The following is an 80,757-nucleotide window of genomic DNA, read 5'->3' on the forward strand; positions in this document are numbered from 1 at the left end:
CTCGGCAATGGCGACCTGCTCGGCATGGATGCGCAGACGGGATATCAGCGTTACCAGCCGGTGCCCGGCACGGCACAATGCACACCCCCGCGCGAGGGCCGCGGTTCGCCGTAGCGCCTGGAGCTTCCCGTTCGATCGTCAAGGAGACGACATGCATTCACCCGCACCGCGCCGCCGATGGCTGGCCTGGGCGCTGCTGCTGGCCACGCCGATGGCCGCCGCACAGTCACCGCAATGCGGCCTGTTCAAGGCCGATGAAGGCAGCGGTACGTTGCGCATCAGCTCGCCGAACCGCGGCGAGCAGAAGCATTTCGGCAGTGCACCGACGCCGGTCGCCTTCCAGCAGATCGACGGCAAGCTGCAGCTGGTGAACCTGGAATACGGCCTGCCCAGCGCGCTGCAGGTGCGCGATCGTGGCCGGACGGTCGAGGTCGATGGCACGGTCTACATCCTGCAGGCCTCCGCACAGTGCGCCGCAACCGCCGCGCCGGCTGAAGGCAGCTGCCTGGCCGATGCGGCGGCGTGCCTGGACAACCGTCGCGAAGCGGACCCGGCCGCTCTGGAAGCGGCGTGCCGGGAGGGCGTGCCCGGCATGTGCCTGCAACTGGCTGATCGTTGGCACGAGGAGGCCATGCCTACGGTCGAGGCCGATCCCGCTCTGGCAAAGGCGGCGCTTGACGCCGCCTTGTCCGGCATCAAGCTCCCCGCCGCCTGTGACGACGGTGGCTTCGAACAGGGAACCCCGGCGTGTGCCGCCGCACTCGAGGCCGCCCCCGCAGTGCAGGAGCAGCTGGTCAAGGCGGCGATGACGGCAGCCATGACCGAAGCCGTGGTGACGATGACAGCGCCGACCGCGCCGGTGATCATTCCGGCCGAGCGGCGCCAGCAGTTGTTGCAGCTGTGCCGCGAGGTATCCCATGGCGGCTTCTGCACCCGCGTGGCTGAACTGTCCTGGGAGGCAGGAGACCACTTGCAGGCGGTGCAGGCCCTGGCTGCGGCCTGCACACCCGGCAACGACACCGCCAGCTGCGAACGCCTGCCTGCGCTGCAGGCGGTGGGTGCATCGTTGCAACCGCAGCCGGCAACGGCCCTGCCCTGTGGCAACTACCGGGCCGACGGCGGCCTGATGGACACGCTGGACTTCGGTGACAACGGCCTGGTCGGCGTTGGCTGGAGCAGCCATCTTCGCGCGCGCGTCGAAGCGGGCGACATCCGCATCCGCCACGACAGGGATGGCGACTTCGTGCTGCGCCCGCTGCCAGGCGGCCAGTTGCTGGGCATGGACAGTTGGACCCGCTTCCAGGTGTTCACCCCCACCGGGGAGGGTCCGACCCGCTGCAGCGCACCGAAGCGGTACACGGTGCTGCCACTGCCGCAGGATTGCCCGCTGGCGCTGGCCAACGAGGACGGTGCCGAAGCCTGCTGTGCGCAGGGCAAGCTGCAGGGCTGCAACATTCTCGGCAACCGTCTTGCGCTGTCCGGGCACTGGCTGCAGGCCGCAGAGCACTACACCACGGTCTGCCGCGCCGGTGTCCGCGAGGGTTGCGAGAATCTGGTCACCGCACAGGGCAATGGTGCGGACGTGGACGCGCGTCGCATCCTGGAACAGCTGTGCAAGGCCGACCGCAGCGGCCTGCATGTGGCCTGCGACGTACTCGGAACGCAGAACTGGGAGCTGATCACGCTGGGCGGCGCCCTGCAGAAGTCGGTTGACGAGACGGCGGTGGACGACACTCCGGCACCGCGCAACTCCAACCGCAAGCGCTGAGCCGGCCAGGGCCTGTCCGCAGCTTCGGGCGGGCCCTGATTGTCGTGATCGACACACCTCGGGCGGGTTGTTCCCACCAGCGTGCAAGGGTTTCCGACGGAAATCACTGCTGCGTCCGAGCGGCTCCCTATCATGGATTTCACTGGAACTGGCCGGCATGCCCAGGTCATCGCCCAATGCGGGCTCCAGTATCTCCACTCATGCTGGGAAGGCGAAATGCCGCTAGATGCTCCGCGCTTGCTTGCCTGGTCGCCCGTGACCGGTGCCCTTCTGCTGTTCCTTTCCTTCCCAACCTTGGCAACCGGGGTCGCGTGTGGCGTCTTCAGTGACGAGTACGGAAGCTCGAAGCTTGTTGTCGAGGCACCGGATAGAGGACATGCAATCTCCCACGATGGAAGTCATTCCCGATTCGCGCTGCAACAATCCGGGGACGACATGATCATCATCAACCTCAGCACCGGCTATGCCCGCTCCGTGGGTGCAGATCAGAGCGGACAGGCTCTTCACGACGATGGAACGCACTACTCGCTGATCGAACCGTCGCAGTGCTCGGCCGCACTCAGGCATCCCGCAGACAGCTGTCTCGCAGATCCCAAGCAATGCGTGGACATGCGGCATTCCATGGAAACCACCGCTCTTGAGAATGCATGTGCGGAAGGCGTGCCCTACATGTGCATGGCATTGCCGGAGAAGTACATCGAGCATCTGATCGATACCGGCACCATTGCTCCGCCGGGGGAACTGGCCACCAGAATGCGGGCGACGCTGGAGAGGCAGCTGGCCGCGATGCCGCTGCCCGCCGAGTGCCTGGATCCCGACAGCACTACCTCGGGGCCAGCGTGTCTGGCTCAGCTCGAGGAAGAACCCGAGCTGTTGAGTTCATTCAGGAACGCGATTGTCGCCGCTTCTTTGGGGCTGCATGCAGCCACTGTGGCCACCGCCACCCTTCCCAAGGATCACAGGGAAACGTTGCATGACTTCTGCACGAAGACGCCTGATGGTGCGTTCTGCCACAAAGTTGCCGATCTGCATGCTTCGGCAGGCGACCTTGGACGGGCAACGGAGGCCCTGGAACTGGCATGCACCGGTGGTCGGAGCCTCGACTGCGCATTGCTGGAACCACTTCGGGGACTGGGCCCGGACCTGCAGCCAGCCAAGGGCGTGGAGCTTCCGCAAGGAACGTTCGTCTCTTCGGGCGGCATCATAAGCTCCCTGACCTTCACTGAAGACGGCAGTGTCTCCGCGCCGTTCGGCCAACTGCAGGCCCGGCTGGAAAATGACCGCATCCATCTCAAGCATGCAAGGGTTGGAGAGCTGATCCTCCAGCCGCTGCTCAACGGAGATCTGCTCGGCATCGGGCAGCACGTTGGATTCGACTACTTCAGGGCGACCGAGTAGGAGGGGCTGATGGCCACGTCTCCAAGGGACGGGGCCTTCCGGCGGTGCGTGGCCGTTGCGGTAAAGTACGCGCCATGAACGAATTCGAGCGCGTGCGCGCCTACCTCACCGACCTGCAGGACCGCATCTGTGCGGCGATAGAGGCCGCCGATGGCCAGGCCCGCTTCCAGGAAGACCTGTGGCAGCGTGCCGAGGGCGGTGGTGGGCGCACCCGTGTGCTGCGCGACGGCGTGGTGTTCGAGCAGGCCGGTATCGGCTTTTCCGATGTGTCCGGCAGCCGCCTGCCGCCGTCGGCCTCGGCCAACCGCCCGGAACTGGCCGGCGCCTCCTGGCGCGCCACCGGCGTGTCGCTGGTGTTCCACCCGCTCAACCCCTACGTGCCGACCACCCATGCCAACGTGCGCTTCTTCCAGGCGCAGCGCGACGGTGAAGTGGTGGCCAGCTGGTTCGGCGGCGGCTTCGACCTGACCCCGTTCTATCCGTTCGACGAGGACGTGCAGCACTGGCACCGGGTCGCACGCGATCTGTGCGCGCCGTTCGGCGACGAACGCTATGCCGCGCACAAGCGCTGGTGTGATGAGTACTTCTTCCTGCGCCACCGCAATGAAACACGTGGCGTCGGCGGGCTGTTCTTCGACGACCTGCACGGCGACTTCGAACGCGATTTCGATTACCTGCGGGCGGTCGGTGATGGCTTCCTCGATGCCTACCTGCCGATCGTGCAGCAGCGCAAGGACACCGCCCATGGCGAGCGCGAGCGCGAGTTCCAGCTGTACCGCCGCGGCCGCTATGTGGAGTTCAACCTGGTGTACGACCGCGGCACGCTGTTCGGCCTGCAGAGCGGTGGCCGCAGCGAGAGCATCCTGATGAGCCTGCCGCCGCGGGTGCGCTGGGAATACGGCTTCACCCCGGAAGCGGGCAGCGCCGAGGCGCGCCTGGCCGACTACCTGGTGCCGCGCGACTGGCTCTGAAGTTCCGGTGCCACGGATGACCGTGGCGCCTCCGTTGCCTGTGGTGCGCCCTGCACCGGACAGGCCCTGTTCCACCTCCTTCAAGGACGAACCAATGTCTGCTGCTGTTTTCCTTCGCCCCCGCGCTGCGGGCTGGCGTTCCCTGCTGTTGCTGGCCCTGGTCTCGGCCAGCCTGCCGGCTGCCGCGCAGTCGATGGCCTGTGGCACCTACAAGGACAGCAGCGGCAACACCACGCTGACCCTCGAGAGTGAAGGCCACGGCTCCCTGTCCGGCCCCTACCAGGCCACCGAGAACCTGCGCATCGCCCGCCAGGAGGACGTGCTCGGTACCGGCAACCTGTCCACCGGCCAGCTGGAGAACTGGTACTTCTCGGACAACGACCGCACGATCAGCACGCCCTATCGCGAGTTCACCCGTGAGCGCGCCGCCGCCTGCAAGGCGATGCCAGAGCCCGTCGAAGACGGTTGCGTGATGAACACCTCCGAGTGCCTGGAGGCGCTGCCGGAGGCCGCACCCGTGAAACTGCACGCCTGGTGTGCCGAGGGCGTGGGCGCAGCCTGCATGCGGTTGCTGGAGACCTACCAGGAACACGCCAACGCAGCGGCACCGAAAGTGACGGACCCGCCGATGCCTGAGATCTGCAAGGAGGAATCACCTTCCTTCGACGCCGAAGGCTGCATGGCGGCAGCCAGGAAGGTCGCCTCGCAGATGGCAGGGGAGGCAATGCTGGGCCTGCGGCATTCGGTCGATGCGCCCTTGCCGCCGGTGCAGCTGGATGAGCTGGCGGCACTCTGCCGCGAACAACACGGCGAGACCTTCTGTGAAGCGGCGGCCGAGTCGCTGTGGAGCGGCGGGCGCCTGCAGCAGGCCCGCGAGGCATTGCAGCTGGCCTGCGCACAGCGCGCGGATGCGCCGTCCTGCGGACCGGCCAAGGACCTCGCTGTTGTTGCCGGTGCAACCGCAGCGGCACTCGAACCGATCGCCGCCACCGCCCTGCCCTGCGGCAGCTTTGTCGCCGAACGCAGCGTGCTGTCGCAGCTGCGCTTCCTCGATGGCGGCATCGTGGAAGCCGGTGGCGAGGACGTGCGCCTGCGCGCGAGCCTGCGCGACGGCCAGATCGTCCTGCATCGCGATGTCGGCAGTGACTTCGTTCTGCAGCTGCTGCAGAACGGCAATCTGGTGGGCGTCGACAACGGCAACCGCTTCGCCTACTACGAGCGCAAGGCGACTGCGGGCAACGTCCGCTGCACTCCCTGAGCAGCGTGATGTAGCGCCGAGTCCACGCTCGACTGATGAACCAGCGCAGCCGAGCAGGGGCTCGGCTCTATGTCGTCAGGTGCTCTTCCGGGGGATGATGGTGATGTGCCCGTTGATCTCCAGCAGGGCCAGCTCCACATCCTCCACGCCCAGGCAGCCCTGCTGGCGCATGGCGGCCTCGAAATCCGCACGGGTGACCTGCTCACGGCGCAGAACGGCGTCGAACAGGCGCCCATCGCGCGCGATCACCACCGGTTCGCCCTCGACCAGGCGCTCGATACGGCGGCTGCGGGTGCTCACCCAGCCCACTCCGTAGTTGAGCAGGATCAGCGTCGCCGCCAGCAGCAGGCCGCCGCCCAGCGAGGTGTCGGTGCCCAGCAGCGCGTTCTGCACCGCATTGCCCAGCAGCACCACCAGCAGCACGTCGAACGGGGTGATCTGCCCCAGCGGGCGCTTGCCGCTGAGCCGGACCATGCCCAGCACCACGACATACACCACCACCGCGCGCAGGATGAATTCCCACCACGGCATCGCCAGTGCGAACAGATCGGGCATTGCGGGTTCCCCTGCTGGACAGTGGCCCAGCCTAGCACCTGGGGTCAGATCCCTTTGCCCGGTGGGCAAAGGGATCTGACCCCATGCGAAGTGTTCCGGCGGCACAAATAAAAAGCCCCGCTGACCAGGGGGAGGTCAACGGGGCCGGGGAACGGGCACTTGGGGAGGAGTCCCCGTTCCGAGATCTGCTCCAGGGGATGGGAGAGATCCACAACAGGCGTTGCGCCTGTCGAGAGTTATAGAAGCACTCCGAACACTAACGGTTCGTGAAGGGGCCCAATTTAATGAACCTCGATCAGGGCAACATTCATGATCGAGTCAGAAACCTCTGACGAATGAACGAATTCACGTCGTTTTCGGCCTGAAACACCCTCAGTGCGCTTCGTCCCAGTTGTTGCCGATGCCGGTATCGACCACCAGCGGCACCCGCAGTTTGGCCGCTTGCGACATGCGCTCGACCACCTGCAAACGCAACTCCTCGACGAAACTGCTTTCGGTTTCGAACACCAGTTCATCGTGTACCTGCAGGATCATCCGCGCCGGTGCACCGCTGTCACGCAGCCACTGGTCCACGTCCACCATCGCGCGCTTGATGATATCGGCGGCGGTGCCCTGCATCGGCGCGTTGATCGCAGCACGCTCGGCACCGGCGCGCAGGCCCTGGTTACGTGCATGAATGTCGTTCAGGTACAGTCGGCGGCCGAACAGGGTCTCTACATAGCCCTGGTCGCGGGCCTGCTGGCGCATCCGCTCCATGAAGTCGCGCACGCCCGGGTAGCGGCTGAAGTACAGCGCCACGTAGTCCTGCGCCTGGCCCCGGTCGATGCCCAGGTTGCGGGCCAGGCCGAAGGCGCTCATGCCGTACATCAGGCCAAAGTTGATCGCCTTGGCAGCGCGGCGCTCGTTCGGGGTCACCTCTTCCAGCGCACGCCCGAACACCTCGGCGGCGGTGGCACGGTGGACGTCGGCGCCCTGCTCGAAGGCACGCACCAGGCCCGGGTCCTCGGACAGGTGGGCCATGATCCGCAGCTCGATCTGCGAATAGTCGGCGGCCAGCAGCTGGAAGCCCTCCGGGGCGATGAACGCGCGGCGGATGCGGCGGCCATCTTCGGTGCGGATCGGGATGTTCTGCAGGTTGGGGTCCGACGAGGACAGGCGGCCGGTGGCGGCACCGGACTGGTGGTAGCTGGTGTGCACGCGGCCAGTGTCGGGGTTGACCATCTCCGGCAGCTTGTCGGTGTAGGTGCTGCGCAGCTTGGCCAGGCCGCGGTAGTCGAGGATTACCCGCGGCAGCTCGTGCTGGTCAGCAATCGCCTCCAGTGCCTCTTCATTGGTGCTGGGCTGGCCCTTCGGGGTCTTCACCACCGCCGGCAGCTTCAACTCATCGAACAGCACCGCCTGCAGCTGCTTGGGCGAATCCAGGTTGAAGCTGCGCCCAGCCAGTTCGGTGGCCTTCTGCTGCGCGGCCAGCATGCGCGAGGACAGGTCCTGGCTCTGCCGGCGCAGTTCGTCGGTGTCGATGCGCACGCCGTTGGCTTCGATCGTGGTCAGCACCGGCACCAGCGGCATCTCGATGTCGCGGTACACGCTGTCCAGCGCTGGCTCGGCCAGCAGCTGCGGCTGCAGCGCGTGGTGCAGGCGCAGGGTGATGTCGGCGTCCTCGGCGGCGTAGCGGCTGGCTTCGTCGATGCCCACCTGCGAGAACGGAATCTGCTTGGCGCCCTTGCCGGCCACGTCCTCGAACTTGATGGTGCTGTAGCCCAGGTAGCGCAGGGCCAGCGAATCCATGTCGTGGCGGGTGGCGGTGGAATTGAGCACGAAGCTCTCCAGCATCGTGTCGTCATGGTAGCCCTGTACGTCCACGCCATGGCGGCGCAGCACGTGGAGGTCGTACTTGCCGTGCTGGCCCAGCTTCTTCTTCGCCGGGTCCTGCAGCACCGGGCGCAGGGCATCGAGCACCTGCTGGAGCGGCAGCTGGGCCGGCGCCCCCGGGTAATCGTGGCCGACCGGAATGTAGGCGGCCTTGCCCGGCTCGACCGCCAGGCTGACGCCGACCAGGCGCGCGCGCATCGCGTCCAGCGCATCGGTTTCGGTATCGAAGCTGATCAGCTCGGCCTGCTGCAGGCGCTCCACCCAGGCCTGCAGCTGCCCGGGGGTCGACACCGTCTCGTATTCACCCGGCTCGGACAGCGCAGGATCCAGCGCGCCAGCGGCTGGCACCTCGGCGCTGCCACGGGCGAAGCCGGCGGCGGTGCCGCGCAGGCTCGGGGTGGCTTCGCTGGCCACTGCCGGTGCCGGCAGCGGTGCACCCAGTTCCTTCAGCGCCTGGGTGAAGCCGTAACGCGTATACAGCTCGGTCAGCTCCGGTACGTCCTGCTCGCGCAGGGCCAGCGTGGTCGGGCTGGCGTCCAGCGCCACGTCGGTGCGGATGGTCACCAGCTCGCGGTTCAGCGGCAGCCGTTCCAGTGCAGCGCGCAGGTTCTCGCCGATCTTGCCCTTCATGGTCGGCGCGGCCGCCATCACGCCGTCCAGGTGCTGGTACTCGGCCAGCCACTTGGCGGCGGTCTTCGGCCCGCACTTCTCCACGCCCGGCACGTTGTCGACCGCGTCGCCCATCAGCGCCAGCAGGTCGATGATCTGGTCGGCGCGCACGCCGAACTTCTCCATCACCGCCGCGTCCGAATCCATGCGGCTGCCGGTCATGGTGTTGACCAGCTCGATGCCCGGGCGCACCAGCTGGGCAAAGTCCTTGTCGCCGGTGGAAATGGTCACCTTCAGGTCCTGCGCCAGGCCCTGCAGGGCCAGCGTACCGATCACATCGTCGGCTTCCACGCCGGGAATGCGCAGGATGCTGATGCCCAGCGCCTCGACGATGCGGCACATCGGCTCGACCTGGCTGCGCAGCTCATCGGGCATCGGTGGGCGGTTGGCCTTGTACTGGTCGTACAGGTCGTCACGGAAGGTCTTGCCGGGCGCATCGACCACGAACGCTACGTAGGCCGGGCGCTCCTTCAGCGTCGAGCGCAGCATGTTGACCACGCCGAACAGGGCGCCGGTGGGTTCGCCCTGTGCATTGGACAGGGGCGGCAGCGCGTGGAACGCGCGGTACAGGTAACTGGACCCGTCGATCAGGACTAATCTGCTCATGGGTCGATTCTACGCGCCCGTGCCTGCACCGCGACGACACGGCACACGCGCGGCGATGGGGCATAATCAAGGCTCTATCCAGGCAAAGGCCCCCGCCGATGAAGACCCTGATGCTGGCTTCCCTGCTCCTGCTCGCTGGCTGCGCCAGCATGGGTGGCGCAGGTGCTCCCCCGGTGGACGTCAAGGGCGCCGATGTCTCCAAGCGCACCATGGACAACGGCGATGTCATCGAGGAATACCGCGTGTCCGGCCAGCTGCGCATGGTCAAGGTGACCCCGTCGCGCGGTGCTCCGTTCTACATGTACGACAAGAACGGCGACGGCCGTTTCGACAACGACAAGGACGGCGTCTCGCCGGTGTACTGGAAGCTGTACAGCTGGTGAGGTGACCGGGGCCGGATCCCTTTCCGCAGGAAAGGGCTCTGACCCCATCATGGCAAACGGCACGGCCACCACAAAAAACAACGCCGGCGCGCATCCTGCGGCCGGCGTCGGGTCCCCTCCCCGGGAACGCTTGAATCAGTGGGTGTGGATCAGCGGATGACCAGCACCGGCAGCGTGCTGCGCGCCAGCACTTCCGCGGTCTGGCTGCCCAGCAGCACGCGGGTCACGCCGCGACGGCCATGCGAGGTCATCACGATCAGATCGCTGTTGCGCTCGCCCGCCGTCTCGATGATGCCATCGGCCGCATAGCGGTCCAGCACGTGTATCGGGTTGGCGGTAATGCCCTGCTCGGCCGCCTTGGCCAGCGCGGGCTGAAGGACCTTCTGCGCGCCTTCCTCGCGGTCGGCCTTGTACTCCGGGCTGTTCATGTAGCCCACGCTCCAGCCCATGGCGTCGTACATGCCGACGGCCCACGGCTCGGAAACGGTCACGATATCGACCTCGGCATTGAGGTCCTTGGCCAGCTCCAGGCCCTTGGCCAGGCCTTTGTCGGCCAGCTCGGACCCGTCGGTGGCAATCAGGATGCGCTTGTACATGGTGGGGCTCCGTAGCGATCTGCCAGATGGGAACAACACCATTGCACACCGGATGTGCAGGCTGCGCCTTGAGCAGGATCAATCCGGCGCAGAGCAGCGGCCCGTGCGCATCGCCGGCTTGCGCGCCCGCTTACCCCCAAGCATGCTGGCCAGGCGGTATCGGGCCGCGCCAGGAAAACATGCATGCAGGACAGCAAGCCGACATCACGAAGCCCCCTCAGGATCATCCTTTGGAGCCTCATCGCCGCCTTCGTGCTGTTCTACGGCGGCTATCATCTGGGCAAGGACATGGCGCTGCGTGACAACGCCCGCCAAGCAGCAGGCAAGTAAGTTGCTTCTGTAGAGCCGAGCCCATGCTCGGCTGCGGATGGAGGAGCCGAGCATGGGCTCGGCTCTACATCAGGCCCATGCTCAGGCGATCTGCACCACGCGTGCGTTCTGGCACAGCGGATAGCTGGCCACGAATTCGGCAATCGCATCACGCATCGCCTCGAACGATTCGCCATACATGTACAGCGCGGTTTCGGTCGGGCCCTGCCACCAGCTGCAGATCTCGCCCAGGCCGTCGATGTTCTCCGACAGTTGTTCGAATACGTGGTTGGAATCGCACTGTTCGTAGACTTCGTCCGGCAGATTCAGGCCATCCAGGTAGATGCCGAGGCCCTCGGTCACGCCGAAGCTGCGATCAGCCTCGCCAGCCCCCTGCAGCTGCGAACCCTTCGGCGCGCCCAGCTGTTCCAGCAGATCGATCAGCTTCGGCACGCCGGCCGCGTCCACCAGGGCAACTTCAATATCGCCGTACTCGACCTCACCCAGGTCCGACATCGCGGTGCCGCCGCCGGTGAGCTCGCCCACCTGGGCCGCCTGCAGCAGCGCGTCGAGCGGATCCTCGAACAGCTCGTGGCGATGCTCCGGCTGCAGCCGGGCGTTCAACTTCACAGTGACGTGCAGCGTGGGTTCGGTCATGGGGCGTTCCTGGAAGATGTCGCCGCCTATTGTAGAGCTGAGCCCATGCTCGGCTGCTTTTTCCGCCAGAAGCAGCCGAGCATGGGCTCGGCTCTACAACAGCCCGTCAGCGCAGGAACGGCGTCACCTTGCGTTTCAGCAACTCCACCAGCACCGGGTCCATGTAGTCGTAGTCATCCGGGATATCCAGGCAGATCACCCGCTTGCCGTTCAATCAGGCCTTGTAGCGGCTGGACAGCCGGTTGCGGTGGGCGCGTTCCATCACGAACACCAGGTCGGCCCACTGCAGCAGCTCGGGGCTGAGCACTTCCTCGGCGTCGGCCAGCAGCCCGGCCGAGGCGGTCTCGATACCCGGCCAATCGGCAAATACCTGCTCGGCCGTCGGGCTGCGCAGGCGGTTCTGGCTGCAGAGGAAGAGCACGTTGCGGGTCATGCGTACTCGCCTTTGTAGAGCCGAGCCATGCTCGGCTGGTTTTCTCCGCCAAAAGCAGCCGAGCATGGCCGGGCTCTACAGGAGTTCCCGCCCCTCGATGGTGATCAGATCACCGTCAGATTCGCATACGCCATCACCAGCCACTTGCTGCCGGCGTCGGCGAACTCGACCTGGACGCGGGCGTGCGCGCCGCTGCCCTCGTAGTCAGTCACCATGCCTTCGCCGAACTTGGGGTGGGTGACCAGCGCACCGAGCTTGACCGGCGGTGCCTCGATCGAGGCATGGCCCATCACCCGGCTGGCGCCCATCGAGGCCGGCCGCGAGACCTGCACCTTCGGGCGCACTTCGTGCAGCAGCTCGCGCGGAATCTCGCGCAGGAAGCGCGACGGCAGGCTGTAGTTGTCCTGGCCGTGGATGCGGCGCGATTCGGCATAGCTCAGCACCAGCTTCTGGCGCGCGCGGGTGATGCCCACGTAGGCCAGGCGGCGCTCTTCTTCCAGCCGCCCGCTTTCCTCCAGCGAACGTGCGCTGGGGAACAGGCCTTCTTCCAGGCCGGCCAGGAACACCAGCGGGAATTCCAGGCCCTTGGCCGAGTGCAGGGTCATCAGCTGCACGCCGTCCTCGCCCGCCTGCGCCTGGCCCTCACCGGCCTCGAGTGCGGCATAGGCCAGGAACGCGACCAGCTCGTCCATGTCCTCGCCCACTTCCTCGATGTCGTCGGCGCGGCGCACGAAGCGCGACGCCACCGAGACCAGTTCGTCGAGGTTGTCGGTGCGCGATTCCGAGTCCAGCGCGTTGCGGCTTTCCTTGCTCCAGTGCTCGCGCAGCTGCGAGCGGGCCAGCACGTGGTCCACGCGCTCGGCCAGCGTCATGTGCACGGTCTGGGCCTGCAGCTCGTTGACCAGCCCCAGGAAGCCGGCCAGCGCATTGCGCGCGCGTGCGGCCAGCGCGTTGCCCTGGGTGACCAGCATGGTCGCTTCCCACAACGAGATGCCCTGTGCGCGCGCCTCGCGGCGCACTTCGTCCAGCGTGCGGTCGCCGATGCCACGGGTGGGCGTGTTGACCGCGCGCTCGAACGCCGCGTCATCGTTGCGGTTGGACAGCAGGCGCAGGTAGGCCAGCGCGTCCTTGATTTCGGCACGCTCGAAGAAGCGCATGCCGCCGTACACGCGGTACGGCACCTGTTCGCTCAGCAGCGCTTCTTCCAGCGCGCGCGACTGCGCGTTGCTGCGGTAGAGCACGGCCACTTCGGTGTAGCTGCCACCGTCGCGCACCCACTGGCGCGCACGCTCGACGATGTAGCGCGCCTCGTCCATTTCGTTGTAAGCGGCGTACAGGTCGATCGGTTCGCCGTCGCCGCTGTCGGTCCACAGCTGCTTGCCGATGCGGTCGGGGTTGTGCGCGATCACCGCATTGGCGGCACCGAGGATGTTGGCGGTGGAGCGGTAGTTCTGTTCCAGGCGGATGGTCTGCGCCCCCGGGAAATCGCGCAGGAAACCCTGCACGTTCTCGACCTTGGCGCCGCGCCAGCCATAGATGGCCTGGTCATCATCGCCGACCACGAACACGTGGCCTTCATGCCCGGCCAGCACGCGCACGAAGGCGTACTGGATGGCGTTGGTGTCCTGGAATTCGTCCACCAGGATTTCGCGGAAGCGGGCGCGGTAGTGCGACAGCAGCGCCGGGTTGTCACGCAGCAGTTCATGCGCGCGCAGCAGCAGCTCGGCGAAGTCGACCAGGCCGGCGCGGTCGCAGCGCGCCTGGTATTCGATGTAGGCCTGGCGCATGGTTTCCAGCCACGCATCGTGCGGTTCGGGCTGGATGTGCTGCGGGCGGCGGCCTTCGTCCTTCTGCGCGTTGATCCACCACGCGATCTGCTTGGCCGGGTACTTGCCGTCGTCCAGCTCCAGCGCCTGCACCACGCGCTTGACCAGCCGCAGCTGGTCATCCGAATCCATCACCTGGAAGCCTTCGGGCAGCTTGGCGTCCTGCCAGTGCAGGCGCAGCAGGCGGTTGGCCAGGCCGTGGAAGGTACCGATCCACATGCCGCGGCTGCCATTGGGCAGCTGGGCGTCGATGCGGTGGCGCATTTCGCCGGCCGCCTTGTTGGTGAAGGTCACCGCGAAGATGCCGTGGGTCGGCACGCCGTCGACTTCATGCAGCCAGGCGATGCGGTGGGTGAGTACGCGGGTCTTGCCGGAACCGGCACCGGCCAGCACCAGGTGGTGGCCGGGGGGAGCGGAGACGGCTTCGCGCTGGGCCGGGTTCAGGCCATCAAGCAGGTGGGAGACATCCATGCCCCCATTTTACGGCATCGCCGTCGCGGCTCCTGCGACCACTTCGGTGGCAAGCGCCTGCGCCTGCTGACGCAGTTCAGGCACCGCCAGGCTTTCCCACAGGCTGCCGATGCGCAGGCTGCCGAGCACGCCCAGCCGCGCCTGCGGCTGGCCACCGGCGGCGCACAGGCGGTCGCCCGGCACCGTGCTGTCCAGACCCAGCCCATGCGGACCGGGACGGGCCAGTCCATCTGCCTGCAGCTGCTGCAGCAAGGGATTGCGCAACGCGCTGGCGCGGGTCTCCACGCCGGTGGCGTTGATCACGCCGCCGATCGTCCAGTGCTGTTCATTGCCGTTGGCATCGCGGCCAGACAGCCGCAGGGCATCGCCTTCGCGGCCGACGCGTTGCAGGCGGGACCGGTGAATGCGCAGTTGGCCGCTTTCGATCAGCGCCTGCAGCTGTGCGTCGACCTCTTCGGCGATGCGGTGGCGATGCACGTCCCAGTAGCGCACCACATGGCGCAGGAAGCGGCGCTGGTCGGCCGCGTCGAGGCTGCACCACAGTGCCTGCCCGTGCGGACGGATGCGGTCCATCACCCCCTGCCACGGCAGACCATCGGCCTGCGCCTGGCGCGCGAACCCGCGCAACGCGCGCAGGCGCTGGCGCAGGCTCATCGGCAGCAGCGCAGCCGGGTCGAACGAGGGCAGGCCGCCATGCGCATGCGGCAACGGCAGCAGCCCATGGCGCGAGATCACGTGCAGCGGGCCGGTGTGGCCGGCAGCGACCAATGCCAGCACGGTGTCAGCCATGCTCAGGCCGGAGCCGACGATGGCCACGGCCTGCTCACCGGCCAGGGTGCGTATGCCGTCGTAGTCCCAGGCCTCGATCACGTCATCGGCGGGCAGTGCCTCGGCACCGGCTACCGGCAGCGGCCGCATGCTGTTGCCGGTGGCGAGCACTGCCTGTGCGGCGTGCAGCGTCTGGCCATCGCCGAGTGCCAGCTGGTAGCCGTGGTCATCCGGCTGCAGGCCCAGTACCGGCTGCACGATCACCTGCAGCTGTGCCGGGCTGGCCGCGGCGGCCTCCTGCAGGCGCTGCTGCAGGTACGCTGCAAAGTAGTGGCGGCACACGTAACGCTCGCCCAGCACCTCGCGCGCCTCGCCCGGGTAGGCGTTGGCGGCCATCAGGTAGTCGAGGAAATCGCCGGGCTGGTCGGCAAACGCACTCATCTTCGCCGCCGGCACGTTCAGCAGGTGCTCCGGCCACGGCGTGGCATAGGCGATGCCCTGCGCCAGCTGCGAAGCCGGTTCGAAGATGGCCAGCGCCAGCGGCGCCTGGGCCTGGCGCAACACCTGGATCGCCACCAGCACCCCGGCCGCACCACCACCGATGATTGCCAGGTCCAGTTCGCCATTACGCGGTGAATCAGTCATGCGCCGATTGTAGGCCATCGGCGATGACGGGCCGGATTGCCGAAGCGGGCGGTTGCCGCCGTTTCACATCAACGCATCGGCCAGCCGTGCGATGCCTTCGCGGCTGCGCCGCCACGTGGGACGGCTGCGCCACTGCTGCAGGTCCAGCTGCCGCGACTCGCGCAGGTAGCCATCCTCGATCGCGCACAGCTGCTGCACCAGCGCGCGGTCGTAGCAGATCAGGCCGATTTCGGCATTCAGCGCAAACGAGCGGATATCCATGTTGATCGAACCGAGTACGGCGATGTCCTCGTCCACGCTCATGTGCTTGGCATGCAGGAACTGCGGCTCGTACAACGCGATGCGTACGCCACAGCGCAGCAGCTCGTCGTAGTAGGCCTCCTGTGCCCACGAGGTCAGCCGCTGGTTGTTGCTGGCCGACAGGATCAGCTGCACCTCCACGCCGGACAACGCGGCAATGCGCAGCGCGCTCAGCGTGGCCTCGTCGGGCACGAAGTACGGCGTGACCATCACCAGCCGTCGCCGTGCCAGGTGGATCAGCGCCGCCACCGCATCGCGCGCGTTGCTGTACGGGTAGGCCGGGCCACTGGGCAGCAGCTGGGTGGCGATGTCGTCGCTGCACTCGGGCACATCGGCAATCACGTCCAGGCGCTGGCCGGTTTCCATGTACCAGTCGCTGGCGAACACCGCTTCCAGATGCGCCACCGCCGGGCCACGCACGCGCGCCACCAGCTCGCGGTTCGGGTGGCCGGGCACGAACTGCGGGCCGGCCAGGTTCTGCGAACCGACATAGGCCACTTCGTTGTCGATCACCGCGATCTTGCGGTGGTTGCGCAGGTCCATGCGCCCGCTGCGGCGCCAGCGCAGGCCACCGGGCAGCATCGCGCGCACTTCGATGTCGCGCGCTTCCAGGCGGATGCGGTAGGCGCGCAGACCGCGCTTGGCGCCCACCGCATCGAGCAGCACGCGGCACTGCACGCCACGCGCGGCAGCGCGCTGCAATGCCTCGACGATGGCCTCGCCCACCGCATCGTCGAACATCAGGTAGTACAGCAGGTGCACGCGGTCTTCGGCCTGGTCGATGTCGGCGATGAGCGTGTGCAGCGATTCGTCGTAGTCGGTCAGCAGATCGACCGCATTGCCGTGCACCGGCATGAAATCGCCCTGACGCTGCACCAGCGGCACGATCTCGGCGCTGGCGGTGTCCGGCTGCGGGGTCCAGCGCAGGCGGTGCTGCAGCGCCTGTTCCTCGCGGATCACCTGCGAGGCTTCGGCCTGGCGGCGGATGCGCTCGCGCGACAGCCACGGGTGGCCGAACAGCAGGTACAGCGGCAGGCCCAGCAGCGGCACGAAGCCGACCAGCAGCAGCCAGCTGCGCGCCGCCCCCGGCGTGGTGCGGGTGGGAATCCAGCACAGCGCGACCAGCCGGATCAGCCAGTCGATCAGCAGCAGATACGAACCCAGCAACCACTCGAACAGCATCGCGTCGCCCGTCGGGAGGTGATGGGCCATTCTGCCCAGCAGGGTGTGTAGAGTCGAGCCGCGCTGGACGGCCTTGAACCAGCGTGTCGACCAAGGTCGACACCTACCAGGCGCGGGGACAGCGCGCCGACCCACGGTCGGAACCCACAGGCACCCACCACGGGAACATCGGGCATGAAAAAACCCGCCACATGGGCGGGTTTCTTCGCGGGGATCAGCAATCCGTGCGGATTACTTGATCTTGCCTTCCTTGTACAGGACGTGCTTGCGCACGACCGGATCGTACTTCAGGAATTCCATCTTCCCCGGGGTGTTCTTCTTGTTCTTGTCGGTCGTGTAGAAGTGGCCGGTACCGGCCGAGGAAATCATACGGACCTTATCGCGCTTGCCTGCCATGATGCTTTACTCCTCAGACCTTTTCGCCGCGCGCACGCAGCTCAGCCAGAACGGAATCAATGCCGTTCTTGTCGATGGTGCGCAGTGCATGCGCGGAAACACGAAGCTTGACCCAGCGGTTCTCGCTGGCCACCCAGAAACGGCGCTCGTGCAGATTCGGCAGGAAACGACGACGGGTCTTGTTGTTGGCGTGCGAGACGTTGTTACCCGTCTGCACTCGCTTGCCGGAAACCTGGCATACGCGGGACATTGCGCACCTCGATAGTAGTAGTTGTCAGCCCGTAGCCCGGGAGACGGCGGCCTCGATGGTTGCCCACCACACGTCAAGAGAATCAAAGGGTTACGCTGGCGTTGGGCGGCCGGGGACGTGCTCCCGGGGGCGCCGCCCGGTAGAAAACCGGACACAGCGAGCCGCGCATTATGCACGGGCTCAAGCACTTGCGCAAGTTACCCACAGGCTGCGGCTGAACACGGCGGCGGGAGCCCTTGTAGAGCCGAGCCCACGCTCGGCTCTGGCATTCCGGGACACAGCAGCCGAGCATGGGCTCAGCTCTACAACAACGACCGGGCCGGTTCAGCGCAGGTGCGGGATGACCTGGGCCAGCAGATGGGCGTCCTTCAGCGCGCCGTGCAGGCCGCGCGTCCCTGGAATGCGCAGGCGCTGCAGCACATCGTCCAACTTGTTGCCCTAGCCGGGCCAACGCCCGCGCGCCAGCTTCAGGCTGCAGGTGATGCGGCAGTGCTGGGCCAGCGTGGCGGGAATGCCGGCCAGGCGCAGCTCATTGTCGAGGAAACCCACATCGAACGTGGCGTTGTGCGCGACCATCTCGCTGCCGCGCAGGAATTCCAGCAGTTCGGCGGCCTTGCTGGCGAACAGCGGCTTGTCCACCAGCATCGCATCGCTGATGCCATGCACGCGCTGTGCGCCCCAGTCGACCCTGCGCTGCGGTTGCAGGTAGGTGTGGAACTGGCGCCCGGTGAGCTGGCCGTCGATCAGTTCGACGGCACCGATTTCGATCACCCGGTGCCCCAGGCGGTGGGAGATGCCGGTGGTTTCGGTATCCAGTGCAACGATGCGGCTCATGCGTGGCGATGTTTCCTGTTACGTGCGGTGGTGATTTTCGCACGCGACCGATGCACTCACCCCAGCGCTTCCACCACCCAATCAATGAACACCCGCAACCGCTGGCTCATGTGCCGGTTCGGCGGGAACATCACGTGCATCGGCATCGACGGCAGTTGCCAGTCCTCCAGTAGCGGCAGCAACTCGCCGCGCGCCACGTGCGGTTCGGCCATGTAGCTGGGCAGCGCCACCACGCCGAGTCCGGCCAACGCAGCGGCCAGATAGGCGTTTCCGTCATCGAAGCCGACCGTATAGCGGCCCTGCACCTCAACGCGTTCATCGCCGCGCTGCGCGCTGAACACCCGCGCCCGGCCACTGCGCGGGCTGAGAAAGCCGACCATGTGGTGATCGGGCCCTTGCAGCGCGCGCGGATCGGTCGGCAGGCCGAAACGCTGCACATACCCGGGGCTGGCGTGGAAACCGATCGGCAGCGCCGCCAGCGGTCGCGCCACCAGTGCCGGGTCGGTCGGGGTGCCACCCCGGATCACACAGTCGACGTTGTCGGCGATGACATCGACTTCGCGGTCGCTCACGCCGACGTCCAGCTGGATCTCCGGGTAGCGCGCCTGGAACTCCGGCAGCGCCGGCACCAGCCGTAGTCGCGCGTAGGGTCCGGGCACATCCACCCGCAGGCGGCCGCGCGGCTGGCTGACTGCGTCGCCCAGCCCGCCCTCCACCTCTTCCAGCTCGGCCAGCAGGCGGGCGATGCGCGGGTAGTAGGCCGCGCCGTCGGCGGTGACGCTGACCCGGCGCGTGGTGCGGTTGAGCAGGCGCAGCCGCAGGTGTGCCTCCAGCTGCTGCACCAGCTGGGTGACCGTGGTGCGGCTGATCTGCAGCGTGTGCGCCGCACGGGTGAAGCTGCCGGTTTCCACCACCCGGGCAAACGCCCGCATCGCCTCGAAGCGGTCCATCGAACTGCCATGATTGTTTGGAATTGACAATCAATCTAGGCCGATCATCGCGGTTTATCCAGACAGCGCTGGCGCGGAGGATGGCGTTCTCTCCCACGGGATCTTCCCCATGTCACAGCGTGATGTCGTTTTCCCCACCGGCCGCCAGGCCCTGTACGCGCACAACCGCTACTCGCCGGCGATCCGATCCAACGGTTTCCTGTTCGTCTCCGGCCAGGTCGGCAGCCGCGAGGACGGCTCGCCCGAACCGGACTTCGAAACCCAGGTGCGCCGCGCCTTCGAGAATCTCAATGCGGTGTTGGCTGCTGCGGGCTGCACGTTCGATGACGTGATCGACGTGACCGTGTTCCTGGTCGATCCAGAGAAGAACTTCGAGAAGGCCTGGGCGATCGTGCCGGAGTATTGGGGCGAGGCGCCGCACCCGACCCTGACCGGTATCGGCGTGACCTGGCTGTATGGGTTCCAGTTCGAGATCAAGGTGATCGCGAAGCTGCCGTGACCTTCGCTGTAGAGCCGAGCCCATGCTCGGCTGAGCGCGCAACAGCAGCCGAGCATGGGCTCGGCTCTACAGAAGCGCAGCCCGGTGGGCCGAAAGGCCCGCCCCACCTGAACGGGAGATTCCGACGAATTCCCGAAGCGGCCATTGATATTGTATCCGGCGAAAACCGCTTGCTAGCCTCCCCTTCATGCGCTGGATCACCCGCCACCTCCGTTCGACCCTGCTGATGCTGCTGATGGCGGCATTCGTGGTCGTGCCGGTGGCCGACGCGCTGGCGTGCACGGTGGAACCGCACGCCAGCACGGTGCATGTGGAGTCCGCACCGGATTCCGATGGCGACAGCGACGGCAAGCATGTCGGTGCCTGTGGCCACAACCACTGCCACCATTCCAACCTGAGCCTGCCGGCACACACGCTGGCCGCGTTCGGGGCGCCGCTGCCGGCGCGCTGGATGAGTGCGGGCGATGCGGCGGCCTATGCGGTTGCCCAGGATGAATTGACGCGTCCACCCCGGGCGTGAGTTGAGCGCGTCCCGCGATTGCGGGCTCCCGTTTCACTCACAACCGGAATCCCCCTATGTCGATCCTGACACCTCGGTCGCCGCGTGCGGCCGGGCTGGTCGTCGCTGTGCTGCTGGGCCTGGCCCCGGCGGCATCGGTGATGGCGCAAGCCGCCCCCTCCTACGACACCCTGCTTGAACGCCTGGACCAGCTGCCCGGCACCCGTGTGGGTACGGCACTGGCCGAGGCCGCCGATGCGCGCGCCGACCAGGCCCGTGCGCTGCCCAATCCCTCCCTTTCCTGGTCGGCCGAGAATGCCTGGGGCTCCGGCACCTACCGTGGCATGGGCAAGGCCGATACCGTGCTCACCCTGTCCCAGCCGCTGGAGGTCTGGGGCCAGCGTGGCGCGCGCGTTCGTGCCGCCCGGGCCGAGGCACAAGCCGCTGCCCTGCGTGGTTCGCAGAGCCGCAGTGATGTCGCCAGCCAACTGGCGGCGGTCTACGCACAGGCGGAAAGTGCATTGCGTCGTTACGCCCTCGCCGGCGAAGCGTTGACCCTGACCCGCGACGATGCGGCTGCCGTCAATGCGATGGTCAAGCAAGGCCGCGAACCGCAGCTGCGCGCGGTGCAGGCGCAGAGCGAAGTGGCCAACGCCAGCGCCGCGCTGGATGAGGCACAGGCCTTCCGCGATGCCGCACTCGCACGCCTGGCCGGCACCGCGCTGCTGGATGCGCCGGTGCAGTCGATCGACAACAGCCTGCTCGATCGCGTGCCACCGCTGCCGCGCGGGGCCACCGATACCGCACTGGCAGTGCGCATCGCCGAAGCCGAAGCCGATGCGGCGGGCAAGCTGGTGGACGTGGAGCGCAAGCGCGCCCTGCCCGACCTCAGCGTCACCGCCGCGCAGACCCGCTTCCGCGAAGGCGGCGAGCGTGCCTACAACCTCGGGCTCAGCCTCAGCATCCCGTTGTTCGACCGTAACCGTGGCGGCATCCGCGCCGCCAACGCCGACCAGCGCGCGGCCGAAGCGCGCCTGGACCAGCAGCGTCGCGACAGCGAGGCCGAGCGCCTGTCCGCCGTGGCCGGTCTGAAGGCCGCCGGCAGCCGTACCCGCGCCGCCGATGAAAGCGTGGTCGCCGCCGAAGAGGCCTATCGCCTCGCACGCATCGGCTTCGACGCCGGACGCATCTCGCAGCTGGAACTGCGCAGCACGCGCAGCGCCCTCATCGCCGCCCGCGGCACCGCCGTGGATGCGCGCCTGTCGCGCGTCGGCGCGGAAATCGATCTTGCCCGCCTGGAAGGGCGCGCACCTTTTGTGGAGGCCCCATGACTCTCTCCCGTTCCTTTCCCCTGATCGGCGGCCTCCTGCTGACCGTGTTCCTGGCTGGCTGCGCCGGCAACGCGCAGACGCCGGCGAATGAAGATCCCGCTGCGGCCAAGGCCGGCACCGACGATGGCCACGGCCACGCCGCCGACAGCAAGGAAGCCAAGGCAGAAACCGCGAAGGCACCGGCGGACGCCGATGAAGGCGTGGTGCAGCTGACCCCGGAGCAGATCAAGGCCTCCGGTATCGAAGTGGTTGCCGTCGGTCGCGGCGGTGGCGGTTCCACCCGCCTCGCAGGCCGGGTCGAGCCCTCGGTCGGTGCGCGTGCCTCGGTAGCCTCCACGGTGACCGGCCGCGTCGAACGCGTGCTGGTTGCACCGGGCACCGCGGTGAAGCAGAACCAGGCACTGGCCATCGTGGTCAGCGGCGAGGCGGCGGTGTTCCGTGCCAATGCGCTGGCCGCATCGGCCGAAGCCGAGGCCGCACGCCTGGCCTATGGCCGCGACAAGGCGCTGGTCGACCAGGGCGTGGTCGCGCGCCAGGAAATGGAAGCCTCGCGCGCCCGATCGCTGGCGGCACAGGCGCAGGCGGCCGCGGCACAGGCGCAGGCCGCCGCCAACGGTGCGCCCGATGCCAGTGGCCGCGTGCGCATCACCAGCCCGGTGGCCGGCATCGTCGGCAACGTGCAGGTCACCCCGGGTGGCGTGGTCGCCGCCGGCAGTGCCGTGGCCGACGTCGCCGATCCGGCGATGAACGAACTGGTGTTCACCGCGCCGCCGGCGCTGGCCGCGCAGGTCACGCCGGGCATGACGCTGGAAGTGAGCGTACCGGGGGGCAGCTTCACCGCTACCGTCACCGGCTCGGCCGCCGATGTGCGCCAGCAGGGCGGCGTGGCGGTGATCCGCGCCACGCCGGTGGATGCGTCGCTGCCGCCGGCGGGTTCGCCGGTGTCGGCGGTGGTGGTCACAGAAGGCCAGGACGGTTCGCTCAGCGTGCCCGCCGATGCGGTGCAGAACGTCGATGGCAGCAGCGCGGTGTTCGTCGCCGTCGATGGCGGGTTCAAGGCACAGCCGGTGCTGGCCGGGCGTCGCGCCGGCGACCGCATCGAGATCCTCGGTGGGTTGAGCGGCAACGAGCGCATCGTCGGTGCCAACGCCTTCCTGCTCAAGGCCGAACTGGCCAAGGGCGAAGCCGAGCACGGCCACTGAGGAGGCGACCATGTTCAAGCTGATCATTGAAACAGCGGTGCGCCACCGCTGGCTGGTGGTGTTCCTGGCGGCGCTGATCGCTGCGGTGGGCCTGTTCCAGCTGGGCAAGCTGCCGATCGACGCGGTGCCGGACATCACCAACCGCCAGGTGCAGATCAATACGGTGGCACCTGCACTGACCCCGGAGCAGATCGAGCGGCAGGTGACCTACCCGCTGGAAACCGCGCTGGCCGGCATTCCCGGCCTGTCCACCACGCGTTCGCTGTCGCGCAATGGCTTCTCGCAGGTCACCGCGATCTTCACCGATGCCACCGACATCTACTTCGCACGCCAGCAGGTGGCCGAACGCATGCGCGAAGCGGCCGATGACCTGCCCGATGGCGCATCGCCGATGCTGTCGCCGGTCACCACCGGCCTCGGCGAAGTGCTGATGTGGACGGTGGACTTCACTACGTTCGATCCGGCCAAGCTGGCCAAGCCCGGTGAAGCCGGCTGGCAGGCCGGTGAGGTCTACCGCACACCGGAAGGCAACCTGCTGCGCACGCCGGAAGAACGCGCGACCTACCTGCGTACCGTGCAGGACTGGATCATTGCGCCGCAGATGCGCTCCAGCCCGGGGCTGGCCGGTGTCGATACGGTCGGCGGCTACGTCAAGGAATACGGCGTGCATCCGGACAGCGCGCGGCTGGCCGCGCACGGCCTCGGCCTGGCCGATCTGGTCACTGCCCTGCAGCGTTCCAACGTGCAGGCCGGCGCCGGTTTCGTGCAGCGTGCCGGCGAAGGTCTGGTGGTGCGTGCCGATGGCCTGGCGCTGACCACCGAGGATCTTGCACAGGCGCCGGTGGCTACCCGCAATGGCGTGGTGGTGCGCGTGGCCGATGTGGCCACCGTGGAACTGAGCCGCGCGCCGCGCCTGGGTGCAGCCAGCCGCAACGGCCACGAGGCCGTGCTGGGCACCGCGCTGATGATTGCCGGTGGCAACAGCCGCACCGTGGCGCAGGCCGCGGCCGCACGCCTGGAACAGGTCAACAAGTCGCTGCCGGCCGACATCGTGGCGGCGCCGGTGCTGGACCGCAGCGTGCTGGTCAATTCCACCATCAAGACCGTGGCCAAGAACCTCACCGAAGGCGCACTGCTGGTGGTGGTGGTGCTGTTCCTGCTGCTGGGCAACCTGCGTGCGGCGACGATCACCGCGCTGGTGATTCCGCTGTCGTTCCTGTTCGCAGTGATCGGCATGAACCGCTTCGGCATCAGCGGCAACCTGATGAGCCTGGGTGCGCTGGACTTCGGCATCCTGGTTGACGGTGCGGTGATCGTGGTCGAATCGACGCTGCTGATGCTCGGCCAGCGCCGCGCCGAACTGGGCCGTGCGTTGACCGCGATGGAACGGCTGCGCGTGGCCGCCGATTCGGCAATGAAAATGGCGCGACCGGCGGCGTTCGGCCAGCTGATCATCCTGCTGGTGTTCGCGCCGATCCTCACCCTGGAAGGCGTGGAGGGCAAGACGTTCCACCCGATGGCGGCGACCTTCATGCTGGCCCTGGTCGGTGCCTTCCTCTTCTCTTTCACTTTCGTTCCGGCGATGGCCGCACTGCTGGTGCGCGAGCCGAAGCTGAAGGACGGCGATGCCCATGCGAACGAGGGCGAGCACGAAACCAGGCTGATCCGCGTGCTGCGTGCGCGCATCGAACCGGTGATCCGCAAGGCCGTGGCGCATCCGCGCACGGTGGTGGCCGGTGCGGTGATGATGGTGGTGGTGGGGATCGGCTCGTTCTCGCTGCTGGGCCGTGAGTTCATGCCGACGCTGGACGAAGGCAACGTGGCGATGCAGGCCCTGCGCGTGCCGTCGACCTCACTGGAGCAGTCGCTGGCGATGCAGCTGGCACTGGAGAAGGCGATCGCCAAGCAGCCGGAAGTGGAGACCGTGTTCTCGCGTACCGGTACCGCCGAGGCGGCGATCGACCCGATGCCGACCAACATCTCCGACAGCGTGATCGTGCTGAAGCCGCGCAAGGACTGGCCCGATCCGAAGCTCGCCAAGGACGAACTGGTAGCGCGTTTCGAAGCGCTGGCCGGGCAACAGCTGGGCAACAGTTTCGAGTTCAGCCAGCCGATCGAGCTGCGCTTCAACGAGCTGATTTCCGGCGTGCGTACCGATCTGGCGGTGATGATCTTCGGCGATGACTTCAGCCAGCTGCAGAAGGTGGCCGACCAGGTGGCACTGAAGCTGCGTGCGGTGGATGGCGCGGCCGACGTGCGGGTGGAACAGATCTCCGGCCTGCCCACACTGAACGTGGCGATCGACCACGTGGCGGCGGCGCAGTACGGGCTGACCGCCGCGGATGTGAGTGATGCACTGTCCACCGGCATCGGCGGTACCACGGCCGGCAAGATCTTCGAAGGGGATCGCCGCTTCAACGTGGTGGTGCGCCTGGACGATGCCTCGCGCAACGATCCGGACCAGCTGGCGTCACTGCCGATCGCCACGCCGTCGGGACTGGTGATTCCACTGTCGTCGGTGGCCCGCATCACGGTCAGCGAAGGACCGAACCAGATCAGCCGCAACAACGGCAGCCGCCGCGTGGTGGTGCAGGCCAACGTGCGTGGGCGCGACCTGGGTGGCTTCGTCGGCGAGGCGCAGGCCGCCGTGGCCGATGTGGCGCTGCCACCGGGCGCCTACCTGACCTGGGGCGGCCAGTTCGAGAACCTGCAGCGCGCGGAGAAGCGGCTGGCGACGGTGGTGCCGGTGGTGTTCCTGCTGATCGGCAGCCTGCTGTTCATGGCCCTGCGCAGCGGCAAGGAAGCCATTCTGGTGTTCAGCTGCGTGCCGTTGGCGCTGGTCGGCGGCATCCTCGCGCTGCTGCTGCGTGGCATGCCGTTCTCGGTGTCGGCGGCGGTCGGCTTCATCGCCGTCTCCGGCGTGGCGACCTTGAACGGCCTGGTGCTGATGCAGGCGATCCGCGAACGCCTGGATGCCGGCGACCTGCCGCTGCAGGCGGCGATCAACGGTGCTTCCAGCCGCATCCGCGCGGTGCTGACCACGGCGCTGGTGGCGATCGTCGGCTTCATTCCGATGGCAATTGCCAGCGGTTCCGGTGCGGAAGTGCAGAAGCCGCTGGCGACGGTGGTGATCGGTGGCTTGATCACGGCTACCGTGCTGACCCTGCTGGTGCTGCCGACGTTTGCGGCGCGCGTGGCCAAGCCGCGGGCGGTGGGGTGAGCTGAGAGGGGGTCGGAGCCCTTTCCGGGGGAAAGGGATCCGACCCCGTGACAGGGTCGGATCCCCGCCCTTCGGGCGGGGCTCTGACCCGATCACACGACGGTCAGGCCTTCTTGCGTTCGGCGATGTAGGCCTGGATCTGTTGTTCCAGCACCGGCAGCGGCACCGAGCCCTGCTTCAGCAGGGTGTCGTGGAAACCCTTGATGTCGAACTTGTCGCCCAGCTCCTTCTCGGCCTGCGCACGCAGGCGCACGATGGCGATCTCGCCCAGCTTGTAGCTCAGCGCCTGGCCCGGCCAGGAGATGTAGCGATCCACTTCGGTGGTCACTTCATGCTCGCTCAGCGCGGTGTGGTCGCGCAGGTAGGCCAGCGCCTGCTCGCGGGTCCAGCCCTTGCTGTGCACGCCGGTGTCGATCACCAGGCGCGCCGCACGCCACATTTCGTAGGTCAGGCGGCCGAAATCCTCGTACGGGGTTTCGTAGATGCCCATCTCCACGCCCAGCTTCTCGCAGTACAGCGCCCAGCCTTCGCCATAGGCGGAGATGTAGGCGTTGCGGCGGAACTCGGGCAGGTTCTTCTGCTCGGCGGCGATGGCGCCCTGCAGCGCGTGGCCCGGATCGGATTCATGCAGGGTCAGCGCCGGCAGGTTGTACAGCGGGCGCGATGGCAGGTTGTAGGTATTGAGCCAGTAGGTGCCCATGCCACCACGGCCGGCAGTCCAGAACGGCGCGATATCCGGCGGTACCGGCACGATGGTGAAGCGCGCGCGCGGCAGCGTCATGTACTTGCCGAGCTGGCCATCGGCGCGCTTGGAGATCCACGCAGCACGCGACAGCAGCTCTTCCGGCGTCTTGGCATAGAACTGTGGATCGGTACGCAGGAAGGTCAGGAACTCGGCGAAGCTGCCCTTGAACTTCACCTGCTTGATGATGTCGTTCATCTCGCCCTGGATGCGTGCGACTTCCTCCAGGCCGATGCGGTGGATCTCGTCAGGCGACAGGTCCAGCGTGGTGTATTCGTGGATCTGCTGCTTGTAGTACGCCTTGCCATCGGGCATCGCTTCGGCGGCCAGGGTGGTGCGCGCCTGCGGCACGTACTCGCTGACGAAGAAGGTGCGCAGCTGCTGGAACGCCGGCACCACCTTGCCGCTGATCGCCGCGCGCGCCTGCGCCTGCAGCCTGGCCTGTTCGGCGGCCGGAACAGTATTGGGCAGCTTCTTGAACGGCGCATACAGCGGCGATTCGGTCGGGTCCTTCAGCTCGGCGACGGTGGCGATGGACACCTCGCGGCCATCGAGCACCGCACGCGGCACGCTGAAACCACGCTTCAGGCCGGCGCGCATGTTCTCGGTCTGCTGACCGAAGTAGCGCGGTACGTCATTCAAGCGTGCGATGTAGTTCTGGTAGTCCTGCACGGTCTTCATCTCGCGCCGCGCCATGAAGGACAGGTTGGACCAGAACGAGGAGTCGGCGTTGAACGGCATCTCATAGCCGCGCAGGCGCACTTCCTCGGCCAGGTTGAACACCTGGTCGTGGTAGATCGCGTAGTTGACCTGGTTGTCGGGCGAGAGCGTCTTCGGATCGATCTTCTTCAATGCGGCCAGGGTTTCATCCCAGACCTTCAGGCGCGCCTGCTGCGCGGCCGGGCCGACGTCGGGCATGCGGGTGGCGTTGGCCGGGGCGTCTTCGTCCTCGCTGGCCTCGCCGCCGCCTTGCTGGCGCCATTTCCATTCCTTCTCATACAGTGCGCGGAAGGCGGCATCGGCAGGCGATTCGGTGGCGACGCTGGCCGGCGCGGCGGCGGGCGGCGCGGCCAGGGCCACGGCGGGGGCGGACAGGGCGATCAGCAGGGCAACGGCAAGACGGGTTTTCACGAGCACAGGTTCCCGGGAAGGCAGACCCCGATCATGGCACCCCCCACCGCCGGTGGCATGGGACGAAGGTCCTGCCTGCAACGCAGGCAGGGCCGGGAACCGGCCGCAGGCCGGGACCCAAGCGCCGGAGGCGCGTGGTAGCGCGGGGCCATGCCCCGCGAGCGCGCAGCGCGGAAAAGATACATCCGCCGGGCATGGCCCGGCGCTACCAACGAACATGCCGTAGATCCACGCCATGCGTGGATGCGCCGGGGATCCTGATGGGGTCAGAGCCCTTTCCTGCGGAAAGGGATCCGACCCCAAGCCCTACCCGGGGCCCTCAGTGGCCGGCCCTGTCGCGCTTCCAGCCGCGGTGCTTGATGTCCAGGTGCAGGCTGTACAGCGCGGTGAACGCCGGGAACAGGTTCTGCAGCACGCCTACCGAGTCCTGCTTGGCCGAGAACAGGAAATAGCTCAGCGTCATCAGGCTGCCGATCACGCTCATGTACCAGAACAGGCGCGGGATGACCGGCTTGCCGGCGCGCTTGGAGGCAATGAACTGGACCAGCCAGCGGCCGCCGAACATCAGCGCGCCGGTATAACCGATCAGCTTCCAGCCGGTCACATGCAGGCCGGTCCAGTACAGCCAGGTCAACGGCTGGTCCAGCCAGTGCAGCTCCAGATCCATCAACGCTCCTCCACCGCGGTGCGCTTGCTGCGGGTGATCAGCCACGCCACGCCGCGCAGGTCGCGGATGCCGACCAGCGCGCGACCGATGTTGTTGTACTTGGACACGCCTGCGGTGCGGTGACGGTGGTTGACCGGCACGCTGGTGGTCTTCCAGCCGGCGCGCTGCATCAGCGCCGGCAGGTAGCGGTGCATGTGGTCGAAGTACGGCAGGTCGAGGAACGCGCTGCGCTCGAACAGCTTGATGCCGCAGCCGGTATCGGGGGTATCGTCGCGCAGCATGCGCGCGCGGATGGCGTTGGCCCAGCGGCTGGCCCAGCGCTTGCTGCCGCTGTCCTGGCGGTTGACGCGCCAGCCGGCGAACAGCTTCACCTGGGCCTCGGCGGCATCGCGCGCGGCCAGCAGCTTGGGAATATCGGCCGGATCGTTCTGGCCGTCACCATCGAGGGTGGCGATCCACGGTGCGCGCGCGTGCTTGACGCCGGTGCGCACGGCGGTGCTCTGCCCGCTCTGGTTCACGTGGTGCAGCACCCGCAGTTCCGGCGTGGTCGCCTTCAGGCCCTGCAGCACGGCCAGGGTGTCATCGCGCGAGTGGTCGTCGATGTAGACGATCTCGAACGGCAGCCGGCCGCGCAGCGCGGCGGTGATTTCAGCGACCAGCGGGGCGACGTTGTCACGCTCGTTGAACACCGGAACGACAACGGAAAGCTCGGGTTGGCTCATAAGGCACTCGGCCAAGGGGGGACAAAGAGCGCGCATTCTCCGAAACCGAGGTTATCCGAAGATGAACCCCGTGGCGTGAGGATCCATCCTCAGGCGCGATCGCCAAAATACTCGCGGCACCACTGCACCACAGGCGGCAGGCCTTCTTCGATCGGGGTCACCGCATCGAAGCCGAAAGCGTCATGTGCGCGCCGGGTATCGGCCATCGTGCGCACCATGTCGCCGGGCTGCATGGGCTTGTAGACCTTCTGCGCGGGGCGGCCGGCGGCCTGCTCGATGACGCTGATGAAGCGCTCCAGCTCGACCGGCGTATGGTTGCCGAGGTTGAACACCCGGTGCGGCACCGGGCCGTCGGCCGGATGCGCGAGGGCGCCGAGGATACCGGACACAATGTCGGAGACATGTGTGAAATCGCGCTGCATGCGGCCTTCGTTGAACACGTCGATGGGGCGCCCGGCCAGCACCGCGCGCGAGAACAGCAGCGGTGCCATGTCCGGCCGGCCCCACGGGCCATACACGGTGAAGAAGCGCAGGCCGGTGGCATGCAGGCCGTACAGCTGCGCGTAGGTGTAGGCCATCAGCTCATTGGCCGCCTTGGTCGCCGCGTACAGCGAGCGCGGCTGGTCCACGCGCTGGTCTTCGGAGAACGGCGGCGTGGCCGAATCGCCGTACACCGAACTGCTGGAGGCATACACCAGGTGCTGCACGCCGCGATGACGGCACAGTTCCAGCATGTTGACGAAGCCGACCAGGTTGCTGTCAACGTAGGCCTGCGGGTTTTCCAGCGAATAGCGCACGCCGGCCTGCGCGGCCAGGTGGATCACTGCGGTCGGCTGCACTTGATCGAACAGCGCGGCCAGGCCGTCGCGGTCGGTCAGGTCCAGCGTGCGCAGGTCCAGCGCCGGGCACAGCGCGGCGACGCGGTCGCGCTTGATCTGCGGGTCGTAGTAGTCGTTGAAGTTGTCCAGGCCGACCACGGACTGGCCCGCCTCCAGCAGCGCGCGGGCGGTATAGGCACCGATGAAGCCGGCAGCGCCGGTGAGCAGGATGGTCATTGCAGTTGCCTGGAAATCAATGAGTACAGGTGCAGAGGATACGCTGCGGGCTCAGAACAGCCCGAAACGCTTCTTGGCTACGTTGCTGCGGCCGGGTTCGATCACATCCTGGATCTTCTTCGCATCGAAGCGGTCGAGCAGCGCCTCGGCGCCCTTCTTCAGCTTCAGGTCCATCTCTTCCGGATACAGCGGGACCAGGCTCATGAAGCTGATGGTCTTGCCGTCGTCCAGTTCCAGCGTGGCGAATTCTTCCGGGGTGGTCACCGGCGGCAGCACGATGGCACCGTCGAAGCCCACGCCCGGCGCGTAGGGCTCGCTGGGATGGCCGTTGGGAATGGTGTGGCCGAAGCCCAGCCAGGTGTCGTACTCGTGCGGCAGCCGCGCCATGCCCTTCAGCAGGCGCACCGGCCAGTAGTTGCGCTCGTCCTCGAAGGCGTCCTGGGAGATCGGCCAGTCGGCCGGCAGGGTCACCATCAGCTCCATGTAGCGCGGCACGTCCGCATCCACTTCCGCTGGCACGGTCATCGGCAGGTCGCTCATGCCGGAGGTGACCAGGCGCAGGTACGGGAACTGGTCATTGGCCGGCACCACATGCACGTCGATGTGCACCAGGTCGGAGATGATTTCGTGGAAGACACCGGAAACCGGGCCGAGATGGCGCTCGATGTGGGCGCTGATCGCCTCGATGTGTGCTTCGCCCTGCGCGGGGCTGAAGTCTTTCTGGCGGCTGTGCACCATGATCGGGCTGCCGCCCGGGCTGACGTCGTCGAAGGCGTTGCTCATGTCCTGCTCCCTGGATGAAGCCACAGACCGGAGAGCCGTGCATCCCCCGGCGCGGCGGTGCGTTCCCTGTCGTTGATGAAGGGACGCGGCAGGAACAGGCCGCCCCCCTGTCGCTACGCCAGGCTCAGCCCTGGCGCGTACGCAGCTTTTCCAGCACGCCGTCCAGGGTGTCCAGGTCGGTGTAGTGGATGATCAGCTTGCCCTTGCCGCCGCGGCCGTGGTTGATCGCCACCTTGGCGCCGAGCGATTCGGACAGTTCGGTTTCCAGCGAGGCGATGTCGGCCTGCTGCACCTTCGGCGTGGCCACCGGGCGGTTGCTGGGTACTTTGCCGGCCGCAAAGGCCTGCGCACGGCGCTCGACCTCGCGCACCGACCAGCCCTCATCGGCCGCTTCCTGCGCCAGCTTGCCGGCCAACTCGGGGGCCAGGGTCAGCAGCGCGCGGGCGTGGCCCATTTCAAGGCGGCGCGTTTCCAGCAGCAGGCGGATGGCCACCGGCAGCTCCAGCAGGCGCAGCAGGTTGGACACCGCCGCACGCGAGCGGCCAACGGCCTCGGCGGCCTCGGCGTGGGTGAGGGTGAACTCGCTGATCAGGCGCTGCAGCGCCTCGGCTTCTTCCAGCGGGTTGAGGTCTTCGCGCTGGATGTTCTCGATCAGCGCCATCGCGATGACGGTGCGGTCTTCCAGCTCGCGCACCACCACCGGCACTTCGTCCAGCCCGGCCAGCTGCGAAGCGCGCCAACGGCGTTCACCGGCGACGATTTCGTAGTTGCCCGCCGGCAGCTGGCGCACCAGGATCGGCTGGATCACGCCCTGCGACTTGATCGAGTCGGCCAGCTCGGACAGCTTGCCCTCGTCCATCTCGCGGCGCGGCTGGTACTTGCCCGGCTGCAGCTGGCCCACCGCCAGCTTGCGCAGCACCTCACCCGGCAGCGGCTCGATCACTGCGGTGGTGGCCTGCACCTGGCTGACCGCGCCCTTCGGGCCCAGCAGCGCATCCAGGCCACGGCCGAGGCCCCGCTTCTTGGCTGCCGGCTTGCTGCTGGTCATCAGACGGTCTCCACGGCCTTGGCGGCCTTGTTGCGTTCGTTGTTGCGGCGGATGATCTCGCCGGCCAGGCCCAGGTAGGCCACGCCACCGCGCGAGGCGCGGTCATAGCCGACGATGCTCTGGCCATGGCTGGGCGCTTCGGCCAGGCGCACGTTGCGCGGCACGATGGTGCGGAACACGCGGTCGCCGAAGTGCTCGGTGAGCTCGGCCGACACCGCGTTGGCCAGGTTGTTGCGCACATCGAACATGGTGCGCAGCACGCCTTCGATCTCCAGCGCCGGGTTCAGGCTGGTGCGCAGCGCTTCGATGGTTTCCACCAGCGCGCTCAGGCCTTCCAGTGCGTAGTACTCGCACTGCATCGGCACGATCACCGAATCGGCGGCGGCCAGCGCGTTGAGCGTCAGCAGCGACAGCGCCGGCGGGCAGTCGATCAGGATGTAGTCGTATTCGTCGCGGATCGGCGCCAGCGCGCGCTTCAGGCGCTGCTCGCGCTCGCTCTGGCCCATCAGCTGGATTTCGGCGGCGGTCAGGTCGATGTTGCCCGGCAGCAGGTCGTAGCCTTCGGCAGTCTGCACGCGCACATCGGCGGCGCTGTTCTCGCCCAGCAGCAGATCACAGGTGGAAGCGGCCAGCTCACGCTTGTCCACGCCGCTGCCCATGGTCGCGTTGCCCTGCGAGTCCAGGTCGACCAGCAGCACGCGCTTGGGGGCGTTGGCCAGGGAAGCGGCCAGGTTGACGGCGGTCGTGGTCTTGCCGACGCCACCCTTCTGGTTGGCGATGGCGATGATGCGGGCCATGCAGGTGTGCCTCGTCGACGGATGGTTGGGACCGGTCATTATGCGTACAACCGGCCCCGGGCGGAAATCGTGAATCGCCAACCTCTTGTTCCACAAGGGGCTGGCGATGGCAATCAGGGGCCTGTAACAGTGACCAGGTGGCGTTCGCCGGCCAGGCCGGGCACGCTCAGCGGGGTCACCTCGCGCACCTGCCAGCCAGCCGGCAGCTCCGCGATCTCCTCATGGGGATAGACGCCCTTCATGGCCAGCAGTACGCCACCGGGGCGCAGCAGATGGCCACCGACACGGACGATGCCGGCCAGGGTGTCCATCGCGCGCGCGGTCAGCTGGTCGTAGCGACCGGCCTCGTCCAGGGCCTCGGCGCGCGATTCGGCCACGCGGGCGTTGTCCAGGCCGAGCTGGCGCACGGCTTCGCGCATGAAGCGCGCCTTCTTGCCGTTGCTCTCGACCAGGGTGACCTGCAGGCCCGGGCAGGCGATCGCCAGCGGGATGCCGGGCAGCCCGGGGCCGGTACCGAGGTCGGCCAGGCTGCCATCGTCCACGAACGGCTGCATCGCCAGCGAATCGAGCAGGTGGCGGGTGACCATCTCCTGCGGATCGCGGATGGCGGTGAGGTTGTAGGTGCCGTTCCAGCGGTGCAGCAGGGCCAGATAGCGCAGCAGCGGCGGCGCCAGTGCGGCGTCCAGGCCCATGCTGGCCAGGCCCTGTTCCAGCGTGGCGGCCACGCTGGCGGGAAGTGGGTGTTCGCTCATGCCAGCATTATCGCCGGTTTTGCACGCCGATTCCCCGCTTCAGTGCGGATACCAGGCCAATGCGGCGCGGAACTGCCCGGTGGCCTGCCACTCATGTAGATGCCAGCGCGCGGCCTCGCCCAGTTCCGGGTCGCACCAGCGCAGGTGCAGGGCGCCATCGGCCCCTGGCGCCAGCTGCAGGCGGTGCAGGCCGAACGAGATGCCCTGCCCGTGCGCTTTCAGCATCGCTTCCTTGGCGCACCACACGCGGAAGAACCAGTGCTCGCGGCCGGCCTCGTCCAGGCTCTCCAGCCAGGCCACCTCGGCGGGGTGGAAGAAGCGCTGCACGATTTCCAGCAGCCGCGCGCGCGGCCGCAGCAGTTCCAGGTCCACGCCCAACCGCACGCCTTCACCCAGCGCGACCAGCAGCACCTCGCCGCTGTGGCTCCAGCCGGTGCCGTAGTGCGCCAGTGCGCCGCTCAGTTCCGGCCGGCCCTTGTCATCGCGGACCAGCGGCAGCGTCTCGGGGTCGGCACCCAATGCCTGCGCCAGCACCTGCCGCGCCTGCGGTTCACCGCGGTGACCCGGCACGTGCGGGCAGCGCCAGACCGTCACCGGACCGAAGCGCCACGGGCCGTCGAGGGTGGCTGGCAGGCTCATCCGCACGCGCCCATCACGCAATTGCACGACGGGTTCACGGCCGTGCGCGTCAACTGGTCACAGTTCCCCACCGGAGGTTCGATCATGGGTATCATCATCTGGCTGATCGTCGGCGGCATCGTAGGCTGGCTGGCCAGCATCATCATGAAGCGCGATGCCCAGCAGGGCATCATCCTCAATATCGTGGTCGGCATCGTCGGCGCGCTGATTTCCGGCTGGCTGTTCGGCGGCGGCATCAACGAAGCGATCACCCTCCGCACCTTCCTGTTCTCGCTGATCGGTGCGGTGATCCTGCTGGCGATCGTCAACCTGTTCACCCGCAAGAGCATACGGTGATCTGAGGGGTAGCGCCGGGCCATGCCCGGCGTCTCCCTGCCGCCGCTGTGCTCGCCGGGCATGGCCCGGCGCTACCTCAACCCAGCTGCACCCACGCCGGCGCATGGTCGCTCGGGCGTTCCCAGGTGCGCGGCTCGCGGTCGATGCCCGAGGCCACCGCGCCGCCCTTCAGCGCATCGGAGACCAGGGTCAGGTCGATGCGCAGGCCCAGGTTGCGGCGGAAGCCGGCCGCGCGGTAATCCCACCAGCTGAACACACCGGCTTCGTCGTTGTGCAGGCGGAAGCCATCGTGCAGGCCCAGCTGCAGCAGCTTGTTGAGCGCGCCGCGCTCGGCGGTGGAGGTCAGGATGTGGTTGTCGTTCCACACCTCCGGATCGTGCACGTCGCGCGCGTCCGGGGCGATGTTGAAGTCGCCCATCACGATCAGCTTCGGGTGCCGCTGCAGTTCTTCGGCGATCCAGGCATGCACTGCCTCGAGCCAGCGCAGCTTGTAGTCATACTTGTCGGTGCCGATGTCCTGGCCGTTGACCACGTACAGGTTGATCACCCGCAGGTCGCCGAAGGTACCGGCAATGACGCGCTTCTGTTCGTCCTCGAAGCCGGGAATGCCGATCTGCACGTCCTGCGCCGGCTCACGCGACAGCAGTGCCACGCCGTTGTAGGTCTTCTGGCCGGCGAACACGCTGCGGTAGCCGGCGGCGATCAGCGCAGAGTCGGGGAACTTGTGGTCCTCCAGCTTGGTTTCCTGGATACCGACGATGTCCGGGCCGAACTCCTTGAGCCACTGCTCCAGGTGCGGCAGGCGGACATTGAGCGAATTGACGTTCCACGAGGCGATCTTCATGGGGGCATTCTACCCGGGTGGGCGGGGCTGGGCTCGGCCTGGATTCCCGTGTAGAGCCGAGCCCATGCTCGGCTGCATTGATCGGGCACCCAGCCAACAGCAGCCGAGCGTGGGCTCGGCTCTACAGAAGAATCGGGCCCTGATTCAGTAGAGCCACGCCTTGCCTGGGTTCACCGCAGCAGCAGCTTCAACAACCCTGCAATCTTCGAATACGGCGGCCGCAGCCGGTCGCTGGCCGCCCAGCGTGACTGCCACAGCACCGGCAGCCGCTTGCTCATCGCGTCGAACCCGGCCCGGCCGTGGTACGCGCCCATGCCGCTGGCCCCTACCCCGCCAAACGGCAGGCCATCGGCGGCGAAGTGCAGCAGCGTGTCATTCACCGTCACCCCGCCCGCCACCACCTGGCCGAGGATGCGCTCCACCGTCGCCGTGTCATGGCTGAAGGGATACAGCGCCAGGGGCCGGTCACGCGACAGCACGTCGGCCAGCGCAGCATCCAGATCCGGATAGGCCCGCACCGGCAGGATCGGCCCGAAGATCTCCTCGCGCATCAGGTCCAGGTCGTCCGGCGGGTCCAGCACCACGGTCGGCACCAGCAGGCGCTCACGGTCAGCACGCGCATCATCCACCTGCGCCAGCGGAATCACTGGCACACCGCGTTCGCGCGCCTGCGCCAGATAGCCCTGCAGGCGCCGGTACTGGCCTTCGTTGATGATGCGCGTGTAGTCGTCGGCATCGCTGAAATCGCCGTAGCGCTCGCGCACCTGCTGCTGCAGCGCCTGTACGAACTCGCGCTGGCGAACGGTATCGATCAGCACATAATCCGGCGCGATGCAGGTCTGGCCGGCGTTGAACCACTTGCCGGTGGCCAACCGCGCGGCGGCCTTGTCCAGCGGGAAATCGCGACAGACAATCGCCGGCGACTTGCCGCCCAGTTCCAGCGTGACCGGCACCAGATGCTCGGCTGCGGCGGCCATCACCTTGCGGCCAACGGCCGTCGAGCCGGTGAACAGCAGATGGTCCAGCGGCAGCGACGACACCGCTGCGGCCACATCCGCCCCGCCCTGCACCACCGCCACCCGATCGGGCGGGAACACACTGGCCAGCAGATCGGCCAGGAACGCGCTGGTGCGCGGCGTGTGTTCAGAGGGCTTCAGCAGCACGTGGTTGCCAGCGGCAATCGCGGTGGCCAGCGGCACCAGGGCCAGCGTGACCGGGTAATTCCAGGGCGAAATCACCCCGACCGCGCCCAGTGGCGTCGGCCGCAGCTGCGCGCGCGCCGGCCACAGCTTCCAGCCCGCCGATGCCCGCTGCGGCTTCGACCAGCGCCGCAGATGGCGGCGCAGGTGGTCGATGGCCGACAGCACGCTCATGCCATCGGCCAGTTTCGATTCGGTGTGGGCGCGGTGGCCGAAGTCCTCGGCGATGGCCTGGGCCATTTCGTCCAAGCGCGGCTTCAATGCCTCGCGCAGGCGGTGCAGGTCATTCTCGCGCTGGTCGAGCGAAGGGCGCTGCGACTGCCAGGCGCTGCGCAGGGTGTGCAGGATGGCGGGGAGGTCGGCTGGGGCGATGGTGGTCATGGGCCGATTGTAGGGTCGAGCCGTGCTTGGCTCGCATGCCAACCTTCACGTCCTGGCACGGGGTCTCATTCGGACACCTCCCAACCGCCTTGCATGCGTTCACCCTCGCATGCAAACCCGTCCATCACTACGCCTTCTTCTGGTCGGTAGGTTCTGCCGGGCATGACTGAGGTTCTGGCAACTCAAGCGGGATTTTGATCGGGTACTCGGGGCTGCTGTACGCGTAACAGGAGGTGGTGACCTGAATCTCATCGCAGGGCAGGAAATGCACGGTGATGCCGCAGACGTCCTGGCCGGTGTAGTCCGGGACGGGGACGACTTTGCTTTGCCTGCGCTTCTGCGCCAGGATTTTTTCTCTCCAAGCCAGAACTTTGGACCAATCTTCTGTCCCAGGAAAATCTATCGAGCTTCCTGCACCCGTTTCCCAGTCAACCCGCACCGTCAGCCCCGGATACCAGCGCTCTGGTGCACCGTAGCAGCAGCCTCCACCCCCGCCTTGATATGGGCCAATGATGTCAACGGCTGAACGACCATCGACACTGAACCGGTTGATCGCCCAGTGGGTGTGGTTGACGCCATAGATCGCACTCGCATCCACAGCGTAGGCAGACAAGAGCAGAGGTGGGCCAGCAAGAAATGCCAGCGCCACGCGCTTCAAAGCAAACATCATTGAAACTCCATAATGTATAGCCCTCATTTCTTGTCCGAGGGCACCAATGCCCTACTCAGGCGCAAACTCCCGCCTCCAGTCACGCAGCATCTCGACCTCCCGCGCGATCAGTGCTGATTCTGCTGCGGGCGCGTCGGAGAACTGTTCGCCCGACACTGGAATCCTCTTCAGGGGGACATTCCGATCACCTACGAAGAAGTGGGGTGTAAAGCAGTAAGGCTCATCCCCCGATTCCGTGGGCTGCTTCACCAACGTCGCGAACACGGCATTCGTCGGCACGCTCGGTTTGGCGGCTGAACACCACGGATGCGACGAGACGATGTCCTGAATCCGCGCACCAGCCCGACGTAACTCCGTGGGACTGAAAACCTTGCCGAGAGAGACGCGATGTACCCGATAGGTGTCGACTTCCGGTTGCGCCTCGACAAGCCATCCTGAGTTGTCATGCGATGTGCAACTGCAATCGCAGGTCACCAGCGTTGCGTTTGGTACGGCGTTGTTCCAGGACAGCCAGACCTTCTCTGTCTTGCAAAGTTGTTTGATCACGGGCGATCTTTCCTCGACTCGCAGGCTTCCCTGCGGTGTCGCACCGTCGGCAGCTACATGCGTTTCAGCGCCAGCCGCTGACGCTGAGACAGTGATGATCGCTGCCAGAAGTACCCTGCGCATGTCCCGATCCGATTCGATGAATCACACATGCTATGGGGCGTACTGACGAACAAAGGGAGTTCGGGCCATTTGCGTCAGAAGTTGGCAGTTCTTGCTAGAAGCCCCCGTCTTCCGTGTGGCTGGATACGTCATCCCGCACCGGTACGATCAAATACTGGGCTGATATGTAGATTCGTACTTGTTTCATTGCCGCACGACGTCAGCGCGCTGAAGGTAGTGTTCCACCTCCAATAACATGCGTAGATGCGACGCGTATTTGCATTTCTGACCGGATGTCTTCTCATGGCCGGAACTGCCGATGCCAGCGAGCAGTCCATTGATGTCGCGGAAGTCGGCCTGAACGCCGAGCACGAACACATCCCGTTGGTAGGCGACACCCTGGCTGCCGTCGTCGGCGATCTCGAGGGCGATGCCACACCCGGTGCCAGTATTGGCAGGGTGCTCGAGATACTTGCAGAGAGACTCGAACGTACGACCTGCTATCTACAGCCCCCCGTCAAAGACAGCTCACGTTCGTCCGGCGTGACCTGCGGCGGACCCGATGTAGACAGCGTCTTCCCGTACTACACCGCCTTGCGGCAGGCGAAGACACCAGCAGAGCACGAGAGTCGGGGCCGTCGCTTCCTGGACGCCTATACGGCGTTGCTCAGGGATGCGCCGGATGTCGCCCTCACGCGACCAAACGAAGATGAGGCGGCAGATGGGTTGTTACATGTGCTCTTCCCGTTCAAGGCCTGGGACGAGAAGCTGAACGTTCCACGCCATGACGTGTACTTCCCGTTTGTTCCTGTGTGCAACCTCGTTGTCGCTCGCGCTGCGCGCTGCCCGGAAGCCGACCAGTTGCGCAGAAAGATCGAGCAGGCAGGCGATGAGAGTGAACAGCGCTTGTTGTGCATCAAGGAGTTCTCGAGGCGACAGCTGGCGGAGGAAGGTGAATGTCCCGAAGTGACCAACACGAGCCCCTGATGCCCATCGCATGCTCCCGCCTGAAGATGACGGTTTCCTGGAGAATGAACTTGTTGAGCTTGATCTTCACTCTGCTTGCAACACTGGCTTCAACAGAGGATACGAAGGCTGGCAGCGGGAGATGGGTGCACGCTGGCAGCAACATCACACTGCGATACGACGGCGAGGAGAGCGGTCGCTACCGGAACCTGTCGGTGATGAAGCAGGGCAAACTGGTGCGCCGCATGGCACTCGGCAAGCGCTCGTACTCTCTGTTCGAGTACGACCCCGATCCGACGACGTCCCCTGACGGTCGGTATGTGCTTGTCACTGACTTGGAATCCGGGGAGGTTGGCTTGACGGATGGGCGCGGTTCTCTGCATGAAAGGCAGTACTGCGGTTTCATCGACACACAAAGCGGCTGCCTGTTCGCGCGTCAGACCGGGCAATTCTGTGGAGGGCAGTTCAATGACGCTGGCGCCTGGGTATCTTCGGCGCTTCCAGAGCTGATCCTTGCTGATGGGCGCCCCACCGCGGAGGACTATGTCTCAGGCCGCCTGAGTCCCTCGGATGCACCCGATGGTTCCCTCGACAATCTGCTTCGCTGCGACCCACCAGGCCCAGGCAACAGAGACCACTACGAGAAGCTGATCGATGCGGGGATCTTTAACGTCACTCCCTCGCAGAGAAGGGCGCTGTACGGCGGGTAGAGCCTACTGTTGATCGACTGCACCAGGCTCTAACTTGCACTGCCTACCGCGATTGAGTCAGATCCCTTTCGCATGCGAAAGGGATCTGACCCCGGGCGCGATACGGGCTGTGGCTTCGGATGCTTGTCAACCGCGATGACGGCATTGAGTGCTGTCTGTTCGCGTCTGCGGAATTCTGTGCCGCGCGTTGCGCGGTCGCCGAGCATGGCTCGGCGCTACAGGGAAACGAAAAGGCCGCGGTCTGCACCACGGCCTCTCCTTCATCCGATGAACATCATTCTTACTTGGTGATATCCACGTCCTTGGTCTCGCGCAGGAACAGGCCACCGATCACCACCGACATCAGTGCGATGATGATGGGGTACCACAGGCCGTAGTACAGGTTGCCGGTACCGGCCACCAGCGCGAACGAGATCGCCGGCAGGAAGCCACCGAACCAGCCGTTGCCGATGTGGTACGGCAGCGACATCGAGGTGTAGCGGATGCGGGTCGGGAACAGTTCAACCAGGTAAGCGGCGATCGGGCCGTAGACCATGGTCACGTACAGCACCAGCAGCCACAGCATGAAGATGGTGCCGGCGATGTTGATGCGGGCACCATCCGCCTTGGCCGGATAGCCGGCGGTGGTCAGGGCGGTCTTCAGTTCCGCACCGAACGCATCGGCCTTGGCCTTGCCGTCTTCCTTGGTCAGGCCGGCGGCCTCATACGAGGTGACGCTGGCGCTGCCCACGTTCACCATCGCCAGCGAACCGGCGGCGGCGGGCTGCACGTCGTACGGCACACCGGCCTTGGTCAGCGCGGCGGTGGCCACGTCGCAGGAGCTGGTGAACTTGCGCAGGCCCACCGGATCGAACTGGAACGAGCAGGTGTTCGGATCGGCCACGACCAGGGCCGGCGAGCTGCTGCGGGCTTCTTCGATGGCCGGGTTGGCGAAGTGGGTCAGGCCCTTGAAGATCGGGATGTAGGTGACGGCCGCCAGCAGGCAGCCGGCCAGGATGATCTTCTTGCGGCCGATGCGGTCGGACAGCCAGCCGAAGAAGATGAAGAACGGCACGCCCAGCGCCAGCGCGGCCGCGATCAGCAGGTAGGAGGTGGTGGCATCGACCTTCAGCATGCTGCTGAGGAAGAACAGCGCGTAGAACTGGCCGCCGTACCAGACCACGGCCTGGCCGGCTGCAGCGCCGAGCAGGACCAGCAGCATCAGCTTCAGGTTGCCGCCCTTCAGGCTGTCACGGAACGGCGTCTTGGAACCCTTGCCCTCGGACTTCATCTGCTGGAACAGCGGCGATTCGCTCAGCTGCAGACGGATCCACACGGACACGCCCAGCAACAGGATCGAGACCAGGAACGGGATGCGCCAGCCCCAGGCTTCGAAGGCTTCGTTGCCGAGGAAGTAGCGGCAGGCCAGGATGATCAGCAGCGACATGAACAGGCCGAGCGTGGCGGTGCACTGGATGAAGCTGGTGTACAGGCCGCGCTTGTCATCCGGCGCATGCTCGGCCACGTAAGTGGCGGCACCGCCGTACTCGCCGCCCATCGCCAGGCCCTGGGCCAGGCGCAGGATGATCAGGATCACCGGTGCGGCGAAACCGATCGAAGCGTAGTTGGGCAGCACGCCGACCAGGAAGGTCGAGATGCCCATGATCAGGATGGTGACCAGGAAGGTGTACTTGCGGCCGATGCGATCGCCGAGGCTGCCGAAGAAGGCCGCGCCGAACGGACGCACGAAGAAGCCGGCGGCAAACGCCAGCAGGGCGAAGATCATGCCCGTGGTTTCATTGACGCCGCTGAAGAACTGCTTGGCGATGATGGCGGCGAGCGAGCCGTACAGGAAGAAGTCATACCACTCGAACACCGTGCCGAGGCTCGAGGCGAAGATGACCTTCTTGTGGCCCTTGGTCAGGGTGCCCGCTGGATTGTGCGGGCTTGATGCAGTGCTGGACATGGGACGTTTTCCCTCTGTAGGTGCCGACCTGGGTCGGTGGGTGCCGACCGTTGGCCGGCACTCAGTTCGGTAGGTGCCGGCCGTTGGCCGGCACGCTCTTAGAAGCTGTACTTCGTGGTGAACTGCAATCGGGTGATATCACCCTTGTTGCCGTTCTCCACTTCGCGACGGCCGTACATCAACTCCGCGCCGATATCGACCTTGGGCAGCGGCGAATAGAAGATGTTGCCGCGGATGCTCTGCACGCTCTTGGTCACCAGCGGGCCGAGAATGCTGTCGTTGTCGTAGTCGCTGCGCGCGTAGATCAGGTTGGTGCGCAGCTTCGGCGAGAACGCATGCCGCCAGCCCACGTAGCCGGCAAGCACGCCGGTCGGGTTGAGCTCGTCGCGGGCCACGTCATAGGCACTGTCGGCGGTAATGCCCAGGCCGATGTAGCGGGCGATGCCTTCGCCGCCGGTCAGCTGGTAGTGCAGCGAATCGCTGTCACCCATCACCCACTTGCCGCCCAAAGTCAGGCCGCCAGCCACCTTGTCGGCCTTGGCGCCGGTGGCCTGGTTGTCGACCTTCAGCTGACGGACGATGCCGCCGACACCGAAGGTGCCCCAATCACCCTTCCAGCCATAGCGCATGGTCAGATCGGGCAGGCTGCCACGGTCGGAGTTGGCACTGGCGTTGGTCCATGCGCCGGTGACCGGGTTGCGGGTACCGGTGAGGGTGGTGGCTTCCGGGTTTTCCAGCGCGACGCTGAAGCCGCCCTGGGTGTAGCGCACCTGGGCCTGGCGCACGAAGATCACGCCGTCGGTGGGACCGACGAAGTCGACCGCTTCGGGCAGTGCGGCCGCGTCCATGAAGTTGGACCAGGTCTGGCCGGCCATCCAGTTGTTCCAGTACATGTAGGCGTGGCGCAGGGTCACACCGTAGGTATTGGTGGCGGTCTGGTTGCCCAGCGAATTGCCGAAGAAATCCATCTCGAAGAACGCACCGGCCTTGTTGCCCGATTCGCTCACGTTGTCGATGCCCAGGTTGAAGCGCGAGAACTTGGCGTGGGCGTTGAAGTCGGTGCCCGAACGCTTGCCGCTGCCGCCGGCGCCTTCCACCGGGGTCTGGCCCGGCAGGTACAGCGAGCGGCCGGTGGCGTCGTCGGCCAGCTGGCCATCGCTGGTCTGGGTGGCCAGGAAGTCGGCCTTGATGAAGCCGCCGATCTTGACCGTGGTACCCGGCGCTGCGCCCGGGGTGATGGTGGTGACCTGGATCGGCTGCTTGCCGGCCGGCACCTGTGCGACCGGCTTCTGCTCGGCCTGCACCGTGCGCACTTCGGTCACCGCCTGCTGGGTCTGGCTGATCTGGGTCTGTTGTTGTTGCTGCGAAGACAGCAGCAGCTGGACCTGGCGTTCCAGTTCGGCAACGCGTGCTTCCAGTGCCTTCTCTTTGGCGGTCTCTGCGAACGCCATGCCCGGTGCGACCAGGGCGACCAACAGGCAGGCCGCCAAAGGTTTGCGCACGGCTTTCAACGTACGGTGGCTCATGTTGCCCTCTCTCCCAAGTGGCAAGGTGATGCCGCGCGTGGGGCACGGTCGAGCCGAGACTGCGGGGCGATTATGTATAGCGGCTATTCGCCATTGGTCGAACCCGGCCCTGCTGGGCGCTCACTTTCGACCATGGTCTAACCAGGGTGGTGACGCGGCCGGGGGTGGATGGGGCAAACTGAGGGGGATCGGTCGCCGCAATGCTGCGACCGCACACACAAAGTCAACGTGCAAGTGAGGGTGCCATGGCTGATATCTACCCCGTCGATCCGCAGTTCGCCGCCAAGGCACGCATCGACAAGACGTCCTACCAACAGCAGTACCAGGCTTCGGTGACCGACCCGGATGGTTTCTGGGGCAAGGCCGCCGAACGGCTGGAGTGGATGCGCAAGCCGACGAAGATCAGGAACGTCAGCTACGACCTGTCCGACTTCCACATCAAGTGGTTCGAGGATGGCGAGCTCAATGCCAGCGTGAACTGCCTGGATCGCCAGCTCGAGAAGCGCGGCGACAAGACCGCCCTGCTGTTCGAGCCGGACGGCCCGGATGCACCCGCCCAGCACGTGACCTATCGCGAGCTGTACGAGCGCACCTGCCGCCTCGGCAATGCGCTGCGCAACCTCGGGGTCAGGAAGGGCGACCGCGTCACCATCTACCTGCCGATGATCGTCGACGCCGCCGTGGCCATGCTGGCCTGCGCGCGCATCGGTGCGATCCACTCGGTGGTGTTCGGTGGCTTCGCGCCGAACTCGATCGCCGACCGCGTCAGCGACTGCCAGAGCAAGCTGATCATCACCGCCGACGAAGGCCTGCGCGGTGGCCGCAGGATTCCGCTGAAGGCCAACGTCGATGCCGCGCTGAAGCTGCCCGGCACCAATACCGTGGAAACCGTGCTGGTGGTGCGCCACACCGGCGGCGCGGTGGACATGCAGGCGCCGCGCGACCGCTGGTTCCATGATGTGGTGGACAGCCAGCCGGCCAGCTGCGAGCCGGAACGCATGAACGCGGAAGACCCGCTGTTCATCCTCTACACCTCCGGTTCCACCGGCAAGCCGAAGGGCGTGCTGCATACCACCGGTGGCTACCTGCTGTACGCAGCCTACACCCATGAAGCGGTGTTCGACCTGCGCGAGGACGACATCTACTGGTGCACCGCCGACGTCGGCTGGGTCACCGGCCACAGCTACATCGTGTACGGGCCGCTGGCCAACGGCGCGACCTCGCTGATGTTCGAAGGCGTGCCGAACTACCCGGACACCTCGCGCTTCTGGAACGTCATCGACAAGCACAAGGTCAGCATCTTCTACACCGCCCCGACCGCCATCCGTGCGCTGATGCGCGAGGGCGAGGAGCCGGTAAAGAAGACCTCGCGCACCTCGCTGCGCCTGCTCGGCAGCGTGGGCGAGCCGATCAATCCGGAAGCCTGGCGCTGGTACTACGAGGTGGTCGGCGACAGCCGTTGCCCGATCGTCGATACCTGGTGGCAGACCGAGACCGGCGGCATCCTGATCTCGCCGCTGGCCGGTGCGATGGATCTGAAGCCGGGTTCGGCCACCCTGCCCTTCTTCGGCGTGCAGCCGGCGCTGGTCAATGCTGATGGCGAGATCCAGGACGGCCCGACCGAGGGCAACCTGATCATCCGTGACTCCTGGCCGGGCCAGATGCGCACGGTGTACGGCGACCACCAGCGCTTCATCGATACCTATTTCCGCACCTACCCGGGCAGCTACTTCACCGGCGACGGTTGCCGCCGCGACGAGGACGGCTATTACTGGATCACCGGCCGCGTTGACGACGTGATCAACGTGTCCGGCCACCGCATCGGCACCGCCGAAGTGGAAAGCGCGCTGGTCTCGCACCCGAAGGTGGCCGAGGCGGCCGTGGTCGGTTTCCCGCACGACGTGAAGGGCCAGGGCATCTATGCCTACGTGACCCTGGTGGCCGAAGAGGCGCCGAGCGACGAACTGCAGAAGGAACTGGTCGCCTGGGTACGCAAGGAAATCGGCCCGATCGCCACGCCGGACCACCTGCAGTGGGCGCCGGGCCTGCCGAAGACCCGCTCGGGCAAGATCATGCGCCGCATCCTGCGCAAGATCGCCGAGAACGCGCCGGACCAGCTTGGCGACACCTCGACCCTGGCCGACCCGTCGGTGGTGGCGTCGCTGGTGGACGAGCGCAAGGTACGCTGATGCACGACCCGGGGTCAGATCCCTTTCCGCAAGGAAAGGGCTCTGACCCCAGGGGCTTGGCCCCCGAACAGTTTCCCCCACGGTTCCCCCCGACCATGACCACCCTCCTGATTGCCGATGACCACCCGCTGTTCCGCGAAGCCCTGCGCGGCGCCGTGCAGCGGGTCATCCCTGGCGTGCAGTTGTTCGAGGCCGACAGCGTGGAAGCGCTGTATGCACTGGCCGATCAGCACAACGACGCCGACCTGGTCCTGATGGACCTGAACATGCCCGGTGCGCAGGGCTTCAACGCACTGGTGCACATGCGCTCGCTGCACCCGCACCTGCCGGTGGTGGTGGTCTCCGCGCGCGAAGAAGCGACGGTGATGCGGCGTGCGCTCGACCACGGCGCGCTGGGCTTCATTCCCAAGTCGGCCGACTCGGACACCATCGGCCATGCGCTGGGCACCATCCTCGATGGCGAGACCTGGGCACCTCCGGAAGCGCACAACGTGCCACCGACCGAGCGAGAGGAGCGCGAAGTCGGCCAGCGTCTGCGCGAGCTGACCCCGCAGCAGTTCCGCGTGCTGCAGATGCTGGGCGCAGGCCGCTTGAACAAGCAGATCGCCTACGACCTCAACGTCTCCGAAGCAACGATCAAGGCCCACGTCACCGCCATCCTGCGCAAGCTCGGCGTGACCAACCGCACCCAGGCCGTGCTGATGGCCGGCAAGCTGGCCATCGACGACGACGCCATTGTGCTGCCGCCGGAAGAAGATTGACCGTGACGGGCTGCGGAGCCGAGCATGGGCATCTCATGATGCCCTTGTAGAGCCGAGCCCACGCTCGGCTGCTCTTCGTCTGAAGACCACACTAGTCCCGCAGAGGCCACCTGCTCCAGGCGTGGGGATATTCACCGAGACAGTTGGCCAGCCCTGCGCGTACTGGATTGGCCGCGATATACACCGCCTGCGTGCGCAGGCATTCATCCCTGCGCAACGCATGGTCGTAGTACCCCGGCTGCCAGATCGGTGCATTCGCATCAACACGCCTGGCGATGGATCGTCCACTCCTGGACTTCAGGATCTGCATGCAGCCGGCGAGCGTGCCGGTACGCAACTCGATCAACCAGTGCAGGTGATCCGGCATGATCACCCAGGCGAGGGAGAAGCTTCGACCCGTCCGCTCTACCGTGCGCAGGGCTTCGATCAGCAGATCAACGTTGGCCTTGTCACTGAACCAGGGACGGCGCGCACGCGTCACCGTGGTGATCGCATAGACATTGCCGGTATGCGACCAACGACCATAACGGAGTGCGGGACTGGCCATGCAGGAAGACTATGACGCAGCAGACGATCTCCACATCAGCGAAATGCTGCGCTGCATGTCGGCCATTGCCGCAATGTAGAGCCGAGCCCACGCTCGGCTGCTTCGCACGCCAGCCGAGCATGGGCTCGGCTCTACAGGTCCGTGTGTTACGCCACACCGTGCAGGTGTTCGTACAGGATCGTCGCGCCAATGATCACCAGGATCACGCCGCCGATGATCTCGGCACGCTTGCCGACCATGCTGCCCAGTACGCGGCCAAGCATGATGCCGACGGTGACCATGGTCAGCGTGCACAGGCCAATGACCGCGGCCATCACGCCGATATGCACGTCCATGAAGGCCAGGCCGATACCCACCGCCATCGCATCGATGCTGGTGGCGAAACCGGTCAGTGCCAGCTTCCAGAAGCCGTGGTGCTGCGAGGGGTCTTCGTCTTCCTCGGCGCTGTCCGGACGCAGGCCGTTGTAGATCATGTGGATGCCCAGCGCGCCGAGCAGGCCGAAGGCGATCCAGTGGTCGAAGGCCTCGACGTACTGCAGGGCGGCACGGCCGAGCAACCAGCCGATGATCGGCGTGATCGCCTCGATGACGCCGAAGATGATGCCGGCGCGCAGCGCATCGCGGAACACCGGCTTGCGCATGGCAGCACCCTTGCCGATCGCCGCGGCGAAGGCATCGGTGGACATGGCAAAGCCGATCAGGAGGATCGAAATGGGGGACATTGGCGGCTGCTGAAGGTCGGGCAAGGACGGACGCACGGCTCGCGCTCGCGCCCAACCTGACGTTGCGCGCGCGGGCCGCTGGTCTCGCCAACCATCATGGTTGTCCACGCCACGGCGCACTGGCCGAGTATGTTGACGTGGACGATTCCTGCGAAGGAATCCGGCTACTCCCCAAGGGGACGCGCAGCTTAGCACCGCGATCCGCGCGTGGCGCATTTCCAGACAAACGCGCAGGCAGGGCTGGTTTGTATAGCGATGGCTATATCAGCGCCGCGCTGCACGTGCGAGCCGAGCGTGGGCTCGGCTCTACAGAGGGGTCGCGCAACCGGGAACTTGTAGAGCCGAGCCGATGCTCGGCTGCTGTTCGGCCGAACCACGGAATACCACGCACCACGCGCGATCCGAGCGTGCGCTCGGCTCTACAGAGGGGTCGCGCAACCGGGAACTTGTAGAGCCGAGCCGATGCTCGGCTGCTGTTCGGCCGAACCACGGAATACAACGCACCACGCGCGAGCCGAGCGTGGGCTCGGCTCTACAGAGGGGTCGCGCAACCGGGAATTTGTGACGACGAGCCGATGCTCGGCTGCTGTTCGGTCGGACCACGGAATACCACGCACCACGCGCGAGCCGAGCGTGGGCTCGGCTCTACAGAGGGGTCGCGCAACCGGGAACTTGTAGAGCCGAGCCGATGCTCGGCTGCTGTTCGGCCGAACCACGGAATACCACGCACCACGCGCGAGCCGAGCGTGGGCTCGGCTCTACAGAGGGGTCGCGGAACCGGGAACTTGTAGAGCCGAGCCGATGCTCGGCTGCTGTTCGGCCGGACCACGGAATACCACGCACCACGCGCGAGCCGAGCGTGGGCTCGGCTCTACAGAGGGGTCGCGCAACCGGGAACTTGTAGAGCCGAGCCGATGCTCGGCTGCTGTTCGGCCGAACCACGGAATACCACGCACCACGCGCGATCCGAGCGTGCGCTCGGCTCTACAGTTGCCCGTCAGGCGTCGCTGTTGCCAGCATCGCGCAGTGCGCCCAGGAAGGCGCGCAGCGAGGCCGGCTTGATCGGCTTGGTCAGCACGCGGTAGCCGCGTTCGCGCGCCATCCGCTTCAGCTCGTCGCGGCCATCGGCGGTCAGCAGTGCACCCGGCAGCGGATAGCCGGCCGCTTCACGCAGCGCCACCAGCGCATCCAGGCCATCCATGCGGTCATGCAAGTGGTAGTCCACCAGCATCACCTGCGGGCGCTCGGCAATCTTCTCCAGCGCCTGGTCGACGGTGGCGGCGGTGATCACCTGCACCTGCCAGCGGCCCAGCAGCGCGCGCATGCCGTCGAGGATCTCCTCGTCATTGTCCACGCACAGCACGCGCAGGCCAGCCAGCGAATCGCTGCGCAGCGGCGTGGCCACGGCCTGCACCGGCGTGGCCAGTTCGGTGTAGCCCGGCAGCGGCGCCACACGCGGCAGGATGATCGAGAACATCGAGCCGCTGCCGACGCGGCTGCGGGCATTGAGGCGATGGTCCAGCAGTCGCGAGATACGCTGGCAGATCGACAGGCCCAGGCCCAGTCCCTGCTCGCCCCAGTCGAACGGCTGCTGGTAGCGGTGGAACTCATCGAAAATCTGCCGCATGTGGTGCTCGGGAATGCCGGGGCCGGTATCCCATACCTGCAGCTCCACTTCGTCGCCACGATGGCGCACCGCCAGCACGATGCGGCCCTGCCGGGTATAGCGCAATGCGTTGGCGAGGAAGTTCTGCAGCACGCGGCGCAGCAGGCGGCGATCGCTGCGTACCCAGGCCGGGCGCGCGAACAGGTCCAGGCGCAGGCCACGACCTGCGGCCACCGGCGTGTACTGCGCCGCCAGCTCGCGCATCAACGCGCTCACGTCGAACTCCCCGATCACCGGGTGCAGGCCACCGGCATCCAGGCGCGACACGTCCAGCAGGCCATCAAGAAGTTCTTCGGCAGCACGCAGCGACGCATCCACGCGCTCGGCCAGGTGCTTCTGCTCGTCGCTCACGTGGTCGCTGTCGCGCAGCGCGGAAGCGAACAGGCGCGCGGCGTTCAGCGGCTGCAGCACGTCATGGCTGATCGCCGCCAGGAAGCGCGTCTTCGATTGCTGCGCGACCTCGGCCTCGTGCGAGCGCTCGGCCACGCGCTGTTCCAGCGTCTCGTTGGCTTCCAGCAGTGCCTTTTCCGCGTGCTTGTAATCGGTGATGTCGTTGTAGCTGGTCACGTAGCCGCCGCCGGGCAGTGCCTGGCCGCGCATCTCGATCACCTTGCCGTCGCTGCGGGTGCGCTCGAACACGTGCGGTGAACCGGCGCGCATGTAGCCGATGCGGCGGTTGATCTGCACTTCGATATCGCCCTCGCCCAGCTCGCCACGCTCGGCGTTGTAACGGATCAGGTCGGCCACCGGGCGGCCCACGTAGAGCATGCCGTCGGGGTAGCCGAACATGTCCTGGTAACGGCGGTTCCATGCGGTCAGGCGCATGTCCGGATCGACCACGCTGACCCCGGCACTGATGTTCTCCAGCGTGGTCGACAGGATCTCGCGGTTGAAGCGCAGCTCCTGCCCGGCTTCGTCCAGCACCGCCACCACTTCGCCCAGGTCCATGCCCGAGCCACGCAGCAGGCTGGTCAGCAGCAGGCGCGCCGATGCCGCACCAATCGATGCGGCCAGCAGGCGCTCGGTGAACTGTACCCACGGTCGGTCCGCAGGCGCAGAGGATTGCAGCTCGCGGCCCAGCGACTGCGCCTGCTCGAAGAACGAACGCCGTGCATGGCGTTCGCCGACCACGCGCGAGGCCAGCGCCAGCAGGTCGCCCACGTGCACGTGGCCGGGCCAGCCACCCGCCACCGACGGGCGTTCGGCATAAGGATCGAGGAACGGCGCGGCACGCAGGCGTTCGTCCACGCCGGGGCGCCAACGCGCGGACACCAGCATCATCGTTGCCGCATTCACCAGCAGCGACCAGAAGGTTCCATGGGTCAGCGGGTCCCAGCCGGTCATGCCGAACAGCTGCTGCGGGCGCAGCCACTCGATGCCGAACGGGCCGTGCTGCACCCAGCCCGCGTCAACCCAACCGGCCATGGTCATCGCCGGCAGCAGCAGGGTGTACAGCCAGGTGGCGAAGCCCAGCAGCATGCCCACCTCGACGCCACGGCGGCTGGCGCCGCGCCAGTACAGCCCGCCGATCAGGCCGGGCGCGAACTGCGCCACCGCCGCGAACGCCATCAGGCCGTACGAGGCCAGCGTGCTGTCGTTGCTGCTGGTGCGGTAGTAGCTGTAGGCCATCAATGCCAGCAGCAGGATCGCCAGGCGGCGGATCCACAGCACGCGCGAGGCGACGTCGGCGGCCTCCTGGTGGTCACCGCTCCGGCGCAGCAGCACCGGCATCACCAGGTCGTTGCTGACCATGGTGGCCAGTGCGATGGACGAGACGATGACCATCCCGGTGGCTGCCGAGAAGCCGCCCACATAGGCGATCAGCGCCAGCGCATTGCGGCCCTCGGCCAGCGGCAGCGCCAGCACCATCGAGTCGTCGGCGACGCTGCCGCCGGTGCCGAACAGGGTCACGCCGGCGGTGGCGATCGGCAGCACCATGCCCGAGATCAGCACCAGGTAGCCACCGAACATCCAGCGCGCGCGGCGCACGTCGCGCACGTCACCACACTCGACCACCGCCACGTGGAACTGGCGCGGCAGGCATATGATGGCCAGGAAACTGAGCAGCGTCTGCGAGATGAATCCCACCGGCGGCAGCCCGGTGAACAGTGTATGCACCGACTCCACCACCGCGTCGGTGCGGTTGCTCAGCCACAGGTAGGCGAACACGCCCACCGCCACCATCGCCAGCAGCTTGATCACCGATTCGAAGGCGATCGCCAGCATCATGCCGTGGTGGTGCTCGGTGGCATCGACCTGGCGGGTGCCGAACAGCGTGGCGAACAACGCCATCAGCAACGCCACGTACAGCGCCGGGTCGGTGAAGAAACCGGTGGGGCCGGTGTTGCCGGTCAGCACCTGCAGGCTCATCGCCACCGCTTTGTACTGCAGGGCGAGGTACGGAATGATGCCGATCAGCGCGATGATCGCCACCAGCGCCGCCAGCCGCCGCGAGCGTCCGAAGCGCGAGGAGATGAAATCGGCGATGGAGACCACGTTCTGGCTGCGCGCGATCAGCGCCAGGCGCTCGATGATGCGCCAGCCGAACAACAGCAGCAGCAACGGACCGATGTAGATCGGCAGGTAGCCGATGCCGTTGCGCACGGCGGTACCCACGGCGCCGTAGAAGGTCCACGACGAACAGTAAACGGCCAGCGCCAGGCTGTAGACCACCGGCCGCAGCCACGGCCGGTCGGGATACATCGGCCGACGGTCACCCCACCACGCTACGCCGAACAGCAGCGCGGCATAGGCAACCGAGACCAGCAGCAGGATCCAACTGGAGACCACGCGTGTGTTTCCGTCGGAGGAACCCGCAGTGTAGGCCAGGCGTGGCCGGGGGTGCGGGCTCGTTGGGGGCAACCACCCCCACCAAGGTGGGGGTCTACGCGGTGCGGGCCACGACCGTTGGTCGTGGCCGGCTTCTTACTGGGCCGGCACGCCCATTTCCTTCAGCAGCTCGGGCGCCGGGTAGACCTTGGCCAGCAGCCAGCGCAGGTAGCGCATGTCCACGTGCACGGCGCGCTTGTAGCGCGGGTCGAACCACCAGCTGGCGCTGACCGATTCCCAGTTGCTGTCGAAGTTCAGGCCGATCAGTTCGCCCTTGGCGTTGAGCACCGGCGAGCCGGAGTTGCCGCCGGTGGTGTCCAGGTTGGTCAGGAAGTTGACCGTCTGGGTCTTCAGCGCCGGGTCGGCGGTGCTGCCGAAGTCACCCTTGGCGATCGCCGCCAGCAGCGGCTTGGGAGCATCGAACGGATAGGCGTTGGTGTTCTTCTCGACAATGCCGGCCACGGTGGTCACCGGCGAGTAGGTCACGCCGTCGCGCGGGTGCAGCGCCTCGACCTTGCCGTAGCTGATCCGCAGGGTGCGGTTGGCATCCGGGTACACCGCACGGCCCTGCTTGGCACGCCAGGCGAACAGCGCCTGCATGTACGCCGGGCGCAGGCGCAACTGCTCGCCTTCGCGGGTCTTGCTCTCGTTCTCGATGCGCAGCTGCGCGGCCACCAGCGGGCCGGCCACGGCGATGAGCGGGTCTGCGGCCAGGGCCTTGCCTTCGCGGGCGGCAGCAAAGCGCGACAGGCGCTGCGCCTCGTCACCCAGCTGGGTGCCGGCGTACAGGGTGTCCAGCGCCTTGGCCAGCTGCTCCGGGGTGCGGCCGAAGGCAGCGTCGAACTCGGCCACGCGCTGTGCGTCCGGCAGCTGCTGGTAGCGGGTCAGCAATGTGGTCAGCAGGGCCTTCTCGACCTCCGGTGCGTAGCGGCGCTGGACCTGCTTGAGCACGCCTTCGATCATCGCCTGGTCGCGCTGCTGGTAGCCGCTCTCGCGCTGCGCGTCAGGCTTGGCCGATTCAATGCGCAGGCGCTCCAGCAGCAGCGCCGAGCGCAGCAGCTGGCTCTGCGCGGCCATCTGGTCCAGCAGCAGGTCACGCTCGCCCACCGCCGCGCCCTGCGACAGGTTGGCCAGCAGCGCCTTGATATCGCCCTGGTACTTGCGGTCGGTGGCAGCCAGCATCGCCGTCTCGTCGGCGGCACGCTGGGCCTTGGCATCGCTGCGCAGCAGGCCTTCCAGTTCACCGGCAGCGCGCTTGCGGTTGTTCTTCAGCGACTGCAGCTGCGAGGCGTAGCGGGTACGTGCCTGCGCATCCTTGGCGCTGGCGGCCTCAATGGTGTCGATCATCTGCTGGAACACCGACACGCGGCGAGGCAGCACGGCATCGATCTGGCTGGCGAATTCGGCGGCGGTACGGTGGCGGTAGGTGATGCCCGGGTAACCGGCCAGCATCGCGTAATCGCCTTCCTTCGGGCCTTCCACCGACATCTGCAGGTGTGCCGGCGCCTGGTAGGGCACGTTGTCCTTGCTATAGGCGGCCGGCTTGCCGTCCTTGCCGACATAGGCGCGCAGCAGGGTGAAGTCGCCGGTGTGGCGCGGCCACATGAAGTTGTCGATCTCGTCGCCGTAGTTGCCTATCGCGCGCGGCGGTGCATACACCAGGCGCACGTCGCTCAGTTCCAGCTGGGCGATGCGGTAGAAGTCGGTGCCGTAGTACATGTTGGCCACCGAGCAGCGCACGCTGCCATCCTTCTCGCACTCGGCCACGATCTGCTTGCTGGCCGCGTCCACCGCATCGAAATAGGCGCGACCGGTCTTGCCACGGGCCTGCGCGAGCACCTGGTCGGTCACCTTGTCGAAGCCGACGGTGACCAGCACGCGGAAGTCCGGGTTGGCCGGGCGCTCGTCGGCACGATCCTTGGCGATGAAGCCACCGTTGATCAGGTCGTGCTCGGGCGAGCTGTTGTACTGGATCACGCCCATCGCCACGTGGTGGTTGGTCAGCAGCAGGCCATCGGCGGACACGAACGAGCCGGTGCCGCCACCGGCACGCACCACCGCGCTCAGCGGCGGCGCGGTGACGTTGGCCAGGTCGGCCGGATTGCCTTTGAAGCCGGCTGCCTGCAGCGGCTTGGCCAGTTCCGGCAGCTGGGTCGGCATCCACATGCCTTCATCGGCGTGGGCACCCGCGGCGAGGGTCAGGCCCAGGGCCAGGGCGGTGGGAAGGGCTTTGCGTGGTGACATGAGGCAATCCGGTACGACAGAACAGCTCGGGACCATAGCCGCTGGGGCGCTGTCGGGCAACGCCCGATAGTCAGGCCTGCGCCGCACTCCTAGAATTGCCGTTTTCTGCACATCGGACGTCAGCAGATGATCGTCGGTATCGATCTTGGCACCACCCATTCCCTCGTCGGCATGCACACGGCAGCCGGGCCGCAGCTGTTCCCCAATGCCCATGGCGAGCTGTTGACGCCGTCGGTGGTGAGCCTGGTGGATGGCGCCGTGCTGGTTGGCCAGCCGGCCCGCGACCGCCTGGTCAGCCATCCACAGCAGACCGTGGCCCACTTCAAGCGCTGGATGGGCAGCGATCGCGAGACCCGGCTGGGTGAGCGCAGTTTCCGCCCCGAGGAGCTCTCGGCCATGGTGCTGCGCTCGCTGCTGGCTGACGCTGAAGCCGCCCTGGGCCACAAGGTGGAGGAGGCGGTGATCAGCGTACCGGCGTATTTCTCCGACGCCCAGCGCAAGGCCACCCGGGCGGCCGGCGAGCTGGCCGGCATCCGCGTCGAGCGCCTGATCAATGAACCCACGGCCGCCGCGCTGGCCTATGGCCTGCAGGAGCGTGATGGCGAAGGCCGCGTGCTGGTGCTGGACCTGGGCGGTGGCACCTTCGATGTCTCCATCCTGGAACTGTTCGACGGCGTGGTCGAAGTACATGCCAGCGCCGGCGACAACTTCCTGGGCGGCGAGGATTTCCTGCAGGTACTCGTGCAGGCCTTCCATGCCGACCAGGGCACGTCCGCCGGCGACCTGTCCGCTGCCGAACAGGCGCAGCTGCTGCGTCGGCTGGAACTGTTCAAGCGCGAACTCAGCCTGAGCGGCGCCGCCAGCCTGCAGTTGCCCCTGGCCGGCAGCGAACGCCAGTGGCAGATGGACGAGGCACGCTACACGCAGCTCTGCGAGCCACTGCTGCTGCGCATGCGTGCGCCCATCGAACGCGCGATCCGCGACGCCCGGCTCAAGCCCGAGGCGCTGGACGACATCATCCTGGTCGGCGGTGCGGTACGCATGCCGATGGTCAGCAAGCTGGCGACCCGCATGTTCGGCCGGCTGCCGCTGCGCCACGTCCATCCGGACCAGGCAATTGCATTGGGTGCCGCCGTTGCCGCCGGGCTGAAGGCACGCGACGAATCGCTGCGCGAGGTCGTGCTGACCGATGTCTGCCCCTACACGCTGGGCACGCAGGTGTCCCGCCAGGATGCTTCCGGTGGCGAGCGCAGCGGCTATTTCCACCCGATCATCCAGCGCAACAGCGTGGTGCCGGTCAGCCGCGAGGATCGCTTCTACCCGGTGCACGAGCGGCAAAGCGCCATTCGCATCGACGTGTTCCAGGGCGAGAGCCCGACGGTGGATCGCAACATCAAGCTCGGTGAGCTGACCGTGCCGCTGACCCATTCTGTCTCGATGCAAGAACGCAGCGTCACCGCCCGCTTTACCTACGACGTGAATGGGCTGCTGCAGGTCGAAGTCACCGAGGACGCCACCGGCAAGCGCCACGAGCTCATCCTGGAGCAGAATCCCGGACTGCTGTCACCCGAAGAGATCCAGCAGCGCCTGCGCGCACTGGAAGCGCTGAAGATCCACCCGCGTGACGCCCAGCCCAACCTCGCGGTAATCGCCCGCACCGAGCGCCTTTACGAGGAACGCATCCATCACCGCGAACAGTTGCAGTCGTGGCTGAGCAGCTTCCGCCATGTGCTGGAGAGCCAGGATGCCGTTGCCGTCGAGCGTCATCGCCATCAGCTGGACGAGGCACTCGACACCCTCGAGCGCGATGCATGAGCTGGGCACTTCACGTCCTGGAGCTGGACGAATCCGCTGACGAGCGCGCGATCAAGCGCGCCTACGCAAAGCGCCTGCGGGTGACTCGCCCCGACCAGGATCCCGTCGCCTTCCAGCACCTGCATGAGGCCTATCAGGCAGCATTGGACTGGGTCCGCCAGGAAGCGCTGGCCGGTACCGATGCTGCGGACGAGGACGAGGACGAGGACGAGGACGAACCGGCGGAGCATGCAGCCGATATCGGCCCCTGGCCGCACGACGCCGACGTGGCATGGGCGCCACCCGAAACGCGTTCGTACTCGCCTCCGTTGCCACCCCGCGGCACGCCTGTGCTGCTGCGCACGGCACCGGTGGTGGAGCTGGACGGGGTGGTCGATGTAGCAAGCCACGCCCAGTTGATCCTGCGCCAGGCATACCTGTTGCCGGTCGACGACTTCGGCCCCTGGCTGGAAGCCACGCCGGTGCTGTGGTCGCTGCGCTACAAGCCATTGGTGGGCGACGCGCTGCTGGATGAACTGGCACGCAGTCACAACGGCATCAGCGCAGCCAACATGGGTCTGCTGGCACGCTGCTTTGGCTGGGATGATGTACACGATGGCGTGGATCCGGACAGGCTGGCATCGATCCAGTCGCGCGGTCATCGACGCTGGGCCGCCGAGACCGGGAATGCGGCGGAGCTGTCGGCACTGCTTGAACAAGAGGGCAGCCTGCGGCTGGGGAAGATCACGGTCAGCCGTTGCCTGCGTTACCTGTCGCAGCCATGGCACCCGCGACGATCCCTCTGGCAGGCGCAGCTGCCCGAGCACATCAATGAAGTCAACGCACTGCTGGATGCCATCGAGGCGGGCGGAAGGGAACAGGTGCCCGAGGCATGGGATCCGCAGCAGATCCTGTTCTGGCGAAGTCTTGCAGACATCTCCCGGCCCAACCGGTGGCGCTGGCAGCTGAACGCACTGCGTGGCGTACTGCTGGGCGTTTGCAGCCTGTTGTTCTTTGCTGGAATCGCAGGCGTCTCGCTGGTCCAGGGAAAGACGGGCGAAGCCGCGATTTTCGCCCAGCTGGGGGTGCCTTTTGGCCTGCTGCTGGCTGCGATCGGCGCACTGTGGGTGCCTGTGCGCTGGGCGCTGCGCCAGCTGACGCTGGATCTGCCCCCTTCACGCTGGGGATGGCTGCTGGCGCTGCCAGCGCCCTTGATGGCGATCGGCAGCCTGGTTCTTGTCCATGGCCTTGGCCACCGCATCGAAGGTACCCTGTTGATCTTCATGGCACTGCCCTTGGCGACTACGCGCCTGTGGCGACGCGTCGGTTCGCGGATACGGTTCGGAATCCGACATGCCGTGTTCATGGTGCTTGCCATGCTGATCGCCGAAGCAGGCATCGTTCTGATCCTGCTGCAGTGGGGAGCCGAGTTCATACATCGCACGCGCCGTCACGCGTCGATTGACGGGCTCCCGCCGGCCTCTGGAAACACCGTGTGAACCGGGCACTGGACGCGCTCGGGCTCGACACCGACGCCGACGAACGGGCGATCAAGCGCGCCTACGCGCAGAAACTGCGCACGGCGCGCCCTGACGAAGACCCCGTGGCATTCCAGGCGCTGCACGAGGCTTACCAGGAGGCCCTGCTGTGGGTGCGCAACCGCACGCAATGGCAGGAGGAAGACGGTGCAGAAGCGCTGTCGGCCCCACCTGCAGACAACAGCCCACCCGGCCCACCGGCGCTGTACGACAGCCATTCGTCGATGGACCACATGCCGGTGCTGCATCGTCCATGCACGTTCGACACCGACCTGCCGGACGATGTGGTGGAGCCGTCATTGAACCTGCCCCGGTTTGCGCGTCTGCTGATCAACACCGCGACCGATGCCGACCCGGCCAGCTTCGAGCACTGGCTGGCCCATCGTCCGGAGCTGTGGTCATTGGCCGACAGGCCGCGTATCGGTGACGTGGTATTGCAGCAGCTGCTGCACGAGGGCCGGCCGCTGTGCGAGTCCAACTTCGATCTGCTCGGTCGATACTTCTGCTGGGATGAGATCCGGGCTGATATCGATCCCTACCGCGTCCGCGCACGGCGCAACCTGCTGCATCGCCACTGGCAGCTGCAGCCGCGCAACCACGCGGCCCTCACCGCAGCCCTGGACCGACCGCACGACCGGGTGTCCGCTATCGAGGCGCATGCCCGCGTGGAACGCTTGACCCGACCATGGCACTGGCTGCAATCGCTGCTGTCGGCCAGCGTGCCCGGGCGTGCTGCCACCATGCGGCACACGATGCAGCGTCTGGGGGTGCATGGCGTCCGTGACACGCTGGCGCCATTGGACGGGGATCAGGTCGCCTTCTGGATGGCGATATCCGAACCCAGGCGCTTCAATCTCATGAAGATGCAGGTGGCAATTGTCCGCTGCCTGCTGGGCGCTCTCGTCGTGCTGGCCGTCCTGGCGGCGCTGGCCTTGCTGGGTGATGCCGCTCGACCCATCGCGATCAGCACGTCCAGCATGAAACACGTGGCAATCCATGCCTCGGTGGTCATCGTGTCTGGCGTCCTCATGCTGACACCCTTCGTTGGAGGGACTCCATCGCGGACGGCGTCCGCGCCAGCGCCCGTCGAGCGACCGTCGCCGCTTGATGGACTCGGCATGCTCACGCACGGGCCTCGTCCGCGCAGGCCAGCCCGTTCCTTCGCCGTTGTCCGCCAGATGGACCCCGGCACAGAGGGGGGGTGAGTGGCGACGGGTTATTTCTCCCGCCGCCAGTTGATCGAACCACGGTTTTCCACCGTGCTCGATTCCACTTCCACGTCGAAGCCGCGGCGCAGCAGGTACTTCAGCGTGATCACCGAACCGGCACCGACCAGCGATACTCCGTAGCCGACGTACAGCTTGGGCGAGATGTACTTGCCGACACCGATCACCGAGCCGCCCAGCGCGCGCGACTGGCTCACACCGGCGTCGTCCAGGCCCAGCTTGGCACCCAGCTGCGACGCCAGCAGGCCGCTGCCGGCCGAGAGTGCCGCCGAGGCCGCGTTGACCTGCTGGGCCTGGTCGCTGCTGGCACCGGTCAGGCTGCGACCCAGCACCAGATAGGCCAGTGCTTCGGACTGCGACATCGCCGGCTCGGACCACACGTCCGCACGCGGCTGCTGCGCACGCCCGGTCACGTCGATGCCGGCAGTGACATCACCGATCCGGCGCTCGGCACGGATGTTGATGCGCGGGTCGGACACCGCGTTGTAGTTCCAGGTGAGGTTGCCACGGGTGATGGTCAGGTCCTGCCCGTACGCCTTGTAGCGGCCACTGACTTCCAGCCCGCCGTTGGCGGTCATTTCGCGGCCAGGCTTGGCCCAGACCTGCATCTTGCCGGTCAGCGCGCCCTTCAGGCCGAAGCCGGTCATCTTCACCTTGTCGCCGAGGCTGACCGTCAGGTCCATGTCCAGCGGCGAGGTGCGCGACTCTTCCGGATCGGCCGGGTCGAGCACCACCACGTCTTCGGACACCGAGGTGCCACGGTCCAGGCGCTCAAGGTCGATGTCGGCCTCGGGCACGTGCACGGTGCCACGCAGCTCCATCGCCGCCTTGGCCAGGGTGAAGTCGAGGTTGGGATTGGCGACGATGCGCAGTTCGCTGGTGTTGGACAGCAGCACGTTCTCGCCGTGGATCTTCAGCTGCAGCGGCTGCGCATCGCCGAACCAGGACAGGCCACCATCCACGTACAGCGTGCCCTGGCCGGAGTTGGCCTGCGCAGTGATCTTCGCCGAGCCATCGGGCTGCGCCACGAAGCTGCCCTTGCCCTGGTCGAAGGTCAGGCCCAGTGCCGGGAATTCACCCTTGAAGTTGCTCAGCTGCGCGTCGCCACCCAGCGACGGCTGGCCACGCGTACCGCGCAGGCTGACGTGGCCTTCGATCAGGCCGGTCGGGCGCACGATGTCCGGCGAGAACAGCTCCAGCCAGTACAGCCGCGACATGTTGAGGTAGAGCTCGCCGTTCAACGGCGCGCTGGCTTCCCAGCCGGTCTGCATCTTCGCGTCGACGAAGCCGTTGCCCTGGAAGCCCATGCCCAGGTAGCCCTTGATGCTGGCTGGGGTCATGTCGAGTTTCAGCGAGAACTGGTCATATCGCACCAGCTCGCCACGGGTGGTATCGCCCACGGTGTTGCGGTTCTCGCCCAGGCGCACGCCGCCTTCCTTCGAGCGCACTTCCACGTGGCCTTCCCAGGCATTGCCGCGCGGGCGGATCTGCGCGTCCAGGCTGACATCGCCGCGCAGGTAGATGCGGCGGCCGGACTGCGGCGGCAACCACGGCTGCACCAGTGCCAACGGCAACGCATCACTGCGCACCACCAGGCCCTCGCGCGGCCAGTTGGCCTGTGCGCACAGTGCGCCGCTGCTGGCGGCGGCCAGGCAGGCCTCGGACAGCGTGTAGGTTCCGCCGTTGATCGCGAACGCCGCCGGTGCACGAAGCGACCAGGCATCGCCCTTCACCGGCGCGATGCGCAGCGAAGCCAGTTCGCCGCGCCACTGCGTGCCCTGCTGGCGCACGCTGCCCTGCAGCTCGACCGCGCCCATCTCGTTGCGGGTCTGCGCCGCCAGGCGCAGGTTGGAGACACTGCCCTGCGCGTCCACATTCAAGCGTTCCAGCAGCATGCCGGCGTTGACCTGCTGGCCCTGCACCGCCAGCGAGCCGCTGTCGCCGCGCCACGGCAGGTGGCCCTTGATGCTCACGCTTTCGGCGCCGTAGCCATCCCAGTTGAGGTTGTTGCCGACCAGGTCGGCGGTGATGTCCGGTGCATCGCGCGGGCCCTTCACCTGCACCTGGCCGCGCAGGCCACCATCGGCGCCCGGCAGCAGATCGCTCAGCTGCAGCGGTTCGAAACGCGCATCGATGTCGAGGCGGTCACCGACCTTGCCCGACGCGGTCACCCGGCTGCTGCCCAGCGACAGCTTCAGGTCACCCTGGCCCTGCGCGCCCTGCAACGCGAACTTGCCCTGCGCGTCGAGGTTGCGCTGGCGCAGCATGCCCTTCAGCGACGGCAGATCGACCGTGGCTTCGAGCGTGCCGGCGGTACCCGGCGGCGCATTGGCCGGCGGCGGCAGCTGGCGGCCCTTCGAGGCCAGGTTGCCGGACAGGCGGCCATTCCAGCCCGGCACGAAATAGCCGGGGTCGAAGTCCTTCAGCGTGGCCTTGGCATCCCAGTCCAGCTGCGGTGCCCACGCCACCTGGCCTTCCACCTGCAGCTGGCCACCCGGGGTCTGTGCCTGCAGCTGGTGGATCGACGCGGCCTGGTCGTTGCCGCGCACATCGAAGCGCAGCTGTGCCTTCTGCGCATCACGCTCGACCTCGGCACGGCCGATCGCCGCCCAGGCCTTGAGGGTACCGGCCAGTCCGAAGCGCGCTTCCTTCAGGGTGACCGGCACCGGTGCGCTGCCGGCCGTGTTCGGATCGGGCGCCGGCACGTAGGTCAGATCGCGTGCGACCACCGAGAAGTTGAGCTTCTGCTGGTCTTCCTGGCTGAAATCGGCCGTGCCTTCCAGCCGCGCTTCGCCGCCAAGCCCCTTCACCAGCAGTGGTGAAACCTTCAGCACCTGGTCCTGCAGCGACACCACCGACGGTGCCAGCTCCAGTTCCTGATCGCCCTGCTTGATCCTGCCGTGCAGGTTGGCGTTGCCGCCCTTGCCGGCCGCGGTGAAATCCAGTGCCAGCGGTGCGATCGCCGTGCTCGCCAGTGCCGGCGACAGCAGCGCCAGGTCCAGTTCGTCGCTGCGCACCGTGGCGTTCCAGGTCGGGTCGGTACGGCCATCGAACACCAGCATCGCGTGCAGCGGCTTCGGCGCGCGCCCGGCTACGGCCACCTCCATGTGCGCCAGGTCGCCACGAGCGACCAGGCCGACGGTGGCGGCGGTACGTCCACGCGGCGCCGGCAGCACGGCAGTGACGGTCACGTCGGTGTCGTAGTCCTTGGCCGGGATATAGCGGCCCTGGGCGGTGAAATTGCCCATGTCGCTGTCCACCACCAGTTTGTGCGCCTGGAACTCGCCGTTGGCGATCTCGATGCCGCCACGCACGCGGCTGATGTCGATCACCGGCTCGTTGGCCTGGCTGATGCGGAAGCCATCGATGGCGATGGCGTCGGCCTGGATCGCCAGCGGCATCTCGATCTGCGGCAGCGAATCCGGCCACGACGGCAGCTTGAACGGCTCCTCACTCTTGGCCAGGTTCAGCGTCGCGTTGGTCAGCTCCAGCTTGTCCAGCAGCAGCTTGCGACCCAGCAGCGGGCGCAGGTCCGGCTCCAGGTGCGCGCGTTCTGCATGGAAATGGATGTCGTCGTAGCGGAAGTCGACGTTGTACAGGGTCAGCGGGCCGGCCACCGGGCCGTCCACCTTGTCCCAGGTGAAGCTGGCGCCCACCGGCAGCCGCGCCACCACCTGCGCCAGCAGCACGTCACGGCCGGCCACGGTCTGCAGCAACCAGTAAACCGCCAGCAGGGCCAGCAGCACCAGGCCTAATACGCCAACGCCCGACCAGGCCCAGAAGCGGCGGCGGCGATAGAAGCGCACGCGCGGCGGCGGCGTGTTCGGGCTCGGTGCGGGCGTGCTCACAGGTCCGCTCCGATGTTCAGGTACAGCTGGAACTGCGAATCCGGGTTGTTCAGGCCATGCGCGATATCCACGCGCACCGGTCCCACCGGCGATTTCCAGCGCACGCCGAAGCCGACGCCGGTATGCAGGTCGATGGTGTTGTCGAAGGCGCTGCCGGTATCGACGAACACCGCCGCACCCCACGGGCCACCGTTGAAGTAGTGCTCGTACTCGGCCGAGCCGATCACCAGGTTCTTGGCGCCCAGCGCGTATTTGTCCGGTGCCGGCGTGCGCGGCCCCACTTCGCGGTAGGCATAGCCACGGATGCTGCGGTCACCGCCGGCGAAGTAGCGCAGGCTCGGCGGCATCGCCACCAGGTCGCTGGTCCAGGTGGTGCCGCCTTCGCCGCGCAGGATCAGGCGATTGCTTTCACCCACCGGGATGTACCAGCGCAGCACGGCGTTGGCCTGTACGAAGCTGGTGTCCGAACCGGCGCCCTCGATGCCGGCACGCATGGTCGCGGTACCGCTGATGCCCTTGCGCGGGAACATCTCGTCGTCGACGTTGACGTAGTCGGCGACCATCTGCGGATACACCAGGGTCGAGGTGTTGTAGACCGCATCGGTGAATTCAGTGCCAGAGGCATAGCGCCAACGCTCGCGCAGTGCGTTGATCGAGGCGATCGCGGTCCAGTGCTCGTTGATCTCGCCGCTGCGGCTGGCGATCAGCTTGAAGTTGCGCAGGTCGATGTAGTCGGTCTGCTCGTCGTAGGCGCTGGCAGCGAAGGTGTACCAGCCATCGAGCCAGTTGAAAGCCGGAATGCGGTAGCTGGTCACCAGGCTCTTGCGCTTCTGCGCATAGTCCAGCTGCGTGTTCATCTTGTGGCCGCGGTTGTTCAGGAACCGCCGCTCGATGCCACCGCGCACACCCGGGCCGCTCTCGCTGCCGTAGCTCAGGCCGGCGGTGTAGATGGTGCGCTTGGCGCGGGTCAGCTTCACATCCACCGGCACCTCGCCGTTGGCATCAGCCTCGTCCGGCCGCGGCTGGATGTCGATCACGCTGAAGTAGTCCAGCTTGGTCAGCGACTCGCGCAGCCGGTCCAGCTTGCCCTCGTGGAAATAGCTGCCCTGTTCCCAGTACACCAGCGGGTCGAACAGCTTGTCGACGAAGTAGTCCTGCTCGAAACGCACCGGGCCCATGTTGTAGCGCCGGCCGCTGTCCCAGGTCAGATCGATGTCGGCGGCATTGTCGGCACGGGTGATCTGCACCTGCCGCTGGGTGTAGTCGGCGTCGAAATAGCCACGTTCGGCCAGGCGGCGGGTGACGGTGATCTTGCTGGCTTCGTACTGCGTATGCTCGAACCGCTGGCCCTTGCGCGGCTTGAACGCGGCCAGGTCGTCCTGCAGGTACTGGTCGTACATCGCTGGGCCGGTGATGTCGATGTGCTCGCGGCGCACGGTCACCGGGGTGCCCTTGTCGACATGGATCAGCACACGCACGTGCTCATCCACGCGCGGCGCTTCGACCTTGATGACCGGGTTGTAGTACCCGAACGGTTCCAGCGCCTGGCGGGTCTGCCGCTCGGCCTGTGACAGCAGGTATTCCAGGCGCGACTCGCCCTGCTCCTTGCCGATCGTGTCGTACAGCGACAGCGATTCCTGGATGTTCTCGATGATCGCGGCGTCGTCGCCCTTGTCCAATCCCTTGATGTCCACCTTGTCGATGGTGCCGCGCGCGTGGGCCACGGAGGTGGCGGCCAGCGACAGGACCATCAGCGGCAGGGCGTATTTCTTTGGCTGCATGCGGCACAGCATACCGACCGGAGGTGACGATGCGAAATGCATCACGTCATTGGGGATCGGTTGTTAAGTGGCGGTCAAAATACGCGCCTTTGTGGCGATCGTCGTGATCGCAGGCGAGGAAGACGGCATCGTGCGCGATGCCGGAAATGACCCCGATGGACATTGTTCGGTGACGCCGGGCGTGGCCCGGCGCTACCGATGGGTCAATGCCAGTAGATCCACGCCATGCGTGGATGGCAGCTGCCCGTCAGCTCGACAGGTGCTCGATCGCTGCCACCTTGCCCAGGCGTTCGCCCAGCATCATCAGCAACGCCAGGCGGTTGCCACGCAGCGCCGGATCTTCCGCGTTGACCATCACGCCATCGAAGAACGCGTCGACCTGCGGTCGCAGGCGCGCCAGGCGCGCCAGCACGGCCACGTAGTCCTTGTGCTGCAGGCTGGCGCCGGTGTCGTCGATGGCTGCGGTGACCGCTTCGGCCAGCGCGCGCTCGGCGTCTTCCTGCAGCAGCGCGGAGTCGATCTGGGCCGGGATGTCGCCCTCGACCTTGCGCAGGATGTTGCGGATGCGCTTGTTGGCCGCAGCCAGCGCTTCGGCTTCCGGCAGCGCGGCGAAGGTGGCGATGGCATCCAGGCGGCGGTCGAAGTCGTACAGCGAGACCGGCTTCAGCTCGGCCACCGCGTTGAAGTGCGTGGCCGGCACGCCCTTGTCGCCGTAGTAGCCCTTCAGGCGGTCGAGGATGAAGTCGTACAGCTCGCCGACATCGGCCTGCACGTTGCGCGCCGCCAGGCCGGCATTGGCGCTGGCCAGCAGCGCGCGCAGGTCCAGCTCGAAGCCGCTTTCGATGATCGAGCGGGCCAGGCCCAGCGCGTTGCGGCGCAGGGCGAACGGATCCTTGTTGCCGGTCGGCTTCAGGCCTGCGGCGAAGCCGCCGGCCAGGGTGTCCACGCGTTCAGCAATCGCCAGCACCTTGCCCAGCGGCGACAGTGCGATGTCGTCGCCGCCGAAGCGCGGCTGGTAGGCCTCGTCGATGGCCAGTGCCACCTCGGCCGATTCACCACCGGCCGCGGCGTAATGGCGGCCGGCGATACCCTGCAGTTCCGGGAATTCATTGACCATGCGCGACTGCAGGTCGTTCTTGGCCAGCTCGGCAGCCCGCCTGGCCTGCGCCGGATCGGCGCCGACCTGCGGCGCGATCACTTCGGCCAGTGCAGCCACGCGCGCCACCTTGTCGGCCACGCTGCCCAGCTTGGCCTGGTAGGTCACCGTCTTCAGGCCGTCGCCCATCGACGCCAGGCCCTGCTTCAGGTCCTCGTCGAAGAAGAACTTGGCATCAGCGAAGCGCGGGCGGATCACGCGCTCGTAGCCCTTGGCCACTTCTGCCACGTCCTTCGATTCGATGTTGGCGATGCCGATGAACTTCTCGGTCAGCGTGCCTGCGGCATCCAGCACCGGGAAGAACTTCTGGTTGATCTCCATCGTCTCGATCAGCGCCTCCTGCGGCACCGCCAGGAACGCGCGCTCGAAGCTGCACAGCACCGCCGACGGCCACTCGACCAGGTTCACCACCTGCTCCAGGTTGTCGTCGGTGATGCGGGCGCTGCCACCGGCCTTGGCCGCGGCAGCCTCGACCTCGGCGACGATGCGCGCGCGGCGCTCGCTCGGGTCGACCAGCACGAACGCAGCGCGCAGCGCTTCAACGTAGTCCTGCGGCTGCGCCAGCGACACGGTCTGGTCGTGGTGGAAGCGATGGCCACGGCTTGCACGGCCAGCCTGCAGGCCGAACAGTTCGGCTTCGACCACGTTGGCGCCGTGCAGCAGCACCAGCCAGTGCGCCGGGCGGGCGAAGCCCCAGGCGTGGTCGCCCCAGCGCATCGGCTTGGGAATCGGCATCGCCGCGATCGCCTCGCGCAGGATCTCCGGCAGCAGGCTGGCGGTGCTCGCGCCCGGGGTCACCGCGCGGTGCACGAAGCGCTCACCCTTGTTGTCGGTGGTCTTCTCCAGCGCGGTCCAGTCGATCCCGGCCTTGGCGGCGAAGCCCTGCAGGGCCTTGGTCGGCTGGCCTTCGGCGTCCAGCGCGATGTTCAGGTATGGGCCCAGCACTTCGCTGTGCTGTTCCGGCTGTTCCAGGCCGACGCCCGGCAGCAGCACGGCCAGTCGGCGCGGGGTCGACAGCGGGCGTGCATCGCCCAGTTCCAGCGCGACGCCGCGCTTGCGCAGGCCTTCGACGACACCGTCGAAGAACGCCTGGGCCAGGCCCGGCAGCGCCTTGACCGGCAGCTCCTCGGTGCCCAGTTCAATCAGCAGGGGGGACAGTTGGCTCATCGGTTCGATCCTGTTGTGGGGGCGCAGCGCGCAACGCGTCCGGCGCCCCGGAAGTTGAGAGAGGGAGGGAGCGGCCGTCAGGCCTTCTTCGCGCCCGGGAAGCCCAGCTTCTCGCGCTGCTCGTAGTAGGCCTTGGCCACCGCCTGGGCCAGCGCGCGCACGCGCAGGATGTAGCGCTGGCGCTCGGTCACGCTGATCGCACGGCGTGCATCGAGCAGGTTGAAGGTATGGCTGGCCTTCATCACCTGCTCATAGGCCGGCAGCGGCAGGTTCACTTCCACCAGCTTCTGCGCTTCGCGCTCGCAGGCGTCGAAGCGGTGGAACAGTTCTTCCACGTCGGCGTATTCGAAGTTGTAGGTGCTCTGCTCCACCTCGTTCTGGTGGTAGACGTCGCCGTAGGTCACCGGCTGGCCGTCCGGGCCGTAGGTCCAGACCAGGTCGTAGACGTTGTCGCAGTTCTGCAGGTACATGCACAGGCGCTCGAGACCGTAGGTGATCTCGCCCAGCACCGGGCGGCACTCCAGGCCACCGGCCTGCTGGAAGTAGGTGAACTGGGTCACCTCCATGCCGTTGAGCCAGACTTCCCAGCCCAGGCCCCAGGCACCCAGCGTCGGCGATTCCCAGTTGTCCTCGACGAAGCGCAGGTCGTGCACCAGCGGGTCGATGCCCAGCGCCTTCAGCGAATCCAGGTACAGCTGCTGGATGTTGTCCGGCGCCGGCTTCATCGCCACCTGGTACTGGTAGTAGCGCTGCAGGCGGTTCGGATTCTCGCCGTAGCGGCCGTCGGTCGGGCGGCGCGAGGGCTGCACGTAGGCCGCGTTCCAGCCTTCCGGACCGATCGCACGCAGGAAGGTGGCCGGGTGGAAGGTACCGGCGCCCACCTCCAGGTCGAGCGGCTGGATGAGCACGCAGCCCTGCTGGGCCCAGAACTGGTTCAGGGTCTGGATCAGGCCCTGGAAGGTGATCGGAACGGTCGGGGTCGCGGACATGCGTACGAGTCTTGGCCGGCAAGGGGGTGCGCTAGTATAACGGCCGACCTGCGGGGCATTCCGTACCCGGGAGGAGCAGGCAGATGGAACATCGGCTGCCGGCAGGCACGCCCGGCGAGGCGGGCGGCGTCCCGCTGCCCTGGGGACGGCTGCATTTCGAGCAGATTGCCGCGGCCCTGGCCGCCGATGGACTGGTGGCCGAGCAGGACCGCGAGCGCATGCGGTTTTCCGCACAGGGCGCGCGCAACGCCAGTGAAGTGCATCCGCTGGTACTGCTGTCCAACCTCAAGCTGGCCGCCACCGGCGGCGGCGAACTGACCCTGGAACGCCTGACCGAGTGGCTGGCGCAGCGCACCGGCAGCCGCTACCTGCGCATCGATCCGACCCGTGTGGACGTCGCCGCGGTCACCGCGCTGGTGTCGCATGCCTACGCCCGCCGCCACCGCTTCCTGCCATTGGCAGTGGACGCCGAGCGCGTGCTGGTGGCCACCAGCGAGCCGCTGGTGCAGGAATGGCGTCGTGACCTGCAGCACCTGACCCGCCGCCGCATTGAGCTGGCGGTGGTCAATCCACTGGACCTGCATCGCTACACCATGGAGTTCTACGGGGTGACGCGCTCGGTGCGCGGCGCCCGTGGCGATGTGCGCGGCGAGGCCAGCACCACCCTGCCCAGCTTCGAGCAGCTGGTCGAGCTGGGCCGCACCGGCGACGTGAATGCCGACGACCAGCACATCGTGCACATCGTCGACTGGCTGCTGCAGTACGCCTACGAACAGCGCGCCTCGGACATCCACCTGGAGCCACGCCGCGAGATGGGACGCATGCGCTTCCGCATCGACGGCGTGCTGCACAAGGTGTTCGAAGTGCCGCCGGCGGTGATGACGGCGGTGGTCAGCCGTATCAAAGTGCTGGGCCGCATGGACCTGGCCGAGCGCCGGCGTCCGCAGGATGGCCGCATCAAGACCCGCTCGCCGGGGGGCCGCGAGGTCGAAATGCGCCTGTCGACCATGCCCACCGCCTTCGGCGAGAAGTGCGTGATGCGCATCTTCGACCCGGACGCGGCCTTCAAGAGCATCGACCAGCTCGGTTTCAGCCCGCAGGAAGCCGCTGGCTGGAATGCGCTGGTCGAGCGCCCGCACGGCATCGTGCTGGTCACCGGCCCGACCGGCTCGGGCAAGACCACCACCCTGTATTCCACGCTGAAGCGGCTGGCCACCCCGGACGTGAACGTATGCACGGTGGAAGACCCGATCGAGATGATCGCGCCCGAGTTCAACCAGATGCAGGTGCAGACCAACATCGACCTGGACTTCGCCAGCGGCGTGCGCACCCTGCTGCGGCAGGACCCGGACATCATCATGATCGGTGAGATCCGCGACCTGGAAACCGCGCAGATGGCGGTGCAGGCCTCGTTGACCGGGCACCTGGTGCTGTCCACCCTGCATACCAACGACGCGCCATCGGCGGTCACCCGCCTGCTCGACCTGGGCGTGCCGCACTACCTGCTGGCCAGCACCCTCAACGGCATCCTCGCCCAGCGCCTTGTGCGTACGCTGTGCCCGCACTGCAAGCAGCCGCACAGCCTTGGCGCGGCCGATTGGGCGGTGCTGGCTGATAGCCATGCCGCATATCCAGATGCCGCCACGCCCTGTCGGCCGGTCGGTTGCCTGGAGTGCCGGCGCACCGGATTCCTCGGCCGTATCGGCCTGTATGAGTTGCTGCCATTGGGTTCGCGGCTGCGCGGGCAGATCCGCGCCGACATGGACCTGGCCGGTTTCACCCGTGCCGCGCGGACTGAAGGGCTGCGAACCCTGCGCCAGGCCGGGCTTGAAAAGGTGGCGCAGGGGCTGACTACAATCGAGGAAGTCCTGTCAGTCCTGCCGCCCCCGGATGAACCCAGCCCCGTTCCTGATCCTTGAAACCGGCCGCCCGGTGCCGTCGCTGCGCCGCTACGGGCGCTTCCCGCACTGGATCCGCGTCGCCGCCGGGCTGGAGGAACACGAGACCGTGGTGGTCGATGTCGAGCACGGTGGCGCCCTGCCCGATCCGCACGCCTTCGCCGGCGTGCTGGTGACCGGCTCGGCCGCCTTCGTCACCGACCATGCCGACTGGAGCGAGCGCAGCGCCGCGTGGCTGCGCCAGACCGCCCACGACGACCTGCCGGTGTTCGGCATCTGCTACGGCCATCAGCTGCTGGCACATGCGCTGGGTGGTGAGGTGGCCTACAACCCGGCCGGCCGCGAGTCCGGCACGATCGAGCTGGAACTGCAGCCGCAGGCCGCGCAGGACCCGCTGTTCCAAGGCCTGCCTCAGCATTTCGCCGCCCACGCCACCCATCTGCAGACCGTGCTGCGCGCGCCCGACGGGGCCGAGGTGCTGGCCCGTTCGCCGCTGGACGGCTGCCATGCCTTCCGCTGGGGGCGCCAGGCCTGGGGCGTGCAGTTCCATCCGGAGTTCGCCACCCACCATATGCGTGGCTACGTGCGTGCCCGCGCCGACTGCATCGGCCGCCATGGCGGCTGCGCCCGCAGCATCGAGCGCGCCGTCAGTGCCGCGCCGCTGGCCCGCCAGCTGTTGCGGCGCTTCGTCCGCCAGGCGCGGCTGTCTTCAGCCCAGCCGATGGCAAAACAGGGATAATCGGCGGCACGGGCAGCCGCCCGGCCCCCTCCTGTCCTTCCCGGATGTCCATGAAAGAGATTCGCAAGCTGCCGGCTTCGGCGGGCGCCCAGTGGTTGCTGGATACGTTCTCCCTGTACCGGCGTGCGCCGCTGCAGCTGGCCCGGATCGGCCTGACCTGGCTGCTGGTGAGCTGGGTGGTCACGCTGTTGTCGACGCTGATTCCCGGCGCCGCCGGCATGGCGGTGCAGCTGATGACGCTGGCCATCTCGCCGATCATGTTCGGCGGCATGCTGTATGCCGTGGGCGAGATCGACGAAGGCCGCCCGGGCCTGGCTTCGCACCTGCTGCAGCCGATCCGCGACCACCGTGTCAGTCACCTGCTGGTGCCGCTGGCCATCCAGGTGCTGGCGGTGCTGCTGCTGGGCGCGCTGCTGTTCCTGATGATCGGCCGCGAGGGCTTCACCGCCTTCAGCGAGGTCATGACCAAGATGGAAGAGATCAGCCGCAGTGGCCAGCAGATCAAGCCGGACGATGCCGCCGCGCTGGTTGCCAACCTGCCGGCCAAGCGCATCGCGCTGTGGATGCTGCTGGTGTTCCTGAGTGCGGTCGCGCTGTCGCTGGCGATGTTCACCCAGCCGGCGCTGGTGGTGTTCGACAAGCAGAGCGGCATGCACGCGCTGCGCCTGAGCCTGCAGGGCTGCATCGAGAACATCGGCGCGATGATCGTGTTCGCCGCACTCGGCCTGATCGCCGCGTTCTGCATGTACATCCTGTTCGTGATCGTGATCCAGATCGCGATGCTGATCGGTGGCCCGCTGGCCGCCGCCTTCATCGCCCAGCTGGTGCTGACCACGGTGCTGATGCCGCTGTATGTCGGCGCGGTCTATGCCGCCTGGAAGCAGATGTTCGTGCACCGCGGCAGCCGCGCAGCCCCGCCGATTCCGACCACGCCGACCTCCAGCGACGTGTTCCACGCCTGACCGGTCCCACCGGTAGCGCCGGGCCATGCCCGGCGGTGGCATCACGTCGAACCCGGCACGCCGGGCATGGCCCGCCGCTACCGCATCATGCAGCGGGCTTCTTCACTACCGACGATGGCACCAGCCAGCGTGCGGCGTGGATGCCCAGCTCGTACAGCAGGCACATCGGGATCGCCAGCATCAGCTGCGACACCACGTCCGGCGGGGTCAGCACCGCCGCCACCACGAAGATGCCGACGATCGCGTAGCCACGGCCTTCCTTGAACTGCTGCGGCGTCACCCAGCCCAGCAGCACCAGGATCACCATCGCCACCGGCAGTTCGAAACTGCCGCCGAAGGCGAAGAAGATCGCCAGCACGAAGTCCAGATAGGCGTTTGCATCCGGCGTAATGGCGATCACGTCCGGGCTGAAGGTGGTGAGGAAGTGGAACACCGCCGGCAGCACCAGGAAATAGGCGAAGGCGCAGCCGGTGTAGAACAGCAGCACCGATGACACCAGCAGCGGCACCGCCAGGCGCTTCTCGCGCGCGTAAAGGCCCGGCGCGACGAACGCCCACAGCTGGTACAGCAGCCACGGCACCGCCACGAACAACGCGACGAAGAAGGTCAGCTTCAGTGGCGCGAAGAAAGCACCGGCCGGATTGGTGGCGATCATCGTCTGCCCATTGGGCAGCTGCGAGACCAGCGGTTCGGCCAATGCGTTGTAAAGCTTCTGGGTGAACGGCAGCAGCGCCAGCAGCGCCACCCCCAGGCCCAGCAATGCGCGCACCAGGCGGCCGCGCAGTTCCACCAGGTGTTCGACCAGCGAGCTCTCGCCGAAATCCTGTCCACTCATGGCTGGCGCTCCGTGCTCTGCGCTGGCGGCGGCGTACCGGCTTCAGCGGGCGCGGCCGAAGCCGGCTCGGCGGCACCACCGTCCTGCATCGGTTCAACCGCATCGGGCGCGGCGCTCATGTGCGGCGGCAGATCCGCTGGCGCCGGTGCACGGACTTGCTGCACCAGGTCATCGCCCTGCTGCTGTGCCTGCTGGGCTTCGCGACGGATCGCTTCGCCGCTGGCGCGCAGCTGGTTCTCGGTGTCCTGCATGCCCTGGCGCACGTCCTGCATCTGCCGCTTGATGTCCTCGGCCTGCAGTTCGCGCTCCAGTTCCTGTTTCACCGAATCCCATTGATTGCGGGCACGACGCACCCACAGGCCGGCGAAGCGGGCCGCCTTGGGCAGGCGCTCGGGACCGAGCACCACCAGGGCGACCACTGCAATCACCAGCAGTTCGCTGAAGCCGATATCGAACACCGCAACCGCTCCGGATCAACGTGCGTTGCGGTCGTGCTCGTCCTGCGCGGTGCGCGGGGCGTCCTGGCTGCGCGACTCATCGCCCAGCTGCGCGTTCGGCTTGTCTTCGTCGCGCATGCCCTTCTTGAATTCCTTGACCGCCGAACCGAGGTCCTTGGCGCCGCTGGTCAGGCGCTTGGTGCCGAACACCAGCAGGACGATGGCCAGCACGACCAACCAATGCCAGATGCTGAAACTGCCCATAAAGACGCTCGTTACGTTAGTGATCAGGCTGTCGAGCATAGCGCACCGGGTGTTAGCCGGCGCGCGTGACGAAAGTCAGTTTCCGCCCAGCGTTTCCGTGCGGATTTCGCCGTCGTTGACCGGCTGGAAACCCTGCTGCTGCGGCGGCGGGTTCTGCGGCACGTTCTGCAGCGGCGCGGTGGTGGCCTCGGCTGGGGCGGCCGGCGCTGCCTGAACAGGCGCCGGGGCGACGGCCGGGGCCGCTGCCGGGCGCGGCGCGTTGCCGCCGTTGCCGCTGCGGTTGTTGCGCGCAGCGTAGGTGGCCTCTTCCAGGCGATCGCGGAAGGCGACCACGTCCATCGACGGCGAACCGGCGGCGCGGCCTTCGAAGATCATCCGCGGCGTGGTGTTGCTGCCGTAGGCGTCGAGGTTGGCGGCGTCGTCGATCTGCAGCACCGCACCATCCAGGGCGACACCGGCGAACAGGCCGCGGGCACGCGACCACGACCAGATCTCGGCCTTCAGCTGGCCGTCGGTGGCCGCGGCGGCGTTGCGGCCCACCGGACCGGCGGCGACGCCAGCGTCGGCACCCAGCGTGAACTTGCCGTTGACCAGGTTGTCCAGGCTGCGATCGTTGCGGAACACCAGCACCACGTCCGAAGACTGCACGCCGGCCTGGAAGCCGATGCTGCCCCCGGTGAGCTTCACGAACACCGGGTTGGACCAGGCGCCATTGGCCATGCGCACCGACATCAGGCCGTGGCCACGGCGACCGCCGATGACCAGACCGGCCTTGATCGTGTCGGGAATGACGATGACCGCGCGGCCTTCGTCGAGCAATTTGTCCGGAATGCCCTGTTCAGGGATTTCCTGGATTTCAGCCAGCACGCGCACGGCATTGCGGGCACGCTGGTCTTCCTGCGGTCCGGCCATGGCCTGGCTGGACAGCAGGCTGGCGGCGATCAGCAGGGCTTGGATCGGGCGACGCATGGCAGGCTCCAGAAGTCAGTCCATAGGAAGATATAGCAAGTGACTGAAATTAGTAGTGTTGTCATGAATCTCCAATGAGCGTTCCCTGCTCACATTGATGCGCGCTATGCCTGCAATCCGAACCCTGCATCCCGGCGCGGCACCGGATCGGCGACAATACCGCCCATGCTCGACGCACCCGATACCGCCGTGCTGGCGGTCAACCTAGGCACGCCCGAAACGCCGACGGCCCCCGCCGTACGCCGTTACCTGGCTGAATTCCTGTCCGACCCCCGCGTGGTCTCGATCCCGGCGCTGCTGTGGCAGCCGCTGCTGCGCGGGTTGATCCTGCCGCTGCGCAGCGGCCGTTCGGCGGCCAAGTACGCCCAGGTCTGGCTGCCCGACGGCTCACCGCTGATGGTGCATACGCGCCAGCTGGCGCAGGCCATGCAGGCCCTGCTGCCGACCCTGACTGTGCGCCACGCGATGCGTTACGGCGAACCGGCGCTGGCCAGCGAGCTGGACCGGCTGGCCGCCGACGGCGCGCGCCGCATCGTGGTACTGCCGCTGTATCCGCAGTATTCCACCACCACCACCGCCTCGGTCGAAGACCGGGTCGATGCGTGGCAGCGCCGGAACCCGGGTGTAACCGTCAGCCTGGTTCGCGATTACTCGGTCGATCCGGGCTGGGTCGAGGCCGTGGCCGGCTCGATCCGGCGTTACTGGGAACAGCACGGTCGTGGCCAGACACTGATGTTCTCCTTCCATGGCATTCCGCAGCGCCTGGCCGATGCAGGCGATCCGTATCCGCAGCGCTGCGAAGCCAGCGCACAGGCCATTGCCAACGCGCTGGGCCTGGGCAGGGACGAGTGGCAGATGGGTTACCAGTCGCGGTTTGGCCGCGAGCGCTGGCTGCAGCCCTATGCCGAACCCAGCCTGTGGGCGCTGGCCGAATCCGGCGTGAAGCAGATCGACGTGGTCTGCCCGGGCTTCGCCACCGACTGCCTGGAGACGCTGGAAGAGGTCGCGATGGGCTTCACCGAGACGCTGGCCGAGCGCGGCGCAACAATGCGCTACATCCCCTGTCTCAACGCCGAACCGGAGCACGCACGCGCCCTGGCGCGACTGGCCGTGGCCTCGCTGGCATGAGCCTGCAGCCGCTTGAGCTCGAGGTCGGTGGCGCCCGCGTCGCCGGCCTTTGCAACCACGGCGACGGCCCACGCGTGCTGGCCCTGCATGGCTGGCTCGACAACGCCGCCAGCTTCGTGCCACTGGCCCCGCACCTGTCCTCGCTGCAGCTGGTGGCCATCGACCTGCCCGGTCATGGCCACAGCGCGCATCTGCCGGCCGGTGCCAGCTACACCACGGCCGCCGCGATCTGCCACGTACTCGATGTCGCCGACGCGCTGGGCTGGGACCGTTTCAGCCTGCTCGGCCATTCGATGGGCGCCGGCATCGCCAGCCTCACCGCCTCGGTCAGTGATCGCGTGGAGCGGTTGGTGGCGATCGAAGCGCTCGGCGGCCTGCGCGGTCCGGAAGAAGACACCGCCAACCGCCTGCGCGAGCACGTGAATGCCACGCGTGGGCTGGCACGCAAGCAACTACGCGTGTTCCCCGACCTGGCCGCGCCGATCCGCGCACGGATGATGACCAACCAGCTGAGCGAGCGCTGTGCACGGCTGCTGGTCGAGCGCGGCGTGGAACCGGTCGAGGGTGGCTACCGCTGGTGCAGCGATCCGCGCCTGATGCTGCCTACAGCGATCCGTCTCAGCGAAGGCCAGATCGACAACCTGCTGCAGGCCATCGCCTGCCCGACGCAGGTGATCTATGCCACGCCGGCGCAGTCCTACTATCCCGAGCCGATGCGCAGCGATCGCCTGCAGCACCTGCGCGATGGCCGTCTGGCGGTGTTTCCCGGCAACCATCACCTGCACATGGAAGATCCGGCGCAGATCGCCGAGGTGATCCTGCGCTTCTTCAGCAACGACAACGCCGGCTGAGTCGCGGCGTCCGCGCACTTCACTCTGCGCAGTTGCGGCCGATACATCAGTTGCGGGCCGCTGCGCCTGCAGCACGCAGGTCCGGTCGGGCCTGCGGCGTGTGTCTGGTTCTGCAAGGAAGTCCGCATGCCCGCTCCATTGCACCGTTACCCACAGGATGTGGTCACGGCGCCCCGTCTGCGCGACGTTGATTGCGTCGCATTCCCCGAATTCCCGGTCCATGCCCTGGCCACGCACTCCTGCGTGCGTCGCCGCATGGCCGCTGTCGTCTGCTGATCCAGGAGTCGCCGATGTCCGCTGCATTCTCCCGTCCCCCCGATACCGCTCGCCTGCCGCACCTGCAGCAGCTCGCCCGCCGCGCTGATCGCCGCCTGCTGATCGGCAGCGCAGCACTGGGCCTGGCTGGCCTGGTGCTGGCCCTGCGTGGTCCACAGGTGCAGGCCGCCGTGCTGGCTGCCGCTGCAGTGCTGCCTGCGGCGTGGCTGGGCGGATCCCAGGCTGGCCATGGCTTCGCCCGCAATGGCCTGGCCTCGCTGTTGTCACTGCAACTGGCGCTGGTGTGCGCGATCGTCGGCCTGTCACCGGCACTGCCGGTTGCCCTGTTGCTGGGCGTGCTGCTGGGACACCGCGATCGGCTGCCGGTGTGGCTGGCCGGTGGGGTCGGCACGCTCGCACTGCTGGCCCCGTTGCTGAGCGGTGCCACAGTGTGGCCGACGCTGCTGCAGGCCGGCATGTTCGCGGGCCTGACCCTGTTCCTCGGCCAGGTCGCGCTGCGGCTTCGCCAGCAGACCGAGACACTTGGGCATGGCCCGCGTCGCCTTGCCGCGCTGGCACGCGATATCGCCACCGGCGCCGATCTTGGTGCACATGCCGACACCAGCGCCTATGCGCCGGGTTCACTGGCCCACGCCCTGGCCGACACTGCGCGCCACGTGCAGGCCCAGCGCGGACGCGAGGCGGCGGCGCATGCCGAGAACGCGCAGATCCGCCAGGCGCTGGATGCCTCACGCACCGCGATGATGATCGCTGACAACGACCACGTGATCCGCTATGTGAACCGTTCGGTGGTAGCACTGCTGCGCAACCAGCAGGCAACGTTGCGACAGGCCTTCCCCGATTTCGACGCCGAACGCCTGGTGGGCAGCAGCATCCATCGTTTCCACGCCAACCCGGACCGCATCCGCGCCATCCTCAATGGCCTGCAGGTCACGCATAACGGCAAGGTGCAGATCGGCCCGGTGCACTTCGCGCAGGTGGTCACACCGGTGTTCGACGACCAGGGCGCGCGCCTGGGCTTTGCCGTGGAGTGGCATGATCGGACCCACGAACTCACGCTGGAGAACGCCGTGGCCGGCATCGTCGCTGCCGCCGCCGCCGGTGATCTCGACCAGCGCCTGCAGGCCACCGAAGGGGCGAGCTTCCTCGATGGCCTGACCGGTGGCATCAACCAGTTGCTGGATACGCTGGGCCGCACCATCGACGAAGTGCGGCAGATGCTCTCGGCACTGGCCAACGGCGACCTGGATCGGCGCATGCACGGCGAGTATCACGGCGCCTTCGCTGCCATCCAGCGCGACGCCAATGCCACGGCGGAACAGCTGGCACGCATGGTCGGCCGCATCCAGGACTGCGCATCGTCGATCAGTACCGCGGCCGGTGAGATCGCTGCCGGCAACGGCGCGTTGTCCGAGCGCAGCGAGCGGCAGGCGGCGCATCTGCAGGAAACCGCGGCCTCCATGGAGGAACTGACGGCCACCGTGCGCCAGAACGCCGCCCATGCGCGGGAGGCCAGCGCGCTGGCGTCCTCCACGCAGGACGCGGCCAGCGACGGCAACCTGGCCATGCGGCGGGTGGTCGACACCATGCAGGCCATCGAGGGCGCGTCGAAGCGGATCGGCGACATCACCGGCGTCATCGACGGCATCGCGTTCCAGACCAACATCCTGGCGCTGAATGCCGCCGTGGAGGCGGCGCGCGCCGGCGAGCAGGGCCGAGGCTTCGCCGTGGTGGCCAGTGAAGTGCGGGTTCTGGCGCAGCGTTCGGCGGCGGCGGCCCAGGAGATCAAGAAGCTGATCGACGAAGCCGGCCGCCAGGTGGGCGAAGGTGCCCAGCTGGTGGCGGATGCCGGCCAACGCATGCAGGGGATCGTGGGGGGTGTCGAGAATGTCAGCCACCTGATGCGCGAGATATCCGCGGCGTCGCAGGAGCAGTCAATCGGTATCGAGCAGATCAACCAGACCGTGGTGCAGATGGACCAGGCCACGCAGCAGAATGCTGCGCTGGTGGAGGAAGCAACTGCCGCAGCACGCGAGCTGCAGTCGCAGGCGGGAACGCTGGATGATGCGGTGTCGGTGTTCCGTCGGCAGGAGTCACAGGGCGTGGCGCTGGTCGCCTGATCCCGGCCTTCAACACGAGCCATGTGAAGACGGCGCCCGCAGGGCGCCGTCTTTTTTATGTGTCCTGCGTGACGGATCACGGGAGGCACAGGACCCGGTGGTATCGATCCTTTGGTAGTGCCGGCCGCTGGCCGGCAACCACGCCGCGCGCAGTGCGCATGCCCACACCACGCATCACGCATCACGCATGGCGTGGACCTACCGATACCACCACCGGATGCATTGCATGGCCCCATCACCGGTAGTGCCGGGTGCTGGCCGGCAACCTCGACACGTCCATTGCGCAGGCCCATGCACGTATCCACGCATGGCGTGGATCTACCGGTGCATTCCGGCAGCTGCATTTTCCTGCGCACAAAGAAAAACCCCGCTGCGTGAGCAGCGGGGTTTTGGGTATAAACCCTGGCGATGACCTACTCTCGCATGGCTTGAGCCACACTACCATCGGCGCAGCTGCGTTTCACTTCCGAGTTCGGGATGGGATCGGGTGGTTCCACAGCGCTAATTTCACCAGGGAGGCTTTTGGAGCGTCGCACTCGTCCCGGGGGACAAGGCGCCAGCCTCGCATAGTTCTTGTGACGTAGCGTGCACTTGGATGCTCTTACGACGTTGTCGTAAAGCCAAGGCAACTTGAGGTTATATGGTCAAGCCGCACGGATCATTAGTATCAGTTAGCTCAATACATTGCTGTACTTACACACCTGACCTATCAACCACGTAGTCTACATGGTTCCTTCAGGGGGCTTGTGCCCCGGGAGATCTCATCTTGAGGCGCGCTTCCCGCTTAGATGCTTTCAGCGGTTATCGCTTCCGAACATAGCTACCCGGCAATGCCACTGGCGTGACAACCGGAACACCAGAGGTTCGTCCACTCCGGTCCTCTCGTACTAGGAGCAGCCCCTCTCAAATCTCCAACGCCCATGGCAGATAGGGACCGAACTGTCTCACGACGTTCTGAACCCAGCTCGCGTACCACTTTAAATGGCGAACAGCCATACCCTTGGGACCGACTACAGCCCCAGGATGTGATGAGCCGACATCGAGGTGCCAAACACCGCCGTCGATATGAACTCTTGGGCGGTATCAGCCTGTTATCCCCGGAGTACCTTTTATCCGTTGAGCGATGGCCCTTCCATACAGAACCACCGGATCACTAAGTCCTAGTTTCCTACCTGCTTGATCCGTCGATCTTGCAGTCAAGCACGCTTATGCCTTTGCACACAGTGCGCGATGTCCGACCGCGCTGAGCGTACCTTCGAGCTCCTCCGTTACTCTTTAGGAGGAGACCGCCCCAGTCAAACTACCCACCATACACGGTCCCCGACCCAGATAATGGGCCCAGGTTAGAACGTCAAGCACGACAGGGTGGTATTTCAAGGATGGCTCCGCTGCAGCTAGCGCCACAGTTTCATAGCCTCCCACCTATCCTACACAGACGAACTCAACGTTCAGTGTAAAGCTATAGTAAAGGTTCACGGGGTCTTTCCGTCTTGCCACGGGAACGCTGCATCTTCACAGCGATTTCAATTTCACTGAGTCTCGGGTGGAGACAGCGCCGCTGTCGTTACGCCATTCGTGCAGGTCGGAACTTACCCGACAAGGAATTTCGCTACCTTAGGACCGTTATAGTTACGGCCGCCGTTTACTGGGGCTTCGATCAAGAGCTTCGCCTTGCGGCTGACCCCATCAATTAACCTTCCAGCACCGGGCAGGCGTCACACCCTATACGTCCACTTTCGTGTTTGCAGAGTGCTGTGTTTTTGATAAACAGTCGCAGCGGCCTGGTTACTGCGACCCTCTTCAGCTATAGCTCGCACGAGCCACCAAAAAGGGTGCACCTTCTCCCGAAGTTACGGTGCCATGTTGCCTAGTTCCTTCACCCGAGTTCTCTCAAGCGCCTGAGAATTCTCATCCTACCCACCTGTGTCGGTTTACGGTACGGTCTGCGTAAGCTGAAGCTTAGGAGCTTTTCCTGGAAGCGTGGTATCAGTGACTTCGCCATAAAGGCTCGTCTCGGTGCTCGGTCTTAAAGGATCCCGGATTTGCCAAAGATCCAAACCTACCGCCTTTCCCCAGGACAACCAACGCCTGGTACACCTAACCTTCTCCGTCCCTCCATCGCACTTACGCGAGGTGCAGGAATATTAACCTGCTTCCCATCGACTACGACTTTCGTCCTCGCCTTAGGGGCCGACTCACCCTGCGCCGATTAACGTTGCGCAAGGAAACCTTGGGCTTTCGGCGTGCGGGTTTTTCACCCGCATTATCGTTACTCATGTCAGCATTCGCACTTCCGATACCTCCAGCAGACTTCTCAATCCACCTTCAACGGCTTACGGAACGCTCCTCTACCGCGCATAACAAAGTTATGCACCCCAAGCTTCGGTTCTGTGCTTAGCCCCGTTAAATCTT

Annotated in this window: 63 protein-coding genes, 2 rRNA genes, 2 pseudogenes and 1 riboswitch (2 of these 68 cut by a window edge); of the genes and pseudogenes, 26 read left to right on the top strand and 41 right to left on the bottom strand. The window is 66.7% G+C overall.

Annotated features, from left to right (window positions below):
* The 5 genes from AASM09_RS21550 to AASM09_RS21570 all read left to right on the top strand — a co-directional run.
* Window positions 1-114, top strand: partial view of a hypothetical protein gene (locus AASM09_RS21550; RefSeq protein ID WP_100443722.1) — the end only. It extends 1,008 nt beyond the left edge of the window; only the last 114 of its 1,122 coding nucleotides appear in the window; the start codon falls outside the window, past its left edge; the stop codon is at window positions 112-114.
* Between the two features lie 37 nt (window positions 115-151).
* Complete coding sequence (locus tag AASM09_RS21555; protein ID WP_049431637.1) at window positions 152-1,768, top strand: hypothetical protein; 1,617 nt, start codon at window positions 152-154, stop codon at window positions 1,766-1,768.
* 435 nt (window positions 1,769-2,203) lie between these two features.
* Window positions 2,204-3,166 (top strand): hypothetical protein, encoded by a 963-nt coding sequence (locus AASM09_RS21560; RefSeq protein ID WP_152906608.1) that lies wholly within the window; start codon window positions 2,204-2,206, stop codon window positions 3,164-3,166.
* A gap of 74 nt (window positions 3,167-3,240) precedes the next feature.
* Window positions 3,241-4,137 (top strand): oxygen-dependent coproporphyrinogen oxidase, encoded by an 897-nt coding sequence (gene hemF / locus AASM09_RS21565; protein ID WP_100443723.1) that lies wholly within the window; start codon window positions 3,241-3,243, stop codon window positions 4,135-4,137.
* 94 nt (window positions 4,138-4,231) lie between these two features.
* Window positions 4,232-5,395: a hypothetical protein gene (locus AASM09_RS21570; RefSeq protein ID WP_049427258.1), complete on the top strand. Its 1,164-nt coding sequence runs from the start codon at window positions 4,232-4,234 to the stop codon at window positions 5,393-5,395.
* 75 nt (window positions 5,396-5,470) lie between these two features.
* Here the strand turns inward: AASM09_RS21570 and AASM09_RS21575 are convergent, their stop codons facing one another.
* Window positions 5,471-5,950, bottom strand: coding sequence for a DUF421 domain-containing protein (locus tag AASM09_RS21575; protein WP_032129193.1), 480 nt, complete (start codon window positions 5,948-5,950; stop codon window positions 5,471-5,473).
* Between the two features lie 372 nt (window positions 5,951-6,322).
* The gene (gene polA, locus AASM09_RS21580) at window positions 6,323-9,097 is read right to left on the bottom strand and encodes a DNA polymerase I (RefSeq protein ID WP_049427257.1); all 2,775 of its coding nucleotides are present in this window, start codon (window positions 9,095-9,097) and stop codon (window positions 6,323-6,325) included.
* A gap of 98 nt (window positions 9,098-9,195) precedes the next feature.
* Here polA and AASM09_RS21585 point away from each other — a divergent pair, with 98 nt between their 5' ends.
* Window positions 9,196-9,480 carry a DUF2782 domain-containing protein gene (locus AASM09_RS21585; RefSeq protein WP_005411628.1) on the top strand — a complete coding sequence of 95 codons (285 nt, stop codon included), beginning with the start codon at window positions 9,196-9,198 and terminating at the stop codon, window positions 9,478-9,480.
* A 149-nt stretch (window positions 9,481-9,629) separates the two neighbouring features.
* Here the strand turns inward: AASM09_RS21585 and AASM09_RS21590 are convergent, their stop codons facing one another.
* Window positions 9,630-10,076, bottom strand: a complete 447-nt coding sequence (locus tag AASM09_RS21590; RefSeq protein ID WP_049427255.1) for a universal stress protein — start codon at window positions 10,074-10,076, stop codon at window positions 9,630-9,632.
* A gap of 183 nt (window positions 10,077-10,259) precedes the next feature.
* Between AASM09_RS21590 and AASM09_RS21595 the strand changes: the two genes are divergently transcribed.
* The gene (locus AASM09_RS21595; RefSeq protein ID WP_180849133.1) at window positions 10,260-10,406 is read left to right on the top strand and encodes a hypothetical protein; all 147 of its coding nucleotides are present in this window, start codon (window positions 10,260-10,262) and stop codon (window positions 10,404-10,406) included.
* Window positions 10,407-10,487: 81 nt separating this feature from the next.
* Here the strand turns inward: AASM09_RS21595 and AASM09_RS21600 are convergent, their stop codons facing one another.
* The 9 genes and pseudogenes from AASM09_RS21600 to AASM09_RS21640 form a co-directional block, all read right to left on the bottom strand.
* A complete protein-coding gene (locus AASM09_RS21600) occupies window positions 10,488-11,042 on the bottom strand; it encodes a hypothetical protein (protein ID WP_043399601.1) in 555 nt (184 codons plus the stop codon).
* A gap of 106 nt (window positions 11,043-11,148) precedes the next feature.
* A pseudogene (locus AASM09_RS21605) lies at window positions 11,149-11,475 on the bottom strand (low molecular weight protein tyrosine phosphatase family protein).
* Window positions 11,476-11,579: 104 nt separating this feature from the next.
* Window positions 11,580-13,772: a DNA helicase II gene (gene uvrD / locus AASM09_RS21610; protein ID WP_049427252.1), complete on the bottom strand. Its 2,193-nt coding sequence runs from the start codon at window positions 13,770-13,772 to the stop codon at window positions 11,580-11,582.
* Between the two features lie 9 nt (window positions 13,773-13,781).
* Window positions 13,782-15,203: an FAD/NAD(P)-binding protein gene (locus AASM09_RS21615; protein ID WP_049427249.1), complete on the bottom strand. Its 1,422-nt coding sequence runs from the start codon at window positions 15,201-15,203 to the stop codon at window positions 13,782-13,784.
* 45 nt (window positions 15,204-15,248) lie between these two features.
* Window positions 15,249-16,667 (bottom strand): cardiolipin synthase, encoded by a 1,419-nt coding sequence (gene cls / locus AASM09_RS21620; RefSeq protein WP_049427247.1) that lies wholly within the window; start codon window positions 16,665-16,667, stop codon window positions 15,249-15,251.
* A 231-nt stretch (window positions 16,668-16,898) separates the two neighbouring features.
* Window positions 16,899-17,066: a 50S ribosomal protein L33 gene (gene rpmG, locus AASM09_RS21625; RefSeq protein WP_169411268.1), complete on the bottom strand. Its 168-nt coding sequence runs from the start codon at window positions 17,064-17,066 to the stop codon at window positions 16,899-16,901.
* Between the two features lie 10 nt (window positions 17,067-17,076).
* On the bottom strand, window positions 17,077-17,313 hold the full coding sequence (rpmB, locus tag AASM09_RS21630; RefSeq protein ID WP_005411638.1) for a 50S ribosomal protein L28: 237 nt from the start codon (window positions 17,311-17,313) through the stop codon (window positions 17,077-17,079).
* A 324-nt stretch (window positions 17,314-17,637) separates the two neighbouring features.
* Window positions 17,638-18,147: pseudogene (gene dnaQ, locus AASM09_RS21635) on the bottom strand (DNA polymerase III subunit epsilon).
* Between the two features lie 56 nt (window positions 18,148-18,203).
* Window positions 18,204-19,097: a LysR family transcriptional regulator gene (locus AASM09_RS21640; RefSeq protein WP_049427246.1), complete on the bottom strand. Its 894-nt coding sequence runs from the start codon at window positions 19,095-19,097 to the stop codon at window positions 18,204-18,206.
* Window positions 19,098-19,206: 109 nt separating this feature from the next.
* Between AASM09_RS21640 and AASM09_RS21645 the strand changes: the two genes are divergently transcribed.
* The 5 genes from AASM09_RS21645 (at window position 19,207) to AASM09_RS21665 (ending at window position 25,848) form a co-directional block, all read left to right on the top strand.
* Complete coding sequence (locus AASM09_RS21645; protein WP_049427243.1) at window positions 19,207-19,596, top strand: RidA family protein; 390 nt, start codon at window positions 19,207-19,209, stop codon at window positions 19,594-19,596.
* Between the two features lie 187 nt (window positions 19,597-19,783).
* Complete coding sequence (locus tag AASM09_RS21650) at window positions 19,784-20,116, top strand: hypothetical protein (RefSeq protein WP_049427242.1); 333 nt, start codon at window positions 19,784-19,786, stop codon at window positions 20,114-20,116.
* Window positions 20,117-20,172: 56 nt separating this feature from the next.
* Window positions 20,173-21,426, top strand: coding sequence for a TolC family protein (locus AASM09_RS21655; RefSeq protein ID WP_100443724.1), 1,254 nt, complete (start codon window positions 20,173-20,175; stop codon window positions 21,424-21,426).
* Window positions 21,423-22,628: an efflux RND transporter periplasmic adaptor subunit gene (locus tag AASM09_RS21660; protein WP_049426734.1), complete on the top strand. Its 1,206-nt coding sequence runs from the start codon at window positions 21,423-21,425 to the stop codon at window positions 22,626-22,628. Before AASM09_RS21655 ends, AASM09_RS21660 begins: the two co-directional genes overlap by 4 nt.
* 10 nt (window positions 22,629-22,638) lie before the next feature.
* On the top strand, window positions 22,639-25,848 hold the full coding sequence (locus tag AASM09_RS21665; protein WP_049426735.1) for an efflux RND transporter permease subunit: 3,210 nt from the start codon (window positions 22,639-22,641) through the stop codon (window positions 25,846-25,848).
* Between the two features lie 103 nt (window positions 25,849-25,951).
* Here the strand turns inward: AASM09_RS21665 and AASM09_RS21670 are convergent, their stop codons facing one another.
* From AASM09_RS21670 to AASM09_RS21710, 9 genes are all read right to left on the bottom strand, one after another.
* Window positions 25,952-27,721 carry a DUF885 domain-containing protein gene (locus AASM09_RS21670; protein ID WP_049426736.1) on the bottom strand — a complete coding sequence of 590 codons (1,770 nt, stop codon included), beginning with the start codon at window positions 27,719-27,721 and terminating at the stop codon, window positions 25,952-25,954.
* A 319-nt stretch (window positions 27,722-28,040) separates the two neighbouring features.
* Complete coding sequence (locus tag AASM09_RS21675) at window positions 28,041-28,388, bottom strand: lipid-A-disaccharide synthase N-terminal domain-containing protein (RefSeq protein WP_162292564.1); 348 nt, start codon at window positions 28,386-28,388, stop codon at window positions 28,041-28,043.
* Entirely contained in the window at window positions 28,388-29,110 is a 723-nt protein-coding gene (locus tag AASM09_RS21680) for a glycosyltransferase family 2 protein (RefSeq protein WP_049432127.1), read from the bottom strand. Before AASM09_RS21680 ends, AASM09_RS21675 begins: the two co-directional genes overlap by 1 nt.
* Before the next feature lie 89 nt (window positions 29,111-29,199).
* A complete protein-coding gene (locus tag AASM09_RS21685; RefSeq protein ID WP_049432124.1) occupies window positions 29,200-30,165 on the bottom strand; it encodes an NAD-dependent epimerase/dehydratase family protein in 966 nt (321 codons plus the stop codon).
* Window positions 30,166-30,216: 51 nt separating this feature from the next.
* Window positions 30,217-30,948 carry a suppressor of fused domain protein gene (locus tag AASM09_RS21690; protein ID WP_049432122.1) on the bottom strand — a complete coding sequence of 244 codons (732 nt, stop codon included), beginning with the start codon at window positions 30,946-30,948 and terminating at the stop codon, window positions 30,217-30,219.
* Between the two features lie 124 nt (window positions 30,949-31,072).
* Entirely contained in the window at window positions 31,073-31,996 is a 924-nt protein-coding gene (locus AASM09_RS21695; RefSeq protein WP_049432121.1) for a ParB/RepB/Spo0J family partition protein, read from the bottom strand.
* On the bottom strand, window positions 31,996-32,793 hold the full coding sequence (locus tag AASM09_RS21700) for a ParA family protein (RefSeq protein ID WP_005411653.1): 798 nt from the start codon (window positions 32,791-32,793) through the stop codon (window positions 31,996-31,998). Before AASM09_RS21700 ends, AASM09_RS21695 begins: the two co-directional genes overlap by 1 nt.
* Before the next feature lie 113 nt (window positions 32,794-32,906).
* Window positions 32,907-33,545 (bottom strand): 16S rRNA (guanine(527)-N(7))-methyltransferase RsmG, encoded by a 639-nt coding sequence (rsmG, locus tag AASM09_RS21705; protein ID WP_049432120.1) that lies wholly within the window; start codon window positions 33,543-33,545, stop codon window positions 32,907-32,909.
* 39 nt (window positions 33,546-33,584) lie between these two features.
* Window positions 33,585-34,184, bottom strand: coding sequence for a 4'-phosphopantetheinyl transferase family protein (locus tag AASM09_RS21710; protein WP_049432114.1), 600 nt, complete (start codon window positions 34,182-34,184; stop codon window positions 33,585-33,587).
* 84 nt (window positions 34,185-34,268) lie between these two features.
* Between AASM09_RS21710 and AASM09_RS21715 the strand changes: the two genes are divergently transcribed.
* Window positions 34,269-34,520: a GlsB/YeaQ/YmgE family stress response membrane protein gene (locus AASM09_RS21715; RefSeq protein ID WP_014648887.1), complete on the top strand. Its 252-nt coding sequence runs from the start codon at window positions 34,269-34,271 to the stop codon at window positions 34,518-34,520.
* A 76-nt stretch (window positions 34,521-34,596) separates the two neighbouring features.
* On the opposite strand, the gene xth is transcribed toward AASM09_RS21715, so the two are convergent.
* The 4 genes from xth to AASM09_RS21735 form a co-directional block, all read right to left on the bottom strand.
* On the bottom strand, window positions 34,597-35,364 hold the full coding sequence (xth, locus tag AASM09_RS21720) for an exodeoxyribonuclease III (protein ID WP_049432111.1): 768 nt from the start codon (window positions 35,362-35,364) through the stop codon (window positions 34,597-34,599).
* 170 nt (window positions 35,365-35,534) lie between these two features.
* Complete coding sequence (locus AASM09_RS21725) at window positions 35,535-36,944, bottom strand: coniferyl aldehyde dehydrogenase (RefSeq protein WP_049432108.1); 1,410 nt, start codon at window positions 36,942-36,944, stop codon at window positions 35,535-35,537.
* Window positions 36,945-37,071: 127 nt separating this feature from the next.
* Window positions 37,072-37,611 (bottom strand): DUF3304 domain-containing protein, encoded by a 540-nt coding sequence (locus AASM09_RS21730; RefSeq protein WP_049432129.1) that lies wholly within the window; start codon window positions 37,609-37,611, stop codon window positions 37,072-37,074.
* A 54-nt stretch (window positions 37,612-37,665) separates the two neighbouring features.
* Window positions 37,666-38,160 carry a hypothetical protein gene (locus AASM09_RS21735; RefSeq protein ID WP_152906616.1) on the bottom strand — a complete coding sequence of 165 codons (495 nt, stop codon included), beginning with the start codon at window positions 38,158-38,160 and terminating at the stop codon, window positions 37,666-37,668.
* Between the two features lie 405 nt (window positions 38,161-38,565).
* Here AASM09_RS21735 and AASM09_RS21740 point away from each other — a divergent pair, with 405 nt between their 5' ends.
* Both AASM09_RS21740 and AASM09_RS21745 read left to right on the top strand, forming a co-directional pair.
* Entirely contained in the window at window positions 38,566-39,249 is a 684-nt protein-coding gene (locus AASM09_RS21740; RefSeq protein WP_049432105.1) for a hypothetical protein, read from the top strand.
* A gap of 53 nt (window positions 39,250-39,302) precedes the next feature.
* Window positions 39,303-39,938: a hypothetical protein gene (locus AASM09_RS21745; protein WP_197620785.1), complete on the top strand. Its 636-nt coding sequence runs from the start codon at window positions 39,303-39,305 to the stop codon at window positions 39,936-39,938.
* A 280-nt stretch (window positions 39,939-40,218) separates the two neighbouring features.
* Here the strand turns inward: AASM09_RS21745 and AASM09_RS21750 are convergent, their stop codons facing one another.
* The gene (locus AASM09_RS21750) at window positions 40,219-41,883 is read right to left on the bottom strand and encodes an MFS transporter (RefSeq protein WP_049432099.1); all 1,665 of its coding nucleotides are present in this window, start codon (window positions 41,881-41,883) and stop codon (window positions 40,219-40,221) included.
* Between the two features lie 98 nt (window positions 41,884-41,981).
* The gene (locus AASM09_RS21755; RefSeq protein ID WP_049432095.1) at window positions 41,982-43,409 is read right to left on the bottom strand and encodes a DcaP family trimeric outer membrane transporter; all 1,428 of its coding nucleotides are present in this window, start codon (window positions 43,407-43,409) and stop codon (window positions 41,982-41,984) included.
* 245 nt (window positions 43,410-43,654) lie between these two features.
* On the opposite strand from AASM09_RS21755, the gene acs reads away from it, so the two are divergent.
* Window positions 43,655-45,598, top strand: a complete 1,944-nt coding sequence (gene acs / locus AASM09_RS21760) for an acetate--CoA ligase (protein ID WP_049432091.1) — start codon at window positions 43,655-43,657, stop codon at window positions 45,596-45,598.
* A 95-nt stretch (window positions 45,599-45,693) separates the two neighbouring features.
* On the top strand, window positions 45,694-46,359 hold the full coding sequence (locus tag AASM09_RS21765) for a response regulator transcription factor (RefSeq protein ID WP_005411662.1): 666 nt from the start codon (window positions 45,694-45,696) through the stop codon (window positions 46,357-46,359).
* Window positions 46,360-46,450: 91 nt separating this feature from the next.
* On the opposite strand, the gene AASM09_RS21770 is transcribed toward AASM09_RS21765, so the two are convergent.
* From AASM09_RS21770 to AASM09_RS21785, 4 genes are all read right to left on the bottom strand, one after another.
* The gene (locus AASM09_RS21770; protein WP_049432088.1) at window positions 46,451-46,906 is read right to left on the bottom strand and encodes an REP-associated tyrosine transposase; all 456 of its coding nucleotides are present in this window, start codon (window positions 46,904-46,906) and stop codon (window positions 46,451-46,453) included.
* A gap of 146 nt (window positions 46,907-47,052) precedes the next feature.
* Entirely contained in the window at window positions 47,053-47,628 is a 576-nt protein-coding gene (locus AASM09_RS21775; RefSeq protein ID WP_049432085.1) for a manganese efflux pump MntP family protein, read from the bottom strand.
* A gap of 89 nt (window positions 47,629-47,717) precedes the next feature.
* A riboswitch (yybP-ykoY riboswitch) is annotated at window positions 47,718-47,807 on the bottom strand.
* 818 nt (window positions 47,808-48,625) lie between these two features.
* A complete protein-coding gene (locus AASM09_RS21780) occupies window positions 48,626-52,084 on the bottom strand; it encodes a hybrid sensor histidine kinase/response regulator (protein WP_049430260.1) in 3,459 nt (1,152 codons plus the stop codon).
* A gap of 135 nt (window positions 52,085-52,219) precedes the next feature.
* Entirely contained in the window at window positions 52,220-54,367 is a 2,148-nt protein-coding gene (locus AASM09_RS21785; RefSeq protein WP_049430261.1) for a S46 family peptidase, read from the bottom strand.
* Between the two features lie 126 nt (window positions 54,368-54,493).
* On the opposite strand from AASM09_RS21785, the gene AASM09_RS21790 reads away from it, so the two are divergent.
* From AASM09_RS21790 to AASM09_RS21800, 3 genes are read left to right on the top strand one after another with little or no spacing between them, the layout of a single operon-like run.
* A complete protein-coding gene (locus AASM09_RS21790) occupies window positions 54,494-56,182 on the top strand; it encodes a molecular chaperone HscC (RefSeq protein ID WP_049430263.1) in 1,689 nt (562 codons plus the stop codon).
* Entirely contained in the window at window positions 56,179-57,660 is a 1,482-nt protein-coding gene (locus AASM09_RS21795; protein WP_049430265.1) for a transmembrane heat shock chaperone, read from the top strand. The genes AASM09_RS21790 and AASM09_RS21795 overlap by 4 nt, the downstream gene beginning before the upstream one ends.
* Window positions 57,657-58,904: a transmembrane chaperone heat shock protein gene (locus AASM09_RS21800; RefSeq protein ID WP_049430267.1), complete on the top strand. Its 1,248-nt coding sequence runs from the start codon at window positions 57,657-57,659 to the stop codon at window positions 58,902-58,904. The genes AASM09_RS21795 and AASM09_RS21800 overlap by 4 nt, the downstream gene beginning before the upstream one ends.
* An 11-nt stretch (window positions 58,905-58,915) precedes the next feature.
* On the opposite strand, the gene AASM09_RS21805 is transcribed toward AASM09_RS21800, so the two are convergent.
* From AASM09_RS21805 to glyQ, 4 genes are all read right to left on the bottom strand, one after another.
* The gene (locus AASM09_RS21805) at window positions 58,916-62,773 is read right to left on the bottom strand and encodes a translocation/assembly module TamB domain-containing protein (protein WP_343368659.1); all 3,858 of its coding nucleotides are present in this window, start codon (window positions 62,771-62,773) and stop codon (window positions 58,916-58,918) included.
* Window positions 62,770-64,566 (bottom strand): autotransporter assembly complex protein TamA, encoded by a 1,797-nt coding sequence (locus AASM09_RS21810; protein ID WP_080355060.1) that lies wholly within the window; start codon window positions 64,564-64,566, stop codon window positions 62,770-62,772. Before AASM09_RS21810 ends, AASM09_RS21805 begins: the two co-directional genes overlap by 4 nt.
* A 235-nt stretch (window positions 64,567-64,801) precedes the next feature.
* A complete protein-coding gene (glyS, locus tag AASM09_RS21815) occupies window positions 64,802-66,877 on the bottom strand; it encodes a glycine--tRNA ligase subunit beta (RefSeq protein ID WP_049430270.1) in 2,076 nt (691 codons plus the stop codon).
* Window positions 66,878-66,954: 77 nt separating this feature from the next.
* Window positions 66,955-67,866: a glycine--tRNA ligase subunit alpha gene (gene glyQ / locus AASM09_RS21820; protein ID WP_049430272.1), complete on the bottom strand. Its 912-nt coding sequence runs from the start codon at window positions 67,864-67,866 to the stop codon at window positions 66,955-66,957.
* A gap of 83 nt (window positions 67,867-67,949) precedes the next feature.
* Here glyQ and AASM09_RS21825 point away from each other — a divergent pair, with 83 nt between their 5' ends.
* From AASM09_RS21825 to AASM09_RS21835, 3 genes are read left to right on the top strand one after another with little or no spacing between them, the layout of a single operon-like run.
* Window positions 67,950-69,785 (top strand): GspE/PulE family protein, encoded by a 1,836-nt coding sequence (locus AASM09_RS21825; protein WP_100443728.1) that lies wholly within the window; start codon window positions 67,950-67,952, stop codon window positions 69,783-69,785.
* Window positions 69,757-70,503 (top strand): glutamine amidotransferase, encoded by a 747-nt coding sequence (locus AASM09_RS21830; protein ID WP_049430273.1) that lies wholly within the window; start codon window positions 69,757-69,759, stop codon window positions 70,501-70,503. Before AASM09_RS21825 ends, AASM09_RS21830 begins: the two co-directional genes overlap by 29 nt.
* 50 nt (window positions 70,504-70,553) lie before the next feature.
* Window positions 70,554-71,465, top strand: coding sequence for a BPSS1780 family membrane protein (locus tag AASM09_RS21835; protein ID WP_005411674.1), 912 nt, complete (start codon window positions 70,554-70,556; stop codon window positions 71,463-71,465).
* A gap of 85 nt (window positions 71,466-71,550) precedes the next feature.
* Here AASM09_RS21835 and tatC read toward each other — a convergent pair whose 3' ends face one another.
* The 4 genes from tatC to AASM09_RS21855 all read right to left on the bottom strand — a co-directional run bounded on the left by tatC (window position 71,551) and on the right by AASM09_RS21855 (window position 73,970).
* Window positions 71,551-72,300 carry a twin-arginine translocase subunit TatC gene (gene tatC / locus AASM09_RS21840; RefSeq protein ID WP_049430274.1) on the bottom strand — a complete coding sequence of 250 codons (750 nt, stop codon included), beginning with the start codon at window positions 72,298-72,300 and terminating at the stop codon, window positions 71,551-71,553.
* Window positions 72,297-72,758, bottom strand: coding sequence for a Sec-independent protein translocase protein TatB (tatB, locus tag AASM09_RS21845; protein WP_049430276.1), 462 nt, complete (start codon window positions 72,756-72,758; stop codon window positions 72,297-72,299). Before tatB ends, tatC begins: the two co-directional genes overlap by 4 nt.
* A 15-nt stretch (window positions 72,759-72,773) precedes the next feature.
* Window positions 72,774-73,001: a Sec-independent protein translocase subunit TatA gene (gene tatA, locus AASM09_RS21850; protein ID WP_049430278.1), complete on the bottom strand. Its 228-nt coding sequence runs from the start codon at window positions 72,999-73,001 to the stop codon at window positions 72,774-72,776.
* Window positions 73,002-73,076: 75 nt separating this feature from the next.
* A complete protein-coding gene (locus tag AASM09_RS21855; RefSeq protein WP_049430279.1) occupies window positions 73,077-73,970 on the bottom strand; it encodes a lipid-binding SYLF domain-containing protein in 894 nt (297 codons plus the stop codon).
* Window positions 73,971-74,135: 165 nt separating this feature from the next.
* Between AASM09_RS21855 and hemH the strand changes: the two genes are divergently transcribed.
* The 3 genes from hemH to AASM09_RS21870 all read left to right on the top strand — a co-directional run bounded on the left by hemH (window position 74,136) and on the right by AASM09_RS21870 (window position 78,345).
* A complete protein-coding gene (gene hemH / locus AASM09_RS21860; RefSeq protein ID WP_049430280.1) occupies window positions 74,136-75,098 on the top strand; it encodes a ferrochelatase in 963 nt (320 codons plus the stop codon).
* The gene (locus AASM09_RS21865) at window positions 75,095-75,949 is read left to right on the top strand and encodes an alpha/beta fold hydrolase (RefSeq protein WP_049430281.1); all 855 of its coding nucleotides are present in this window, start codon (window positions 75,095-75,097) and stop codon (window positions 75,947-75,949) included. The genes hemH and AASM09_RS21865 overlap by 4 nt, the downstream gene beginning before the upstream one ends.
* A gap of 290 nt (window positions 75,950-76,239) precedes the next feature.
* On the top strand, window positions 76,240-78,345 hold the full coding sequence (locus AASM09_RS21870; RefSeq protein ID WP_049430282.1) for a methyl-accepting chemotaxis protein: 2,106 nt from the start codon (window positions 76,240-76,242) through the stop codon (window positions 78,343-78,345).
* 400 nt (window positions 78,346-78,745) lie between these two features.
* Here AASM09_RS21870 and rrf read toward each other — a convergent pair.
* Together rrf and AASM09_RS21880 are read right to left on the bottom strand one after the other, a co-directional pair.
* A 5S ribosomal RNA gene (rrf, locus tag AASM09_RS21875) occupies window positions 78,746-78,860 on the bottom strand.
* Window positions 78,861-78,985: 125 nt separating this feature from the next.
* Window positions 78,986-80,757, bottom strand: a 23S ribosomal RNA gene (locus AASM09_RS21880); it runs 1,108 nt beyond the window's last position.

Source organism: Stenotrophomonas maltophilia, from assembly GCF_039555535.1.
Classification (GTDB): domain Bacteria; phylum Pseudomonadota; class Gammaproteobacteria; order Xanthomonadales; family Xanthomonadaceae; genus Stenotrophomonas; species Stenotrophomonas maltophilia_Q.

Coding starts and splice junctions, on each gene's coding strand:
- AASM09_RS21555 (WP_049431637.1), top strand. CDS start 152: ATGCATTCACCCGCACCGCGCCGCCGATGGCTGGCCTGGGCGCTGCTG.
- AASM09_RS21560 (WP_152906608.1), top strand. CDS start 2,204: ATGATCATCATCAACCTCAGCACCGGCTATGCCCGCTCCGTGGGTGCA.
- hemF (WP_100443723.1), top strand. CDS start 3,241: ATGAACGAATTCGAGCGCGTGCGCGCCTACCTCACCGACCTGCAGGAC.
- AASM09_RS21570 (WP_049427258.1), top strand. CDS start 4,232: ATGTCTGCTGCTGTTTTCCTTCGCCCCCGCGCTGCGGGCTGGCGTTCC.
- AASM09_RS21575 (WP_032129193.1), bottom strand. CDS start 5,950: ATGCCCGATCTGTTCGCACTGGCGATGCCGTGGTGGGAATTCATCCTG.
- polA (WP_049427257.1), bottom strand. CDS start 9,097: ATGAGCAGATTAGTCCTGATCGACGGGTCCAGTTACCTGTACCGCGCG.
- AASM09_RS21585 (WP_005411628.1), top strand. CDS start 9,196: ATGAAGACCCTGATGCTGGCTTCCCTGCTCCTGCTCGCTGGCTGCGCC.
- AASM09_RS21590 (WP_049427255.1), bottom strand. CDS start 10,076: ATGTACAAGCGCATCCTGATTGCCACCGACGGGTCCGAGCTGGCCGAC.
- AASM09_RS21595 (WP_180849133.1), top strand. CDS start 10,260: ATGCAGGACAGCAAGCCGACATCACGAAGCCCCCTCAGGATCATCCTT.
- AASM09_RS21600 (WP_043399601.1), bottom strand. CDS start 11,042: ATGACCGAACCCACGCTGCACGTCACTGTGAAGTTGAACGCCCGGCTG.
- uvrD (WP_049427252.1), bottom strand. CDS start 13,772: ATGGATGTCTCCCACCTGCTTGATGGCCTGAACCCGGCCCAGCGCGAA.
- AASM09_RS21615 (WP_049427249.1), bottom strand. CDS start 15,203: ATGGCCTACAATCGGCGCATGACTGATTCACCGCGTAATGGCGAACTG.
- cls (WP_049427247.1), bottom strand. CDS start 16,667: ATGCTGTTCGAGTGGTTGCTGGGTTCGTATCTGCTGCTGATCGACTGG.
- rpmB (WP_005411638.1), bottom strand. CDS start 17,313: ATGTCCCGCGTATGCCAGGTTTCCGGCAAGCGAGTGCAGACGGGTAAC.
- AASM09_RS21640 (WP_049427246.1), bottom strand. CDS start 19,097: ATGGACCGCTTCGAGGCGATGCGGGCGTTTGCCCGGGTGGTGGAAACC.
- AASM09_RS21645 (WP_049427243.1), top strand. CDS start 19,207: ATGTCACAGCGTGATGTCGTTTTCCCCACCGGCCGCCAGGCCCTGTAC.
- AASM09_RS21650 (WP_049427242.1), top strand. CDS start 19,784: ATGCGCTGGATCACCCGCCACCTCCGTTCGACCCTGCTGATGCTGCTG.
- AASM09_RS21655 (WP_100443724.1), top strand. CDS start 20,173: ATGTCGATCCTGACACCTCGGTCGCCGCGTGCGGCCGGGCTGGTCGTC.
- AASM09_RS21660 (WP_049426734.1), top strand. CDS start 21,423: ATGACTCTCTCCCGTTCCTTTCCCCTGATCGGCGGCCTCCTGCTGACC.
- AASM09_RS21665 (WP_049426735.1), top strand. CDS start 22,639: ATGTTCAAGCTGATCATTGAAACAGCGGTGCGCCACCGCTGGCTGGTG.
- AASM09_RS21675 (WP_162292564.1), bottom strand. CDS start 28,388: ATGGATCTGGAGCTGCACTGGCTGGACCAGCCGTTGACCTGGCTGTAC.
- AASM09_RS21680 (WP_049432127.1), bottom strand. CDS start 29,110: ATGAGCCAACCCGAGCTTTCCGTTGTCGTTCCGGTGTTCAACGAGCGT.
- AASM09_RS21685 (WP_049432124.1), bottom strand. CDS start 30,165: ATGACCATCCTGCTCACCGGCGCTGCCGGCTTCATCGGTGCCTATACC.
- AASM09_RS21690 (WP_049432122.1), bottom strand. CDS start 30,948: ATGAGCAACGCCTTCGACGACGTCAGCCCGGGCGGCAGCCCGATCATG.
- AASM09_RS21695 (WP_049432121.1), bottom strand. CDS start 31,996: ATGACCAGCAGCAAGCCGGCAGCCAAGAAGCGGGGCCTCGGCCGTGGC.
- AASM09_RS21700 (WP_005411653.1), bottom strand. CDS start 32,793: ATGGCCCGCATCATCGCCATCGCCAACCAGAAGGGTGGCGTCGGCAAG.
- rsmG (WP_049432120.1), bottom strand. CDS start 33,545: ATGAGCGAACACCCACTTCCCGCCAGCGTGGCCGCCACGCTGGAACAG.
- AASM09_RS21710 (WP_049432114.1), bottom strand. CDS start 34,184: ATGAGCCTGCCAGCCACCCTCGACGGCCCGTGGCGCTTCGGTCCGGTG.
- AASM09_RS21715 (WP_014648887.1), top strand. CDS start 34,269: ATGGGTATCATCATCTGGCTGATCGTCGGCGGCATCGTAGGCTGGCTG.
- xth (WP_049432111.1), bottom strand. CDS start 35,364: ATGAAGATCGCCTCGTGGAACGTCAATTCGCTCAATGTCCGCCTGCCG.
- AASM09_RS21725 (WP_049432108.1), bottom strand. CDS start 36,944: ATGACCACCATCGCCCCAGCCGACCTCCCCGCCATCCTGCACACCCTG.
- AASM09_RS21730 (WP_049432129.1), bottom strand. CDS start 37,611: ATGTTTGCTTTGAAGCGCGTGGCGCTGGCATTTCTTGCTGGCCCACCT.
- AASM09_RS21740 (WP_049432105.1), top strand. CDS start 38,566: ATGGCCGGAACTGCCGATGCCAGCGAGCAGTCCATTGATGTCGCGGAA.
- AASM09_RS21750 (WP_049432099.1), bottom strand. CDS start 41,883: ATGTCCAGCACTGCATCAAGCCCGCACAATCCAGCGGGCACCCTGACC.
- AASM09_RS21755 (WP_049432095.1), bottom strand. CDS start 43,409: ATGAGCCACCGTACGTTGAAAGCCGTGCGCAAACCTTTGGCGGCCTGC.
- acs (WP_049432091.1), top strand. CDS start 43,655: ATGGCTGATATCTACCCCGTCGATCCGCAGTTCGCCGCCAAGGCACGC.
- AASM09_RS21765 (WP_005411662.1), top strand. CDS start 45,694: ATGACCACCCTCCTGATTGCCGATGACCACCCGCTGTTCCGCGAAGCC.
- AASM09_RS21770 (WP_049432088.1), bottom strand. CDS start 46,906: ATGGCCAGTCCCGCACTCCGTTATGGTCGTTGGTCGCATACCGGCAAT.
- AASM09_RS21775 (WP_049432085.1), bottom strand. CDS start 47,628: ATGTCCCCCATTTCGATCCTCCTGATCGGCTTTGCCATGTCCACCGAT.
- AASM09_RS21785 (WP_049430261.1), bottom strand. CDS start 54,367: ATGTCACCACGCAAAGCCCTTCCCACCGCCCTGGCCCTGGGCCTGACC.
- AASM09_RS21790 (WP_049430263.1), top strand. CDS start 54,494: ATGATCGTCGGTATCGATCTTGGCACCACCCATTCCCTCGTCGGCATG.
- AASM09_RS21795 (WP_049430265.1), top strand. CDS start 56,179: ATGAGCTGGGCACTTCACGTCCTGGAGCTGGACGAATCCGCTGACGAG.
- AASM09_RS21810 (WP_080355060.1), bottom strand. CDS start 64,566: ATGCTGTGCCGCATGCAGCCAAAGAAATACGCCCTGCCGCTGATGGTC.
- glyS (WP_049430270.1), bottom strand. CDS start 66,877: ATGAGCCAACTGTCCCCCCTGCTGATTGAACTGGGCACCGAGGAGCTG.
- glyQ (WP_049430272.1), bottom strand. CDS start 67,866: ATGTCCGCGACCCCGACCGTTCCGATCACCTTCCAGGGCCTGATCCAG.
- AASM09_RS21825 (WP_100443728.1), top strand. CDS start 67,950: ATGGAACATCGGCTGCCGGCAGGCACGCCCGGCGAGGCGGGCGGCGTC.
- AASM09_RS21830 (WP_049430273.1), top strand. CDS start 69,757: ATGAACCCAGCCCCGTTCCTGATCCTTGAAACCGGCCGCCCGGTGCCG.
- AASM09_RS21835 (WP_005411674.1), top strand. CDS start 70,554: ATGAAAGAGATTCGCAAGCTGCCGGCTTCGGCGGGCGCCCAGTGGTTG.
- tatC (WP_049430274.1), bottom strand. CDS start 72,300: ATGAGTGGACAGGATTTCGGCGAGAGCTCGCTGGTCGAACACCTGGTG.
- tatA (WP_049430278.1), bottom strand. CDS start 73,001: ATGGGCAGTTTCAGCATCTGGCATTGGTTGGTCGTGCTGGCCATCGTC.
- AASM09_RS21855 (WP_049430279.1), bottom strand. CDS start 73,970: ATGCGTCGCCCGATCCAAGCCCTGCTGATCGCCGCCAGCCTGCTGTCC.
- hemH (WP_049430280.1), top strand. CDS start 74,136: ATGCTCGACGCACCCGATACCGCCGTGCTGGCGGTCAACCTAGGCACG.
- AASM09_RS21865 (WP_049430281.1), top strand. CDS start 75,095: ATGAGCCTGCAGCCGCTTGAGCTCGAGGTCGGTGGCGCCCGCGTCGCC.
- AASM09_RS21870 (WP_049430282.1), top strand. CDS start 76,240: ATGTCCGCTGCATTCTCCCGTCCCCCCGATACCGCTCGCCTGCCGCAC.